The organism is Streptomyces sp. NPDC003393, from assembly GCF_053589015.1.
The window spans coordinates 1-113,486 of record NZ_JBSFRB010000020.1; the positions used below are offsets into that span (position 1 = coordinate 1).

The window sequence follows — 113,486 nt, forward strand, 5'->3', positions numbered from 1 at the left end:
ACCGCGGCCAACTCCCCACCCAGCACACCCCGTCAACGACACACCCGATCAAACGGACACGCCACCGGCGAGTGAACCTGACCAAGCCCTACTAGGAGGATGTCACCAGGATCGGTCGTTGCGGTCGCTGTACTTCCCCGCTGTAGCGCAACCAGCGGACCCATCACGTCAGTGACGACGCCACCCGCCTGGCTCCTGTCACGGAGGCGTGGGCATCTGCGTGAAGGTGCACGGTACCGTGAGCGGCTCTGTTGCGGTGCAAACACCCTGGTACACCGCACCGGTCGCGGTCAGTACGCTGACGTAGACCTCGTTGTCGCGCGTCGCCAGTGTGGCGTCGACGACGTTGGTCGGCGCCGGTGTCGAGGGCGTGCCTGTCACGAGTTGCCAGTCGCCCACAGGCGTAGGGGCCGAGGGCGGCGCCTCTCGGACCGTCAGGACGTACACACGTCCGTCACACACCACCCCGAGGTACTTGTCCGGGTCTTGCACTGCCGAGTCGATGTCGAAGCATCCACGCGGCACGGGCGGGGGCTTCGGGCAGTTCTGGTCGTGGCCGTGGTCGCACCCGCCATTGGATGCGATGCCTGCGCGGGCGGTCATGCCGTTCGGTGTCTCGGGCTGCTGCGCAGCTTTTGCTGTTCCGGCTCCGACGAACGTCATGGCGACTGCGGCTGCCAGCGAGGCAGCAACCCTGCGCTTCTGTTTCACTCCATGCGCTCCTTTTCTGGTGACAGCGGGCATAAGTCTGTTTTCTCGAGAAAACGTGACACATGTATGCCCGCGTGATGTGTTCCACTGCAGGGCGCGCACAGTTTTCGCTCAGATGCGCGACGTGGGAATGAAGGGGCGGCCACTGTCGGTCGGGCCTTCGGCTCCGCGCCTGGCCGTCGGCCGCAACGGCGAATTCGGACGGACATTCCGTGTCCCCGCCCGGTGGTCCCCCGAGGTCATCGGTGATACGAGCATTGCCGACGTGGACTTCGCCGAGTTCGCCTGCGCGGTCGGCGGTTTCAGGGACGTTCCGCGGTTGCGGCGACGACTGAACCAGCCGTCCCCTTGCGGCGCACGGTACCGAGCAGTCGCAGAGCAGACATGGGCCGGTTGCCGGACCGGGAAAGCCGTGAAGTCCCTCTGCTTTGCGCTGCTGATTCCCGAAGGGCTCCTCACGGCCGGTGGCCCATGAGGCGGGCTGCCGAGGTGAGGGTGGCTCGGGCCTCGTGTTCGGGGAGGCCGGTGTGGAGGGCGGCGGCGAGCAGGGGGGCGGCGAGGTCGGGGCCGATGCCGTGTTCGTAGGCGCGGCAGGCCGCCCAGAACAGGCGGGTGTTGCGCTGGCCCTCGTGGGCGCCCAGGACGAACTGCACCAGGCCCTGGCCGTGCCCGCCCGTCGACGCAGGGGCGGGATGGCGGGGCGCGCGGGGCGGTGGCAGGAGGAGCCTGAGCAGGGCGCGTGGGCAGGGGGCGGGTGCGAGGTGGGCGGTGCCGGGGGCGACGGCGTACGCGCCGTGTGCGGTGCGGGAGCCGGGGCCGACGAGGTAGCCGCCGGCGCCGCGGATGTCGATGCCGGGCGCCAGTCGGCCGGCCGAGTTCGGGACGACGACGTCCGGTGGCCCGGTGAGCCACAGGTGGCGGCCGCCGCTCGGAGTCATGACCACCACCGTGGGCGGGATGGTGAACAGGTGGCGCAGGGCGATCTCGCGCAGGGCCGCCGGGGCGTCCGTGCCGGCCTTGGTGTCGAGGTCGACGCCGATCAGGTGGTGCGGGGGCAGGCCGCAGGCGATGCCGTAGCCGGTGGCCCAGGGAGCGGCGGCGAACAACTCGCGGATGCGGGCCGGGTCGGTGGAGGCGTCGTACACGCCGTGACCGAAGCGGCCGCACTCGCCGTGGCAGCGCGGCCGGGACGGGTCGGGCGCGTCGGCGCGGTGCGGTGAGCGCAGGGCCGGGAGTTTCGTCCGGGACAGGGGGATGACGGCCAGGCCGCGTTCGGCGGCTGACAGTGCGTGTGCGAGGGCCAGCGTCGTGGCCTGCCGGTCGATGGTGGCCATGCCTCCAGTTTCGTATGTATGTTCGAAGAACGGAAGGGGTCAGGTGTGGCGGATCGCGCCGTGCGCGGGGAATTGTCGACTTCGGGTCGATTCGCGGCGGGGTTTGGCGGAACGCTTCACCCCTTGCGGCGGTTGGGGATCGCTCGGGCGGTCGGCGCCCGGTTCGGTGCGGTGTGGGGGGTGTGGGACAAGAAAGGTGGCGAAGGGGGTTTATCGACTTGTCCTCACGCTTGCGTGCGAATCACGGCTTCCGGGGTGGTTCGGAGGGGACTCATGGGCGACTCTGATCTTGCGACGTCGTGAGAAACCGCCGGGGTGGTCGGCCAACTTCCCTGGTGAAAGCCGTAGTTCAGAGTTCAGATCGCTTCACGCAGCTTCACGCAGTGTCACGTACTCCGGCAGGCAGCCGGTGCGTACCTCGTACTGGAGGAGCAATATGGCAAGCATCCGTACCGTCCGCGTTCTCGCCGCCGTCGCGGCCGTCCCTCTCGCGGCGGCCCTCTTCGCCGGCGTCGCGGCCGCGGACAACGGCGCCTTCGCGGACAACGGATCGAACGCGGGCATCGCCGGGGTCGTCGGCAGCGGGGTCGGCCACGACAACAGCGGCAACTCGTCCACCACGCAGCAGCAGGCGGTCGGCAACGGCGCCTCGAACCAGAGCAACACCGCCCAGGTCGACGGCTCCGCGTTCACCGCCGTCCAGCAGGGCAACAGGAACGTCGCCATCGGCTTCACCCCGCTGTGGTGAGCCGGGGTGGGCCGGCGCGCACACTGGGGATCCGCCGGCCCTGAACACACGTGGGTCTGCTCGTGGGGACGCAACACACGTCGGCGCGGCGGTGCTTCGGTACCGCCGCGCAGGCGTCTTCCGTGTCTTCGGCGGTCGGCGTACGGTGCCACCCGGACCGTCACCCAGGGGTGAACCCGCAGTACGGCCCGGTTCCTCGTCCACCCTCAGGAGGTGCGGACAACCCCACCCCTACAACCTGAGGGGGACTCGGCTTCAGGACCTGCGGGCGATACGCCGCGGGCGTCGGCGCTCCTAGCGTGGAGGCATGACCACACCCGTCTGCACCAGCGCGTCGACCGCGGCCGTACCGGCGGCGACGCAGAGCCTGGCGTATCCGTCGTTCGCGTCGTACGTGCGGGCCCGCCAGTCGGTGCTGCTGCGCACCGCCCGGTCGCTGACCGCGAACCCGAGCGACGCGGAAGACCTGTTGCAGACCGCGCTCACCAAGACGTATCTCGCGTGGGAGCGGATCGAGGACCACCGGGCGCTGGACGGCTACGTCCGCCGCGCGTTGCTGAACACCCGTACGTCGCAGTGGCGCAAGCGCAAGGTCGACGAGTTCAGCTGTGACGAGCTGCCCGAGCCGGAGCCCGTACCGGGCGCGGCCGATCCCGCGGAGCAGCAGGCGCTGCGCGACGCCATGTGGCGGGCGATCCTGAAGCTGCCCGCGCGGCAGCGGGCGATGGTCGTCCTCAGGTACTACGAGGACCTCTCGGAGGTGCAGACGGCCGAGGTGCTCGGCGTCTCCGTCGGCACGGTGAAGTCGGCGGTCTCCCGGGCGCTCGGCAAGCTGCGCGAGGATCCGGAGCTGGGGCTGGTGCGCTGAGGCGGGGCGGCCGGAACCTGCCGGCACGGCGCCGCAACCGTTTGCGCGGGCCCCTGAGCCGGCTCGGGACGGGCCCCGTGCCGACGCCCGGCGCGGAGGGGCTCGTGCAGAAGGTCACGTGATCGATCGTCCGCCCCTAGTGACATACCGAATGGTATGTGCGCAGAATCAGCGCGAACCCTACTACCGCGTAGGCGATCCCCTACCACCGCGTAGGCCATGCCGTTCCGGGAGGACGCCGTGCTGAGCACCATGCAGGACGTACCGCTGACCGTCACCCGCATCCTCGTCCACGGGGCGCTGGTGCACGGACGGTCCCAGATCACCACCTGGACCGGGGAGGGCGAGCCGCAGCGACGCAGCTTCGCCGAGGCGGGCCTGCGCGCGACACAACTGGCGAACGCCCTGCGGGACGACCTCGGCGTCCGCGGCGACGACCGGGTCGCGACCCTGATGTGGAACAACGCCGAGCACGTCGAGACGTACTTCGCGGTGCCCTCCATGGGCGCCGTGCTGCACACCCTCAACCTGCGCCTGCCCGCCGAGCAGCTCGCCTGGATCGTCAACCACGCCGCCGACCGTGTGATCATCGTCAACGGCTCCCTGATCCCGCTGCTCGCCCCGCTGCTGCCGCGGCTGAAGACGGTCGAGCACGTCGTCGTCTCCGGCCCCGGCGACCGCTCCCCGCTCGACGGATCCGCCGCGCAGGTGCACGAGTACGAGGACCTGATCGCCGGCAAGCCGACCACGTACGACTGGCCGGAGCTCGACGAACGCCAGGCCGCCGCCATGTGCTACACCTCCGGCACCACCGGCGACCCCAAGGGCGTGGTCTACAGCCACCGTTCGATCTACCTGCACTCGATGCAGCTCAACATGACCCAGTCGATGGGGCTGACCGACCAGGACACCTCGCTGGTCGTCGTCCCCCAGTTCCACGTCAACGCCTGGGGCCTGCCGCACGCCGCCTTCGTGACCGGCATCAACATGCTGATGCCGGACCGGTTCCTGCAGCCCGCCCCGATCGCGGAGATGATCGAGCGCGAGAAGCCGACCCACGCAGCCGCCGTCCCCACCATCTGGCAGGGCCTGCTCGCCGAGCTGACCGCCCACCCCCGTGACGTCTCCTCCCTGGTCCAGGTCACCATCGGCGGCGCGGCCTGCCCGCCCTCCCTGATGGAGGCCTTCGACAAGCTCGGCATGCGGGTCTGCCACGCCTGGGGCATGACGGAGACCTCCCCGCTCGGCACGGTGGCCCGTCCACCGGCGTACGCGGTCGGCACCGACGAGGAGTTGGGCTACCGCCTCACCCAGGGCCGCTTCCCGGCCGGTGTGGAGGCCCGGCTGACCGGCCCCGGTGGCGAGCGCCTCCCCTGGGACGGCCAGTCGGCGGGCGAGCTGGAGGTCCGGGGCCCGTGGATCGCCGGCGCCTACTACAACGGGCCCGACGCGGAACCGCTGCGCCCCGCCGACAAGTTCAGCGAGGACGGCTGGCTGAAGACCGGCGACGTGGGCACGATCAGCCCGGACGGCTACCTCACCCTCACCGACCGCGCCAAGGACGTCATCAAGTCCGGCGGCGAATGGATCTCCTCGGTGGACCTGGAGAACGCCCTGATGTCCCACCCGGACGTCGCCGAGGCCGCCGTCGTCGCCGTCCCCGACGACAAGTGGGGCGAACGCCCGCTGGCCACGGTCGTCCTCAAGCCGGGCGCCACCGCAGACTTCGAGACCCTGCGCGCCTTCCTCGCCGAGGAAGGGAGGATCGCCAGGTGGCAGCTCCCCGAGCGCTGGACGATCGTCGAGGCGGTCCCGAAGACCAGCGTCGGCAAGTTCGACAAGAAGGTGCTGCGCAGGCGGTACGCCGACGGGGAACTGGACGTCACCCAGCTGTGAGCGCCGGGCCCGCCGTCTCGGGAAACCGATGAGGGCGGGCCCTTCTCATGGGTGCCGAAGCCCAAGGGCTGTCCAGCGATCCCCGGCGGGCGCGCGACGCCGCCCTCGGCACCTCGCCGCGTTGTCGGAACATCCGCACACGCCCGGTAGGCGGACGTCCCTCCGCCGTGCGATGCTCCGCCACTGCATGAACGGCGTGGGAGGTGCCCCCGGCATCCGACGCCGCGCGCTGATCCACCGCGTATCACGGGACAGCCCTCAGTTGGTGCCGATACGGGCCAGCAGGTCGACGATCCGGGTCTGGACCTCGTCGCTCGTCGACCGCTCGGCGAGGAACAGCACCGTCTCGCCGGAGGCCAGCCGCGGTAGGTCCGCCTGGTCGACGGCGGCCGTGTAGACGACGAGCGGCGTGCGGTTGAGCTGCCCGTTCGCGCGCAGCCAGTCCAGGATCCCGGCCCGGCCGCGGTGCACCTGCATCAGGTCCATCACCACCAGATTGGGCCGGAACTGTCCCGCCAGCGTCACCGCGTCGCCGTCGCTCGCGGCCCGCGCAACCTGCATGCCACGCCGTTCCAGCGTCGCGGTCAGGGCCAGCGCGATCTCCGCGTGCTCCTCGACCAGCAGCACCCGCGGCGGGTGCTGCTCGCTGTCGCGCGGCGCCAGCGCCTTCAGCAGCACGGCGGGGTCGGCGCCGTAGGCCGCCTCACGGGTGGCCTGCCCGAGCCCGGCCGTGACCAGCACGGGCACCTCCGCGGCGACGGCCGCCTGCCGCAGCGACTGGAGCGCGGTGCGCGTGATCGGTCCGGTCAGCGGGTCCACGAAGAGCGCGGCGGGGAAGGCCGCGATCTGCGCGTCGACCTCCTCGCGCGAGTGCACGATCACCGGCCGGTAGCCGCGGTCGCTCAGCGCCTGCTGCGTGGCGGCGTCCGGGGCCGGCCAGACCAGCAGCCGACGCGGGTTGTCGAGCGGCTCCGGCGGCAGTTCGTCGTCCAGCGGCTGCGGACGCGGCATGTCCGCGACCTCGACGGCACCACCGGGGCCGTCCAGCGGTTCGGGTCCCTCGGCGGCGTTCTCGTCCGGGGCTCCTATGGCGTACGACCGCCCGGCGCCCTCGGTGGTCTGCGCGAGCCGGGGCTGCCCGGGGGCCGGCGAGGGCTGCGCCGGGGTTCCGGGGGCGGCAGGGGTGGCGGCCGGTCCCAGGGCAGAACCGCCCAGGGACGGCTGTCCGGAGGCCTGTTCGGCCGACGGGCGAGGGCGCGCCGTCTGCTCGGGCCGCTGCTGCTCGGGACGTGCGGCGGCCGGGTCCGGGGGCGTGCCCAGTTTCCGGCGGCGGCCGGAACCGCCCGCCGTGTGCGGGGGCGGGGTGGCCGACGGCTGCTGCACCTGGGCGGCCTGGCGGCTGAAGGGCACGCCCTGCCCCAGCGTCCGCACGCTGATCGCCCGGCCCTGGGTGGAGTTCGGGTCGACGGGCGCGGCGGCCTCGGTAGGCAGCGGCTGAGCCGCCCGCGGAGCACCGCCACCGGGGGCGGGCGAAGCGGCGGGCTGCCCGGCGGCCTGTGCGGCCTGCGGGGGCCGAGCGGCCTGGGCGACGGGCTGTCCGGCGGTCTGCTCGGGCGGCAGCGGGGTGCCGGGAATTGTGCCGTGGGCCGGGGTGCCGTGAGGCGGCGTGCCGGATGCGTTCGGGGGCAGGAGGGCGCCCGCCCCGTTCGGGCCGGCCGGAGCGGCCGGGGCGCCTTGCGGCGGTACGACGGCCGCGGTGCCGTTCGGCGGCACGGGCCCGGCCGAACCGTTCGGTGGCACGGGGACGCCGGGGCCCAGCGCCTCACCGGTAGCGGGCCACGGCTGCGGAGCCGGCGTACCGGCGGCCGGTGTCTGCTGCACGGAGGCGGTCTGCTGTGCGGAGGGGGTGGCCTCGGCGGGGAGGCCGTGGGCCGGGGTGGCGTGCACGGGCGCCGCCCCGCCCGGGAGCGGCCGGCCGGTGGCGGCCTGTTCCGGGGCCAGCGGGCCCCGGCCGGACGCCTGCGCCGGAGGCAGCTGTGCGCCGGCCGGCTGTCCGGGAAGACCCTGCGGCATCGGACCACCCTGAGCGGGCACGCCCTGTCCGATCGTCCCCTGCGCTGCCTGCGCGGTCACGCCCTGCGCCGGTGGCTGGGCCACCGCCCGTCGCCGTCGTCCGGTCGGCGCGGTCGCGGGGTGCGGCTGCGGGGGCGTGTGGGTGTCGGACTGCCCGGCGGACACGGCATCGTGCTGCCCCGCTTCGGCGTCCGAACCGGCACCGGCCCCCGATCCAGGACCGCCGGCCTGCCCCGGAATCTGCACCTGCTGCGGCACTCCCGTCCCCTGCGCCGCGGGCGCGGGCATGGGCTCGGCCTGGGGCGCAGGCCGGTCGACGTCGGCGGGCGGAAGAGCGAAGACCGTACGAGGAGCCGCCTCCTGCGCGGCCGCGCGCTCGGTGGCCGCCGCGAGGGCACGCCGACGCCGCCCGGTCGGCTGCTGGGCGGGCGCGGTGGCGGAACCGTCAGCTGAGTCAGCGGCGGCGGCCGTGGCATCCGGCGCCACGGGCAGCGCGGGCGGGAGAGCCTGGGGTTCACCGGACTCGCGCCGGGCGCGCCGTCCGGTGGGCGAGGGCACGCCCTGCGGCGGCACCGTGCCGCCCAGGCCGGAACCGGAGGCCGCCGCTCCCGCCGCGTGCTCGGCCGCCGTGACCACGGCGCCCTCGGCCACGGCCGGGTCCTCGGCGGGCCGGCCGCGCCGCCGGCCCGTACCGCCGGAGCCCTCGGCTCCCTGGGCCGAGTCCTGCGTCCGGCCCTGGGCAGGGACCGGCGCGGGCTCCTCGGCCGGGCGCCTCCTGCGCCGCCCGGTCGGAGTGGCCTGGCCACCGGAAGCGGGGGCGTCACCCTCGCTGCCGCTTCCCAGGAACGCGTCCGTGGACGCCCGCCGGGCCCGGCGCCGTCCGCCCGAGGCCTGCGCGGGCACGGTGGGCGCCCCGGCCACGGCGATCTCCGTCGAAACGGCCCCTCCACCGGACGCGGCGGATCCCGCCTCCGTACCCGAACTCGCCGCCGGCTCCACCTCTGCCGCGGATCCCGCCGTCCCCGCCTGGCCCTGCTGGTCGTGGACCACGGCCCCGGCGCCGCCCCCGATGGGCACCTCGAGCACGTAGGCGCTGCCGCTCATGCCGGGCACTTCATGGGTCTGCAGCACACCGCCGTGCGCCCGGACGATGCCGCGCACGATCGGCTGGTGCACCGGGTCTCCCCCGGCGTACGGCCCGCGCACCTCGATCCGTACGACCTCGCCGCGCTGGGCGGCCGCCACCACCACGGTGTTGTCCATGTAACCGCCTGCCGACACCGGTGCGTTGCCGGTCGCGTCGACGCCGGCGACGTCCGCGACGAGATGCGCGAGCGCGGTGGCGAGCCGATGCGGGTCGACCTCGGCCTCGATGGGCGGCGCGTGCACGGCGAACTGCACCCGGCCGGGCCCGACGAGCTCGACGGCCCCGTCGACACCGGCGGCCACCACGGCGTCGAGCATGGCCTTGGTCCGGGTGATGTCCTCGCTGCCGACGTCGAGGCGCTGGTAGGAGAGGACGTTGTCGATGAGGGTGGTGATGCGCGAGTAGCCGGCCGAGAGATGGTGCAGCACCTGGTTGGCCTCGGGCCACAGCTGGCCCGCGTCGTCGGCGGCGAGTGCCGCCAGCTCGCGGCGCAGCTCGTCCAGGGGGCCGCGCAGGGAGCCGCCCAGGAGCGTCAGCAGCTGCTCGTGGCGGCCCGCGAGCGCCTCGTAGCGGTCCTTCTCCCGCTCACCGAGCGCGGCGTACCGCTCCTCACCGGCCGCGAGTTCCTCCGCGTGCCGCTCGGTGAGCTCCTCGATCTCGGTGACGTGCTGCTGGCGCAGGGCGGTGAGCTCGGAGGCGTGCTCCTCGGCGAGCCGTTCGAGCTCCTCGGCGTGCCGCTGCTCCGCGGCGGCCTTCTCCTCGGCGAGGGCGTCGTAGGGGCGCCGGTCGGTGAACGTCATCACGGCGCCGACGAGCTGGTCGCCGTCGCGCACGGGCGCGGTGGTCAGATCGACGGGGACCTTGTCCCCGGCCTTGGACCACAGCACCTGCCCGCGCACCCGGTGCTTGCGGCCCGAGCGCAGGGTGTCGGAGAGCGGCGACTCCTCGTACGGGAAGGGCGAGCCGTCGGCGCGCGAGTGGAGCACGAGGGTGTGCAGCTCGCGGCCGCCGAGCTCACCGGCGCGGTAGCCCAGGATCTGCGCGGCGGCGGGGTTGACGAGCACGATCCGGCCGTCGGTGTCGGTGCCCACGACGCCCTCGGCGGCCGCCCGCAGGATCATCTCGGTCTGCCGCTGCGAACGGGCCAGCTCCGCCTCGGTGTCGACGGTGCCGGACAGGTCGCGCACGACCAGCATCAGCAACTCGTCGCCTTTGTAGCCGGAGCCGTCGTACGCCTGCTGGCCGTTCTCCAGATTCGCGCTCGTGACCTCGACCGGGAACTCGCTGCCGTCGGTGCGGCGCGCCGTCATCCGGGTCGGCTTGGTCCGCCCGCGCGGGTCGATGTGGTCGGGGCGCCGCATGGAGCCGGGGATCAGCTTGGAGTCGAACTGCGGCAGCAGATCGAGCAGCCCGCGACCCACCAGGGCCGTGCCCGGGGTCTCGAAGGCCTCCAGGGCGATGGTGTTGGCGTTGACGACGGTGCCGTTGGCGTTGACCAGCACCAGGGCGTCGGGCAGGGCGTCGAGTATGGCAGCGAGGCGAGCAGCGCCTCGGGATGGCCTGCTGCTCACGAGACGCTTCCTCCCTGTTACCGCACCTTGCCGACCGCGGGGGTCATCTTGCCAACCGGCCCGCAGCGTGTCACGCGAGCGAGTCTATGCGCTGAGGTTGCGCCCGCGACGCCGGATGAGAGGGAGGTCGCACGAGGAAGTGACGTCGAACCCGTGACCGTACGATTCCGCTTCGCACGACCTCCGCACGACCTTCACCGACTCCGGGATCGCGGCCTTCGCCGACACCTGAACCGCGACCTCGGCCGCCTCAGGAATCGCGGCCTCCACGCTCTTCGGGACCGGGACGGCGGGACCTCGGGAACCGAGGTCGGGCAGGAGCGGCACGAGCCGGTCCCAGCGGCCGATCGCGCAGCCGTCGCCGCGGTCGTACGCCGCGTCGACGGGCCGGCCGGCCCAGGTCCCGGTGACGCGGGCGGTGGCCGGCCCGCCGTACTGCATGGTGCAGAGGCCGTCCGGCGGCGCGGGGGCGAAGGCGTCACGGCCCCAGCGCGTGCTCCGGTCGAGCACCGCGCACGCGCCCCGCGCGTCGGGATGGCTCCCGCCGCCGGGATGGCAGTACAGCTCGAACGTCCCGTCCCTCCCGTCACCGGCGTGCCGCACGGTGACGGTGAGGTGATCCCCGGCCCGGTCCTCGTCCCGGACCGGGGGCGGCGCGCCGGCGGAGGCGGCGGCGGGCAGGGCGGAGAGCGCGGTGACGGTGAGCGCGACGACGGACGCCGAGGCCCCGAGCAGGAGCCGCCGCGGCCGGCGGCGCTGGAGGCGTGAGCTGAACTGCATCATGCCCGGACCAACGCGTCGGCCCGCGAGGCGTTGCGCCGGTCGACGCGACCGGACGACGCCCCGGCAAGGACTTTGCCCTGGGCCCCGTCTGCCTAGTACCGTGGGGAGCGATTGGTGACACCCCGCTCGTGTGTGTCATCATCTGCACGCACCGATCGCGCGCTCGCGTGAGCGGTTGTGCTGGAGGCGTCGCCTAGTCCGGTCTATGGCGCCGCACTGCTAATGCGGTTTGGGCCTTAAAGCCCATCGAGGGTTCAAATCCCTCCGCCTCCGCGCAAGATCACCGAAGCCCCGGTCCACTGGACCGGGGCTTCGTCGTACCGGTCGTAGGGGCCGTGCACCCCGGACCGCGTGGCCCGACGCCCCACCGTCCCAGGCCCTCTGCGTCTCCCGCCGCGAACCGCGTTTCCGCAGCTCACAAGGGGTGCGGGGAATGGATTTCACATGACGGCGGCAGTCATGTAATGTTCTTCCTGTCGCCGCGAGCGGGCCGGAAGGACCGAAAGCGAAGACGAAAAACAGAACAAGCACTCGTAGCTTAACGGATAGAGCATCTGACTACGGATCAGAAGGTTGCAGGTTCGAATCCTGCCGAGTGCGCACAGACCAGAGGCCCCGGAGAGATCCGGGGCCTCTGGCGTCGGTGACGGCGCTTCGGGGGATTGACCAGGGAAATCGCGTACTCGCCGATCTCCTCATCGGCCACGGCATGCGCCCGAGCCGTGGCCTTGATCGCGGCATCCTGGAGGGCGACCGGCGTCTGGCCGGGGTCCCTGCGCCGGCCGACGAGTCAGGCCTTGCGTACGACGGGGGGTTGCCAGCGGCCGTCGAGGACTTCCGGACGGGGGGCGTACAGACGCATGGTGACGCCGAGCGGGCCGGTGGGGGCGGGTAGCCAGTTCGGTTCGCGATCGGCGCCGGGATTGACATGGCTGATGAAGATGTCGAGGGAGCCGTCGGCGTTGTAGTTCAGCCGATCGCGGTCGCCGAGGGCGAAGCGGTTCAACTCGTTCGGCGCCTGGAAGCCGACGTGGTCGTACATGGTGACCGACCAGAACGCGCAGACCGGTGGCAGCGCCCCGGCGTCGAAGTGCATCACGTAGTCACGCTCGCCCACCAGCGGCTCTCCGTCCGCGTCGACCGCGAGCACCGGATAGACGGCGTCTTCGGGTGGGTTGGCGCCCAGCCCGACCATGGCGACGAGGGCCCGCCGGAAGTAGTCGTTGCCGTAGACGCCGATGTTCTCGGCGGGAACGGACCAGCCGTTGACCCGTCGGCCCAGGGCGGAGGCACGGGCTGCCGTCAGCATCTGCTCCAGGGCCTCGCTCGCGCCCGTCTGAATTGCCGCCAGTTGCTCCTCGCTGAAGCTGCTGTCCGGGAAGTGGCGGCCGGGGACGACACCGAGATCCGCGATGCGGGACAGGATCGAGAAATCCGTGGGATGCGGCGGATGAACGGCCATCAGTTCGGTGCCACGGCGGAAGAAGTCGACGGCGCCGAGTCGGTTGACGTGGCCGAGTGGCTCGTCGATCTGCGTCACGCCTTCGCGTCCGGTCTCGGGGGCCGTCGGCGTGCGGGGAGTGATCCTGTAGCCGTCCTGAAGGGCGTTGACGAACTCGTAGTCGTCCGGACCGTTGGTCTGCGTCCGGCCGATGATCCACACATACGGCGTCGGTGCCTGGATGACCGTGGTGTCCCCGGGGTCGTCGACCTGGTCGCCGTTCGCGACGAGAGTGTAGCTCTGGGTGCCGGTACCCGTGGTGCGCTTGCCCGGCACGGCGAACACATCGGTCCACATGTCGAGCATCGGCATCAGGAAGTACCTGTCCTCCGTGTCGCCGATGGACACGTCCACCGGTCCGCCGGTCAGGTCCAGCCAGGCCGCCGAATACAGCGTGTCGAAGTTCGGGCGCACCACGATGCGGAAGTCCGCCGACGGGAACTGGCGGAGGTGGTGGAACTGGTTCGGCGGTCCGGAGGCGGGTTTGACGCCCTCCGGGACGCTCACGGTCTGTTCACGCGTGACGTCCATCAGCACCAGCGGATACAGATAGACATAGGCCTCGCGGCTCAGCGTCCGCAGATCATCGGCCAGCTTCGACATGCCGCCACTCCTCTCCCCGACGAGCGTGAGAACGAGGTGCCTCCCCTTGTCAGGCTGTCACTGCGCACGCACATCAGCGACGTGAGACGCCGGCGCGTACCCGTGCTGATCGCCTCCCGGGTCGGCGGGCGTCGTGCGGTGACCGGGGAGCCGTCAGGCGGGACGCGGGGGCGTTGTCAGTGGGGGGTCGTAGCCTCGTCAGGGATGGGCCAGGTGTGGAAGTGCTCGGGGTTGCGGTGGTCGGTCGGTGGGCCCGTGCTGGTGTGGCAGGGCGGGCGGTCCAGCGCGCTGACGTGGGGGAAGCGGGTCGCCTTCGAGGTCGCGGAAGGGGGAGTGCGCACGTGCGTGGGGGCGCGGGGGCATGCGTGCCCGGTGCGGGCGGTCGTGTCGGGGCGGAGTACGGGGGCGCGGTGCGAGGAGTGCGCGCGGCTGGAGCGGGCGCACTCGGTGGCCGCGGACACCATCGCGGACGACCGGCGGCCGTATCACGTGTATCTGGCCTGGTTCGGGACCGGGATGGCGAAGGTCGGGATCACGGCGGTGGAGCGGGGGCCGGCACGGCTGCTGGAGCAGGGCGCCGTCTGCTTCAGCTGGCTCGGTGCCGGTCCGCTGATGGCCGCGCGCCGCACGGAGGAGTTGCTGCGCGCCGCGCTCAAGGTGCCCGACCGGATTCCGTACGCCGAGAAGCGGGCCGTACGGTCGCGGCTGCCGGCCGGGTCCGCCGATCGGGCCGCCGAGATCGCGGAGCTGCACCGCAGGGCCCTCGCACTCGGCGGCTGGCCGGAGTCGCTGGAGCGGGCGCCGTTCCGGCCCGTCGATCATGTGACCGTGTTCGGTCTGGACGGGGTGCCCGCCGCCGTCGGTGAGGTGAGTGAGCTGGTCGCGGGCGGGACCGTGAGCGGTGAGCTGGTCGCGGCAGCGGGGCCGGACCTGCATCTGGCCACCGGGAGAGGGGTCGTGGTGCTCGATACGCGACTGATGGGCGGGTGGGAGCTCGGGCCGGCCGGGCCGGATGCCTCGAGCGTGCCGGTGCGGCCCTTGAAGGAGGGGAGGGAGGCCGGTGGTGTGCAGGACGGGTTGTTCTGAGGGCGGGGTGGACGCGATGCGGGAGCCGGGGTGATCGTGGGCCGTATGAATGATCACGTGCGGGATACGGGTCCCGCGGCTCCCGGTTCGTCCCGGGGCGCGGCGGTTGCCGCGGAGAGCGCGGAAGTGCGGCGGTTCCGCGAGCGCATCGGGGTGCGGGCGCTCGTCGACGTGCACACCCACTTCATGCCCGAGCGGGTGCTGCGCAAGGTCTGGGCGTACTTCGACGGGCTGGGCCCGCTCACCGGAGGCATCGAGTGGCCGATCACCTACCGGGAGGAGGAGCGGCACCGGGTCGCCAGGCTGCGCGAGTTCGGGGTGCGGGCCTTCACCGCCATGCTCTACCCGCACAAGCCCGGTATGGCCCGGTGGCTGAACGGCTGGGCGGCCGACTTCGCCCGCCGCACCCCCGACTGCCTGCACACCTCGACCCTCTTCCCCGAGGACGGCGTGCACGCCTACGTCCAGGAGGCCGTCGAGGCGGGCGCGCGCGTCTTCAAGGCGCACGTCCAGGTCGGCGCGTACGATCCCGCCGACGAACTCCTCGACCAAGTCTGGGGGTTGCTCGCCGACGCGGGTGTCCCCGTGGTGATCCACTGCGGGTCCGGTCCCGCGCCGGGCAAGCACACCGGGCCGGAGCCGATCGCCCGCGTACTCGCCCGCCACCCCCGGCTGCGGCTGGTCGTCGCTCACCTGGGCATGCCCGAGTACGAGGACTTCCTCGATCTCGCCGAGCGGTACGAGCAGGTGCGGCTGGACACCACCATGGCGTTCACCGACTTCAGCGAACGGTTCGCCCCGTTCCCGCGCCGCGCCCTGCCGCGGCTGGTCGCTCTCGGCGACCGCGTCCTGCTCGGCTCGGACTTCCCCAACCTCCCCTACCCCTACGTCCACCAACTGCACGCCCTGGAACGGCTGGAGCTCGGCGACGACTGGCTGCGCGCGGTCTGCCACGACAACGGGGCGCGGCTGTTCGGCCTGGACCAGAACCCTTCCCGAGACGCCCACCGGGCCGCCCCCCAAGACGCCTGAGCGTTTCTCAGGGAAATCACAGACTTGCGCAAGCCGGCTCTCACAGGCGGCCGACAGGGTTGCCACCATGACCACGATCTCGCCCCAGGGGCGCACCGAACTGCTCAGGCCGGACGGGAGCCCCGTCCGGGTGCTTGTGGTGGACGACGAGCAGTCGATCAGCGAACTGCTCTCCATGGCCCTGCGCTACGAGGGCTGGCAGATCCGCAGCGCCGGGGACGGGCAGGCGGCCGTCCGGGCCGCACGCGAGTTCCGGCCCGACGCCGTCGTCCTCGACATGATGCTGCCCGACATGGACGGACTGTCCGTCCTGCGGCGGCTGCGCCACGAGCTGCCGGACGTGCCCGTTCTCTTCCTCACCGCCAAGGACGCCGTCGAGGACCGTATCGCCGGGCTGACGGCGGGCGGCGACGACTACGTCACCAAGCCGTTCAGCCTGGAGGAGGTCGTGGCGCGGCTGCGCGGGCTGATACGCCGCTCCGGCGCCGCCGACCGGCGCTCCGACTCGGTACTGGTGGTCGGCGATCTGGTGCTCGACGAGGACAGCCACGAGGTCTCCCGGGGCGGGCAGGACATCCACCTCACGGCCACCGAGTTCGAACTGCTGCGCTTCCTCATGCGCAACCCGCGGCGCGTGCTCAGCAAGGCGCAGATCCTGGACCGTGTGTGGTCCTACGACTTCGGCGGGCAGGCCAACGTGGTCGAGCTCTACATCTCCTACCTGCGCCGCAAGATCGACGCCGGCCGTGAGCCGATGATCCACACCCGGCGCGGCGCCGGTTACCTGCTCAAGCCCGCCGCGTCCTGAACGTGCGGCGACGGCCGCGTACGCAGCAGCAGCGACGAGCCCGGCAGCCGCGCACATCCGGCGGGCCGCACGCGCCGCTTCCTCCCCCGGGCGCCCCGCTCGCTGCGCACGCGGCTCGTCGTCGCGTCCGTGCTGCTGATCGCCGTGGTCTGCGCGGTGATCGGCACGACGACCACACCGGCACTGCGCTCGCACCTGTACGAACAGCTGGACGGACAGCTCGAGGAGGTCGCCGCGCGGGCGTCCGGCGCCATGCCGTCCGACGCCCGCCGGAACGGCGGCCACGGCCCCGTGCCGCCGCCGAGCAAGAAGATCAGGCTCACCGATTTCGTCACCAGGGGCCCGCAGCCGCAGGGCACGACCGTGGCGTCGGTGAGCGACGGCTCGGTCACCGCCGCCACGGTGGGCGAGACCGGCCGGTCGGCGCGGCGGCCGTGCCGGTCGGCGGACCGCTCGCGATGGCGCTGCCGCACGGGTCGGAGCGGGCAAGGGAGAGCGCGGGGGAACACGGACGCGGAGATGGAGGTCGTCCGGCAGCGCGTGCGGATGGCGCCTCAGCGGCCGCTTAGCATGACGGCATCGGACCGATGGGAAGGTGCGCCATGGTGAGGGCAGCCGGCGCCGAGGAGGCGGCGCGGACCAGTGTCTGGCTGGAGGGCAGGGCGCGCCGGGGCGGACGCGGCGGCGGACAGCCGTCGGGACTCGACCGGCAGAGGATCACCGACGCCACGGTGCGGCTGCTGGACGCGGAGGGGCTGGCCAAGTTCTCCATGCGCCGGCTCGCGGCCGAGCTGAACGTGACGGCCATGTCCGTGTACTGGTACGTCGACACCAAGGACGACCTGCTCGAACTCGCCCTGGACGCCGCCTTCGGGGAGGTACGCCTGCCCGACCCGGAGGCCGACGAGGACTGGCGCGACCAGCTGCGCGCTCTCACCGCCGAGTACCGCGCGCAGCTGGTACGCCACCCCTGGCTGTCGCCGCTGGCGGGCCGCTATCTCAACATCGGCCCGAACCATCTGGAGTTCTCGCGGACGGTGCAGCGGGTCATCCGCCGTGCCGGGCTGCCCGCGCACCGTGTGACGAGCGCGATCTCGGCCGTCTTCCAGTTCGTCTACGGCTACGGCACGATCGAGGCCCAGTTCCGGTCCCGGATCGCGGACAGCGGCATGACGCCGGACGCCTACTACGAACAGGCGATGAGCGCGGTGTTGCAGCATCCGCCGGTCGCGGACTACATCGAGCAGTCCAAGGAGATCATGGACGCCCGCGGCGGGGACACGGTCGCGGAGATGCTGGACCGCGACTTCACCTACGCCCTGGACCTGCTGATCGCGGGCATCGAGGCGATGGTCGCCCGGGGCTGATCACCCCTCACCGGCGAGCCGTGCCGGGAAGCCGCCCGTGGCCACCGGACCCCATCGCTCCGGCGTGATCCGGATGAGCGACTTGCCCTGCTTGACCATGGCCTGGCGGTACTCGTCCCAGTCGGGGTGCTCGCCCGCGATGTTGCGGTAGTACTCCACCAGTGGTTCCACGGAGTCCGGCGTGTCGATGACCTCGGCCGTGCCGTCGATCTGCACCCACGGCCCGTTCCACTCGTCGCTCAGCACGACGAGGCTCACGCGCACGTCCCGCTTGGCGTTGCGGGTCTTGGCCCGCTCCGGGTAGGTGGAGACCACGATCCGTCCGGAGTCGTCGACCCCGCAGGTCAGCGGGGAGGCCTGCGGGTCGCCGTCGGCGCGGCGGGTGATCAGCAGGGCCCGGTGGCGGGGCCGTACGAAGTCCAGCAGTTCGTCCCGCGAGACGCGGGTGTTGGTCGCGATGTTCGGTGCCATGGGGCCAGCCTAAGCGCCGAGAGAGCCCCGGTGGCTGACCCTGCCGTGCCTACGCCTGGGGCAGCGAGTCGCCCTGCACCGCCTGGATGTCCAGCTCCACCTTCAGGGTGGTGCCGACGGCGGCGATGCCCGCCTGGACGACCTGGTTGTAGTTCATGGCGAAGTCCTCGCGGCGCAGTTCCGTGGTCGCGCGGAACGCGGCCCTGGTGCCGCCCCAGGGGTCGGCGCCGGTGCCCAGATAGGCGAGGTCCAGGTCGACCGGGCGGACCACGCCGCGCATGGTCAGCTCGCCGTGGACGGTCCAGCGGTCCGAGCCGGCGGCGGTCAGCCCGGTGGAACGGTAGGTGATCTCCGGGAACCGCTCGGCGTCCAGGAAGTCAGGGGACTTCAGATGGCCGTCGCGCATGCCGTTGCCCGTGTCGATGGAGGCGGCGCGGATGACGGCCTCCACACGGGACTTGGCGACTTCGTCCGGGGCGATCTCGATGGTTCCCGAGAAGTCCGTGAACCGGCCGTGCACGCTGGAGATGCCCAGGTGCTGGGCGACCGCGGCGACCGAGGAGTGCACCGGGTCGATGGTCCACGGCCCCGGCGGCGGCAGTTCGGTGCCGCCCTGGCGGGCCAGGGTCACCGTGCCGACCTCGGCCCGGCCACTGGCGGTGACGATGGCGCTGGAGGCGGCGGGCGCGTAGCCGACCGCGGTGACGATGACCGTGTAGGCGCCCGGTGCCAGTTCGGTGATGTCCCGTACGGCGCCCTCGGGGTCGGCCTCGGCGCGCAGCACCTGTGTGCCCCTCATGTCGGTCACGGTGACGACCGCGTGCGACACGGCCCATCCGTCCCGGGTGCGGATCCTCGCGGTCAGTCCCATCCCGTTTTCTGCCTTTCGATTGCTCGTTCGCCTGCGGGGCGGCCCCAGCCGGTGCCGGTGTAGCCCCTCCGGCTCACTCGCGTGCAAAGCCGTTCAAATTGGTCATATGACACCGACCCGCGGTGGGGCGCACCTCCGCTCGGAGCACGCCCCGCCACGGGCCGGGTCCGGACTACTCGCCGGGGTGGGCGAGTTCGATGTCGTGGTCGTCGACACCGCGGCCGGTGACGGTCAGGGCCGTCGCCACCGGCGGGTAGCCCGTCGCGATGACGGTGTACTCACCGCTGTCGAGGTCGGTGAAGGCGTACGCCCCGTCCGTGCCGGTGGTGGCCGTGCCGACCACGTTGCCCGCCGCGTCCACCAGGGTCACGCGGGCGTCCGCGAGGGGACCGTGCGGGGCCCGGACGACGCCCTGGAGCTGCGCGCCGGAGTCGAGGTCGATCTCGACCCGGGTGACCCCGGTGCCGCCCACCTCGACCGGCAGCGCCCGCGGGCGGTACCCGGCGGCGTTCACCGCGACGGTCACCGCACCCGGCACCAGCTCGGCGAAGGAGAACTCGCCCTGCCCACCGGTGGTACCCGTGGCCAGCAGGTCGCCGCGCACATCGGTGACGATCACCATGGCGTCCTTGACCGGCAGCCCGTTCTCCACGGCCCGCACCACACCGGTCAGCCCGCTGGTGCCGCTGAGCAGGATGTCGTACGCCAGCGGCTCGCCGTTCACGACGATCGTGGACGCCTGCGGCTGGAAGCCGTCGGCGGAGGCGATCAGGACGTAGGAGCCCGCGCCCGGCGCGTCCAGCGCGTAGGCGCCGTCGGCCTGCGCGACCGACCGGCCCAGCTGGCGGCCGGCCAGCGAGATCAGCGTGACCGCGGCCTGCGGCACCGGCGCGCTCTCGGCGCCCCGGACGAAGCCGCGCACCGGGATGCCGCCGCCGGAGCCGGCGGCCGGCTCACCGGGCGCCACCGTGGCGACCGCGGCCGGCCGCTGGGTGCCGAGCGGGTCCCGCGTGCTCTCCGGGCCCGCCTCCGCGCCGGCGGTGGCGGATGCCCAGCTGGGCACCGGCTCCTCGGCCGGGGTGGACGCCGCGGCGGCCTCGGCGGCGGTGGTCTCGGCTTCGGCGACGACGGGGGTCGCGGCCGGGTCCACCGGGGCGCTCTCGTCGTCGGCGGCCTGCGCCAGCGCGCCCTTGGTGCGCAGCGGAACCTCCTTGATGAACAGTGTGATCAGGAAGGCGACGGCGGCCAGCGCGCCGGCGATCAGGAAGATGTCGGCGATGCCGTGCCCGTAGGCGCTCTCCACGACCGTGCGCAGCGGCTTCGGCAGCGCGTTCATGTCCGGGATGGTGTCGGTTCCGGTGCCGGAGCCGCCCGCGAGCTTGGCGTACTTCGGGCCGAGGTCGGTCAGGCCGTCCTTGACGTAGTGGGTGATCCGGTCGGCCATCACCGCGCCGAGCGCGGAGACGCCGATCGCACCGCCCAGGGAACGGAAGAAGGTGACCGTGGAGCTGGCGGAACCCAGGTCGCTCGGGGCCACCTGGTTCTGCGTGCACAGCACCAGGTTCTGCATCATCATGCCGATGCCGAGACCCAGCAGCGCCATGAAGACGGCCATCTTCCAGTAGGCGGTGTCGTACCGGATGGTGCCCAGCAGACCCAGACCGGCCGTCACCAGCACGCCACCGCTGACCAGCCACCCCTTCCAGCGGCCGGTACGGGTGATGAACTGGCCGGAGACGGTGGAGGAGACGAACAGGCCGCCGATCATCGGGATCGTCAGGATGCCGGACATCGTCGGGGACTTGTCCCGGGCCAGCTGGAAGTACTGGCTGAAGAAGACGGTGCCGGTGAACATCGCGATGCCGACGAAGAGCGAGGCGAGCGACGAGAGCGTGATGGTGCGGTTGCGGAACAGCCGCAGCGGGATGATCGGCTCGCTGGCCTTGGCCTCGACGAGCACGAACAGCAGGCCGAGCACGATCGCACCGCCGACCATCGCGGCCGTCTGCCATGACATCCACTCGTACTTGTCGCCGGCGAAGGTGACCCAGACCAGCAGCAGCGAGACGGCGGCGGAGATCAGGAACGCGCCGCCCCAGTCGACCTTCACCTGACGCTTCACGACGGGCAGGTGCAGGGTCTTCTGCAGCACGATCAGCGCGAGCACCGCGAACGGCACGCCGACGTAGAAGCACCAGCGCCAGCCCAGCCAGGAGGTGTCGGTGATGACACCGCCGAGCAGCGGGCCGCCGACGGTGGCGACGGCGAACGTGGCACCCAGGTAACCGGAGTAACGGCCCCGCTCGCGCGGGGAGATCATCGCGGCCATGACGATCTGCGCCAGGGCGGACAGACCGCCGACGCCGATGCCCTGCACCACACGGCAGACGATCAGCATGCCGGGGTTCTGCGAGAGACCGGCCGCCATCGACGCGACGACGTAGATGATGAGCGCTATCTGGACGAGCGCCTTCTTGCTGTACAGGTCGGCGAGCTTGCCCCACAGGGGAGTGGCCGCGGTCATCGACAGCAGGGCGGCCGTGACCACCCAGGTGTAGGCGGACTGGCCGCCGCCGAGGTCACCGATGATCTTCGGCAGTGCGTTGGAGACGATCGTGGACGACAGGATCGCCACGAACATGCCGAGCAGCAGCCCGGAGAGCGCCTCCATGATCTGCCGGTGGGACATCGGAGCGCTCCCCGGGGAGCCTCCCCCATGCTTGGCGTGAGCCCGCACACCGGCTGGTGTGGTCGTTGCCATGGGCTTCCTTTGCTTACGTGCTTGCGGGTGTACGGGTGGTCTCTTCGACTACGGGCGCGGGAATCCGGGCCGGCGTGGACCGGCAGTCGCCGAAGCTTTCGCGCAGCCGGGTCATCCACCGGATCAGCTGACCGACCTCGTCGTCGGTCCAGTCGCTCAGCCGATCGGCGAAAAGGTGCGTGGTCCGCCGGTACATGTCGTCCAGCCGCTCCAGGCCGGCGGGCGTCAGGCGGAGGATGCGCGAGCGCTTGTCGGCAGGGTCCGGCAGCCGGTCGATCCAGCCGCGCGCGGCGACGTGGGCCACGTGCCGGCTGGTGACCGACATGTCGACGGCGAGCAGCTCCGCGAGCTTGCTGATGCGCATGTCGCCGTGGTGGCCCAGCAGCGTCAGTACCGCGGCCGAGCCCGCCGGACAGTCGGACGGCAGGATCCGTCCCATGTCCCGCTTCACGGCTCCGATGGCGCTGAGCTGACGCGCCAGCTCTTCGTACTGCGCGTGCTCGGCCATCACACCTCCCGTAATCGTTGCTTGGGGCAACCATACGAGCGGTTGGTTGCTGCAGGCAAACAAATACGGGCCTGACGGCGCAAAAACTTGGCAAAGGCAAGTATTGCAAACGTAAACTCGCAGGTGGCGAGCGGGCCGAGCTGGTGGAGCCGCTTTTTCGGCCCACGTCGGCACAAAGCAGCCCGCCCGGTGCTCGAGGACGTCGCCGTTCGGAGCGGAGCGGGGGTCCCTGGGCGGTGGCACCCGGGGACGGCCGCGCGGCTCGGCTGCCTCTCGGGCGGCAACGGAAAGGGCCCCGCGCTTGGGCCGTCACCGCGTTTTCGCTAGGGTCTCGGGCCATGGCTAACACCCAGGGCCCCCAGGGCAATTACGACCCCGCCGGCAGCACCCAGATGTTCCGCGCGTTCGTCGACGAGGCTCCCCCGGCCGCGCGGCAGCAGGAGACCTCCTCCGGGTCGCGCGTCGGCCTGATCCTCGGTGTCGTCGCCGTGGTGATCGTCGCGGCCGTCGCCTGGCTGGCGTTCAAGTAGACCTGGCGTTCGACGTCCGGGCGGGGCTCGCGGACGGGCCGGCGGCCACCCGGGCCACCGCCCGGACGGACGACGGCCGCCGGGGCGCCCGCAGCGGCGCCTCGACGGCCGTGAGTCGATGTCGTCGTACGCGACGCCCTGTTCGGCGGCGTCAGTCCGAGATGAGTCCTTCCCGCAGCTGGGCGAGGGTCCGGGTGAGCAGCCGGGAGACGTGCATCTGCGAGATGCCGACCTCCTCGCCGATCTGCGACTGGGTCATGTTGGCGAAGAACCGCAGCATGATGATCCGCCGTTCCCGGGGCGGCAGCTTGGCGAGCAGCGGCTTGAGCGACTCGCGGTACTCCACCCCCTCCAGCGCCGTGTCCTCGTAGCCGAGGCGGTCCGCCAGGGAACCCTCGCCTCCGTCGTCCTCGGGAGCCGGGGAGTCGAGGGAGGAGGCGGTGTAGGCATTGCCGACCGCGAGGCCGTCGACGACGTCCTCTTCCGAGACGCCCAGGACCGCGGCGAGTTCGCCGACGGTCGGCGACCGGTCCAGCTTCTGCGACAGTTCGTCGCTGGCCTTGGTCAGGGCGAGCCGCAGCTCCTGAAGGCGCCTGGGCACCCGCACCGACCAGGACGTGTCCCGGAAGAAGCGCTTGATCTCCCCGACCACGGTCGGCATCGCGAACGTCGGGAACTCCACGCCGCGTTCGCAGTCGAAGCGGTCGATCGCCTTGATCAGGCCGATGGTGCCGACCTGGACGATGTCCTCCATCGGCTCGTTGCGCGAGCGGAAGCGGGCGGCGGCGTAGCGGACCAGCGGGAGGTTGAGCTCGATCAGGGTGTCCCGGACGTAGGCGCGCTCGGGACTGTCCTCGTCGAGCGCGGCGAGCCGCAGGAACAGGGAGCGGGACAGGGTGCGGGTGTCGATGATCTCCGAGGGCGGCAGTGCCGGGGTGGGAGTGGCCGGCAGGGCCGGGGCCGGGACGGCCGCGAGGGCCGTCACGTCGTCGAGGGCGTCGATCGGCTCGAGCGCCGGGGACGGCGCCTCGCTCTTCAAGAGCGTCAGCACCTTGGAGCTGCCCTGGTCTGCGGACATGCCACCCCCTCTGGGTCGCGGGACGGTCGCGGCCGGGCTCTCTGACGAGGAGAACTCAGCCTTCACCTGAATACCGGAGCCGAAGCCGCGGCAAACGCGCTTCCCGCAGAATGTCACATGTCGGCAACGCGCTGTAGTGACATGTCGACATCCGATCCGCGAATCGGCCCTGGCAGACGGCGTTCTGACGGGGTATCGGATCGTCCTTGTCGGAATCTTCCCAGCTGGGCGATTCGCTCGTGACGGTTACGCCTCGATCCTGTTTGCGGATCTCAACCGCTGGAAGCTGCGCGCGAGCAGCCGGGACACGTGCATCTGGGAGACGCCGAGTTCGGCACTGATCTGCGACTGGGTGAGATTGCTGTAGTAGCGCAGCAGCAGGATGCGCTGTTCCCGTTCGGGGAGTTGGACGAGGAGGTGGCGGACCAGGTCGCGGTGCTCGACGCCGTCCAGGGCCGGGTCCTCGTAGCCGAGCCGGTCCAGCAGCCCGGGCAGCCCGTCGCCCTCCTGGGCCGCCTCCAGCGAGGTCGCGTGGTACGACCTCCCGGCCTCGATGCAGGAGAGCACCTCCTCCTCGGTGATGCGCAGCCGCTCGGCGATCTCCGCGGTCGTGGGGGAGCGGCCGAAGCTGGTCGTCAGGTCCTCGGTCGCGCTGTTGACCTGCACCCACAGCTCGTGCAGCCGGCGGGGGACGTGGACGGTGCGGACGTTGTCGCGGAAGTACCGCTTGATCTCGCCGACCACCGTGGGCATGGCGAAGGTGGGGAACTGGACGCCCCGATCGGGGTCGAAGCGGTCGATGGCGTTGATCAGCCCGATGGTGCCGACCTGGACGACGTCCTCCATCGGCTCGTTGCGGGAGCGGAAGCGGGCGGCCGCGTAGCGCACGAGCGGTAGGTTGGCCTCGATGAGCGCCCCGCGCACGCGGGAGTGTTCGGCGGTGCCGGGTTCGAGCTCCTTCAGCTGGGTGAAGAGCAGCTGGGTGAGGGCGCGGGTGTCGGCGCCGCGCCGTTTCTCGGGGGCCGGTGCGGTGGTCGGCTTCGGGTTCGGGGTCGGCCCGGGGGGCGCGGCCTGAGTGGATTCCTCCTGGGGCGGCGCAGTACTGGCCGACACGGTCAACGCCACCTCTTCATCGTCAACTCATCCGTCAAAAGCGGTCATAGCATCACAAGACAGGTGCATCGGGTTCAAGCACCGCATAAGCACGTGTTGAGGTATGAATTAGGGCATAAGACGCGAAAAATCCCCGCACCGTTCCGGTGCGGGGCCGAGCGTGCAGCCGTACGGCTCAGAACTCGTAGTCGGCGATCACCCACGTGGCGAACTCGCGCCACAGGGCGACGCCCGCCTGGTGCGCCGGGTGCTCCAGGTACCGCTTCAGGGCGTCGGCGTCCTCGACCGCGGAGTTGATCGCGAAGTCGTGGGCCACGGGCCGGTCGCTGATGTTCCAGCCGCACTCCCAGAAGCGCAGCTCGTCGATCTGGCCGCCGAGGGCGCGGAAGGCCTCGGCTCCCGCGACGACCCGCGGGTCGTCGCGCTCGACACCCTCGTTGAGCTTGAAGAGGACCAGGTGGCGGATCATGAGTTTCCTCCGTGGGCGACCCATGTCATGAAGTCGCCGATGGCCTTGGCGGCGTCCGATATGCCCTCGAACCCTATCTGCACGTAATCGGCGGCCTTGGCCGGATCCGTGATGATCACGTACAGCGCGAAGACCACGAGCACATAGACGACGATCTTCTTGGCGTTCACCGCCATCGCGGCCTCCCCTGTCGCTTGTCGCTCCCCGGCGTCGGCTGCACGATGATCGCACGAAGGGCCCCGTCCGGTGGACGGGGCCCTTCTACAGCGGTAGCGGAGGGATTTGAACCCTCGGTGACTTGCGCCACACTCGCTTTCGAGGCGAGCTCCTTCGGCCGCTCGGACACGCTACCGAGGGAGACCTTACAGCACCGCGGGCCCTGGGCCGAAATCCGTTTCCCGGACACCCGCGGTCACGGAGCGCCCGCAGCTCAGCGGGTGCGGAAGAACTCGGTGAGCAGGCCGGCACAGTCGTCGGCGAGCACACCCTCGATCACCTCGGGCCGGTGGTTGAGCCGCCGGTCCCGCACGACGTCCCAGAGCGAGCCGACGGCGCCCGCCTTCTCGTCGCGGGCGCCGTAGACCACCCGGTCCACGCGGGAGAGCACCACGGCCCCCGCGCACATCGTGCACGGCTCCAGCGTGACCACCAGCGTGCAGCCGGACAGCCGCCACTGTCCTGTCCGCGCGGCGGCCCGCCGGATGGCGAGGACCTCCGCGTGGGCGGTCGGGTCGCCGGTGGCCTCCCGTTCGTTGTGTCCTGCTCCGAGCACGGTCGTGCCGTCACCGGACAGCACCACGGCACCGACCGGGACGTCCCCGCGTGCCACGGCCGCCTCGGCCTCGCGCAGGGCGAGGCGCATCGCGTCCCGCCAGGGATCGCGGACGGGGTCGGGCACGCGGGGCGCGCCGGGCGCACGAGGTGTGCCGGGAGCGCCGGGCGGCACCGGGACCTCACCGCCGGTGGCGGCCGGCCCGGGTGGTGTTCCGGTCGTGTCCCGTGTTCGGCTCGTGTCCGGCGTTCCGGTCGTGTCCGGTGTCTCCTGCGGGGTCAGCGGACGGTCTCCAGCACCTCCGAGGCACCCAGGGCCTCGGCGATCGCGCTCAGCGCGTCCTCCGCGACCAGGGTGCGCAACTCCTTCTCGCTGACGCCCAGGTCGTCGAGGATCTCGCCGTCGCCCAGCGGGCTGTGTGTGATGGCTTCGAGGGAAACGGCCTCCTCTTCGTCGTCCTCGGAGGACGCCGGTTCGCCGTCCTCCGTGCCGTCGAGGTCGAGGGCGTCCAGGTCGGGGACGTCGTCACCGGGCTCCCGGCCGAGCAGTTCGTCGGTGAGCAGGATCTCGCCGTACGAACTGCGGGCAGCGGCGGCGGCGTCCGAGACGTAGATACGAGGGTCGTCCTCGCCGTCCACGCGGACGACGCCGAACCATGCGTCCTCCTGCTCGATGAGGACGAGCACCGTGTCGTCCTCGGCCGAGGCTTCCCGGGCCAGGTCGGCCAGGTCGGACAGCGTCTCCACATCGTCGAGCTCTGTGTCGCTCGCTTCCCACCCGTCTTCGGTGCGCGCGAGCAGTGCGGCGAAGTACACCGTGACTCTCCCACTGGTCATAGGCGTGCCGGTTGGGGGTCCCCCCGGCGGAGGTTCTGGGCGGAGAGAGCTGGGCTCCGAGCCCCACCCACTCGGAATCGTGGCAGAAACAAGGCGTTCAGGGGATGTCTTCGACTCCCTGTGTCCGGCTGTTTTGTCGTCGGTCGGTAAAGCACTCACCAGCACACTCGTTGCCACCACCTGCGGATCGTACGCGGCTTTGCCCGGCGGGCACGCACGGTCGCCCCGGAGCGTCGGCGCCGGTGTCGGCCGTCTTCCGCGCGGTGTCGGCTGTTCTTCCTTCTGTGTGCTGCCCCAGTTCTCTTCCCCGTGTCACGCGTGTTCTCCCGGGTTCCCCGCAGTGGCCTACGACGGAACCGGGCGGAACAGTGGTCCACGAGTGCGACGCGCGGCGTCGAAGGTGCTCGTCGTCCACGGTGTTCGGCGCCGGATGACCGCGGAAGCGCCGGCCGGGGCACGGGCTCACCGTCCCCGGTTCGGTCCCCTCCCACTTTCCCTCGGACGGCGGGTCCGCCGCCACAACAGCGGGCGACAAGCGGGAGACGGTGCCGCGGAGGGCGGGAGCGGGCGGAGGGTGCCGTGGCCGGCGGGAGCGGGCGGCGGAGGGGCCGTAGACGGGCCGCGGACGGTGGCGGGCGACCCGGTTCGGCGCCCGGCTACTGTTGCCTCATGCGTCTCCACGTCGTCGACCACCCCCTGGTCGCCCACAAGCTCACCACGCTGCGCGACCGCCGCACCGACTCCGCGACCTTCCGTCGGCTCGCCGACGAGCTGGTCACCCTGCTCGCCTACGAGGCGACCCGGGACGTGCGCACCGAACAGGTCGACATCAGCACGCCGGTCGCCGAGACCACCGGCGTCAAGCTCTCCCACCCGCGTCCGCTGGTGGTGCCGATCCTGCGGGCCGGGCTCGGCATGCTGGACGGCATGGTGCGGCTGCTGCCGACCGCCGAGGTGGGCTTCCTGGGCATGATCCGCAACGAGGAGACGCTGCAGGCCTCCACGTACGCCACGCGCATGCCGGAGGACCTCTCCGGCCGTCAGGTGTACGTCCTCGACCCGATGCTCGCCACCGGCGGCACGCTGGTCGCGGCGATCCAGGAGCTGATCAGGCGCGGCGCCGACGACGTGACCGCGGTGGTGCTGCTGGCCGCTCCCGAGGGCGTCGAGGTGATGGAACGCGACCTGGCGGGCACCCCGGTGAGGGTCGTGACGGCGTCGGTCGACGAACGCCTCAACGAGCACGGCTACATCGTGCCCGGCCTCGGCGACGCGGGCGACCGCATGTACGGGGCGGCCGAGTAACCGAGGCGCGGCCGGACCGCGGGACCGGCCGTCGTACGCATCGGCGGCCGGCGCTCGCTCAGCAGCCCTTCTTCGCGGTCGGCGCGGGCTGCGGCGCGTTCAGCGCGGCCAGGGCCTTGTCGGCGGCCGGCTTCTGGGCCAGCCGCTGGAAACCGTCGCCGATGATCAGGTCGACGTCGGTGCCCTTGCGGGTGTCGGTGCGGCGTTCGGCGCCCGGGAGCTGGGTGGCGAGCACCGGCAGCGAGGTGTTGAGGGACGACGCCGGACCGAGGAGTACCCCGGCGCCCTTGATCTTCTTGTCGAACTCCTTGGTGGCGTTGCCCACCTGGCCGACGCGGAAGCCGCGCTTCTTCAGCTCGTCGGCGGTCTGCTTGGCGAGTCCGCTGCGGGGTGTGGCGTTCAGGACGTTGACGGTGATCTGTCCCGGCTTGGGCAGCGCCCGGGCGGTGCCCGCCGGCGAGGGCCCGCTCTTGGCCGCCGCGTCGGTCGCGCAGTGCGTCCCACCGCCGGCCGCCGAGGCGTTCTCGCCGCCGGTGAAGACGTCGATGAGCTGAAGGGTGCCCCACCCGATCACGCCGAGCGCGGCGGCGGAGGCGACGACCAGGAGCACCAGCCTGCCGCGCCGCCGGGGCCTGCGCATTCGGGGGTACTTGTTCCCCGTGATCCGGTACTGCCCGCCCATGCCGGGGGGCGTCAGCATGCTCATGGCCGCAGCGTAGTGCGCGGGAGCGGCGATTCCTACTAGATGATCATTGGATACCGCTCAGCAGAACCCGAAAGGTCCAAGCCGTCACCGAATGGCCGGTGTCCGCGGGCGACGCGGTCCGCGGTCTCGGTCGGGTCGGAGGCGGCGCGGGGGAAGCCGGTCCCCTCGGAGTCGGTCCGGCCGGAGTCAGTCCAGTTCGAGCACGCGTGCGTGCAGCACCTGGCGCTGTTGCAGGGCCGCCCGGACCGCTCGGTGCAGGCCGTCCTCCAGATACAGGTCGCCCTGCCACTTCACGACATGCGCGAAGAGGTCGCCGTAGAAGGTCGAGTCCTCCGCCAGCAGGGTCTCCAGGTCGAGTTGCTGCTTGGTGGTCACGAGCTGATCGAGGCGGACCGGGCGCGGCGCCACGTCCGCCCACTGCCGGGTGCTTTCCCGGCCGTGGTCGGGGTACGGCCGGCCGTTTCCGATGCGCTTGAAGATCACACGGAAAGCCTACCGGTCAAGACCTTCCGGGCGCAGCCTCGCCGCCGCAGTGCGGCGCTGGAAATGCCGCGGCAAACCCGGGCGAACCGGGACCATGGTCGCGCTGAGCCGGGGCCCGGTGAGCCGGGTGCCGGGACCGTCCGCCGTCCCGGCACCCGTTCGGCCGTTCGGCGGTCAGCCGCGTTCGGGACCGGAAACGGCGGGCGGCCGGGGTTCGCCCGGCTCGGGCCGATCGGCTTCCTGCCGACAGAGCTGCTGTGGGCGCGTGTTCACGACAGGCGGGAGCGGCGACTCGGGCGCGCTGCGGGCGGCCTCCGCGCGCACGAGTGCGCGCAGGGCCGCGTACGGATCGACGGGCATGGCTGTACTTCGCTTCCTGGACGTGCCGGGCCGGGCGTGCCGGGCCCGGCCGAGCTGCTGGTGAACCGACGGGGGCGGGTGTGCCGGCCGGCTCAGCAGCGCAGGACCACGCAGCGCAGCGCGTGCAGGCGGTACGGAGGGTGCGAGGGCACGCGCGCACGGGCGGGGCGGTCCGCCGTACGGACGGGTACCGGTGCGCACGGGGGCGCGGGCCGCGGGGGCGGTCCGCCGCCGCGCGCCGAGGTGCGAAGTGCGGAGCCCGGGATGTCGTGTTCGGCGACGGCGCAGGCCGGCCCGCTCGCTCCGGACGGTGCGTCGGTGCCGCCGGCCGCCGCCGCGAGGGCCACCGCGTACGTCCCGTACGAGCCGTACGCGCCGTACGTCGCGGCGGATCCGCCGGGCAGCAGGAGGGCGAGCAGCAGCACGAGCACCCGCGGGCCGGCGACGCGGCTCCGCGCGGGGCGCACCGGGCGACGGCCCGTGCGGCCCCCGTGGTCGGTCCGGCCGGTGGGGCCCCTGCCGCCCACGCTGCCGACGCGGCCGGCCGTGTGGGGGGTGCGTGGCGCGGCGTGCGCTGTGCTCACGTCGGTCATGTCCCCGGCGTCCGTACGCCGTTCACCGCGCCGACCGGCCGCACCGCCCGCACGGCGTGTCCCGCGGGCGGCGGTCGACGGCGTTCACAGCTGATGCGGGACGTGCTCGGCGTGGCGGCGGACACGGAAGGCGGTGACGATCTCCATGATGCCGACCACCACCAGCCACCAGCCGCCGACCAGCGTGAGCACGGCGACCGACTCCACGGGCGAGTCGATCAGTACGATCCCGGCGACGAAGGTCACGATGCCCAGGAAGATCTGCCAGCCGCGCGCGGGTGCCGTGCGGTCGTGGATGGCGGCGATGGTCTGGGTGATCCCGCGGATCAGCCAGCCGATGCCGATCCACAGGGCGAGCAGCAGGATCGACTGCATGGCGCCGCGGAAGCAGAACAGGCCCAGCAGGATCGACAGGGTGCCGCTGGCGAAGGCCAGTACGCGCAGCGAGGTCCTCCGGTGCGTGCCGAAGGCCGAGACCAACTGGAGCACTCCGCTGACCACGAGATAGACGCCGAACAGGACTCCGGCGGCCACCAGTGAGGCACCGGGCCACAGCAGCACGAGGATGCCCAGGATCAGGGCGGCGACGCCGGTGACGAGGACGGCCTGCCAGGCGGTGCGGGAGAGGAAGTGCAGCGGGCCTTCCAGCGGCGGTTCGTGGGCCGTCCCGTGAGGCGGTGCCGAGTACGGCGTGGACGCCTGCGCCGGGCCGGACCTGGCGTCGCGTGCCTCACGTGCCGCGTGGACGTGGCGGTCGTCGTATCCCGGCCCTTCCGGGCCGCCGCTCGGTGGTTCGCTCATGCTTCATCGTGGGAACCCGCCCGGCCGGGCCGCCACCGCTGACGGTCCGTTCGGCTGACTCCGGCCGTCGGCTCCGGCCGTCGGCTCCTGCCGTCGACGGCCGTCGACTTCGGCAGCCGGCCCTGGTCGCCGGCCTGGTCGCCGACGTCGGCCGGCACCGGCCGGGAGGCTACGGTGTCCTGGGCGGCGTCTTGGCCTTGCCGGCCGCCTTGGCGGCGGACTTCAGCTCCTGCTTGTAGGCCCGCACCCTGGCCAGCGATTCGGGCCCGGTGATGTCCGCGACGGACCGGTAGGACTCCGGCTCGCCGTACGGCCCCGCCGCCTCCCGCCAGCCCTCCGGGCGCACACCGAGCTGCTTGCCGAGCAGCGCGAGGAAGATCTGCGCCTTCTGTTTGCCGAACCCGGGCAGTTCCTCGAGCCGGCGCAGCAGTTCGGGCCCGCTGTCCACGTCCCGCCAGATGGCCTCGGGATCACCGTCGTAGTGCTCGACCAGGTAGTGGCAGAGTGCCTGGATCCGTTTGGCCATCGACCCCGGATAGCGGTGCACCGCCGGTTTGTCCGACAGGAGCGTGGCGAAGGTCTCCGGATCGAACGCCACGATCTCTTGTGCGTCCAGGTCCTCGGTGCCCATGCGCCGGACGATCGTGGCCGGACCCTTGAACGCCCACTCCATCGGGATCTGCTGATCCAGCAGCATCCCGATCAGCGCGGCGAGCGGACTGCGGCTGAGGAGCTCGTCGGCCTCGGGGTCCTGGGCGAGGTGCAGGGTGACATCCATGCCTCGATGATCGCTTGTCAGGCGCCGGGCCGCAGCCGGGCGGTAGCCGGGCCGCTCTGGTGCTGGGCCTCCGTCACGGCCGCCCGCGAGGTCAAGTTAGGTTAGGCTCACCTAATTAGATTGGGGTGGGTGGGATGCACACCAGGAGCGCCGAGGTCCACCGCGACGCCTGGGGCGTTCCGCACCTGCGCGCCGACGGCCCTCGCGCCCTCGCCCGGGCCCAGGGCCGCGTCACCGCCCTGGACCGCGCCTGGCAGTTGGAGGTCGAGCGGCACCGGGCGCAGGGCGGACCGAGGGGCTTCGACGGCCCGGCAGGCCCGGCCCGACCGAACCACCCGGATCACCGGGATCACGCGGACCACATGGACCGGCTGGACCCATACGGACCGGATGGACCACCGGGACCGGATGGACCACCCGCACTACCGGGAAGGCGCCCCGGACCCGGACGACCGCCCCCGCCCGGGCGATCCCCTCGCGCACCCCGTCGCGCACAGCCTCCGCCACCCGCCCCGCGTGACCGGCGACCTCGGCTTCGGCGCGCTGCTGGGGCTCCTGCGCGCCCGCCGGGTCGGGGACGTCGACCGGGCCTTCGACGCCTGGGCCGAGCCGGTCGACGTCGTTCTGGCGGCCGACCCCGAGGGAGGCGTACTGCACCGGGTCGCGGGCCGGGTGCCGCTGCGCGCCCCGGACAACCGTCTGCGCCCGGTCCCGGCCTGGGAACCCGGCCACGACTAACAGGGCTGGCACGAGCCGCCCCGCGCCGGACTGGCCGACGGCGTCGCCGTGATGGCCAACCAGCGCGGCCTCGCCGCCCCGCTCGGCGTCGAGTTCGCCCCGCCGCACCGCGCCGACCGTATCCGCGCCCTGCTCGCCGGGTGCGCCGTATGGTCCGCCGACCGACATGCCGGCGATCCACACCGACACCCACCTGGCCTCTGTCGCGCCGCTGCTCGACCACCTGGCGGCCCTGGACGGCCTGTCCCCGGCGGCGGGCCGGTTGCGCGACCGCCTCCTTCGCTGGGACCGGCACATGGACGCCGACAGCGAGGAAGCGGGGGCGTACGCGGCGGTGCGTACGGCCGTCGTACGTGGGCTCGCCGCCCACCCCGTCTTCGCCGCGGTCGCCGAACCGCCCGCCTACCCGGAGGTGTTCCTCCCCTGGCTAACCCTGGTCCCGCGCATCGGACACGCCCTGGAGAACCTCCTCGGGGCGAAGGACCTGTACGGCATCGACCGTCCGGCGATCGTCCGCGCGGCCGTGGAGGAGGTGGCGGCCCTGCCCGTCACGACGTGGGGGGAGCGGCACCGCCTCGCCGCCTGGCGGGCGCTGACGGACGTGGGCTCGCCGTACGACGAACCCGGCCCGGCCGGCGACCACGACTGCCTGCTGTGCACCTCCGCCGTGCCGGGGGTGACCGATCTCGCCACGCGCGGTCCGGTGGCCCGTTACGTCTGGGACCTCGCCGACCGCGAGAACAGCCGCTGGGTGGTGCCGCTCGGTGCCGACGGCGTGCCCGGTGCGCCCCACCACCACGACCAGCTCCCCCTGTGGACCGCCGGAGACCTCGCCCCGGTCGTCACCGACTGGGCCCGCCTGACGAAGGAGAGCAACCTGTGACGACGCCCGAGCCGTACGCCTTCGAGCGCGCAGCCGTCCACGAGCAGGTCGTCGACGGCTTCGGCACCGTCCGCGTCCTTCCGCTGGACCCGTGCGCCGACGCCGGCATCGTCCACCGCTGGGTGAGCGAGGAACGCGCCGCCTTCTGGGGCATGACCGGCCTGACGCGCAGCCAGGTGGCGGGCACATACGCCCACATGGGAACTCTGGACAGCCACCACGCCTTCCTGGTGGTCAAGGACGGCACCCCGGCCGCGCTGCTCCAGACGTACGAGCCGGAGGCCGGCCGCGTGAGCGAGTGCTATCCGGTGCGCCCCGGCGACATCGGCGTCCACCTGCTGCTCGCCCCGGCCGGCGCGGACGGCCGGCATCCCGGCTGGACGGCGGCGCTGCTGGACGCCATCCTGGCCCACGTCCTGCTGGGCCTGGACCGCGGGCGGGTCGTGGTGGACCCGGACGTGCGCAACGACAAGGCCGTCGCCCGCTTCCTGCGGCAGGGCTTCGAACGGGGACCGGTCGTCGTCCTGCCGGAGATCGACCTGCCCGACGTGTACCTGCCGGAGAAGCACGCCCAACTCGCCTTCCTCTCACGGGAGACGGCCTTCCCCGACGCGTGACGGGGTCCGCCGCCGAGCGGTGAGCGATGCGCCGTCCGCGCCCGTACGTATCGGAAGGCCGGAAAGTCCCACAACGGAGAAGTGACGTGACCCGAGGCTCGATGCGACGGTTGGTGCGGCTGATGGTGCGACGGCCGGTGGTGCTCGGCGCCGTGCTGCTCCTGCTCCTCCTCGGCGGCGCGGGCCCCGCGTCGGCCCACGCGGTCCTGCGCTCCGCCGATCCCTCCGACGGAACCGTCCTCAAGACCGCCCCGGCCTCCGTCACCTTGACCTTCTCCGAGTCCGTCGGCCTGCTCGACGACTCCTTCCGCCTGTTCGACCCGGACGGCCGGCGGGTGCACACGGGTGAGGCCCGCCGCGCGTCGGGCCACGCGGACACGGCCGAGATCGCGTTTCCGGCCGAGCTGGGCCAGGGCACGTTCACCGTGGCGTGGCGGGTGGTGTCGGCGGACAGCCACCCGGTCTCGGGCGCCTTCACCTTCTCCGTGGGCAAGCCGTCCCCGACCTCCGCCGCCGTCGGCACGGGCCCGGACGAGGACCCGGCGACCGGCGCCCTGTGGAACCTCGCCCGCTACACCGCCTACGGCGCCGCCGCCCTGCTCATCGGCACCGCGGCCTTCGTGCTCCTGTGCCGCCCGCCGGACGCGGGCCCACTGCGCCGACCGCTGGTCGCGGGCTGGTGGACGCTGCTGGTGTCCACCGTCGTCCTGCTGGCGCTGCGGGCACCGTACGAGACCGGCGCCGGCCCGGCCTCGGCGCTCGACCCCGCGGCCCTGGCCCGCACCCTGACCGGCCGCCCGGGCCTGATGCTGCTGGCCCGCCTGGCCCTGCTCGCTCCGGTGGCCGTGTTCGTCGTACGGTTGTCCCGGCGCGGCCCGTCCCGCGCGACGCCGGCGACGGGCGCCGCCCTGGCGCTCGCCCTGGCCCTGACCTGGGCCGCGTCCGAACACGCCTCGGCCGGCATCCAGGTCCCGGCCGCGATGGCCTCCTCGGTGCTGCACCTGCTGGCCATGGCCGTGTGGCTGGGCGGCCTGGCGGCGCTGCTGACGACCCTTCAGCGCGCGACAGCGGAGCCGGACTCCCGGAGCGGCGCCGGCGACGACCTCCGGCTGACCGCGACGGTGGCGCGTTTCTCCCGTACCGCTTTCCTCGCCGTCACCGTCCTGGTGGTCACCGGCGTCTACCAGTCCTGGCGCGGCCTGGGCTCCTGGACCGCGCTCACCGACACCACGTACGGACGGCTGCTGCTGGCCAAACTCGCCGCCGTGGTGCTGCTGCTGGCCGCCGCGGGCGGCTCGCGCCGCTGGACCGCGCGGCTGATGACGGCACAGAGGACGGCGAGCCCAGAGAGCGCGGCGACGGCCGAGGCGGGGAGCGGGGCGGCGCGGGAACGTGACCCGGAGCCGGTCGGTGGCCCGTCACACCCCACGACCCGAGAGAGGACCTCACGGACAGTCCCGCTCTCAGCCCAGCACTCGGTCCCGGTCTCGGTCCCGCGGCCGGTCCCGGTCTCGGTCCCACCCTCCGACGAACCCATCGAGGATCCGATCGACGTATCGATCGGCGGATCGATCGACGCGCCATCTCCCCGCCCGTCCTCGGCGCCGGGAGGCTGCCTGCGCGCGCTGCGGCGCTCGGTCCTCGCCGAGGTCGCCGTGGCCGTCGCGGTACTGGTGATCAGTACGGTGCTGAGCGGCACGCTGCCGGGCCGGGCCGCCGCCGAGGCGGCCGGCACCGCACCCGCCGCAGGGGTCCCGGGAGCCTCCGTCACGATGATCCCGTTCGACACCGGCACGCCCGGCGGGCGCGGCACCGTGCAGATCACCCTGGAACCGGGCCGCGTCGGCCAGAACGCGGTGCAGGCCGTGGTGTTCGGCCCTGACGGCGGCCTGTCCACCGTCCCGGAACTCCGTCTCTCACTGTCCCTGCCGGCCCAGAAGATCGGCCCGATCGACGCCCGGCTCACCGACAAGGGGGGCTATTGGGGCACCGACTCCCTCAACCTCCCGATCCCCGGCACCTGGACCGCGAAGGCGACGGTGCGGGTGTCGGAGCTGGACCAGGCGAGCGCGTCGCGGACGGTGCGGATCCAGCGGTAGGGCGTGTTCACCGGCAGAGGGTCTCGCCCGGTCGGTTGGGCCGACCGGGCGCTCCCCTCTTCTCCCCCCGTAACTTTGAATATTCCAATGCGTTGGGGTCGATATCGCGAAATCGCGTCGCCCTGCTGCGGGTGGGCACCTCTCCGGCCGGCGGATGGATGAACCATTCGATCGCACATATGGGTCTGGTCGGGTAATTCCTTCACCCGTTTGCCGCGCATCCGGGGAAGTCGGGTGGCGTTAGTTGGGATATGACTAAGGCAACCAGGGAAGGGCACTTCTGTCTGTTCGCGGGCCGGGAGCGACAGAACGCGAGTGCCGGATGCGCGGTCGCGCTGGGGCCCTACACCTACCTGCCCGCTCCGGTGCATGCGCCGGGCAGCGCCAATGGCACCCTGACCAGGGGGGATCTCCCGGTCGCGCTCGAGGTGACCGAACCGCTGCTGCGGGATTTCCTGGACGCGATCAGCGCGCTGCAAGCCGATCTTGCCCGTCGTTGGGTGGGTCCGGAAGGCCGGTCCGCCGTCCCGCGACCGGAATGACCGGGTCGTTTCATGTATGACGAACGTATCGACCGACGTCCGGGATATTCCACCGACTACCCGTATGCAGAAGACCCGCAGGCCGGCCACGCGCAGAATGATTACCCGTATACCGGTGGATGGGACGGAGGCGAAACAGGACGCGGCACCGGGCGGCACCGGGCGCCGACGCAGTTCTTCGCCGGGCCGCTGGTGCCGCCGGACTCGGCCTGGGACCCCGCCGAGGAACTGGCCTTCATGCTCCAGGACGCGATGGAGCAGGAGCAGCGGCCGACGATCCCCGCGCCCCTGGACGAGCCCGGCACGCCCGCCGCGAAAGCCGGGAACACTCCCCTGCAGAACCTGCAGGAGATCACGGCGGAGCTGCCTCCGCTGAGGGAGGCCTCCCGCGGCCACCGAAAGGTCCGTGAACGCAGGCGCCCGAACATGCTGCGCACCGCCAGCCATCTGATCGCCGCCCTCACCGCGGTGATCGCCTCCACGGTGAGCTTCTTCGGCGGCATGGTCGCCTACGATCCGCTGCACATCGTCGCGGTGCCCCGTATGCAGGACGGCATCGCGTCCTGGTGGCCCCTGCTGGTGTACGGGCCCTGGGTGGTGGCGTCGCTGTCGGTCCTGCGCGCCGCACTGCACCGGCGCCGCGCAGGCCACTCCTGGTGCGTGGTGCTGCTCTTCTCGTCCATCGCGATGCTGCTGTGCGTGGTCCAGGCGCCCAGGACGCTCGTCGACATGTCGGCGGCCGCCCTTCCGGGTCTGGCGTCCCTGGCCTGCTTCCAGCAACTGGTCCGCCAGGTCACCCTGACCCGCCCGCCCCGCCGCGCGATCCCCCGCCACCGTCTGAGCCGGCCCACGCAGCCCGACACCTCCCCCACGCCACCCGGCGCGACTGCCGCGACGCCCCCCACAGCGGGCAAGCCGAAGCCGAAGTCCGCTGCCACGCCCACCCGGGCGAGCTGAGAAGCCGGAGACGGACCCGCACACGACGTGGGCCGCGACCGGGATCCCGACCGGATCCCGGTCGGGGCCCACGTCCGCCCTGCCGGGCGAAGGCGGAGGACGCGGGACTCGAACTCGTGCGGGGCTGTCCCGACGCCACCCGCGTGATCAGGACCTGACCCCGTCGGCCGGACGCTGCGGGCACCGCTGAAGGCGCTCGCAGGCCGTTCGTCAGGGCGTCCTCGGGGCCGGGTCGTCCGCCGGCCTGCCGTGTGCGGTGCCGGCGGACCCGGTGTCCGAGAGTGCGGCGAGGAGCCGCAGCTTCTCGTCGCTGTCGCTGTCCTTGTCCGGGTAGTAGACGACGAGGATGACGTCGTCGATGGGGAGTTTGTCGCGGTGGAGGCGAAGTTCACCGACGACGGGGTGGTGGACCGTGACGGTGCCTCCCTCGAGACGGCGGACGTCGTGGCGGGCCCACAGGGTACGGAACCGCTGACTGGACAGTGCGAGTTCTCCGACGAGCTCGACGAACCGGGGGTTGTCGGTGTCGTCGCCGATGGTGGTGCGCAGAGCGGCGACGAAGTCGGCGGTGGCTTTCGCCCAGTCCTGGTGGAAGGCCTGTTCCTCCGGATCGAGCAAAAGAGAACGAAGCCGGTTCTGGCCGGGCCGCAGGCGGGGCGAGAGCGCGACGGCCATGGGGTTGGAGGCCAGGACATCGAACGCGCGCCCTTCGACGAACGCGGGGATCTGCAGGTGGGCGAGGAGCTCGCGCACCCGTGCCGGTACGGGCTCGGGCCGCTTGCGGCGCGGCGCCCTGGGGCGTGCCGCCGCGAGGCCGAGCAGATACGTCCGTTCCACGTCGTCGAGTTGCAGGACGCGCGCGAGTGATTCGAGGACCTGCGGTGACGGGTTCTTGTCACGGCCCCGTTCCAGGCGCAGGTAGTAGTCGGGACTGATCCCGGCGAGCAGGGCGACCTCCTCACGGCGCAGGCCCGGCACGCGGCGGTTGCCGCCGGGCGGGAGTCCTGCCTGCGCCGGGGAGACCAGCTCACGCCGCGCCCGTAGGTAGGTGCCGAGCCGGTTGCCGGATTCCTCATCCTTCATGCCGACACCGTAATGCGGTGCGTGTGCGGCAGCGGGGGCCCTGGCAGGACCAGGGAAGACAAGGGCTCTGCCACAGCCGGCGGACGCCGCCGAGACTGCGACAGCACTGTCTCGCCAGAGACAGAGAGCATCACTGTCCGCGCCGCGGGCCTGAACGCCGGCGGCGCCCTGCACTGAGGAAAGAGCTCATGGATCTCTCCAACCGCACCGTTCTCGTTGTCGGCGGAACCTCGGGCATCGGGCGGGAACTGGCCAGACGGTTCGCTGCGGCGGGCAGCACCGTGGTCGTCGGCGGCCGCAACCCGGAGGCACTCTCGGAACTCGCCGGAGAAGGCTTCGGCACGGTCGGCGTCGACGTCACCGACAGCGCATCCGTCGCGTCCCTCCGGGACCGGGTGCTCGCCCGCCACCCCGAGCTGGACACCGTGGTGACCATGTCGGGCGTCATGCTCCTGGAGGACCTGCGCGACCCGGCGCACTACGAGGCGGCGGCGACGACGATCGACACCAACCTGCTCGGCACCGTCCGGGTCATCGACGCCTTCACTCCGCACCTGGTCCGGCGGGGTGCCGGCACCTTCGTCACCGTCACCTCCGGCATCGCCTTCCTGCCCTTCCCGCCCATGCCCAGCTACGCCGCCTCGAAGGCCGCGGTGCACGCCTACTCCGAGGCTTTGCGGGCGCAGCTGGACGGCACCGGTGTCGACGTCGTCGAGCTCGTCCCCCCGGCCGTCGCCACGGCAGGACAGGAGAAGGTGAACCCGCACGCACTGCCGCTGGACGACTTCGCCACCGAGGTGATGGACCTGCTGGGGACCGAGCCCACTCCGCGCGAGATCCTCGTCGACCGGGTCCTGGTCCACCGGTGGGCCGAGCGCGACGGCACCTACGACGACCTGGTGGCTCAGCGCTCGCAGGCCCTGGCGATGCTTCCGGGCCGGCAGGAGCGGCGATGAACAGCACGAACGGCTCCGGTCCCGAGCCGGCGGCGAGGGCGGTCGGCCGACGACGCTGAGGAAGACCTGGTTCGCTCACCGGGGGCGACTTCATGGAACGGACGCGAGCCCCCGACTCCTCGAGCGCTTCGTGGCCGCCCTCGAACGGGTGTGGGCCCACGTGGACCGGCGAGGCGCCGGATCCCGGGCAACCGAATCCGCCGAAACCGTGGTCTGGAGGGCAAGGGAGGGTGCTTGATGCTGGCCAGACAAGAGGCCGAGTTCCAGGAATTCGTCAGAGCGCGGTGGTCCCATCTCGTACGGACCGCGTATCTGCTCACGGGCGACGTGCACCACGCCGAAGACCTGACGCAGACGGCGCTGGCCAAGGCGTACCGCTCATGGCGGCGCGTCTCGCGCAGCGACCGGCCGGAGGCGTACGTCCGGCGGATTCTGGTCAGTTGCAACAGCGACCGATTCCGCAAGCGACGGGTCACGGAGGCTCTGACCCCGTCGCTGCCGGAGGTGGCCGGGCACGACGAGGCCGTCTCGCGGGCCGCGGAGCGGGTTCCCCTGCTCACGGCGCTGGCCGGACTGCCGCCGAAGCAGCGGGCGGTGGTCGTCATGCGCTACTGGGAGGACCTGTCCGAGGCCGAGGTCGCCGAGGTGCTCGGCTGCTCCCCGGGAACGGTCAAGAGCCAGGCGTCCAAGGCGCTGGCGAAGTTGCGTACGCATCCGGCCCTTACGCAGCTCGTGGAGTCCAGGCAGGGAGGCAGCAGGTGAACGAGGAGCCGGAGCCGCAAGGTGGGGAAGGCGGCGAGGACTTCGAGCAGCAGTTGCGTGAGCTGCTCGCCGAGGGTGCGAACACCATCCGGCCCGCGCCGGTGCCGTATCCGACGATCCGCCGCCGGGGCGCGGGCGAGCAGCGGCGCCGGGTGGCGGCGGCCGGGGCGGCTCTGGTGACGCTGGCGGCAGTGCCCGTAGGGGCGTACGCACTGGCCGGCGGGGGTGTGGGCAGGGACGCGGTGGCGTCGAGGCCATCGGTCGACGCCACGCCGCGGGCATCGGCGCCGACACCGACACCGACGCCGTCGCCCGCGGGGCCTGCGCGGCCGGCCACGGAGGGCCAGCTCCTCGACGGGATCACCTTCGGGCAGGCCGCCGACGGGCTGCGGAAGTGCCTCGCATACGCCCAGTCGCCCACAGGCGGCCCGCCCGACGGATTCCGCACGGACCTGGGCGCGGCACAGGGCTACCGGATCATCCTGGCGATGAACAGCACCGGCGACTCCAACGCGCCCGGCGATGGCATGTACGTCGTCGCGGTGAAGGAGCAGCCGAAACAGACCCGGTTGATCTGCAACATCAAGGACGGCGAGGCCAAGGGCCTCAACACCAGCGTGGGCTCCGACGATCCACCAGGCGCCGGCCCCGTCATGGCCGACATCAACGGCGGCAAGCTCTACCAGCAGTCGGTCCTCGACCGCGGCAACTGGAAGCTGCCGTTCCGATGGGGTGTCATCGGCACCGTCAAGCCGTCGGTGGCGAGGGTGACCGTCTCCTACGGCGGCGCCACCAGCCGGGCCGCCCTGGACCACGGCTGGTTCGTGGCCTCCGGCGTCCTGAACCAGCAGGTCACCGTGGCCCCGCGCATCAAGGGTTATGGCGCCGACGGCGGGCTGGTCTACGACTCCGACAAGGACAAGAACTACGCGAAGCGGTTGCCGTAGTGCCACCCGGCCGGGGTGCCGCACAGGGGGCGGCACCCCGGGATCCCGGTCCGAGGTGCGGCACGAAGTAGGTCTACTGGTCGCCTGACCTCGGGCTGGTATGTCTCTCACCTGCTGCGACGGTCCGCAGATGTCTGCGGTTGTTCGCTGCTGTGGGTCGGCGTTGTCACGCAGTCAGACACGCACCCAGGCTGCCTACGCTTATGCCACGTCGCTGAGGTGAGAAGCTGTGTGAGGCACCTTGACCGACTGGGAAAATAGCTTCGTCGTGAACGCCTGGTCTGGGCATGATTACCACCGTGCGTGAGGACTGGGACCATCGCGGGCGCAGGCGGTACAGGCTGACGGAGACGGAGCGCGGCGATGTCTGGGGCGTGTGCGCCGCAGTAGACGGACTCTTTGGGGAGCCCCGGCGCGGGACGTATGAACTGTTCGACTGGGTGCAGGAAGGTGCCCAGGTCCGGGGCTGGGTCGGCAGCCGGGTGTGGCTGGTGCCGGACGACGATGCACTTGAGCCCTGGCTGCTGGAGGACACCGAGACCCCGGACGGCTCTTGGGGACCGGCAGTCTCGTGCTCACTGGCCTGGACGACTGCGAAGGTCCGCCTGAGGGACACATGGGTCGTGTCCGAGTGCACGACGGGCATCGGTGGCTGGGCTCCTGTCGGGAATTCACCCGCGTCCTGCCAGCCGAGCAAGCGGCGCCCCTGCTCGTCCTGCGAGGGCTTGCCCAGGGTGATCGGCTGCGAGCCGCATTGATGAAGGGCACCCGGCGGGCGCTGGACCTGGAGGAGGCCGCCCTGGAGATACAGGACGCCCAGGGCGTGCCGCTCACCGATCGGCTGCTGTGGACCAAAGTCCGCTCCTGGTGCCCATCCTCCTACGGGGCAGATCTGATCGACCTGGAGCTCGACGGACAGCTCTTCACCCCCGTTCCCGAATTCGCCCGGCCCATCTGGGAACGGTGGCTCGCCGGGCCGCCGGACACCCTGGGTGCCTGGGCGGGCCTCGACACCCGGCGCCGCGGGGCCTGGCTCGATCTCGTCCGCGAGCGGGCCTGTGGGCGCTCTCACCGCGACCGGTCGGCTGGTCATGCCTACGAACTCGACGGCCGGCACATCACCGACGAACCGGGCCTCTATCTGGCGCTTGGGGAGGCGGTGAACGGGCCGGGTGGCTACTTCGGCGGCTGTCTGGCCGCCCTCGACGACTGCCTGCGCGGCACCTTCGGTTACACCGCCCCCGCAACCCTGCTCTGGCGGAACGCCGTGACCGCACGCGAGCACCTGTCCCGGACCCTGACCCCAGACGGCCAGCCCTACGACCTATTCGCCGAGGTCCTCGATGCCCTGGCCGAGGGCGGCATACACGTCACCCTGGCGTGATCCGCCGTCCGAACATCTACCCAGTCCTGATGGCGTCCCCGGCAGGATTCGAACTGCGCCCCCCGCTGTAGGAGCGAGGTTGGGCCGTCACTGGTGCGACCAGCGTCGGCATACCTTGCATCGAGTCGGGCAGCATGCACCCCTGCCTGCCATGATTCCCCGTGCGTCCCCGCCCGATCTGGGACGGATGTGGCACCGGCCGGCCAACAGCGGCCGTCAGCGGTTGCGTCCGGAGAAGTGGTGTACGGGTTCGAGGTACGCCTTGGCGCGCAAGGGGTGAAGCTCCGGGCGGTCACCCGCAGGTGCGTAACGTACTGCGGTCTCGATGCTGGGAAGCAGCTTGGCTGGGTGATCGCTGAGTGCCACGTAGCTCGATGCGTGCACGAGTGTCCACGCTTCATCCACCTGCTGCCGGAAGTCGGCAACCGATGGGGTCGGCTCGGCCGGCGGCTGCTGGAAAAGGCTGCCCAGTGCCGGGTGACCGGTGAAAGCCACCCGTAGGCCGTCGAGGTCGTTCCACCAAGTCGCGTGCCGGGCGGCGCACAGTCCGTCTGCCCGATCCGCTGATCAAGATGTTGCGCCAGCATCAGGAGGAGCAGGAGAAGGAGCGGGCGGAGGCCGGCACCGATTGGGAGGGCACGGGGTACGTCTTCGCCTCACCGACCGGCGGGCCGCTGAGCCCCAACACCGACTATCACGTCTGGAAGCGGCTCCTGCGGAACGCGGGTCTACGGGATGGGCGTCTCCACGACGCTCGGCACACCGCCGCGACCGTCCTCCTGATCCTTGGCGTCCCGGACGTCGTGATCGATGCGATCACGGGTTGGGAGCCTGCGATCACGAGTTGGGAGCCTGGGGGAGCGGCACGGATGCGCGCCCGGTACATGCATGTGACGGGGACCATGCTCGGCAAGGTCGCTCAGCAAGTCGGGGAGGCCCTCTGGGAGCCTCCCACCATGGGCCGAGAACCCAACTGAGACGGAAACTGAGACGGACGAACGTCAGAGGGCCGGGTCACTTTCGTGATCCGGCCCTCTGAGCTGGCGGAGGATACGAGATTCGAACTCGTGAGTGGTTGCCCCCAACACGCTTTCCAAATGTTCGTCCGGGGGTTCTGGGGTGTACGGGAACGTCCTGACCTGCGGTGCAGCTGGTCCGGTCGGGGGTTCTGAACGGTGCTGTACGCCGGTGAATGCAACCAGAACTGCAACCACGGAAGTGGGAGCAGCGTGAGTGTGTCCAGCTTCTGCTCGTGGTTCCTGGTCAGCGGGGAATCGCCTCCTTACTCCCCGTTCTGCGACCAGGCCGCGGTGAGCGCGGTGACCGGGTCGCAGTCGGCTGGTGCCGCGGGCCACCATTCGCCGTCTTCGTCCCGGAGGTAGGCGTACCAGCGGGCGTCGGGGCCCAGACGCAGCTGGATGCCGTGGTGGGTGAGGGTGAGGCGGTTGCGCCAGGTTCTGAGGGGTGTGGGGGAGTCGGTCATCTCGGCGAGGGCCGCGTCCAGGGCGGTGCGGGCGGCCTTCATCACCGTCGGGTCGGGGGCGTAGGGATGTTCGGCGACGGTGATGCCCGTAGGGCCGCCGTGGCGCCAGGCGCGGGTGAGGCGTGCGAAGGCAGTGGGTTTGGCGCCGGTGTTCTGGATCAGGTGGTGGAACCACTCGGGTCCGGGGTTGCTTGCGGCGATGCGGACGGCGTCCTTGTGCTGGGTCAGGTGCAGGTCGGCGGTGTCGCCCGCGAGGAGCCGGGCGGCGCGCGCGGTGGCGTCGGCCATGAGGCGTTCCAGGTCCGCGGCGGCCAGACCGGTGCCGGATGGCGGGGCGACGGGCAGTGCTGTGGTGTGGGCGGCGGGTTCCGGGAGTTCGGGCAGTTCGGGGGGCTCTTCGACCCAGCGGGCGTACGCGGCGGCGGCCGGGATGCCGGCCGGTGCCGGTGGGGCGGCGGTCTCCTGTGCTGCCGTACGGAGTGCGCGCAGCTGGCCGAAGACCTCCTCGCGACCGCGGCCGCGCAGCGCGAAGAGCACGAATGGGTCGGCGTCGATGGTGGCGGCGATGGCGTAGCAGAGCGCGGCGGCGTGTTTGCAGGGGTAGCCCCAGTCGGGGCAGGAGCATTCGGGATCGAGTTCGGTGGGCTGCGGGAGCAGGGGGACGCCTGCTTGGTGGGCGTCGTCGACGAGTTCGGCGGGCATCTCGCCGTCGAGGAGGGCGGCGAGATGCCCGGCTCGGGCGGCGATGGTGTCGAGGAGAGTGCCCCATTGGGCGTCGGTGAGGACGGGCAGGTGGACGGCGGAGCGGTAGGGGCGGGGCCTGCTGCCCTGAACGGCGGCTTTGACCTGGCCGGGGGCGATGGTGACGGCGCTGACCATGCCCTGGCGGGCGTAGGTGCGTCCGCGGGACAGGCGCCCCGAGTCCAGGGTGGAGTCCTCCAGGGCCGTCACCCATGCCTGGCCCCACCAGGTAGCGGCGAATGCACGCCTGCCGCGGGCGGGCGCACGGCGCTGGCCGGGAAACGAAGGGCTCATGTCTGCCTCCCCAGGGCGACGAGTTCGGCGAGGTCGGCATCGGACAGCTCGGTCAGGGCGGCCTCACCGGAGCCGACGACGGCGTCGGCGAGCGCGCGCTTGGACTCGAGAAGCTTCGCCACCTTGTCCTCCACGGTGCCCTCCGCGAGGAGTTTGTGGACCTGTACGGGCTTGTCCTGGCCGATGCGGTAGGCACGGTCGGTGGCCTGGTCCTCGACGGCCGGGTTCCACCAGCGGTCGTAGTGCACGACGTGGGTGGCGCGGGTGAGGTTGAGGCCGGTGCCCGCGGCCTTGAGGGAGAGCAGGAACACCGGCACCTCACCTCGCTGGAAGCGGTCCACCATCTCCTCGCGCGCGGTGACGGGGGTACCGCCGTGCAGGAAGAGGGTGGGGACTCCTCGCTCTGCGAGATGCTTCTCCAGCAGGGTCGCCATCTGCTTGTACTGAGTGAAGACCAGCACCGACTCGCCCTCGGCGGTGATGGTGTCGATCAGTTCGTCGAGCAGGTCGAGCTTGCCGGACCGGCCGCGCAGCGGTGTCGACTGGCGCAGGTACTGGGCGGGGTGGTTGCAGATCTGCTTCAGCGCGGTGAGGAGCTTCAGAACCAGACCGCGGCGGGCGGTGCCCTCGGCTTCGGCGATCTTCGTCATGGTTTCGCGGACCACTGCCTCGTACAGGCTCGTCTGCTCGGCGGTCAGAGGCACGACGCGGTCGGTTTCGGTCTTGGCGGGCAGTTCGGGTGCGATGCCCGGGTCGGACTTCCTGCGGCGCAGCAGGAACGGACGGACAAGACGGGACAGCCGGTCGGCAGCCTGTGGGTCCTCGCCCGACTCGATCGCTCGGGCGTGCCGGTCGCGGAAGGCCGTGAACGGGCCGAGGAGTCCGGGTGTGGTCCAGTCGAGGAGCGCCCACAGTTCGGAGAGGTTGTTCTCCACGGGGGTGCCGGTGAGGGCGACGCGGGCGCGGGCGGGCAGGGCGCGCAGCTCACGGGCGGTGACGGCGTAGGGGTTCTTGACGTGCTGTGCCTCGTCGGCGGCGATCAGCGACCATGCGTGCTCGGTGAGGGGCTCCCGGTCGCGGCGCAGGACGCCGTAGGTGACCAGGACGATCTCGTCATCGGCGAGGTCCTTCAGGTGGCGGTCGCCGCCGTGGTAGCGGCGCACGGGGATGGAAGGCGCGAACCTGGCGGCCTCGCGCTGCCAGTTGCCGAGCAGAGAGGTGGGGCAGACGACGAGCGTGGGGCCGGCGGTGGCGGGGTCGCTCTGGCGGTGCAGGTGCAGAGCGAGCAGGGTGATGGTCTTGCCCAGGCCCATGTCGTCGGCGAGGCAGCCGCCGAGGCCGAGTGCGCACATCTCGGCCAGCCAGGCCAGGCCCCGCTTCTGGTATTCGCGCAACGTGGCCTTGAGGGCGGCGGGCTGGGGCACGGGGGTGCGGGACTCGGGATCGCGGATACGAGCGACCAAGTTGCCGAGCGCACCGACCGCCGCACAGGGGACCCGGTCACCGTCCCGCTCGGCCTCGCCGGTCAGCGCGGCGCTCAACGCCTCCATGGGGGTGAGCGGTTCCATCCGGCGGCGCCTGGCGCGTGCCACCAGCTTCTGGTCGGCGACCACCCACTGGTCGCGAAGCCGGACGAGGGGACGGCGTGACTCTGCGAGAGCGTCCATCTCGGCCTCGGTGAGCGGCTCGCCACCGAGGGAGACCTGCCAGCGGAAGTCGAGGAGGGCCTCGGTGTCCAGCAGGCCGCCCGCGGTGGAACCGGGGGCGGTGCGCTGCCCGATCTCCGCGGTCGAGGTGAGCGCCTTGACCAGGTCGCGCGGCCAGTGCACGGCGACACCGGCCGCGCGCAGCGCGTCCGTGGCGTCTCCAAGGAGATCGAAGGCTTCGTCGTCGGTCAACCGGAGCTGATCAGGAGCGGCATCGTTGAGCAGCCTCTGCAGCGGGGGCCAGGCGCGGGCGCCGCGGCGCAGGGCGAGAAGGGTCTCGGTCTCGGCGCGTGGGCCGAGCAGCCGCTCCACTTCGGCCGGCTCGCTCCAGAGTCGTGCGGCCTCGATGACGAGCGCAGGGTCCGCCGCGGTGTGCAGTTGCAGGACGGCACGGAACTGCCGTCGGCGTCCTTCGGGTACGTCGACGCGCAGGGAGACACTGACCTCGGCGGTGAGCGCCGCCTGGGTCTCCTCGGCCCATTCACGCAAGGCGGGCACGGCGCGGGCCTCGCGCCAGGCGTACGGCAGCGCTCCCATGGCGAGCGGCGTGGCCGGCGTGCGGACCAGATCATCGGCGACCGCGTCGCAGAACTGGCGTACCAGCGCAGCCGGTTCGGCGATCCGAACCGGAGGAGGGCCAGGCTCGCGCAGGCAGTGGGCGTGTGGCGGGAAGGCGGCGGCCAGGGCGTCCAGCGTCTGGCGCTGGGTGGCGGTGTACGGACCCACCTGCCAGCTGTCGTAACCGGCGGGGGTGAGGGCCGGGTGGAGGCGGCCGTCGGCGAGCAGCCGCAGCGCGAAGCGAGTGGCGGCCTGCCAGGCGGCGCCGGCGGGATGCGTCGGCTCCGCAGTAGCCAAGGCGGCGACAGCGACGGCGACAGGCAGCGCGTAGCCCTCAACTCTGCGCCGCCTGACCGAGCTGCCGTGCGGCAGGACCAGCTCCACGACCGCAGTCTCCAGGCCGGTGGGCGCCACAGTGTCTCCGGCCGCCGCCCCGGTCGGCTTCCACAGCAGCAGCCGCCCAAGGCGAGCGGGCTCACCGGGCAGGAACACCGCCGCCCAACCGACGCCGAGCAACTCCCTCACGAAGGCGGACGTTTCCTGCCGGGCCAGCGGCGGTGCGCTCCTCGCGCCCGTGCTCGGCTCTCGTACGACGACTCGTGCCACTCTCTTCCGCCCTGTCGCTTGCCGGGCCCTCCCCTGGGCCGCTCACTGTCGAACCTCACCAGGCAATGTCACACGCTGGCAACCACGGGCCTTGGCTTGACTGCTGGCGACGGCGCCACGACGGATATGCCGCTGCTGAACACACTGGTCCTCAACCGTACGGTTCGGCGCTGAGGCCATGAGCACCTGGGACCCAGCCGCGCTGAGAGGCGTTGATCGAAGAGGCCACGGTCGACGCCTACGGCGAAGATGAGCCCAGCTCACCGGCTTCTGGACCTGCCGCTGCCGGAACCCGCCCCCGAGGGCGGGAACAGGCAGCACGTAGCACGCATACCGCAGTATGCTTGCGGCTATGGCAGACACCACACGCATCACGGTGACGCTCCCCACCGAGCAGGTGGCGGAGCTGAAGAAGATCACGGACAACATCTCCGGCTACGTGGCCGAAGCGGTCGCCAGGCAGATCCGGCACCAGCTCCTTGGGGCCGACCTGCGCAGCCACACAGACGAGCACGGGGCCTTCAGTGAGGAAGAGCTGGCCGAGGCGCGGGCGCGGATCTTCGGTACGACGTCGGCCGCCGGCGGTGCGAGCGCCGCGTGAGCGGGCACATCGAGACCGTCGTCCTGGACAGCGAGGGACTGTCAGCCTGGGTGGCGCAGGACCGGAAGGTTCTGGCGATGTTCCAGGTGTTCCACGACATGGGAGCGGACCTTGTCGTCAGCGCCAACACCATCGTGGAGGTGAGCCACGCAAGGGTGAACCTGCCCCGACTGCAATGGGCGCTCTCCCGGGTCAAGGTGGAGCCGATCACGGAGGCAGCGGCCAAGGCGGCGGCCCAACTGCTCAAGGGCGCCGGTCTGCACGGACACAAGTACGCGATCGACGCCACCGTCGCGGAAGCGGCCTTGCGTCAGCCTGGTCCGGTCGCCATCCTCACGTCGGATGTCGATGACATGACCCGGCTGTGCGGCGGCGAGATCCGGATGATCGGGCTATGACCGCGACATCGTCCCGGGACCATGGACAGATCCGCGTGGATCCCCCGAGACCAGAGTCGCCGCAGGCCAGCCCGTGACGGGCGAATAAGGCATCGACGGATGCGGGGGCATGGCTGCGTTCGGTGTCAAAGCTCCTCAGGGCGCAACGCCAGCTGGCGGCCGGTAGCCATCGTGACGTATCCCGTCGGATGGTGTGGCTTCCCACAGTCTGCGCCGGTCGCCCCATAGGACGTGAGCGTGCGCCTCTCCCGCTTGAGGAAATGATCCAAATGTCGCCTATAAATGCAACCGAAACTGCAACCAAGACATGCCAACGAGCCGGACCGCATTGAGCGGTCCGGCTCGTCGTTTCGCCTGTTCAGGCGGCTGCGGAGGATACGAGATTCGAACTCGTGAGGGGTTGCCCCCAACACGCTTTCCAACTGTCCGCGCGGTCGTCCGGGGGCGTTCGTCCGAGTTCGCGGGCCAGGTCAGAGGGGGTGCGCGCACGCCGGTGAACATTGGCGGCTGTCGGTGCACTGGACAAAGACCAGGACAAGGAGCGGCTCAGAACGCACGCGGTTCATGGTCAGCCCCGCTGTGATGGCGCACGCCAGGTCCGTGCGGTACCACGAACTTCGGCGGCGAGAGTGACGTCGTCTGGCACTTGCCTCTCTTGGGATGCCCCGGCCAGATCGATGTACATGAGCGCGGCGGCCGAGCTGCCGAGCTGAGTTCCGTGACCTTCGACTCCCCAGCGGGCGAGGTGACGTGCCCCCTCGTCCAGGCCGTCCTCGGGAGCGGTGGGAAAGATTTCGCGCAGGGCGGCGCGAGCGATCTCCACGGCGCTTCGTGTCTGCATCGTAAGGGTCCTTCCTGAGGGTCACGGGTGGCTGGCGCGCGCGGTGCACACGAGGCACTTGTCCTGGTAGCCGGTCATCCACATCACCGCGCGGGCGAAGCTCTCTGCGGATTCGAGTGCCTCCGTGCGGTCCAGTTGAGCGAGTTCGACCGTGCAGAGCACGTCCCGGACCAGGACCTCCCAGTGGTCCTGGGCCTTCTTCCAGTCTCCCCGGTGGGCCCGCCTCACATAGCGGTCTAGGAACTCTTGGTCCACCGCGCTCTTCAGGTGTAGCGACTCAAGAAAGGTGATCCTTCCCGGCAACTTGAGCCGGCGGCCGAGGCCCCTTTGCTGAAAGAGGTGATTGGTGGCGATCTCCTTGACCCGCTGCATCCGGGCAGCAATCACATGACCGGCCACTCCACCGATGAGGGCGGGCACCAGCAGCCAGCCGAGTACCGACGCACCCCACGACGATTCGTGCACGGGCGGGTCTATGAGCGTGAACGCCCTGTAAATGCCGCTCCAACCCTTCTCGGATCGGCTGGCACCGAACACCCAGACAAATCCGATGACCAGGGCGATCGGTATGCCCCAGTCGATGAACCACTGTGTGACGCCCGACAAGGCCTTGCGTGAGCGGAACGTACGCCGTATCCACACCCACACTGACTGCCCACGCAGCGGTGGCAAAGATGGCGGCAGAGGTGGCTGAGGTGGTGGTGGCAACGGAGGCCCTCCAAGGAGGCGACAGGGCTCGATCACCGCAAGTGACGCTGCCATGCGGTCCGTGGTTGCAGCCTCCAGTGGGGACTTGAAGAACCCAGTCGGACCCACTGAGCGCCCGCCCGATGCGCGCGGTCGCCAGCCCAATCGAGCAGTCGGCCGCCAAGGTTCTGCTCGGCGTACTCACGCGCCATGCGTCAAGCCTGGGCAGACGTGCCGCCACTGTCAGTGCCATCCGAGAGACTGACATCAGGGACAGACGGGACACCAAGTGGACTAGTTGGCTCCACGATCGCTGATTTTTAGGCCACCAAGCTATAGGCTGTTCCGCATGGTAGAGAGGACAGTAGTGAACCCTGTGGGCGAACTTGAGACATATGAACGAGATCTAGTCCACCTAGCAAGAGTTGCGATGGCAGGGAGGGCACAGGACGTGCAGACCCTGGTCCAGCGCATGGCCCGCCGTTACCAACGATCGAACGAATCGCTCGCTGGCTCGCTTCGAGAACTGCTGCGTTCCGCTCCAACAGCACAGACGCCCTTGCGTGGACTCGGCAACGCCACCGCCCTCCCTCTCGACAGCGACAGTCGCCTGCCACTAATCCGAGCGGAGCAACTCGGGCCGGCCGTTCGTCCAGTCCTGACTCCGCCAGTGAGAGCTGCAGTGGAGCAACTCCGTGACGAGCACCGGAGCGCCGACCGGCTCGCACGACAGGGCCTGACACCGAGTCGCACCGGTCTATTCACTGGCCCTCCTGGTGTCGGCAAGACGCTCGCCGCCCGCTGGCTAGCGGACGAACTGAAGCTCCCGCTGCTCGTACTGGACCTCTCCTCCGTAATGAGCAGCTACCTCGGGCGAACTGGAGGAAACATTCGCAAGGTGCTCGATTATGCGAAATCAAGCCCTTCAGTCCTGCTCCTAGACGAACTCGACACAGTGGCCAAGCGGCGCGACGACATGGCCGAAGTTGGAGAGCTCAAGAGGCTTGTTACGGTCCTTCTCCAGGAAATTGATGACTGGCCCACTGGTTCACTCTTGCTGGCTGCCACAAATCATGCGGACCTCCTGGACCCGGCGGTATGGCGGCGATTCGACCTCGTGGTCAAATTCCCCTTGCCTGGTCCGGTCGAACTAGAGGAAGCACTTCTCCACTACTGCGGAAATGAGACACCAAAGAACATTGCTTTTCTCGTGAGAATCCTACAGGGTTCCTCCTTTGCCGATGCGGAACGTTTCGTTATGACGGCACGCAGGAAGGCAGCCTTGAGTGGCGAACGTACGTTCGATGTCCTGTTGAGTCTGGGACAGGAACGCCTGGCTCAAATGAACCATGCCGAGCGTCTTCAGGTGGCACTCGACCTAGTGCAAGATGGGAGCCTCTCGCAGAGGGGAGCTAGCGAGTTGACGGGGGTCAGCCGCGACACGATTCGACGCAAGCAGCGTGCGGGCCAAGAGCAGTAGAGCCAGAGGGGGGCAACATGGCTGGAGAGCGCAACTTCCTACTCGGACACGGCGAGCGTCTCGTCGAGAGGGTGGCAACGCCTCCGGGCGGAGCATCGCCCGAACTTCCATACACCGCGGAGGAGGCTCGACAGCGACTCCTCCCTCAAGTCCAGAGGGCAGTAACGACCTTCGATTCCTTGCCAGACGAAGCCTGCCCGTCAGGGAAGACGGTAGGCCTCGTCACTCTGCACCCCCAATTCATCGCTAAGTCCTACCATCCCGGTGACTTCCTTCGGGATAACGGGCTTGCGTACATTGGATCCCGGGGCGCCAAGATCACCCCGGAAAAGTGGACACGGCAGGGCGAACCCGTCGAGTTGGACACAACGGAGCTATTCGTATCCGGGCAGCGTGAGTCGTTTTCGCTTCTGGCTCAGCGGCTGGAGTCACCTGGCGCATTCCCAGACGGATCTCCCTTGCAGAAAGTCGAAGCATTTCGCGCTCCGGACGCTTCGGATAAGAAACGTGGGGAAATGCCGCTTCCTCACATTTCATCGCTCTTCGAGGTAGGACTACACATTCCGAGCGTGGACCGCGACGCCATTGTTCGGTCATTTCAGCGCTGGGCTCGCGCGTGCGGCGTGTCAGCCGACCTCGACAGGAGCATCCCGGTCTCTGGGCTGATTTTTATGCCCGTTGCCGCTCACGCGGAAGAACTGGATGAGCTGAGCAGGTTCTCCTTCCTCCGGATCGTTCGACCGATGCCGAGGCTCCGTACGCTGCATCCCATCGAGAGGAGCCTCCCGGCGGCCGCACTGCCTCCGATCGAGGTGCCAGATGAGCCCGTAGTCGACAGTTCCATCCGTATGGCCATCTTCGATGGCGGTCTCCCCTCAAGCGGGCCTATGAGCCGATGGGCCCAGTCTCTCGATGTGCCTGGGGTCGGCGCAGCCGTGGAAGAGTGTGTGGATCACGGTCACAAGGTGACGTCAGCCGCTCTCTTCGGCTGTCTGAAGCCCGGAGAGGCCGCTCCGCGGCCCTTTAACAGCGTGGACCACTATCGGATCCTCGACGACGTAGAGGACGACCCCTATGCCCTCTACACGGCACTGAATCGCATCCGCGATGTGCTGGAAGAGAAGAACTACGACTTCGTGAACCTCAGCCTGGGCCCGGAGCTCCCTATTGAGGATGATGAAGTACACCCGTGGACAGCGGTACTGGACGAGTACCTCTCCCATGGGCAGACTTTCATGACCGTAGCAGCCGGAAACAACGGAAACCACGATTGGGCCTCGGGCAACGCCCGCATCCAGGTGCCATCCGATTGTGTGAATGCCCTCGCTGTCGGATCGGCTAATAGCAAGCTAAAGAACTGGGATCGAGCCGAATACAGCGCAATTGGCCCTGGCCGCTCGCCAGGATTGGTGAAACCCGACGTTCTAAGTTTCGGAGGCACCCCGTACGAGCCCTTCATTTTCTTGCCGCGCAATGGGACGGATGCCCCGTCGTCGGCGATTGGTACGAGCTTCGCGGCGCCAGCCGCACTCAGGATGGCCGCAGGAATCCGAGCACACTTCGGCGGACATATTAAGCCTCTTGGGCTTCGGGCTTTGCTCGTACACTGTGCCGAACGTGGAATTATGCCTGTCGAAGAGGCTGGCTGGGGAAGAATCCCTGACCAAATCGACGCCTTCGTAATCTGTCCTGCAAACTCCGTTCGCGTGTTGTATCAGGGGGCGATCGAGCCGGGGCAGACGATGCGAATGCCCATTCCCCTGCCCGAGGATGTAAGGACGGGCAACGTCGAAATCAGTGCCACGTATTGCATCAACTCCCCAACCGACTCGCGCAGCCCGAGTACGTACACGGCCAGTGCCATCGAGCCCGTATTTCGTCCACATGCGGAAAAGTTCAGCAAAGAAGACAGCATGCACCCGAAGACGGATCCATTTTTCAGGTCGAGCGACTTCTTGCCCGAGAACGATTTGAGGAAGGGGGCGCACAAGTGGGAGACCATTAAACACAGGACTCTCACCAAGAGAGCTTCGTCGTTGCTCCGACCAGTGTTTGACGTGAAGTATCATTCGAGGATTGAGCAACTCGTCGGCGTCCCCACCGAGAAGGTGGAGTACGCGCTTGTGATCACTCTCACCTCATCCCGAGATGCGGACATCTACAACAAGGTCGTCCGGGCCTATAGCGGCCGATTGGAAATCTTGCAGCCGCAGGTAGAAATTCCTATCACCGTGCAGCCGTAGCATGCCCCTTGAATGCAATCCCACAACAGCGGGAGCCGCTCACCCCGAGTGGCTCCCGCTGTTGTCCTCCATGCAGATCGAGGCAGGAAGACAGGCCCATCGGTCGGTTGGGTGAGACGTGGGAAGCTGGAGACGGTGAAGCGCGATCGGGAGCTCGGCGAGGTTGAGGAAGGGGAGGCCACGTGCCGCAGGGCAGTCCGCGAGGTACGTACCTGGAGGTCTCGGAATCTCTCCGCGAGAAGATCAGGAAGGGCGAGATCACAGAAGCGCTGCCGTCTCAGGCGGCACTCGTGAGCGAGTACGGCGTGAGCCGCAGCACCATCGAACGGGCGCTTGCGGCGCTCAAGGGCGACGGTGTTATCGAGTCGGTTCAGGGTGCCGGGTGGTTCGTGGCGGGGACCGGTGACCGCCGGCCGTTGGTCGAGAAGGTGACCGACCTGTTGCGGGCCGACGGGGTCAGTGTCGGCGACCGCTTCCCCACCGAGAAGGAGCTGTGCGAGCGGTTCGGAGCGTCGCGGACGGCCGTCCGTTCCGCCATCGCGCAGATGGAGGGGCAAGGGCTCATCGGCAAGGGTGCCGCGAGAGGGCGGGAAGTACGTGCGTTGCCGGCCGGGAGGGGGACTCAGACCGTATGACGACGACCGAGCGAACTGAGTTCGACGCTGACGCGGCGGGCGCCATCCTCCGCAAGGCGTGCGAGGTCGCGGACGTGGCCCCGGACGGAATCGAGATGCTGCGGTTCGGGGACCACGCGGTGTTCCGTGTGGACGGCGGACGTATCGTTTCCCGGGTCGGTAGGAGTCCCGATCGGCTCGCCTCCGTGCGGAGAGAGGTGGCCGTAGCGGAATGGCTCGCGACCGAGGGATATCCGGCGGCACGACTTGTAACGGCGGCCGAACAGCCGGTTGTCGTTCAGGGCCACCCAGTGACGTTCTGGGAAGGTCTCTCCGACGGAGACACGTACGCGAGTACAGGGGAAATGGGCGCACTGCTGCGGCGGCTTCACGAATTGGAGTCGCCGCACTTCTCGCTCCCGCCCCTTCAACCTTTTGACAAGGTTGCGCAGCGCTTGAAGCGTGCCGCCATCCCGGACACCACCCGCGCGTTTCTTCGGTCCATGGCCGACGATTTGGCGGCTGAGTACGGCCGTCTCCAGTTCGCGCTTCCGGCGGGTCATCTGCACGGTGACTTCAACGTCGGAAACGTCCTGCGCGACGCGGCAGGCCGTCCGAAGGTCATCGACTTGGACGGGTTCGTCACGGGCCCCCGAGAGTGGGACCTCATGCAAACCGCCATGTACTACGACAGCTTTGGTTGGCACACAGAGGCCGAGTACTCCGATTTCGTCGCCGGGTACGGGTTCGACGTGCGGGAATGGTCCGGATACACCGTTCTCCGGAGCATCCGCGAACTGCTCATGGTTACGTGGCTCTCGCAGAACGCCGGTACCAATCCGCGTGCGGCCGAGGAAGTTGAGAAGCGTGTGGAAAGCCTACGCTCGGGTGGCTCTCGCCGAGACTGGGCGCCGTTCTAGAAGCGTCACACCTGTTGCCAGAGGCGGAAGCCACGGGCTTGTTCCTCGAATCCCCGGAACTCCGTGGCCCGTCTCATCCCGTCCGTGACGCGCCCCTGGAATTCCCGCACGTATTGAACGCAGCGCGCAGACTTCAACCCCTCGCCGAGTTGCAGCGCGCTCAGCGCGATATCGAACCCACGGCCGATCTCCCCTTGGTTGATGTATGCCTCAGCCTGAACCATCGTCGCAAAGAAGTCGCTCCGGTTGTTCAGGCCGTCGCCGAAGACGGAACCCGCGCCCCGCTCCGTGGCTTCGACGGAGCGGCCCAGGTCGCGGAAGCAGTGGCCTATCTCGGCTGCAAGTTCCACTTCGTCGAAGTACGCGATGTACGGGGGGTCGCTGTCGGCCGTTCGCTGGCTGAGCTTTCGTTCCGCCTCCACAAGGGCGAGGTCACAGCCCCGCTCATCCCCGAGTCGGGCCAGTGCCCGGGCTTCCATCGCGCGGAACTGTGCGGCCATGGTCGGCCCCAGGGCAGGACCCGGACCGGTGTACGCGGCACGAGCGAGTGTCGCAGCGTCCTGATACCGCCCCAGGAACGTGGCCTGGTGGCTCATGGCCGACAGGATGCTTCCGCCTAGAAGCCTGTCACCGGCTGCTTGCGTCATGCGTAGTGCCTGGATGAGGTACCGCTGAGCGATGCCGTGAAGGCCGCTGTCGTACGACATCCATCCGGCGAGTAGGAGCGCTTCCGCCACGGCGGAGTGCAGTTGCCTGCCCACGTCGTCGGAGTACTTCCCGTCGAGCATCGGCCGGACATCCGTATGCAGGTACTGAATCAGTGCTCGCCGGGCGTGCCCGCCGCCGAACTTGCCGTCGAGCATGCTGAACGCGTCGGCTGTCGAGCGCACCATGTCCACGTCTACGGCGCCGACCGCCCGGTTGCCCGTCCGCGTCAGCTCTCCGTCCGGAGGGGCCACGATCCAGCGTAAGGACGCGGTGTTCCAAGCCGCGGAATCGGGCAGCGCTCGAACCAGCGTCTCAGCGTCGGCTAGGTCGGCACGCCAAAGGTCGGCCACGGTCTTGGCCGTGCTCTCCGGTTTGTCCGCGAAGTCAAGCCCCAACTCCGGCTGTACAGCGGACACTGCCGCGTCGCCCATCCCGATGTCATCAATCGTGAGCTGCCGCCCCAGCTTGCGCCCGATCGCGTCGGCGATGAACTGCGGCATATTGCCGCGTGGGATGGAGCCCTTGAGCCACCTGGTCACGTAGGTGTGGTCACAGGTGACGTTCTCACCTGACCGAGCGGCAGTGGCGACCACCGCGCGAGCAAGCGACTTGTGTGAGAAGTCAGCTTCCTGCATGAGCGCGGCCAGCCTGGCGTTCCGGTCTGCCATCGAACCCCCAGAGAGCGGCCGTAGTACCAGCTTGACTCACCGTCACTCTACGCAGGTCAGGGGCAAGGTGCAGAGGCTTTGCACGTACGAGTGCACGAGTGCACCCCCAAGTACACGCTCCCGAAGTCCTCGCCGTCTGGCGACAGTTGAACCACCACCGCACGGGGCAGGTCGGCGATCCCGAGTCGAAAGCCACGGGTTGACGGCACGGAATCCATCTGCCAACGTGAGTGGTAGGTAATACACACCACGCATGATGGGTGTGCGCTGGAGGAGCGCCCGGAGGAAAGCCCGCAGGGGTGAGTACGAAGGAAGCGTCTGTTGGTTGAGAACTGAACAGTGATCGTGCGGGGCTGACGCGAGTCGGCGGTCGCGGTAGGTGTCTAGGGCGAGGGTCCGGGGGCAAACCGCCGTGATGAACGTCGTCTCTCCCCTACGCGCTTGGCAGGCGCCACCTGGGGTTTCTGGGTGTGGGGAAGTACAGCGGGGCCCCAACGCATGTGGCGGCAAGAGTGAGACCGCCCCCGCGGCGACCGGGTGATGTCGTCGGCGGAACGCCAACCTGCACCGATTCGTGCAGCCGCCCTGCTGGCGTCAGAGCAGTGACGATGACGCGCCCGACTTTCCGGCTCGGGACCGGTGCTCCGTGGCAACGGCGCACCGGTGAAGCCCGGTCTTGCCTCATCTGGCTTTGCAGCGTCGATTGCTGCGGCCGGCTGCCTCTCCCGCCCGTCCGTTCCGCGCACTGCGTGGGGGCGTACGGGCGGGGGTGCGGGGAGCCGGAAGGGTTCCACACGAAGGCGGTCCCCGGGTGGCACCCCAGGGACCGCGTACAGGCACCTGTGGTGGAGGCACCTGTGGTCACGAGTCTGACAGACGAAGAGCGCGACGACCTGTCGCGGAAGAACGCCGAGACGAACAAGCGCAGCGAGGACAACGCCCGTGCACGGGGTGGCCGGTGATGGCCGATACCGAGCACGAGAGGACCAAACCGCCGCTTCCTGTCCGTCCCCCGCGTCCGCATCCGCACGCGGTGTGAGCGGACGCTGATCGAAAGCCCCGATGGTCGTAGGCCGGGTTCGACTCCCGACCGGGGCACCGGCCGCCACCATCGCGGCCCGCCGCACCACTCGCGTGCGGCCCCCACCCTCAACGGCGCGCACCCCCGGAGCGGCTACTCCGGGGGTGCTGTTCGGGCCGCTCACTTTGGAGAGGACACACGACCCATGAGCAACATCGTTGCTGTTCAGGCGGTTGTTACCGCCGACGAGTACGACCGCGAGCCGACAGCCGCGGAGCTGGACGCCATCGCGGTGGAGACGCCGCTGATTGTGGCGGAGGTCGAGCTGCTGGATGTGCGGATCGCGTTGATGGACCGCACGCCGAGCGAGCTGGACCAGCGGCTGCTGCGTAAGGCGCTGCACCGGGTGCTGTCCGAGCGGGCGGCCCTGGCCAACCGCACGAGCGCGGGGCAGGCGGCGTGATGGCGGGCGAGTTCACGGCGCAGCTGGCCGCACGCAAGGGCCGCTGGCGCCTGTACGTGGTGCTGCTGAACACGACCGAGCGGTGGCCCGAGTACGACTTCGGCCGTACCGCACCGGTCCCGACGCCCGCGGAGCGCGCGGAAGCGCTCAGCGCGCTCGGTTTCGAGCAGGTGCCGGACACGGAGTGGCAGTGGGTCGAGGACAGCGAAACCCCCGGCGATGCCACCTCGCCGGTGCTGCTGATCGCTGCCACGCGGGTCCGGCTGCATGAGGGGGACGTATGAACACTGTCCCGAACCTGCACGGTGGTCCGTGGTCGTGGCTGCTGCCTCTGGTCGGCGCCGTCGCCGCTCTGACCGTGGTGGTGTGGGCAGTGGGGCGGCTGCGTAGGTCGTCGTGGCTGTCCGGGATCGGCCCGCAAGCCGTGGTCGCCCTGGGTGGCGTGGCGGTCAGTGTGCATGGCCTGTGGGGCTTTGCCACGCAGACCAGCGCGTTGCCGACGGAGCTGGCGGTGGCGTTCATCGCGGTGTTCGATGCGGCCGAGATGACGCTGCTGGTCATGATGTACCGCGCGGCCGACCCGGAGGCGGGCTGGACGCGTGAGCTGCGGCTGATGCACCGCACGGCGTGGATGCTCGTTGGGTTCTCCGCGGCGATGAACGCCGTGCACGCACCCAACTGGTGGGCCCGCCCGGTGCTGGCGGCCGTGCCGGCACTTGCTGCGTGGCTGATCGAGCTTCAGCTGCGCAGCAAGCTGCACCACGTCAAGCCGGGCCAGGACGACGACGCGCGGCCGGGCCCGGCCCGGCTGGTGGCACTGCTGTGGCAGCACGCTTGGGCGGAGCTGTTCGCCCTGCTCGGGCTGGACGCGCGCACGTCGTCGTCGGCGATCGCCCGTGCTGCGCTGGTGCAGCGGGCCGCGCTGCGCGTCTACCGGCTGCGTCTGGCCCTGGAGGCAGGCAAGGCCCGCCGGGTGCGGCGCTGGCGCCGCAAGGCGCAGAAGGCTCTGGACCGCGCGGACGTGGCTACCGACCGGGCTCAAGCGCTCGCGCTGGTGCGGCGGCTGGCCGCGCTGACCCGCGCGGAGGAGGTTGCCACCCTCGACTACCGCACACCTGCCACCGTCCTGGCCCTGATCGAAGACCTCGCCGTCACACCGGCCGTGGAGCGCCAGGAGGCATCCAGCCTTGCCGAGCAGGCCGAAGCCGCGCGGCAGCGCGCGGAAGCCGCGCGACAGGAAGCAGAGGACGCGCGGCAGCGCGCGGCAGAGGAACTGGCCACCGCGCAGGAGGCTCTGGAACAGCTCCGGCAGGAGCAAGCCGCCCTGCTGGAACAGGGTGAGGACGCGACCGGCCGCGCGGCTACGGCGCGGCAGCACGAGGAGACTGCGCGGCAGCGCGCGGAGGCTGCGCGGCAGGACGAGCAGGCCGCGCGGCAGCGCGCGGAGCACCTGATCGAGCAGGCGCAGCAGCAGGTGGACGCCAAGCGCCAGCAGCTTGAAGCGCTCACCGTCCAGGCGGGGCAGGCGCAGGCCGCCTACGAGTCCCGCACGCAAGCCTTGCAGCAGCTCAACGGCCAGATCGCCGAGGCCCGAACCCTGTATGAGCGGCTGCGCGGCGACCTCGCCAGCCTCCGCCCCCAGGCCCCCGAAGGAGCCGCAGAGGGCGGGGAAACGGTGTGGAAGTCGCCCGCAAAGCAGGAGGGCTGGACCTACTACCTGCACACCCTCGCCTCCACCAACGGGGCAGAGCCGACCGCCCCGGAACTGGCTGAGCGGTTCGGCGTGGACCCCGGAAACGCGCGGAACTGGCTGCGGGACTTCCGTGCCGCGCGCGCCGCGCAGCTTGCCGCGCAGCCGCGCAGCCTGACCACCGCCTGACGCCATGGGCAGCATCCCTGTCTACCCATGGCGCCTGGCACCGGACGGCTTAGCCACGCGCCGTCAGCTCCGCGCCCGCGGACTGCGGCCCGGCGGGCAGGACGTGGCCGCGCAGGTCGAGCGTCCGCGGCGGCGCCGCGGCCCGCTGGTCGCCTACCTCTACGAGATCGAGCAGGCAAAGCCCGTCCGCCCGATGACGCCCGCCAAACGGGCCGCCCTGGCCAAGGCAAACGCCGCCCGGCGCACCTGTCCGGAGTGCGGTCTGGATGCCGGATACGTCATCCCAGCCTCGCTCGGCACGTGCGTGAGCTGCGCCTATCCCGAGGAACAGCGCGCCGCCTGAACACCACCGGTTGGAAGGGAAGTTCCGCGTGAAGACCACACGTCACCGCGCTCTCGTGGTCGGCGCCGTCGTCGTCAGTGCCGCGCTGGCCGTATCGATCGGTGTGCGGCTGTCCGGCTACGGCGTGCCGCTCACCCTGTTGATCGCCTGCTGCGCAGCGTGCCTGGCCACGTTCTCCAGCCTGCTCTTCCGTCTGATCGACGCAGCGGGTACGACCATCCACCGCTGCAAGCGGCCCGGCTGCGACTTCCAGGTGCGCCTGACCCACACGGACGCTGCGGAGAACCGGCGTTGGCAGGAGATCGCAGCCCACCACCCGCACCGCGGCTGAGCTGCGGCCCTCAACCCTCATTCGACAGGCCCGGCCAACCGCCTCCTACAGCCTCGGCCGGGCCCTACTCCCCAAGAGGAGTGCTCACAGCATGACGGAACTCAGCACTGAGCCGGTAGCCGTCGAGGCTGCCCCCACCCCTTCGGCCCCGCCGCCCGACCCCACGCCCGCCGCGGCCAAGGACGCGAAGGAGGTGGAGCACACGCCCGGCGGCTGGCCGGTGGTCCCGCTCGCTCTGACCGGGGCGAACAGCACCGTGGGCACAGTCGCCGCCGCCTCCCTGGCTGGCGGGCCGATCGCCGCCCTGCTTGCCGTAACCGGCGCCGTAGTCCTGGGCACGGTCGCCACCGTCCGCTCCCGCCAGCCGAACCCGCGCCGCGAGGCACGACGGGCCGCCGCGCGCGCCGCCGGCCGCAGCGCCGCCCGGAGCGCGGGCTTGCGCCAGAGTCGGACGGGAGCGGGTGGAGCGCGAAGCAGCGGCAGCCGTAGCGGCGGTGGCCGTTCGGGCAGCTCCCGTGCTGGTCGTGGCGTTGGGGGCCGGTCGGGCGGTGTGCCGGGCCAGCACCGCCGCGGCAGCACTGCGGCCGGTACGAAGAGCGGCGGCAAGGCTGGCCACGGCCTGACGAAGCGCGCCGCCAACGGTGCGGGGAAGTCCGCTGGTCGGCTGGGGCAGGTCAAGGCCCTGCGAGCCGCGCAGAAGAGTGGTGCCGGGTCCCGCGCGGACAAGCGGGCGCAGACTACGGCTGCCCGCCGCGCGGTGGCCGACGCCCGCAGGAACGCCAAGGCCGCAGCTGGCAGCCGCCGACTGGGCAAGGGAGGCACCGGTGTGGGCCGCCTCTTCGGCGGTGCCGTCCGTAAGGCCCGTGCCGCGCGGGATGCCGCGGTGACCAAGAACCGGGCCAGGCGGGATGCCAAGACCGGCAACACCATCGCCGCGCAGCGTGCCCAGGTGCGTAAGGCCCCGGCCCGCAAGGCCGCCCGGCAGGCTCTGCGCCGGTCCGCGGCCCGCTTCCACGGCCGCCGCCTGCTCGCCGCCCTGCTCGCCCTGCCTGTGGGCCTGCTCGGCCTCATCACCACCCCGCTCGGACGCAAGTTCGGCATTCCGTGGCTGATGAACCCCGGCCGCCGCCTGTACCGGCGCCTGGTCGGCGTGGCTGCCGACCAGCGCGCAGCACGCGACGAGACCACCCGCAAGAACCTGCGCGAGCAGGAAGCCGCCGCCGATGCGGAGGCCGCGAAGGACGGCACGGACGGCATCGCGGACGGCGTTCAGCGACCCGCGACCACGGTCCCCACCAGCACCACACCCGAGGTGAGCGAAGGAGAACACGTGTCCGGATTCCGGTTCGAAGAAGTCGCGGCCGAGATGGAGCAGGCCGCCACCCAGTACGACCCCGAGAACGCCATGGAGATCCTCGCCATGGTCGAGGGCCTCCCGGCCGCACTGACCAGCGTGGCCAACGTGATGAAGATCCTCGCCGAGCGCTCCGACTCGGAGTTCCCGCTGGAGAAGGAAGTCGCGGACGGCTTCAACGACATCTTCGGTGCCCTGATGAGCGCCGTCGCCGTCGCCGAGGACATGGGGCCGCTGTTCCGTCAGGCCCACGAGCAGGACATCGCCCGCCACGAGGACCCCCGCAACGGCCACGAGGCCGAGAAGGGCTGGAACGTCTGACATGAGCAGCGCCGCCACGAAGCAGCAGCCCAGTGGCCCGGTGCTGGACTGGAGCGCCGGTCACGGACCCGTGACCGGCGCCCTGTCCGCCACCACCGGAGCCTTCGCCGTCGCCACCACCGGCGCCGCCACCGCCATGCCCCCCGGATGGGCCCTCGCCGTCGGCGCGGCCGGCGCCCTCGGACACACCGTCGTCGGACTGCGCGTACGCAACGCCGGCCGCACCCTCGCCACCCGCGCCGCCTCCTGGCTCATCGGCGCAGGCTGGACCACATGGGCCATCACCCACGGCCCCCTGACCTGGGCCGCCCTCGGATCGCTGGCCACCATCGGCGTCGGTATCGGCGCCGCCGCCCGCTCTTCGGCGCTCTATGAGGAAGCGCGGGAAGAGGAGGCCATCGCCGCGGAGCAGCGGGCCATCGCGCGGGAGCTGTCCGCGGAGCGCCGAGCGATCGCCGCGGAATGGATCGACCGCATCCAGCGGGTCTGCAGCGTCACCATCCGCGTCGTGGGCGTCGAGATGTGGCAGACCGGCGCCGGATACTCCCTGGACGCCGAACTCCCGCCCGGCGGCGCCACCTGGAACAAAATCGCCGCCGAGTCGGCGCGGCTGTCCGCGGATGCGCGTCTGCCGCACGGCTGCACCGCCACCGCCTCCCCCGGCATCCACCAGGGCCGCGTCATCATCGACGTGACCACGGTCAACGTGCTGGAACAGGAGCGCACCTACCCGACCGACTACGGGCCGCTGTCCCTGCACACCGGCATCCCCTGGGGATACCGCACCAACGCCGAACAGATCCTCGCCTACCTGCGCGAGCAGTGCGCGCTGATCGTCGGCCCCACCGGTTCGGGCAAGACGAACATGGTCCACTCGATCCTGGCCGGGTTCGCCCGCGCCGAGGACATCCTGACCTGGGTGATCGACCTCAACGCCGGCAGCGCCGGGTTGCCCTGGGTCCTGCCCGCACTCAACGGGGAGATCACAGCCGAGGACGGCAAGCCCGTGCAGCCCGGCATCGACTGGCTGGCCGGCACGTTCGACGAAGCCATGACCATGCTGGACACCGCCGTACGCGTGGCCAAGCAGCGCAAGATGGGCTATCAGGACCTGCTCGCCCGCCACAACACCGACCTATTGCCCATCAGCGCCAAGATTCCGCAGATCATGCTGGTCATCGATGAGGGCGCGGAGATCCTGGCCAGCCCCGACCGGCAGATCCGCAAGCTCGGGGAGAAGATCCTGGAAGTGATCCGGATCGCCCGCGCCATGGGCATCCGCACCGTCCTCACCGCGCTCGGGGCCACCGGGAGCGTGCTGAGCAACCTGATGATCCGCCGGGAAGCCAAGGTCCGCGTCGCCCTGACCGGCGGTGAGACCGAGGGCATGGACCTGTCGAAGATGTTCCCCGGCAGCCGCGGACTGCGCGTCGACCAGGCCCCCCACAAGGGAGCCGGGTTTATGGGCACCCCCGAGTCCCCGGCCGCGCTGTTCAAGGCCTGGCGGATCCTCCCGAACCAGATCCGCGAGATCATCGCCGCCACCTCCGACCGGCACCCCACCCTGGACGACATCTCCGCCAAGGCCGCTGGGCCTGCCTACGCGGGCCGCTGGGATGCCGACCGCACCGCATGGATGCGCGACCAGGTCGCCTTCGACGACAGCACCGACGCCGAGCCGTACGGGCCGGCGTCGGCGCTGCGCCTGTCGGCGCTGCGCCAGGAGCAGCCCGCCGAGCAGGTCTCGCCGGAAGACGAGATGCTGCGCCGCTTCCGCGCGGAGATCGACGCACAGTTCGCCACCGCCCCGGACCCGCAGACGACCGAGGCCGAGACTCCGCCCGCTGCGCAGGGGCTGAACCTGTCGGCGCTGCGGGACGAGCGCGAGCAGGGCCCGGCCTGGCTGCCCGCCGCTCTGGACGCGATCAAGGCCACCGGGGCGGAGGGCATGAAGCCGTCCGCGGTCGCGGAACTGGTCGGCAAGGACCGCAAGACCGTCCGCGCCGCCCTCCAAGCCGCTGTCGAGCGAGGCCAGTTGGTCTACCGGGACAACGGCCCGCACTCGGTCTACGTCCACCCCGACCACGCCTGAAAGCCCTCACGCAGCGCTACTGAGTAGTGGGTAGTGGGGAACCGCCCCACTACCCAGTGAGGCCACTACTGGGGCGCGTAGCGCGTCTGAACAGGCATCCCCCACTGGGGACCCCACTACCCACTACCCACTACACCCCACTAGATCTGTAACCCAACGTGAACAAGCCGCGGGCGGCGTCCGGAGCGATGCTGCCCGCTCTGCGTTTGCCGGGAGGCCACCCGTGATCGTGACCCTCTCCGCCGTCGCACTCCTCGGGGTGCTGACCCTTGTCCTTCTGCGCGGCCGGTACGTCGGCCCGCTCAGCGCTCTCGTGCTGTTCCTGTTCGGCTTCTTCACCGCCGGCACCGGCGCCGCCGACGCCATCCGCGCCATATGCCTGGCGTTCGCCGCCGCCGCCCGCCACATCACCTGACCCCGGCAGGAGACCGCCATGCCCGACCACAATCAGCACGCAGCCTGGCAGCCGCGCATGACCGACACGGAAGCCACCGAAGAGGCCCGCCGGATCATCGCCGACGCCTACCGGCCCGTGCCGCAGATGCCCACCGCCTACCGCGACCCCACCCCGCTGCCCGCCTACGGCGCCACCCCGCCCGTCCCGCAGCCGGACAACCGCATCGTTCCGGCGTGGGCCGCCGGGACCGCGGTCGTCGGCATCGGGGTCGGCGCCGGATGCGTCGGGCTCGGGTGCGGGATCTGGCTCGCCTGCCAAGGATTCGCCGCCGTGACCCTGACCAGCGTCCTGTTCGTCACCCTCCCGATCGCGGCGGTGGCCGCGGTCGCCGCCGCCATCGGCTCCGCCGTCCGGTCCATCAAGGCCACGCACACCGAAACCCACCACCACTACGCGGGCCCGGTCCGGCAGGAGAACAACACGATCAGCGCGCCCGCCTACGGGCTGATCGCCCGCAACCGCAACGAACTCAACCGCTGACCCCGGAAGGAAACCGCATGTCGTTCGGAGAGACCCCCATCACCCTCGTCGGCAACCTGACCGATGACCCGGAGCTGAAGTTCACCGACTCCGGCGCCGCGCTGGCGAAGTTCACCATCGCCGTCACCCCGCGCACCTTCGACCGCACCGCCAACCAGTGGAAGGACGGCACCACCGCCTTCTACCGCTGCGCCGCCTGGCGCACCCTGGCCGAGCACATCGCCGACAGCCTGAAGAAGGGCTCTCGCGTGGTGGCCAGCGGGCGGATGCGGCAGCACGACTGGACCACCGAGCAGGGCGAGAAGCGCTCCATGCTCGCCGTCGAGATCGACGACATTGGCGCTTCCATCCGGTTCACCACGGTGACCATCAACGCCAAGCGCGCCACGTCGAGCGGCCCGGTCGGCGACGACCCGTGGGCCGCGGCCAACAGCGCCGCCGCGGCGGGATCGGACGCCGAACCCCCGTTCTAGCTACGCCAAGGGCGGCCCCAACCTCTCGCCAAAGATTCCGGGGCCGCCCTTGCCAGCCAGCACCCATCAAGGAACTGGAGACATCCAGCATGACCCAACCCGCACGCATCCGGCGACTGTCGGCCGTGCCGCAGCCCTTAGACGTAAACGAGCCCCCGACCGTCGCCCTGGAGAACCTGCACCTGCTCGCCGCCGCCCTGCTCTCCGCGGAGCGCGGCTGGCCCGTCATCCCCCTGCATCCCGGCACTAAACGGCCCGCCGGGCACCCCGAACGGGCCTGCCCTGGTACCGGGCGCTGCGCTGGCGGGCACCGCACCCCGGAGCAGCGGGCCACCACCGACCCGGAACTGATCCAGGCGGCGTGGGCGAACCGGCCCTACAACGTCGGTATCGCCACCGGCCCGGCCGGACTGCTCGTCGTCGATCTGGACGTGCCCAAGCCGGAAGAGCAAGAAGGAGCGCCTGACGGCGCCACTTCTTTCAAGGCGCTCTGCGAGCGCGCCGGACAGCCCTACCCGCTCACCTACCAGGTGCGGACCCCCAGCGGGGGACGGCACCTGTACTTCACCGCCCCGCCTGGAGCGCGGCTGAAGTGCAGCGTGAAGCGGCTGGCTCCGCATATCGACACCCGGGCGTGGGGCGGGTACGTCGTCGCCCCCGGCAGCACCACCGAAGAGGGTGCCTATGAGGTAGCCGAGGTGGCCACCGTCGCCGCGCTGCCCGACTGGCTCGCCGCCCTGCTCACCGAGCCGACCAAACCGGAGGCCGCGCCTGCACCCACACGGGTGTGGGACGGCACCAAAGCCGCGCGGACTGCGCTGGAGCGGGAGTGCGCCGTCATCCGCGCCGCCTCCGAGGGTGGGCGCAACACCACGCTCTATCGGAGCACGTGCAAGGTGGCCCGGTTCGTCGCCTGGGGTCACATCGCCCGCACCACGGTGGAAGAGGCAATCCAGGCGGCGGGGGAGTCGGTCGGACTGCCGGCGGCCGAGTGCCGCGCGACGATCCGCAGCGCCATGGAATGGCTGATCGCCAACGCCACACCGCGGGAGGCCGTATGACCGGCCCCCGATCCCCCCACCTGGATTGCCCTGCCCTCGCCGTCGACGGGCCGCATCACGCCTCGCTTGCTCGCGATGCGTGGTGCGGAGGCGGCCGAAAGAAGGTCGCCCGAAGGGCGTCCTTTCAGCTCTTCCCCACGATTCACCACACCTCGTGCCCGTCCCGAAACCTGGAAGGGAGGAACGCCGCATGACCGACACCACTGCACCTGCCCCGTCCATCGACGGCGCTGGCCTGCTCGATGAGGTGGAAGCGTTCCACCGCCGCTTCAACGTCTTCCCCACCGAGGCCGCCTACGTCGCCGTCACCCTGTGGGACGCGCACGCGCACCTGATCGATGCATTCGACGGCACCGCCCGCCTCGCCTTCCTCTCCCCGGAACCGGGCTCGGGCAAGTCCCGGGCCTTGGAGATCGTGGAGACCCTCACCCCGCGAGCGGCCACCACCGTCAACGCCTCCGCCAACGCGCTCTTCCGGCTCGTGGAAGCCGAAGAAGGCAAGCCGACACTCCTCTTCGACGAGATCGACACCGTGTTCGGCCCCAAGGCTGGCGGCAACGAAGAGGTCCGCGGGTTCCTGAACTCCGGCTACCGGCGCGGCGCCAAGTCCCTGCGCTGCGTCGGGGACGGCTCGAACCAGACGTCCGCGTGGTTCGCCTCGTTCTGCGCCGTCGCCATGGCCGGGCTCGGTTCCCTGCCGGACACGATCCTGACCCGCTCCGTCATCATCCGCATGCGCAAGCGCGCCCCCAACGAGAAGGTCGAACCCTACCGGCGGCGCGTCCACGAAAAGCAAGGCAACGCCCTGCGTGACCGGCTCGCCGAGTGGGCCGCCACCGTGCACGACCAGGTCGCCGAAGCGTGGCCCGAGATGCCCGAGGGAGTCTCCGACCGGCCCGCCGACGTATGGGAACCACTCCTCGCGGTCGCCGACGCGGCCGGCGGCCACTGGCCCGAGCGCGCCCGCGCCGCCTGCGTGGAACTCATCAAGGCAGCCGGAGAGGAAAGCAACGAAGCCTCCCTCGGCGTTCGCCTGCTGACTGACCTGCGCGACAAGGTGTTCTGCGGCGCTGACCGCATGCCCACCGCCGCCATCCTGAAAGCCCTCCACGAACTCGATGACGCCCCCTGGGCCGACATGAACGACGACGGCAAACCGCTCACCGCCCGCGGCCTGTCCAAGCTGCTGAGCCAGTACGTCCGCCCCGACAACGCCCCCATCAAGCCCCGCAGCGTCCGAGTCGGCAGCGGCACCCCGAAGGGCTACTACGCGGAGGACCTGGAGGACGCCTGGGCCCGCTACTGCCCCCCGCCCCTCGAAAAGTCCGCAACATCCGCAACATCCGCAACATCGCAGGTCAACGAGGGTGAATCCGTGGCGGAACCCCCCGACGGAAGCCGCAACACGTCCGCGGAAGCCGACACACGCCCGCTGCGCATCGTCGGCTGACGACCCACCGCCCCACGGTGCCGCCGCGCCACTGCGCGGCGGCACCTATCCGCAACACAACCGGCATCCGCAACAAATCCAAGCCGCTGACCTGCAATGTTGCGGCGTGGCGGATGTTGCGGATTTTCCAGAAGGGCCCGCCGCCCTCACCGTCGCGAGAAGAAGGAGATCCGCCGCATGGACACGGCCCAACTCGCCGACTCCATCGACCACACCCTTGTCCTCCTGACCGTCGAAGAGGCCGCCCGCCGACTCCGTATCGGCCGGACCACGTGCTACGCGCTCATCCGCTCCGGAGAGCTGGAGTCCATCGACATCGGCCGTCTTCGCCGCGTCCCCGCCGACGCGCCAGCCGCGTACCTCGCCAGCCGACGCGCGGCCCGGCGAGCCGCTTGAAGACGCCCGAGGCGGCGGGCAGTCCTCCAGGACTGCCCGCCGCCTCGGTTTCCGCCCCGACAGGGAGAAAGCAGGAGCCTGCCTGTGGCAGAAGAGAACAAGCGCACCCGCCGCGCCAACGGCGAATCCGCCATCTACTTCGGAAAGGACGGCCGTTGGCACGCCCGAGTGCCGATGGGCTACAAGGACGACGGCACGCCGTACCGCCGCCACCTGACGCGCCCGACCCGCAAAGAGCTGGTTGACGAGGTTCGGAAGCTGGAGAAGCAGCGCGACGAGGGTTCGGCGCGGCAGCCCGGCAAGCCGTGGACCGTCGCAAAGTGGCTTGAGCACTGGGTGGAGAACATCGCTCGGCCTGTCATCAGCGAGAACACGTACGCCGGCTATGAGGTGGCCGTACGGGTGCACCTGGTTCCCGGCATTGGCAAGCACCGGCTTGACCGCCTGGAGCCGGAGCATCTGGAGAGCCTGTACCGCCGGATGCAGAACTCCGGCAGCAAGCCGGGCACGGCGCACCAGGCCCACCGGACGGCTCGCACCGCCCTGGGCGAGGCGGTGCGGCGCGGCTACGTAGCCAAGAACGCTGCCGCGCTGGCGAAGCCGCCGCGCATGGAGGAGGAAGAAACCGAGGTTGAGCCCTACTCGGTGGACGAGGTGCAAAGCCTGCTGCTCGAAGTCAACAAGCGAAGGAACAGCGCCCGCTGGATGCTCGCCTTGGCGCTCGGACTGCGGCAGGGCGAGACGCTCGGGCTGCGATGGTCTGACGTCGACCTGGACAACGAGTACCTGAAGCTTCGCCGGAACCGGCTGCGGCCGAAGTACGAGCATGGCTGCGACGAGGCGGCCCCCTGCGGCCGGAAGGCCGGGTATTGCCCGGACCGGGTGCAGGTACGGCGCGAGACCAAGAACACCAAGTCCCGCGCCGGGCGCCGCGCGGTGCCCCTCCCTGGTCCCCTGGTCGTGATGCTCCGCGCTCACGAGGAAGCGCAGGAGCGAGAGCGCGAGACTGCCGGGAACCTGTGGGTGGAGTCGGAGTACGTGTTCACCAAGCGGCTGGGGGGTCCGCTCAGCCCGAACACGGACTATCACGACTGGAAGAAACTGCTGGAGGACGCCGGGGTCCGTGACGGTCGACTGCACGACGCCCGCCACACGGCCGGCACGGTCCTGATGCTGCTCGGGGTCCCGGACCGGGTCATCGACCAGATCATGGGATGGGAGCCGGGAGGCGCTGCCAGGATGCGGGCGCGGTACCTGCATGTGACCGACCCCATGCTGAAGGAGGCGGCCCGGAAGATCGAGCGAGCCATCTGGGGAGCGCCGGAAACACCGCCTGTGGACAAAAACCGGGACAACGGCGGCTGAGTGGACAACGAAGCGGCCCCGCTGTGATCAGCGGGGCCGCTTCGTTTCGCCTGTTCAGGCGGCTGCGGAGGATACGAGATTCGAACTCGTGAGGGGTTGCCCCCAACACGCTTTCCAAGCGTGCGCCCTAGGCCTCTAGGCGAATCCTCCGCCGGAAACATTACATGACCGAGAGGAGTGCTCGCGAACTCGTTCCTCGCCCCGGGGATCGGGTACTCTTTCCGGAGCCCCTCACGCGGCGCTATCTGACTGAACTCCCCCAGGGCCGGAAGGCAGCAAGGGTAGGTCGGCTCTGGCGGGTGCGTGGGGGGCGCTTGCGTTCCCGGTGGGGGGCGTCCCGGGCGGGTGGGGCCGAGCCGTCAGAGGGCGACGCTTGTCCACGGCCGGTTGTCAGTGGGCGCCTATAACCTCGTATGCGTGTCGTCTCTCGCGCTGTACCGCCGCTACCGCCCGGAGTCCTTCGCCGAGGTCATCGGGCAGGAGCATGTCACCGACCCGCTGCAGCAGGCGCTGCGGAACAACCGGGTCAATCACGCGTACCTGTTCAGCGGTCCGCGCGGATGCGGCAAGACGACCAGCGCGCGCATCCTCGCCCGCTGTCTGAACTGCGAGAAGGGGCCGACGCCCACGCCCTGCGGCGAGTGCGAGTCCTGCCGCGACCTGGCCAGGAACGGACCCGGGTCCATCGACGTCATCGAGATCGACGCCGCGTCGCACGGCGGTGTGGACGACGCCCGTGACCTGCGGGAGAAGGCCTTCTTCGGGCCCGCGCGCAGCCGCTACAAGATCTACATCATCGACGAGGCCCACATGGTCACGTCGGCCGGGTTCAACGCGCTGCTGAAGGTGGTCGAGGAGCCGCCGGAGCACCTGAAGTTCATCTTCGCCACCACCGAACCCGAGAAGGTCATCGGGACCATCCGCTCCCGGACCCACCACTACCCCTTCCGGCTGGTCCCGCCGGGGACCCTGCGGGAGTACCTCGGTGAGGTGTGCCACAAGGAGAACATTCCCGTCGAGGACGGAGTGCTTCCCCTGGTCGTGCGGGCCGGCGCCGGCTCCGTGCGTGACTCCATGTCCGTCATGGACCAGCTGCTCGCCGGTGCGGGGGAAGAAGGTGTGACCTATGCCATGGCCACCTCGCTCCTCGGGTACACCGACGGCTCGCTGCTCGACTCCGTCGTCGAGTCCTTCGCCTCCGGGGACGGCTCCGCCGCCTTCGAGGTCGTCGACCGTGTGATCGAGGGTGGCAACGACCCCCGTCGGTTCGTCGCCGACCTGCTGGAGCGGCTGCGGGACCTGGTGATCCTGGCCGCCGTGCCCGATGCCGCCGAGAAGGGGCTCATCGACGCCCCGGTCGACGTCGTCGAGCGGATGCAGGCCCAGGCCCGCTCCTTCGGCGCCGCCGAACTGAGCCGCGCCGCCGACCTCGTCAACGAGGGTCTGACCGAGATGCGAGGCGCCACCTCGCCCCGCCTCCAGCTCGAGCTGATCTGCGCCCGCGTGCTGCTGCCCGCCGCCTACGGTGACGAGCGGTCCGTGATGGCCCGTCTCGACCGGCTCGAGCGGGGTGTGAGCCTCTCCACGGGTGCGGGGGCGCCCGCCATGGGGTACGTGCCCGGTCCCGATACCCACGCCGGCGCCGGCGGGGCCGACGCGCCGGTGCCGCCCGGTGGTGGCGCGGCGGCGGCTCGGGCCGCGGTGCGGGCTTCCGGGGCCGGGGCGGGTGGTCCCGGGGCCGGCGGTGCCGCGGACGGCGGTGTCAGTGGTGCCGGTGCGTCGCCGGCCGGTGCGCCCGCCACGGGTGCGTCGTCCGAGGGTGCGGGATCCGGTCGTGGGTTCGGGCACGCGGGCGCCGAAGGGCCCTCCGCGCCTGCGCCGGCACCTGTCTCCCGGCCCGCCTCCGATCCCGCTCCCACCGCCGCTGCCGCTCCCGCGTCCGCTGCCGCTCCCGCCTCCGGTGACCGCCCTCAGGGGTCGCCCCCGCCGGCTGCCCCGTCCGCCTCCGCGCCCGGCGCCTGGCCCACGGCCGCACCCGCGGGCGGTGCGCGGCGTCCCGGGGGCTGGCCGACGGCTGCCGCGCCCGGCGCGGGACGGTCGGCGAGCGGTCCGCCTGCCCCCGCTCCCGCCGCGCCCGCGCCCTTCGCCCGGGGCCCTCAGGCCCCCGGCCCCGGTCCCCAGGCGTCCGGTCCGGTCCCCGGCGGGCTCGACCCGCGGCAGCTGTGGCCGAACATCCTGGAAGCGGTCAAGAACCGCCGCAAGGTCACCTGGATCATGCTGGACCAGTACGCCCACGTCGCAGGCTTCGACGGGACGACCCTGCAACTCGGCTTCGCCGGCGCCGGGCCACGCGACAGCTTCGTCAGCAACGGCAGCGAGGACGTGCTGCGGCAGGCGCTGGCCGAGCAGTTCCACGTGCAGTGGAACATCGAGGCGATCGTCGACCCGACGGGTGGCGGGGGCTCCGCCCCGTCGGCCGCCGGCGGGTACGGCGGAGGCGGCGGACACACCGCCGGCGGCTACGGAGGCAGTGCCCCGGCCGCGGCCCGGCCCGCGACGGCCCCCCGGTCCGCCGCTCCGGGCGGCACCGGTTCCTCCGCACCGGGCGCGCGCCCGGCCCAGCCGTCGGCGGGCGCGGCGGCGGGTCCGGCCGCGGGCCCACCCGCCGCGGCTCCCTCCTCGCGGCCCAGCGCCCCCGAGCCGCCCCCCGTCGCTCCCGAGGACGACATCCCCGAGGACGACGACCCCGACCTCGACGAGTCCGCCCTGTCCGGTCACGAGCTGATCGTGCGGGAGCTGGGCGCCACGGTGGTCGAGGAGTACACGACCGAGTAGCGGGCCGGGCATCGGGCCGCCCGGGATGCCCGGGGTGCCCCGCAGGGGACGTCGCCCGCCGGAAGGCGCCGCCCGCCCGTCGGAGGAACGTACGAACGCCCCTGCGTCCCGCCCTCGGCAACCCGCACAAACCGCGCCCGCCTCCTGCCGTTAGGCTGACCCCGTGAAGGTCCTCGTCATCGGTAGCGGCGCCCGCGAGCACGCCCTGTGCCGTTCCCTGTCCCTCGACCCCGACGTCACCGCGCTGCACTGCGCGCCCGGCAACGCCGGCATCGCCGAGGTCGCCGAGCTGCACCCGGTCGACGCCCTCGACGGCGCGGCCGTCTCCGCGCTGGCCACGGAGCTCGGTGCCGACCTCGTGGTCGTCGGCCCGGAGGCGCCGCTGGTCGCCGGGGTCGCCGACACCGTGCGCGAGGCGGGCATCCCGGTCTTCGGCCCCTCCCGGGCGGCCGCGCAGCTCGAGGGCTCCAAGGCCTTCGCCAAGGACGTGATGGCCGCGGCCGGCGTACCCACGGCACGCTCCTACGTCTGCACGACGCCGGTGGAGGTCGCCGAAGCCCTCGACGCCTTCGGCGCGCCGTACGTCGTCAAGGACGACGGTCTCGCCGCCGGCAAGGGTGTCGTCGTCACCGGCGACGTCGAGGTGGCCCGGTCGCACGCCGCGGCCTGCGACCGTGTGGTGATCGAGGAGTACCTCGACGGTCCTGAGGTCTCCCTCTTCGCCGTCACCGACGGCGAGACGGTGGTCCCGCTCCAGCCCGCCCAGGACTTCAAGCGCGCCCTGGACGGTGACCAGGGCCCGAACACCGGCGGCATGGGCGCGTACTCCCCGCTGCCCTGGGCCGATCCCGGGCTCGTGGACGACGTGCTGCGGACGGTGCTGCAGCCCACCGTCGACGAGATGCGCCGCCGGGGCACCCCGTTCTCCGGTCTCCTCTACGCCGGCCTGGCGATCACCAGTCGCGGTGTCCGGGTGATCGAGTTCAACGCCCGTTTCGGCGACCCGGAGACCCAGGTGGTCCTGGCCCGCCTCCAGACCCCGCTCGGCGGCGTGCTGATGGCCGCGGCCACCGGCGACCTCGCCCATCTGGAGCCCCTGCGCTGGAGCGACGACGCGGCCGTCACCGTGGTCGTCGCCTCGCACAACTACCCCGGCACCCCGCGCACCGGCGACCCGATCACCGGCCTCGACGAGGTCGCGGCCCAGGACGCCCCGCACGCGTACGTGCTGCACGCCGGCACCAAGCGGGACGGCGACACCGTGGTGAGCGCGGGCGGCCGTGTGCTGTCCGTGACGGCGAGCGGCAAGGACCTGACCGAGGCCCGCGAGCGGGCGTACACGGCCGTGGGCCGGATCCGCCTCGACGGCTCCCAGCACCGTACGGACATCGCGGCGAAGGCGGCGGCCGGCGCATAGCCCACCGCCACCCACCACGGCATCACCAGGCGCTCGCCGACCCGCAGCATCAGGCGCCTCTCGACACTCGGCCCCGGACGCGATCCGGGGCCCGAGTGTCGCTGTCTGTCGTCCACCTCTGACCAAAGCCATTCCATCGAGTGAGCGATGGCCCATACGGCTGACGCAGGCCGGGGCCCCAACTAGGGTGCGGCGCAAGCGTTCCGGCACTTGGCCCACCGGCATTGCGATGTCAGTGGCGGGTGCCACAGTGGGGGAGTGAGCAACACAGGGCAGTCAGGACAGTCGTGAGGGGGTGAGGTCCGGTCGTGACCGGTATGGGTGTGGAGGTCGGTGTGCAGTCCGCGCGCTCCCGGGCCCTCGCCGTGCTGCATGTACGCAGCCGGGCGCTGGCCGTCGCCCTGCTGCCCGCCGCCCTGGCCGTGATCCTGCTCGCCGGAGGCGCCACCGGTCATCTCGTCGGCCATGGCTGGGACCTCGCGCGCTGGGTGGTGGGTGCCCTCGCGGTGGTCGTCGTGCTCGCCGCCACCGGCATCGGCCTCGTCGTCGCCCGTGCCCGCCCCGCGATGAGCCCGACGGTCCCGATCCCCGAGGAGTCCGCCCCGGACCTGTACCGCCTGGTGCGCGACCTCGCCGACCGCCTCGACGTGCCCGCTCCGTCCGCCATAGCGGTCACCCCGGACTGCGACAGCTGGCTGGAGGACCGCACCCATCCGGCCCACGGTCCTCCCCCCACGGCCCACGGCCACCACGCCGACGCCGGCCGTGGCCACGACACCCGTGACGAGCCGTACGGACTGCGCGGCCTGGCCGCGGCCCGCCCCCGCCGTACGGCGGCGGCCCCCGTGCTCGTCATAGGCTCGCCGTTCCTGTGGTGGATGCGGGTCGGGGAGCTGCGGGCCGTCCTCGCCCCCGTGGTCGCCGGTACGGGACCTTCGGCGCACCCGGACATAGCCGCGGCCCGCCGTTTCGTGCGGGGGCTGGACGCGGCGGTGGCCGTCACCTCGGCGCCCGGACGCCGTTTCCCGGCCGGCGCGGTGTGTGCGGGCGTCGGCTGGGTGGCCCGGCTGCTGTTGCGCGGCTGCCGGGAGTACGCGGCCGAGATGGAGCGCGGAGTGGCGGCCGCGGCCGCCGAGCGTGCACAGGCTGTGGACTACGGCCTGAGAATCGTCGCCCAGGAACAGGTGGGCCTGGCGTACGCCGGCTGGGACCGGCTGCTCACCCGGGTCGCGCTCCCCGCCTGGCGCATGGGCCGCTGGCCCTCCCGGCTGGACGCGGGCGTCGTGGCCGCCCTCACCGAGCTGTCCCGCCGTGACCGCCTGGCCGAGGGCTTCGCCTCCCGGCTCGGCGAGCGCCCGGCCTGCGATCTCCTCGAGGAGCCCGGCGTGGTCGACGAGGCCACCTCACTGCTGGCGGCGCGGCTGTTCCACGGCGGCCCCGCGGAGCACGGCCCGGACTGGTCCCCGGTGGACTGGCACGAGTACCCGGAAGAGGTCGTCGACCGCAAGTGGCGCACCGACGCGGCCCGCCTCCACCGGGTCCTGGACACGCTCGGCGTTCGCCGCTCCCCGAACCGCCCGGCGTCCGATCCCCACGGCCCGACCCTGGCCCGCGTGCTGGACCACCTGTCCGCGCGACCGCACACCCCCACCACCGCCGCCTCTCATGCCACGACCTCGCCCGCTCCGCCGGCACCCCCGGCCCGGGACCAAGCCGCTCCCACGGCCGACGACGCCGCGACCACGCCACCGGACACCGTGCGCACGCCACCGGACACCGAGCGCACCGCGAACACCGACGGCACGAGGGACACCCGGCCCACCGAAGACGCCGAGCACGCGCCCGACACCAGCCCCGCCATCCCCGACATCGGCCCCACCCCCGACATCGGCCCAGCCGAGGACGGTGATGTGGGGAACGAGCGGAGTGCGGCGCTCGCGGCCGGGCTGAGCGCCGAGCTGGCCCGCGAGGAGGCCACTGCGCCCGCGTCAGCCGGGACGGCGCCGCCGGGAGCCGGATCCGGTGCCGTCGGCCATGTCCCCGGAGCGCTCCCCCTCTGGGACGAGGGCTCGCTCCCGCTGTTCCCCCTGCAGCCGCCGCGCACCGGCCGGGATCTCCTCGCCGACCACGTCACCGCGATGGTCTGCTGCGCGGCGATGGACACCGCCGGCGCGACCCCGGGCCTCGACTGGCTCGACGGTCCCTCCCTCCTCATCAACGGGGAGAGAGCCGTCGACCTCGGCACCAAGGTCCGCGCGCTGGTCGAAGAGGGCGATCCGGTCCCGTTGCGCGCCTGGCTGGTCGATTCGGGCATACGTCCGGAAAAGCCCGTACGACTCGTCTGACCTGCGCCGATGCCCGGTCCTCGAGCGCGCTAACGGACCCCCGCCTTCCACTTTCGGTCAATTCGCAACGAGTAGTGACAGCATGCGTGCGTAATGTGATGTGCTGGGATCGTTCACGCACCTGGCAAACGCACACGACATACGACAGACCCGCACTGCCGCACCACATGTCACGGGGGCACGAGGGAGGGGACGGCCATGGGATCGGAGCGGATCCGACGCTGGGAGTCGGGAGCACTCGCACACGCCGTGACGGACCCCTTCGGCCAGGGTCCCGTCCCCTGGCTGCGCGGCAGCGAGACGTACTTCGACGACACGGGCCAGGTCGTCCCGTGGTACGTCGACCCGCAGTCGGGAACCGGCGCGGCACCCGGCACCACCGGCGTGCCGGGAGCGGCCGCCGGGGGCACGACCGCCACCGCCCCCCGGGTGCCCGCCCCCCGCTCCTCCGCCGGCGGCCCCCGCTCCGCCGACGACGTGCGCCGGCAGATCAAAGGTTTCGTCTCCAACGGCCCGGTCACGCCCGGCGAGGCCATCGACTTCCACATCACCGTCGATCCGCCGCAGCAGTTCAGCGTCGACATCTACCGCATCGGCCACTACAACGGCGACGGCGCCGCGAAGATCACCACGAGCCCGCGTCTGTCCGGCATCGTCCAGCCCCCACCGCTCACCGCGGACCGCACGGTCTCCTGCCACCACTGGTGGCTGTCCTGGCGGTTGCAGGTCCCGTCGTACTGGAGCATCGGTGCCTACGTCGCCGTGCTGACCACCGCCGACGGCTACCGCTCCCACGTCCCCTTCACGGTGCGCGACAACCACCCGGCGGACCTGCTCCTTCTCCTGCCCGACGTCACCTGGCAGGCCTACAACCTCTACCCGGAGGACGGGCGCACCGGCGCCAGCCTCTACCACGCCTGGGACGAGGAGGGCCGTCTGCTCGGCGAGGCGGACGCGGCGACCACGGTCTCCTTCGACCGGCCGTACGCGGGCGCGGGCCTGCCGCTGCACGTCGGCCATGCCTACGACTTCATCCGCTGGGCCGAGCGCTACGGCTACGACGTCGCCTACGCCGACGCCCGTGACCTGCACGCCGGCCGCATCGACCCCACCCGCTACCGCGGCCTGGTCTTCCCCGGCCACGACGAGTACTGGTCGATCCCGATGCGCCGCACCGTGGAACTCGCCCGCGAGCACGGCACGTCCCTGGTCTTCCTCTCCGCCAACAGCATGTACTGGCAGGTGGAGCTGGGCCCTTCCCCCTCCGGTGTCGCCGACCGCCTGCTGACCTGCCGCAAACGCAGGGGTCCGGGCCGGCCGGTGCTGTGGCGGGAGATCGACCGCCCGGAGCAGCAACTGGTCGGCATCCAGTACGCCGGGCGCGTCCCCGAGCCCCATCCGCTGATCGTCCGCAACGCCGGCCACTGGTTGTGGGATGCCACCGGCGCGAAGGAGGGCGACGAGATCGAGGGTCTGGTCGCGGGCGAGGCCGACCGCTACTTCCCGCGTACCCCGCTCCCCGACCACGAGGACCGCATCCTGCTGGCGCACTCCCCGTACACCGACACCGAGGGCGTCCTGCGTCACCAGGAGACGTCCCTGTACCGGGCCCCGTCCGGCGCCCTGGTCTTCGCCTCCGGGACGTTCGCGTGGTCCCCGGCGCTGGACCGCCCCGGTCATGTCGACGCCCGCATCCAGCGGGCCACGGCCAACCTTCTCGACCGCATCTGCAAACGGGACTGACCCTCCGGCGGGCCCTCGCGCCACCCGCTGTCCGAGGACCGTGTCCGATACGGGAGAATCGGACCATTGGACAGAACCACGGGGAGGAACCGTGTCCGGATTCGTAGAAAAGCCCGAGCCGATCCAGGTTCCGGGCCTGGTGCACCTGCACACCGGAAAGGTGCGCGAGCTGTACCAGAACGAGGCGGGCGACCTCGTGATGGTCGCCAGCGACCGCATGTCCGCCTACGACTGGGTGCTGCCCACCGAGATCCCCGACAAGGGCCGCATCCTCACACAGCTGTCCCTGTGGTGGTTCGACCGCCTCGCCGATCTGGTTCCCCACCACGTCATCAGCACCGACGTTCCCGTAGGTGCGCCCGCCGACTGGGCCGGTCGCACCCTGGTGTGCAAGTCGCTGAGGATGGTCCCGGTGGAGTGCGTGGCCCGCGGCTACCTCACCGGGTCCGGCCTGGCGGAGTACAACGACTCCCGCACGGTGTGCGGCCTCGCCCTGCCCGAGGGTCTCGTCGACGGCTCCGAACTGCCCGCCCCGATCTTCACCCCGGCCACCAAGGCCGAGGTCGGCGAGCACGACGAGAACGTCTCCTACGAGGAGGTGGCGCGCCAGGTCGGTGCGGAGACCGCCGCGCAACTGCGCCAGGCGACCCTCGCCGTCTACGGCCGGGCCCGCGACATCGCCCGCGAGCGCGGGATCATCCTGGCCGACACCAAGTTCGAGTTCGGCTTCGACGGGGACACCCTGGTCATCGCCGACGAGGTGCTCACCCCGGACTCCTCCCGCTTCTGGCCGGCCGACCAGTGGCAGCCGGGCCGCGCGCAGCCGTCGTACGACAAGCAGTTCGTGCGGGACTGGCTGACGTCCGCCGAGTCCGGCTGGGACCGCGGGAGCGAGCAGCCCCCGCCGCCGCTGCCCGAGCGGGTGGTGGAGGCGACGCGGGCGAAGTACGTGGAGGCGTACGAGCGCCTGACGGGCACCACCTGGTCCTGAAGGGCCGCAGCACGCGAGAGGGCCCCCGGCGGAACCGGGGGCCCTTCACTGGAGCGGACGACGAGGCTCGAACTCGCGACCTCAACCTTGGCAAGGTTGCGCTCTACCAACTGAGCTACGTCCGCACTGCGCCGTGGCGCGACGCCAACTATACCCAACCTCGCTCGCGTGCGAGACGTACTGCCGCGTGCCGGTTCTCCGCGCCGATTTTCGAGACGGCCGACGACAGGTAGTTGCGCACGGTGCCCTGCGACAGCGCGGCCCGCTCGGCGATGTCCGCGACGGGCGCCCCGTCGGCGGCCAGTTCCAGCACCTCGGCCTCCCGCGCGGTCAGCGGGGAGTCTCCCGAGGCGATGGCGTCGGCGGCCAACTCGGGGTCGACGTAACGGTTCCCGGCGTGCACCGTGCGGATGATCTCCGCGAGCCGCTGGGCGCTGACGGTCTTCGGGACGAAGCCGCGCACCCCCGCCGCAAGGGCCCGCTTCAGGTGTCCCGGCCGCCCGTGGCTGGTGACGATCAGCACCTGGCAGCCCGGCAGTTCGGTCCGCAGGAATGTGGCGACCTTCACACCGTCGGCGCCCGGCATCTGCAGGTCGAGCACGGCCACGTCCGGCTCGTGCGCCCGTGCCATCGCCAGCGCCTCCGGTCCGCTGGCGGCCTCGGCGACGATCACCAGGTCGTCCTCCAGGGCGAGCAGCGCGGCGAGCGCGCCACGGATGAGGTGTTCGTCGTCGGCGAGCAGCAGCCGTACCGGATCGGTCATGCCGTGACCTCTCTCACGCTCAGGGGCACTTCGACGGTCACCCGGAACGTGTCCTCGCCGTCATGGCCCGCCTCCAGGGTTCCGCCCACCGCCGACAGCCGCTCCCGCAGTCCGGCCAGCCCGGATCCGCCACCGGCCGCGGCTGCGGCGGCGCCGTCGTTCCGCACGGTCAGCACGACGCGCCGGTCGTCGGCGTCCAGCGCGATGTCGCATCGGGCGGCGTCCCCGTGCCGCAGCACGTTCGTCGTCGCCTCCCGTACGACCCATCCCAGCGCCGACTGCACCTCGCCGTCCAGCCCGCCGGCCTGCCCGCGCACCTCGCAGTGAATCCCGGCCGCGCTCAACACACCCTGAGCTCCGGTGAGTTCGGCTGTCAGGTCGGCTTCCCGGTAGCCCCGTACGACGGCGCGGACCTCCCGCTGCGACTCCTGCGCGATCCGCTGCACCTCGATCATCTGCTCCACCGCCTCGGGCCGTCCGCGCCGCGCCAGCTGCACGGCGAGTTCGCTCTTGAGCGCGATGACGGCCAGGTTCCGCCCCATCACGTCGTGCAGGTCCCGGCCGAACCGCAGCCGTTCCTCGGCGACGGCGAGTCGCGCCTCGGTCTCCCGGGCCCGCTCCGCCTCCCACAGCACGGACAGCGTCCACGCGCCGCAGCGGCAGGCGAGCAGCGAGAAGAGCGCGCCGAAGGCGGTCAGGACACCGATCACGGCGATCGGGCCCGGCGCGGGCTCGATGCAGCCGAACGCGGCCATGAGCACCAGGGCGAGCAGCGCGGACCGGCGCAGGAACACCCGGGTGGGCAGGACGAGGCCGTACAGCACGCCGGGCGGCAGCAGCACGGCGCCGATGGCGAGCCGTACGGCCACGGGGTCGGCGCCGTCGATCGCCGCGAGCACCAGGGTCAGCGCCAGCGCGCCGGCGAGCAGCACGGCGGCGGGCCGCAGGGCCGTGGGCGGCAGCTCGGCGCGGCCCAGGTAGTGGTCGAGCACGGGCCGGGTGCGCCGGTTGGCCTCCACGCACTGCAGGCAGGCGACGACCAGGAGCAGGCAGCCGACGGCCAGCGGCGCCGGCCGCCGCTCGAGCCCGCCCACCATCGGCAGCGCCAGCCAGCACAGGGAGAAGAACCAGGTCGTCAGGTACCAGGTCACCACGGTCTGGAACTCGACCCGCTCGGCCTTGCTGCGCTCGCCCCAGTGGCGCCGCTGCCATCCCCGAATCCGCTCCAACACCACGCTCTCCCCACCCGCCGGCCGTCCGCCGGTCCGTCTCTCAGCGCCGGGGTTCCCAGCGGAACCACCGCCGTACAGCAAACACCGCCGACACGGTCCAGGCCACCGCCGTCGCCACGGCGCCCAGCGCCTCGTACGCGCTCAGCTGTCCGGTCCAGCCGCCTTGGACCAGCCTGATCGCGGGGGAGAGCGGCAGGAGCTCGCAGACGGACGCCAGCCGGTCGGGCAGGATCTCCGTCGGGACCGCCATGCCCGAGCCCAGCATCGACACGAACACCAGCGGGAGCGCGGTGACCTGGGCGCTCTCCACGGTCCTGGTGAACGCGGCGGTGAGCGCGGCCAGCGCGGCGGACAGCACCAGGCCCGCCAGCACACCCAGGACCGTCAGATACGGCGCCTCGGGCGCCCCCGCCTCGAGCAGCACCACGCAGCCGACGGAGACCACCACGCACTGGGCGAGGCCGACGCAGACGGCGGGCAGCGCGGTGCCGGCGAGGATCTCGGCGTCGCCGAGTTCGCCTGTGCGCAGCCGCTTGAGGACGAGCTCCTCGCGGCGGGCCACGTAGGCGCTCACCAGCGAGGTGTACACGGCGAAGAGGAAGGCGAACCCGATCGCGGCCGTCACCATGACGGTGCCGATGTTCAGGCCCTGCGCCTTCAGGTCCATCCGGTCGACCGCCGGCCGCACGCTGAACGGCAGCACGAGCGGCACCAGCAGGGCCGTGACCAGTGCGCCCCGGTTGCGCCCGAGCAGGGTGAGCTCCGCCCGGGCCAGCGCCCGCAGCCGCCTGCCCGCGGGAGCGAGGACGGAGGTGGTCATGCGGCCACCTCCTGGTTCCGCGCGATCCCCAGGAACGCCTCCTCCAGGGAGGCCGAGCGCACATCGAGCCCGCCCAGTTCGACCCGCGCCCGCTCGGCCCACACCAGCAGCCCGGTGGCCGCCCGCTGCAACTCCCGCGTCCGCAGCCGTACGAGGTCGCCGTCCACCTCGTGCCCGCACACGCCCAGCTCACCGAGCGGCGGCAGGTCCCCGAGGAAGTAACCGTCGGGCAGCCGGAAGGAGATCCGCGAGGGCCGGGCGGCGGTCACCTCCTCAGGGGTGCCGGTGGCCGCGATGCGCCCCTCGTGCAGGATCGCCAGCCGGTCGGCGAGGCCCTCGGCCTCCTCCAGGTAGTGCGTGGTCAGCAGCACCGTCGTGCCCCCGTCGCGCAGGGTGCGGACCAACTCCCAGGTGCCGCGGCGTCCTTCGGCGTCCAGGCCGGTCGTGGGCTCGTCCAGGAACAGCACCTCGGGCCTGCCGAGCAGCGCGAGCGCCAGGTCCAGGCGCCGCCGCTCGCCCCCGGACAGCTGCTTGACCCGTACGCCGGTCCGCCCGGCCAGCCCGACCATCGCCAGCGCCTCCTCCTGCGGCCGCGCTCCGCTCACGCATCGCGCCCACAACCGCGCGGTCTCCGCGACGGTCAGCTCCGAGGGGAAGCCGCCCTCCTGGAGCATGACGCCGGTCCTCGGCCGTACGGACGTCCGCTCCCGGTACGGATCGTGCCCGAGGACCCGCACCCGTCCCCCGGCCGGCGGGGCGAGCCCCTCCAGCAGTTCGACCGTGGACGTCTTGCCCGCACCGTTCGTGCCCAGCAGCGCGAAGATCTCGCCGCGGCCCACGGAAAAGGTGATGCCGCGCACGGCCTCGAACCCGCCCCCGTACACGCGCCGCAGGTCGGTGACCTCTATCACGTGTTCGTGTTCGTTCCTGTCCATGACATCAGCGTCCCGGCGAACCGGGTCCGCCGGCAGTGCGCGGTGTCATCGCCCGGCATGACAAATGTCAGAAACGGTCCACGGGCGATCCGGTCGCGATGCGCATGCGATCCGCGGGCGATGCCTGAACGAAAAAGACCCCGGTCCCTGAGGACCGGGGTCTTACTCCCGAGCGGACGACGAGGCTCGAACTCGCGACCTCAACCTTGGCAAGGTTGCGCTCTACCAACTGAGCTACGTCCGCATTGCTTCCGACCGGCTCCCACCGATCGGTGCGAGCACCAGCCTACCTGATCCACAAGAGTGGTCGGGACCGGCGGTGCGGAGCGGGTGACAGGAATCGCACACTGCGCCTTCCCCCTGGAAGGGGGATGTTCTACTACTGAACTACACCCGCATGCACTCCGTGGGTCTCGGCCTTTCGGCCTCGCCCCTCGGCGCGCTCCAGACATTAGCTGATCAACAGGGGGGGTGCGCAAGTCGGCTGCGCCCAGGGCCCGCTGACGGGCCCTGGGATCCTCCTCGGAGCCGGCTCCACCCGTCGCCCCGCCGGCCCCGGGCCGGCCCTCGTCACTGGGCCGCGCTGAACGCCTCGTAGACCTTCTTGGGAATCCGGCCGCGCGCCGGCACGTCCATCTTGTTGGCCTGGGCCCAGGCCCGGACGGCCGCGGGGTCGGGGGCGACCTCCGTCTGCCGGTACGCCTTGCCCGACCGCGACCGCTTGCGGCCCGCCTCCACGTACGGCGCGAGCGCCTTACGCAGTTTCTTCGCATTGGCTTGGTTCAGGTCGATCTCGTAGAACTTGCCGTCGAGTCCGAAGGCGATCGTTTCCGCCGCTTCCGAGCCGTCGATGTCGTCAAAGAGAGTGACCACGACACGCTGCGCCACGAATACCGGTCCCTTCGTCCGACACCTCTGCGCCCACCTGCTCCGTCATGACCTTCGGGGCATGCGGGGATGTTCGGAGATGTCGGCTGTCCGCCTGTTATCGGAAAAGTATCGGCTGTTGCCAATTCATTTGTACAGTGCCGGGCATTGCGAAGTGAAGCCCCGACTAAATTTCTGCGCGTGTCCCGGTTCAATACCGCTGTCCAGTGCGGAACGCCGGACTTTCCGAGAACTTTTCACAACACTCGCGCCCACTGGCCTGCCGTGACGGCCGTCACGTGTGTTCCTCCAGGTCTACTCGCGTAGAAATTTTGTGCGGGTAGTCTGAAGGGACCTGCTCAGCACCACACACCGGGAGTGCCAGTGGCACGCGTCGTAGTCGACGTCATGCTCAAGCCGGAGATCCTCGACCCCCAGGGCCAGGCGGTGCAGCGCGCACTGCCGCGCCTGGGTTTCGAAGGCATCTCCGACGTACGTCAGGGAAAGCGATTCGAACTGGAAGTGGACGGGCCCGTCGACGAGGCCGCGCTCGCCCGCATTCACGATCTTGCCGAATCCTTCCTCGCCAACACCGTGATCGAGGACTTCACCGTCAAGGTCGAGTCCGATGACGTAGTCGCGGGGGCCGCGAAGTGACCGCTCGTATTGGCGTCGTCACTTTCCCGGGCAGTCTCGACGACCGGGACACCCAGCGCGCGATCCGCCTCGCGGGCGCCGAACCGGTCGCCCTGTGGCACAAGGACAAGGACCTCAAGCAGGTCGACGCCGTGGTGCTGCCCGGCGGTTTCTCCTACGGCGACTATCTGCGGGCCGGCGCCATCTCCCGCTTCTCGCCGGTGATGCGGACCGTCATCGAGCAGGCGAAGGCCGGGCTGCCGGTCCTCGGCATCTGCAACGGCTTCCAGGTCCTCACCGAGGCCCACCTCCTCCCGGGCGCCATGCTCGGCAACGACCACCTGCACTTCATCTGCCGCGACCAGAAGCTGCGGGTGGAGAACGCGTCCACCGCCTGGACCAGCGACTACACCGAGGGCCAGGAGATCTTCATCCCCCTGAAGAACATGGACGGCCGGTACGTCGCCGACGAGTACACCCTCGACAAGCTCGAGGCGGAGGGCCGCGTCGCCTTCCGTTACCTGGACGTCAATCCCAACGGCTCGCTCCGCGACATCGCCGGCATCACCAACGAGGCCGGCAACGTCGTAGGGCTCATGCCGCACCCCGAGCACGCCACCGAGCCGCTGATCGGCACCGGCCGCACCGACGGCCTGCCGTTCTTCAGCTCGATCCTCAAGAAGCTGGTCACCGCATGAGCAGGACGCCTCTGGACACGGTCGAGCACGCGGCCGCGACCCCCGACGTCGAGCTGCCCTGGGCCGAACTCGGCCTGAAGAAGGACGAGTACGAGCGGATCGTCGAGATCCTGGGCCGCCGCCCGACCGGCGCCGAACTCGCCATGTACTCCGTGATGTGGTCCGAGCACTGCTCGTACAAGTCCTCCAAGGTCCACCTCCGCCAGTTCGGCGAGAAGGCCCCCGAGAACGACGCGCTGCTCGTCGGCATCGGTGAGAACGCCGGTGTCGTCGACGTCGGCCAGGGCTACGCCGTCACCTTCAAGGTGGAGTCGCACAACCACCCGTCGTACGTGGAGCCCTACCAGGGCGCCGCGACCGGCGTCGGCGGCATCGTGCGCGACATCATCGCGATGGGCGCGCGTCCGGTGGCGGTGGTCGACCCCCTGCGCTTCGGCGCGGCGGACCACCCCGACACCAAGCGGGTGCTGCCCGGAGTGGTCGCGGGCATCGGCGGATACGGCAACTGCCTGGGCCTGCCCAACATCGGCGGCGAGGTCGTCTTCGACGCCTGCTACCAGGGCAACCCGCTGGTCAACGCCGGCTGTGTCGGCGTGATGCGGCACGAGGACATCCACCTCGCCAAGGCCTCCGGCGCGGGCAACAAGGTCATCCTGTACGGGGCGCGGACCGGCGGCGACGGCATCGGCGGCGCCTCGATCCTGGCCTCCGAGACCTTCGACGACGCCAAGCCGTCCAAGCGCCCCGCCGTCCAGGTCGGCGACCCCTTCCAGGAGAAGCTCCTCATCGAGTGCACCCTGGAGGCGTTCGCCGAGAAGCTGGTCGTCGGCATCCAGGACCTGGGCGCGGCCGGCCTGTCGTGCGCCACCTCCGAGCTGGCCTCCAACGGCTCCGGCGGCATGCGCGTCACCCTGGACGACGTCCCCCTGCGCGACTCCACGCTCTCGCCCGAGGAGATCCTCATGAGCGAGTCGCAGGAGCGCATGTGCGCGGTCGTCGAGCCGGAGAAGGTCGACCGGTTCCTGGAGATCTGCGCGAAGTGGGACGTCATCGCCACCGTCATCGGCGAGGTGACCGACGGCGACCGGCTGGAGATCTTCTGGCACGGCGGCAAGATCGTCGACGTCGACCCGCGCACGGTCGCCCACGAGGGCCCGGTCTACGAGCGCCCGTACGCCCGTCCGGAGTGGCAGGACGCCCTCCAGGCCGACGACGCGAACAAGCTGCCGCGGCCGGAGACCGCCGAGGAGCTGAAGGCGCAGATCCTGAAGCTGGTGGCGTCGCCGAACCAGGCGTCCAAGAAGTGGATCACCCAGCAGTACGACCACTTCGTGCAGGGCAACACCGTCCTGGCCATGCCCGAGGACTCCGGCATGATCCGGATCGACGAGGAGAGCGGCCTCGGTGTCGCCCTCGCCACCGACGGCAACGGCCGCTACGCCAAGCTCGACCCGTACACGGGCGCACAGCTGGCGCTCGCCGAGGCGTACCGCAACGTCGCCACGACCGGTGCGAAGCCGCTGGCCGTCTCCGACTGCCTGAACTTCGGTTCGCCCGAGGACCCGGCGGTGATGTGGCAGTTCGCCGAGGCCGTGCGCGGTCTGGCGGACGGCTGCCGCCAGCTGGGCACCCCGGTGACGGGCGGCAACGTCTCGCTGTACAACCAGACCGGTGAGGCCGCCATCCACCCGACCCCGGTGGTCGCCGTCCTCGGCGTGATCGACGACGTGGCCCGGCGCACCCCGGTCGCCTTCCAGGAGGAGGGCCAGCTCCTCTACCTCCTCGGCGACACGCGTGAGGAGTTCGGTGGCTCGGCCTGGTCCCAGGTGGTCCACGACCACCTGGGCGGTCTGCCCCCGAAGGTGGACCTGGAGCGGGAGCGGCTGCTGGCCGAGATCCTGATCTCCGCCTCCCGCGACGGCATGATCGACTCCGCGCACGACCTGTCCGACGGCGGTCTGATCCAGGCGGTCGTGGAGTCCGCCCTGCTGGGCGGCAAGGGCGCGCGACTGGTCGTCCCCGACGGCCTGGACGCGTTCACCTTCCTGCTCTCGGAGTCGGCCGGCCGCGCGATCGTCGCCGTGCCGCGCTCGGAGGAGGTCCGGTTCAACGACATGTGCGGCGCCCGCGGCCTGCCCGCCACCCGCGTCGGTGTCGTCGACGGGGACACGGTCGAGGTCCAGGGCGCGTTCGAGCTGACCCTGGCCGAGCTGCGCGAGGCCCACGAGGCCACGATCCCCGCGCTGCTCGCCTGAGCGACGCAACCAGCGGCCGTACGACGCCGAAGGCCCCTCGTCGATGACGGGGGGCTTTCCGTTCCGGCCGGAAGCCCCGGCGGTGACGTCGCGGCCGGAAGGGGGCCGGTGGATAAGACCGAAGTCTCGAAGCTCGCGACGGCCGCGGCCGCCGGCTCAGCGCCGCCGCGACGCCCTCACCGAGGAGGACCGCCGCCTCGGCGCCCACTGCCCGCCCACGCGGTCGCCGTCGGCGTCGCGGAACGTGCCCAGCAGGACCTTCGCCCCGGACGAAAAGACCTGAGGAACTGCGCCATGAGGGCATAGGCTCGCCGCCATGCCCCCGGCCAAGAAGCGCACCCGGACGTACGACCCCGCCCGGACCCGCGCGGCGGTCCTCGCCCAGCTCGACAACGTACGGCAGGCCGTGCGCACCCTGACGCCCGAGCAGCTCGCCCTTCCCACGCGGCTGCCGGGCTGGACGGTGCGGGAGCTGGTCGCACACATCGGCATGGCCGTCACGGCCGTGGGCCGGTCCCTGGACCTGCCCGAGCCGGCGCGGCCCGACGCCACGCTTCTGGACTGGCCGTTCGCGACCTCCGCCATCTCCTCGGCCATCGACGACTTCACGCGACGGCTCGCCCGGGACCACCCCGACCTCGGCACCTACCTCGCGGATGTGGAGCGGAGCCTGACCGGGCAGCTCGACGCGCACCCCGGCACCCGGCTGCTGGCCACCAACGCGGGCGCCCTGCCGCTCGCCGACTACCTCGTCACCCGCACCGTGGAACTCGTCGTCCACACCGACGACCTCAATGCCGCCGTGCCCGGCCTGGACGTCCCGTACGACCGTCAGGCCCTGGCCGCCGCCACGCGGCTGCTGGCCGACGCGCTCGCGGTCAAGGCGCCAGGCGGGTCGACCGAGGTGCGCGTCCCGCCGTTCGCCGTCGTGCAGTGCGTCGAGGGCCCCCGCCACACCCGCGGCACCCCGCCCAACGTCGTCGAGACCGACCCGCTGACGTGGATCCGCCTGGCCACCGGACGCACGGCATGGCACGAGGCCCTCCACGACGCCAGGCTCAGCGCCGGCGGCGACCGGGCCGACCTCTCGGGGCTGCTGCCGCTCATGGCCTGAGCCGGTGCCGGGGTGGTCCGGGTCCGGTCCCGGGGGGCGCCTGTGCCGTCCGAATGGTGTGCGACACCTCACTCATGTCCACCGCGGCAGGGTCCTCCCGGGCGCGACGGCACCACGGACGCTTGCCGTCACGTACCCGCGGCACGCCGGTGACCTGCGCAAACGCGGAGAGTGAGCCGGCCGGCGAGCGCGGGTGATCCACTTCCGCCGCGCATCCCGAATTCGGACCAGTGGTCGACCTCGCCTACACTCGGTGGCGTGCCACGTGGTGACGGTCGACTCAATCACGATCTGCTCCCCGGTGAGAAAGGCCCCCAGGACGCGTGTGGCGTCTTCGGTGTCTGGGCTCCGGGCGAAGAGGTCGCAAAGCTCACGTACTTCGGGCTCTACGCCCTCCAGCATCGGGGTCAGGAATCCGCGGGAATCGCGGTCAGCAACGGCTCCCAGATTCTCGTCTTCAAGGACATGGGCCTGGTCTCCCAGGTCTTCGACGAGACCTCGCTCGGTTCGCTCCAGGGTCACATCGCGGTCGGACACGCCCGCTACTCGACCACCGGCGCCTCCGTGTGGGAGAACGCCCAGCCGACGTTCCGCGCCACCGCGCACGGTTCCATCGCGCTCGGCCACAACGGCAACCTGGTCAACACGGCGCAGCTCGCCGCGATGGTCGCCGAACTGCCCAAGGACACCAACGGCCGCTCCACCCGTGTCGCGGCCACCAACGACACCGACCTGCTGACGGCCCTGCTGGCGGCCCAGGTCGACGAGGACGGCAAGCCGCTGACCATCGAGCAGGCGGCCCACGCCGTGCTGCCCAAGGTCAAAGGCGCCTTCAGCCTCGTCTTCATGGACGAGCACACGCTGTACGCGGCCCGCGACCCGCAGGGCATCCGGCCGCTGGTCCTCGGCCGGCTGGAGCGCGGCTGGGTCGTGGCCTCCGAGACCGCCGCCCTCGACATCGTGGGCGCCAGCTTCGTCCGCGAGATCGAGCCGGGCGAGTTCGTCGCGGTCGACGAGAACGGCCTGCGCACCTCCCGATTCGCGGAAGCGAAGCCCAAGGGCTGTGTCTTCGAGTACGTCTACCTGGCCCGGCCCGACACCGACATCGCCGGCCGGAACGTCTATCTCTCCCGCGTGGAGATGGGCCGCCGCCTCGCCAAGGAGGCCCCGGTCGAGGCCGACCTGGTGATAGCCACCCCGGAGTCCGGCACCCCCGCCGCCATCGGCTACGCGGAGGCGTCCGGCATCCCCTTCGGCGCCGGCCTGGTGAAGAACGCCTACGTCGGCCGGACCTTCATCCAGCCCTCGCAGACCATCCGCCAGCTCGGGATCCGGCTGAAGCTGAACCCGCTGAAGGAAGTCATCAAGGGCAAGCGCCTGGTCGTCGTCGACGACTCGATCGTCCGCGGCAACACCCAGCGGGCCCTGGTGCGGATGCTGCGCGAGGCCGGGGCCGCCGAGGTCCACATCCGGATCTCCTCGCCGCCCGTGAAGTGGCCGTGCTTCTTCGGCATCGACTTCGCCACCCGCGCCGAGCTCATCGCCAACGGCATGACCATCGACGAGATCGGCACCTCGCTCGGCGCCGACTCGCTGGCGTACATCTCTCTGGACGGCATGATCGAGGCGACCACCATCGCCAAGCCGAACCTGTGCCGCGCCTGCTTCGACGGCGAGTACCCGATGGAGCTGCCCGACCCGGAGCTGCTCGGCAAGCAGCTGCTGGAGACGGAGCTGGCGGCCGGTCCCGCCGCCACGGCCGCCACCGACGCCATCCGTCGCCCGTAAGCCTCGTAGAAACCAACCCGAAAGATCCCAGGCAATGTCTGAGAGCCGTTCCGCCGGTGCTTCCTACGCGGCTGCCGGAGTCGACATCGAGGCGGGCGACCGCGCGGTCGAGCTGATGAAGGAGTGGGTGAAGAAGACGCGACGCCCGGAGGTCCTCGGCGGCCTCGGCGGCTTCGCCGGCCTCTTCGACGCCTCCGCCCTCAAGCGCTACGAACGCCCCCTGCTCGCGTCCGCCACGGACGGTGTCGGCACCAAGGTCGACATCGCCCGGCAGCTGGGCGTCTACGACACCATCGGCCACGACCTGGTCGCCATGGTGATGGACGACATCGTGGTGTGCGGTGCCGAGCCGCTGTTCATGACCGACTACATCTGCGTCGGCAAGGTCCACCCCGAGCGGGTCGCCGCCATCGTCAAGGGCATCGCGGAGGGCTGTGTGCTCGCCGGCTGCGCCCTGGTGGGCGGCGAGACGGCCGAGCACCCGGGGCTGCTGGGCGAGGACGACTTCGACGTCGCCGGCGCCGGTACGGGCGTCGTGGAGGCCGACCGGCTGCTCGGCGCCGACCGCATCCGTACGGGTGACGCGGTGATCGCCATGGCGTCCTCCGGCCTTCACTCCAACGGGTACTCACTGGTCCGGCACGTGCTGCTGAACGAGGCCGGACTGTCCCTGGACGCGCAGGTCGAGGACTTCGGCCGCACCCTGGGCGAGGAGCTGCTGGAGCCGACCAAGATCTACTCCCTGGACTGCCTGGCGCTGATGCGCACCACCGAGGTGCACGCCTTCAGCCACGTCACCGGCGGCGGGCTCGCCGCCAACCTGGCCCGTGTGATCCCGGACACACTGCATGCCGTGGTCGACCGCGCCACCTGGACCCCGGGCCCGGTCTTCGAGCTCGTCGGCCGGACCGGCCGGGTCGAGCGGCTGGAGCTGGAGAAGACCCTCAACATGGGCGTGGGCATGATCGCGATCGTGCCGCGGGAATCGGTCGACGCGGCCCTCGCCACCCTGGCCGACCGTGGGGTCGACGCCTGGGTGGCCGGCGAGATCACCGACCGTGGCGAGCACACCAGCGGAGCCGCCCTGGTGGGCGACTACGCCTGATCCGCGGGATCACCCGACGACCACCGAGGACCGTCGGGTGCTCACCCGCCGACGGCAGCACGAAACCCGGTCCGGCGCTGAAAGCACCGGACCGGGCGAGGTGCGGAACCTACGACACGCGGTGGTACGGCAGAGCTGCGGGCGTCAGGCGCCGCGACGGTGCCGCGAGGAGTCGTCCTGCTCGTCCTCGTCGTCGTCCTCGTACAGGTCCGCGTACCGTGCGTACAGGTCGTCGTCGTGCTCATCGTCCTCGAAGCGGTCACCGTTCGGTGACTGGTTCGACGTCGATGCGCCCAGCTCCTCGGCCAGGCGTGAGAGGTCCGTCCCACCGCTGTTGTACTTCAGCTGGCGGGCGACCTTCGTCTGCTTGGCCTTGGCCCGGCCGCGCCCCATGGCTCGACCCCCTCAACGACGGGGCTCAACGGCCCCAGAGTCTGACACGCGTTCATGATCCGGAACGGGCTCTCCACAGAGAGACCGGTCCGTAGGGCTTCCACGGTACCTGAGCCCGCGCCCATACGGTACGTCGCCCGCAGGACGCGCGTGTGCGCAGAACCTTCGAGGCGCCCTGTCCTCGCTGGTCAGTGGCGATTTTAACCAGTTCCTGCCGGGCGACCCGCCGGTGGAAGTGAGAGTTCTCTCCAACTGCCCACCGGCAGGTACCGTCGCCGCCGGGGCATGCCCCGCGTCACCGCGCGTGCGCGCTCCGTGTCAACGGGTCCACGCGGCGCGCGCCTCCGACATCCGCTGCTCGGCGATCCGGTCGGCCGCGGCGGCCGGCGGAATCCCGTCCGCCTTCGCACGTGCGAATATGGCCAGCGTGGTGTCGAAGATCTTCGTGGCCTTCGCTTTGCACCGGTCGAAGTCGAACCCGTGCAGCTCGTCGGCGACCTGGATGACACCGCCGGCGTTGACCACGTAGTCCGGCGCGTAGAGGATCCCGCGGTCGGCGAGGTCCTTCTCCACACCCGGATGGGCGAGCTGGTTGTTGGCGGCGCCGCACACCACCTTGGCGGTCAGCACCGGCACGGAGCGGTCGTTCAGGGCGCCGCCGAGCGCGCAGGGGGCGTAGATGTCCAGCCCCTCGGTGCGGATCAGCGCGTCCGTGTCGGCGACGGCCGTGACACCGGTCGGGTACTGCTCGAGGATCGCGCGTACGGATTCCTCGCGCACGTCCGTGATCACGACCTCGGCGCCGTCCTTGCGCAGGTGCTCCACCAGATGGCGGCCCACCTTGCCGACGCCGGCGATGCCGACCTTCCGGCCGCGGAGCGTGGGGTCGCCCCACAGGTGCTGGGCCGAGGCCCGCATGCCATGGAAGACACCGAAGGCGGTGAGCACGGAGGAGTCGCCCGCACCGCCGTTCTCCGGGGAGCGGCCGGTGGTCCAGCGGCATTCACGCGCCACGACGTCCATGTCGGCCACGTAGGTGCCGACGTCGCAGGCCGTGACGTAGCGCCCGCCGAGCGAGGCGACGAACCGGCCGTAGGCGAGCAGCAGCTCCTCGGACTTGATCTGCTCCGGGTCGCCGATGATCACGGCCTTGCCGCCGCCGTGGTCGAGACCCGCCATGGCGTTCTTGTACGACATGCCGCGGGCGAGGTTCAGCGCGTCGGCGACGGCCTCGGCCTCGCTGGCGTACGGGTAGAAGCGGGTACCGCCGAGCGCGGGGCCCAGGGCGGTGGAGTGGATGGCGATGACGGCCTTGAGGCCGCTGGCGCGGTCCTGACAGAGCACGACTTGTTCGTGTCCGCCCTGCTCCGACCGGAACAGGGTCTGCAGTACGTCGGACGCGCCGGTTACGTCGGTCACGGTGGTGACTCCCAGGTAAGTAGCGGCGAGTGGGGGCGGGCTCCCGTAAGGGTGGCGGGGGCCGTGGCGGAAGATTAGACCCTGATCACCTCCGGGGCGGGCCCAGTGGTCGGGATCACCCTCCACCGGAGTAGCGTGCCACCCGCGCGTGGGACGATTTGCAGTGGTTTTCCGTCCGTCCGGGCGCGGGCCGGGCGGGTTTCGCGTCCGGTCCGCTGGGGAGGGAGCAGGCGTGCCCAAGGTGTCCTCCGTGGTCGTTCCGTACGCGGCCTACTTGCGCGTCTACGAGCCGCTGGCCGCCTTCCCGGAGCCGGAGCGCAGCCACTGGGCGCGCTACGCCCGCCGTTCCGACCGCCCCTCCTACCAGGACGAACTGCGCCGCTCGCTGGCCGACCTGCTGCCCACCCCGCCGGTGGCCGTACCGGTGCACGAGAGCCGGGACGCCTTCGTCCTGGACGTCGACGGGGTGGTCTGCGTCTGCCCCTGGCGCACCCGGCTGCGCGGCTGGCAGGCCCTGGGGGATCTCGCCGAGGAGCTGCCCGCGGTGGTCCTGGACGCGGTGCTGCCCCCGGTGGTGCGGCGCCAGGCCAGCCAGGACTACGAGCGCTGGCTGGCGGACAACCCGGACGCCCGGCCCTGGATCCGCACGGCGACCTGGCAGGTGCCGCTCAACTGGTTCGTGCTGGTCTCCGACGAGGAGCGGGAGTTCGTCAAGGGCGCGGGCGGGCCGGAGGGCCTCGGGGAGTGTCCGGGCGACGCGCCGCTGCTGCGCTACCGGACGCCGATGGTGCAGGCCCGGCGGCGGGTGGCGCGGGGGCTGCGGGCGCTGCGGGACGCCGTCGACGAGAGCCCGCTGATCGACGGGCTGGTGGACGTGGGCCGCTGGCTGGAGGAGTTCCATCCGCGATCGCTGGTGGAGCTGGACTACGGCGGCCTGGTCCATGTGCTGCCCGCCGGTGAGCTGGAGGGCGATCACTCGGCGGCCGACGTGGCCGAGGGGATCGAGGCGCTGCGCCTGGGCGACGGGGCGGCCGCGGGCGAGGCGTACGCGCGGCTCGTGCAGCGCTGGCGGGCGGTGCGGGACCTGCGGTCGGCGAACTGACCTGGCTCGCACCCGACCGGAGTGACCTGGATCACGGCTCGAACACCGTCGAACAGCGTACGGTCAGGGGCATTTGCGGGACCTGACGGGACGTAGGCCCCGATCCGGGCGTTTGTCCCAAGGGTGACGGACGGCACTTACGAGACCCTTGCTCTAGTTGCCCCTCCTCATGCCAAAATAGGACAAGGAGTTCGGGGAGTGCTCCATCCGCCCAACTATGCTCCGGCATGGGCGGGATCTCCGCATTGCATGCTTTGGGGGGTCTGGTGACTTCCTGATTGCCCTGTGACTGATCGTCACACCGGTGTGACTGTCCGCTATGGCACGGTCCATCGGCTTCCGTCGGTGATGAACACCTGGGAGGGCAATTCCATCGGTTTGGCCGACGCGGCTGGACAGATGGTGTAGTTGTAGTGCCGAGGACAAGCCGTTCGTCCTATAACCGACTCGACTCGCGTCCGCCATTTCGGGCAACGCGGGTCAAGGTGCAGAATTTAGAGGAAAGAACCGAGAAGGTTCGGTTCTCCCGAGGAGGCCGCTCATGACCGCTCGCACCCCTGATGCCGAGCCGCTGCTGACCCCGGCTGAGGTCGCCACGATGTTCCGCGTCGACCCGAAGACGGTCACGCGGTGGGCGAAGGCAGGGAAGCTCACGTCGATCCGCACGCTCGGCGGGCATCGCCGCTACCGCGAGGCCGAGGTCCGCGCTCTGCTCGCGGGCATCCCGCAGCAGCGCAGCGAGGCCTGAACAACTCCATAACCGGGCAAACCGGCTGGTCCCCCAACTGGCTGTCGTGTCCGGACCCATAGCTCCAAGCGACGCGGGCCCTGCCCCAACAGGTCCCACGCCCAAGCCGCCAGAGCTCCTCAGGCAGTACCACGGGTGCGTCGTCGATCGCGCTGGACTCCGCCGGGTCCAGCGCGATCTTTTTTGTGCGCTCGACGGGGGTCTGGCACCGCGTGTACGGGCGGCCTTGCCGGAGGTCGCGGAGGGGTGCCGGATCTCTGGCGGAGTCCCCCGCGCCCTCCGCGTCGGCCCTTCGTGGTCGCCTCGGAGGGCGGTGCAATTGCACATATTAAATCGACCCGTTGTAGGAGAGGTGTAAGTACCGCACTGTCCAAAACTCATGCGGTGACACCCGTCACATGGCGGGACGCTTGTTGCGCGGCGCCTCTGTGCGCTAGAGGAGGTTCCGCTTCCACCTGCCCACGCAGGCACGGGAGTTCGGGCCGCAGCCGTCGCTCGCGCACCGGATCACCGGTGTGGCCCGGCGAGCCCTCACGTGGTCGAGGGCTGCTCGTCCTCCCACGCCGCCTCCAGGACCTCCAGCGCCTCCTCCGGGGCGCCTTGGGCCGTGTCGGGGGCGTCCGCGGCGGCCCCGGGGGAGCCCGGCCGGGGGGAGCTGTCCATCGCCAGCCGCAGGAGGTGGTGACAGATGGGGCAGTGGCGGGTGAGGTGGCGGTACGACGAGGCGGCCGCGAGGTGCGCACGGAGCAGCGCCCGTGTCTCGTGCCTGGCCGATGCCGCCATACGCCACCTCCAGCGGACCGCACGGCAACGGCGGCCCTGCTTTCTGGGGTACCGAGCGAATGTGACGCCGTCAAGACCGCACAACGCGCGGGGGCTCGGGCCGGCCGGCCGGGGCGTGCCCTCTCGAGGCGGACGGGGCGTGCGGGTGTCCGCCCGCCCGGTCGGGCCGAGGGTGCGGGTTCCGTCCGCCGCGGCGGGTGGGGCGCACCAGGGCGCCCTCGAGGCGAGGGCGGACCTACGAGCGCTCTTCGATCCGAGAGGCCGGCGCACGGAGAAGGCCCGCGTCCGTGCGGGATGCGAGCCCTGACGCCGTTCTGACGGGGTGTGGGGTCAGCGGTGTCCGGTGGCGGCTTCACCGCGGGCGCGGCCTCCGCTTCGAGAGAGCGGGTGAGCATGAAGAAGGCCCGCATCCATGAGGGATACGGGCCTCGCTGCGGTCCTGACGGGATTTGAACCCGCGGCCTCCACCTTGACAGGGTGGCGAGCACTCCAAACTGCTCCACAGGACCTGGGGCCCCGCCCAGGCCGTTAAGGCACTGGGGGAGTTTCGCGGCGCCATTCGTGCGTTGCGCTGCGAGAAGAGACTGTACAGGAGGTGGGGCGCCTGGTCGAACTCACGCAGCGTGCAGGCGCCGTCACCTCACGACCGGGACGGGACCGCCGCGTCGATCGCCTTCACGATCCGCTTGTCCGAGACCGGGTACGCCGTGCCCAGCGCATGGGCGAAGTAGCTGACCCGCAGCTCCTCGATCATCCAGCGGATCTCCCGCACCTGCTGCGGCACCGGGCGCCCCTGCGGCATCTGCTCCAGCAGCCACGCGTACTCGTCGCGCATCTCCCGGACCTTCTCCATCCGCGTGGTGTCCCGCTGGACGGTCGTCGGCATCTGCTGCAGCCGCCGGTCCGCGGCCACCAGGTAGCGCATCAGGTCGGGCAGCCGCCGTATCCCCGCCTCCGTGACGAAGCCGGGCTTCACCAGGTCGTCCAGCTGCCGGCGTACGTCCGCCAGGTTCGGCAGCAGCGCGGGACTGTGCACGGCCTTCAGCCGGCGTTCGCAGGCCTGCCAGGCGGCCAGCACCTGCTGCACCTGGCCGACGGTCCGCACGGTCAGGTCCACGATCTCGGCCCGCACCCTGTCGTAGAGCTTCCGATAGGACTCCTCGTCCCAGGCCGGCCCCCCGAACTCCGCGATCAGCCGGTCCGCCGCCGCCATGGCGCAGTCGTCGAACAGGGCCTGGATCGAACCGTGCGGGTTCGCCGACAGGCCCAGCTTCTGCTGGTTGGTCAGCTTCTCGGAGGCGAACTTCGCGGGGTTGACCGGAATGTTGCGCAGGATCAGCCGCCGCGTGCCCTTCCACATCGCCTCGGCCTGCTCCGCCTCGGTGTCGAAGAGCCGTACCGAGACCGTGTCCGCCTCCGGGCCGTCGTCGACGAGCGCCGGGTAGGCCTTCACCGGCTGGCCGGCCCGGCGGGTCTCGAAGACCCGGGTGAGCGAGCCGATCGTCCAGTCCGTCAGCCCCGTGCGCTCCAGCGACTCGCCGCCGGTGCGCTCCGCGGTCGCCGCCGCGGCCTGGGAGAGGGCCTTGCGCGCCCTCGGCCTCAGCCTGAGTTTCAGGGCCTCGAGGTTCTTGTCCTCGGCCAGCTTGCGCCGCCGCTCGTCGACGACCCGGAAGGTGATCTTCAGGTGGTCGGGGACCTTGGACCAGTCGAAGTCCTCGGCCTCGAACGGCACGCCGACCATGCGCTTCAGCTCGCGCGCCATGGTGGTGGTGAGGGGCTCCTGGAGGGGGACGGCGGTGTCCAGGAACCGCTTGGCGTAGTTCGGCGCCGGCACGTAGTTGCGGCGGATCGGCTTGGGCAGCGAGCGGATCAGCTCGGTGACGACCTCCTCGCGCAGGCCCGGGATCTGCCAGTCGAAGCCCTCGTCGGTGACCTGGTTCAGCACCTGGAGCGGGATGTGGACGGTCACACCGTCGGCGTCCGCACCCGGCTCGAACTGGTACGTCACCCGGAATTTCAGGTTCCGCTGTCGCCAGGAGTCCGGATAGTCGGCCTTGGTGACCGCTTCCGCCGACTCCCGGATGAGCATCTCCCGCTCGAAGTCCAGGAAGTCGGGCTGCTCGTGCCGCTTGTGCTTCCACCAGGAGTCGAAGTGCGCACCGGAGACCACGTGTTCGGGCACCCGCTGGTCGTAGAAGTCGAACAGCGTCTCGTCGTCGACGACGATGTCCCGGCGCCGGGCCCGGTGCTCCAGTTCCTCGACCTCGCTCAGCAGTCGGCGGTTGTCGGCGAAGAACTTGTGGTGCGTGCGCCAGTCGCCCTCGACCAGCGCGTTGCGGATGAAAAGCTCCCGGCTGACCTCGGGATCGACCCGGCCGTAGTTCACCTTGCGCTGCGCGACGATCGGCACGCCGTACAGCGTGACCTTCTCGTACGCCATCACCGCCGCCTGGTCCTTCTCCCAGTGCGGTTCGCTGTACGTCCGCTTCAGCAGATGGCCGGCCAGCGGCTCGACCCACTCGGGTTCGATCTTCGCGTTCACCCGCGCCCACAGCCGCGACGTCTCCACCAGCTCCGCGGACATCACGAACCGCGGCGGTTTCTTGAACAGCGCGGAGCCGGGGAAGATCGCGAACTTGGCGTTGCGGGCGCCCAGGTACTCGCCGCGGCCGCCGTCCCGGCGCCCGCCCGGACCCGAGTCCTTGAACTCCTTCACGTCCTTCATGCCGATGTGCGACAGCAGGCCGGCGAGCAGCGAGACGTGGACGCGGTCGCTCGGGGCGTCCTGGTCGTTGAGATGGATGCCCATCTGCTTGGCGACCGTGCGCAGCTGGGTGTAGATGTCCTGCCACTCGCGGATGCGCAGGAAGTTGAGGAACTCCTGCTTGCACATGCGCCGGAAGGAACTGGACCCCCGCTCCTTCTGCTGCTCCCGGATGTAGCGCCACAGGTTGAGGAAGGCGAGGAAGTCGCTGGTCTCGTCGCGGAACCGGGCGTGCTGCTGGTCGGCCTGGGTCTGCTTGTCGGCGGGGCGCTCGCGCGGGTCCTGGATGGACAGCGCGGCGGCGATCACCATGACCTCGCGCACGCAGCCGTTCTTGTCGGCCTCCAGCACCATCCGGGCCAGCCGCGGGTCGACGGGCAGCTGGGCGAGCTTGCGGCCGGTCTCGGTGAGCCGCTTGCGCGGGTCCTTCTGCGCCGGGTCGAGCGCGCCCAGCTCCTGGAGCAGTTGCACGCCGTCGCGGATGTTGCGGTGGTCCGGCGGGTCGATGAACGGGAACTTCTCGATGTCCCCGAGGCCGGCCGCGGTCATCTGCAGGATGACGGATGCCAGGTTGGTGCGCAGGATCTCGGCGTCGGTGAACTCCGGCCGGGCGAGGAAGTCGTCCTCGCTGTAGAGCCGGACGCAGATGCCGTCGGAGGTACGGCCGCAGCGTCCCTTGCGCTGGTTGGCGCTGGCCTGCGAGATCGCCTCGATGGGCAGTCGCTGCACCTTCGTGCGGTGGCTGTAACGGGAGATCCGGGCGAAGCCCGGGTCGATGACGTACTTGATGCCCGGCACGGTCAGGGACGTCTCGGCGACGTTCGTCGCCAGCACGATCCTCCGGCCGGAGTGCGGCTGGAAGACCCGGTGCTGTTCGGCGTGGGAGAGCCGGGCGTACAGCGGCAGCACCTCGGTGAACCGGTACTGCTTCTTGGTGAGCGCGTCGGCGGTGTCGCGGATCTCGCGCTCGCCGGAGAGGAAGACGAGGATGTCGCCCTGACCCTCGGCCATGAGCTCCTCGACGGCGTCCGTGATCGCCGTGATCTGATCCCGGTCGGCGTTGTCGGAGTCCTCTTCCAGCAGCGGCCGGTAGCGCACCTCCACCGGGTAGGTCCGACCGCTCACCTCGATGATCGGCGCGTCGCCGAAGTGGCGGGAGAAGCGCTCGGGGTCGATGGTGGCCGAGGTGATGACGACCTTGAGGTCGGGCCGCCTGGGCAGCAGCTGGGCCAGGTAGCCGAGCAGGAAGTCGATGTTGAGCGACCGCTCGTGCGCCTCGTCGATGATGATGGTGTCGTAGGCGCGCAGCTCGCGGTCGGTCTGGATCTCGGCGAGCAGGATTCCGTCCGTCATCAGCTTGATGAAGGTGGCGTCCGGATCGACCTGGTCGGTGAAGCGCACCTTCCAGCCGACGGCCTCGCCCAGCGGCGTGTCCAGCTCCTCGGCCACGCGCTCGGCGACGGTCCGGGCCGCGATCCGGCGGGGCTGGGTGTGCCCGATCATGCCCCGCACGCCCCGGCCCAGCTCCAGGCAGATCTTCGGGATCTGCGTGGTCTTCCCGGAACCGGTCTCACCGGCGACGATGACGACCTGGTGATCGCGGATGGCGTCGGCGATCGTGTCCTTCTTCTGGCTGACCGGCAGTTGCTCGGGGTAGCTGACGGCGGGCACGCGGGAGCGCCGGGCGGCCATGCGCGCCTCGGTCTTCTCGATCTCCGCCTCGATCTCGGTGAGAACGGCGGCACGGGCCTCCGGCTTGCGGATCTTGCGCGCGCCCTCGAGCCTGCGCCCGAGCCGGTGCGCGTCGCGCAGCGACAGCTCGGTCAGGCGGGAGGCGAGGGCGCCCAGGGCGGGGGCGGGATGCGTAGACATACGCGGTCCAGGATCTCACCCCGGGGAAATCGCGCGCGAATGATTTGACCGCGGCGTCCGATGGGCCGTACACGGACCGTGCCGGACGGCTCCGTCCGTCCGGGCGGCGCCCCTCACAGGCCGTGTCGCACAGGCCGTGCGGTGGAGGCCGTGCGGTGGAGGTCGTGCTTCGGAGGTCGTGCTTCAGGGACGGCGCTTCAAAGAGCGTGCGGATCCATACGCAGCAGGGACATGACGGCCTCCTCGGACCAGTGGCCCAGGGCGCCGGGGCAGGCGGCGACATAGGAGGCGATCGCCTCCACCTCCCAGGCGCCCGCCGCCAGCAGGCCCCGGGTCAGGAAACGGACGTAGGCGGCCGACGGGGGGTTCGAGCGCACGTCGTTCACGCCCCAGGGCGCGGTGAAGGTGAGGACGGGCAGGCCGTCCGTCTGGCCGGCGCAGACCAGGGTCTCGTAGCGGCCCGGGCCCAGCACGGCCCGGCCGTGGGCGAGCACCTCGCCCAGGTCGAGACTCGCCCCGGGCTCGCGGTACATCTCCTGAGCCGCGATGTCGCAGAACTGCTCGGTCGACAGCAGGTGGGCCCGCGCCATGACCCGACCGTCGGCCCGCGGGTCGTAGAAGGCCCTGCCGCCTCCCCACACCTGTGACTCGGTGGCGAAGTACAGGGCGCCGGTCAGTTCCACGGGGATCGACCGGGAGGGCATGCGGGGGTCGCGGCATCCCGGATACGTCCGTGCACCTCCAGGCGGTCTGCCGCCCCGAATGTAGAAGGCGAGCCGGTCCAGGTGCATGTTCGAGCCGTAGGACGTGTACCAGACCAGCTCCGGACGGGGGTCGGTCGGCAACGTCCGATCGATGCTGCTCAGGGCCTTCACACCTGCTGGCTCCTCGATCCGGCGGCGAGGTCGCGACAACCGCTCGGGCGACACGAACAAGCTCTCTCCGTCACTGCCGGAGAGGGGCTTATGCCCTGGTCAGGGCGGTTGTGGCTGGGGCCGGGTCGAACCGGCGACCTTCCGCGATTCAGGCCGTGCCCGGGCAATGCTGCGCCTGATCATAGGGTCTGTGCCGCCCCACCGAGGGATGTCGCTGGGTGTCGCTGTCGGCGTACGGGTTGTCCTACGACTGCCTCAGTCGGTCGGCCCGTTGGGCCAGGGAATGACGCGTAGCGCGATCTTCCGGCTGCACGGGCTGAGCGGTGGCTACAACCGGAGTGCCCCCTTCTCGCGGGCCGAGACAGGGGGCGTTCGTATGCCCGTCCCAGGAACGGGGATCGCGAGGTGGCCACGCGCGCCACCGCCCACTGGGGCCTGTCTGACGGGTCGCGTCACCGACCTCGCGCCCGACAGCTATGTCACCCGAACGGCCCAAGGTGACGTGCCACCCACATGGATGAACATCAAGCTGATGAGTGCCCCAATCAAGGCAACCCGTGAAAGGGGAACCGAATGCGCATTCGACGCATCCTTGCCGCCGGCGTCGCCACGGCAGCCCTCGCCGGGCTCGGCCTCACAGGCGCCGCCACCGCCACCGCCGCCAGCCTCACCCCGAGTCAGGGTGGCGGCGCCGCCCTCACCCCGGGTGAGTGCGAGACGGGCGGCGGAACGGTCGATTGGTCGAAGCCGACACCGGGCGCTCCCGGGACCTGCAGGGGCGGCACGGGCGACGGGCAGCCGGTCGACTAAACCCCACTATGCGCCCCGCAGCCACGCGCTGCGGGGCGCTCCCGCGTGAGCGTAGCCGGGAGAGTCGCGGGGACCGTGTCATCTGTGATCGTCTCAAGCCGGCTCCGACTCGTCCGGCAGCGGAAGGCGCTCCGGAAGCTGGGTGACACCCTCTCCTGCGAGCCGTTGGCGTACCGGTTGGCGTGGGTGACACGAAAAAGCCCCTCTCCGATGGTGACGGAGAGGGGCTCATGCCCTGGTCAGGGCGGTTGTGGCTGGGGCCGGGGTCGAACCGGCGACCTTCCGCTTTTCAGGCGGACGCTCGTACCAACTGAGCTACCCAGCCACGAGGTTTCACGTGAAACCTCAGCGGTCCTGACGGGATTTGAACCCGCGGCCTCCACCTTGACAGGGTGGCGAGCACTCCAAACTGCTCCACAGGACCATGTGGTTGTGTGCGAACCATCGAACGTAAGTGTCGCACACGGTACTGCGTGCCCCCAACGGGATTCGAACCCGTGCTACCGCCTTGAAAGGGCGGCGTCCTAGGCCGCTAGACGATGAGGGCTATCGGCCCGCCTGGGCGCTTCGCAGCGCGTCGGGGACGTGAGAAGCATATGGGATGGCGAGGGGTATCGCCAAAACTGTTTACGGCCCGGCGGGCAAGGGCGTGGTGGACGGCGGGCTCGGGGTCGGAGTGGCGCCGGGACGGTTCTCCTCGGGCAGATGGCGGCTCACCTCGGCTGTCGTCTGTCCCAGGCCGCCCAGCTTGATCGCGTCCCAGGCCTGGAGACGGCGGCTGTCGCTGTCGAAGTAGAGGATCGACGCCTCGATCGGGGCCGGATATTCGTGCTCCACCGCCCGCAGGCCGCTGCCGCCCGTCGAACCCTCCATGCGCAGCCGGGTGCCGTACTTCATGACCTCCGTGTCCTCGTGGTGCAGATGGCCGCACAGGACCAGCGGCACCGTGCCGTCCGTCTCGCGGGCCGCTGACGGCTCATGGGCGACGGCGATGTCGACCGGAGTGCCCCTGGCCTGCTGCTCGCGCAGGGCCGACGCCAGCCGGACGCCCGCCATCTGCTCCGCTGCGTCGCCGCCCGGCGCGGTGGTGCGGTCGGGGGTGAACTGGGGGTCGCCGGTACCGGCGAAGCGCAGGCCCGCGACCGTCTCGGCGCGGCCTTCGTCCAGGACGTGCACGTTCTTCATGCGCTCCAGGTAGCGCTGGGTGGTCGTCGAGTCGTGGTTGCCGCGCACCCAGACGTACGGCACGCCCAGGTTCTTCACCGGGTCGAGGAAGCCGTTCTCCGCGGCCGTGCCGTGGTCCATCGTGTCACCGGAGTCGACGATCACGTCCACCTTGTACTGCTCCACCAGCGAGGCGATGATCTTCCAGCTCGCCGGGTTGAGGTGGATGTCGGACACGTGCAGGACGCGGATCGTCGTCGGGTCCGGCTGGTAGGCGGGGAGCGTGGAGGTGACGTCGTAGAGCTTGGTCACGTTCGTCACCAGGCGCGCCAGTTCCTTCTGGTAGACGTCGAACTCCGTGACGATGCTGCGTGCGTTGCCGACGAGGGAGGGTGCGGAGGACAGCAGCCCCGAGAACTTGGGCTCCAGCACGGACTTGGGGTTCCAGGTGGCGTACGCCGTCGCCCCGGACGCCGCGAGGAGGGCCAGCGCCAGGCCGCCGGCCGCCAGGGCGCGGCGCGGGCGGCGGTAGACCGCGAGGCCGAGGGCGGTCGCGCCGGAGACCACGGCCACGCAGGACCGCACGGCCAGGTCGAGGGTGCCGTGCTCGACGTCGTGCACGACCTCGTCCTGGAGGCCGGAGATCCGCTCGGGATGGTCGACCAGTGCCTGGGAGCGTTCCGGGTCGAGCTGGTCGACGTCGACGTCCAGGCGCATCGGGGCCACATGGCTGTCCAGTTCCAGGGCGCCGAGCGGGGAGACGTTGATCTTGGTGCCGCCGCTCAGCGAGGGGCGCAGGGCCATCGTCGTGTCCATGGGACCGACCGGCGCCCGTACGTTGCCGACGACCAGCAGCCCGAGCCAGGCCCCGGCGAGCACCACGGTGACCAGACCCAGGGCGCGGAGCCAGGGGTGCGGCTCGGGGGTCAGGGTCGCGGGGGCACGGGCCTTGGGGGCCAGAACCTTCGAGACCAGGGCCTTGGGGGTCAGGGCGAGGGCACGCGCCGCCCTCCGTGGGCCGTGCGTGCGGTGCAGCCGCTTCAGGGCTGCGACGGAGACGCGGGCCATTGGTCGCGTATGCCCATGGGCGGCGCCGGATATGCGCGGTGCGCGGGGATGAGGTACGTGGGGCATGTGCCGGATTGCGGGGACGGGACGCGTGGGACATGGGTCGGTGTGCGGGGACGGGACGCGTGGGGCCTGTGTCGGTGCGCGGGTGGGGCCGGGTCCGGTCGCGTGCCGGACAATGGGCCTGTGCTGGAGATGACGCGCGAGGAGTTCGAGGAACTGGTCGCCGAGGCCCTCGACCGGATCCCGCCGGAACTGACACGGCTGATGGACAACGTCGCGGTGTTCGTCGAGGACGAACCGCCCGCCGACGACCCCCAGTTGCTCGGGCTGTACGAGGGCACGCCGCTGACCGAGCGTGGTGAGTGGTACGCGGGCGTACTGCCCGATCGCATCACGATCTTCCGGGGACCGACACTGCGGATGTGCGAGTCCCGCGAGGACGTCGTCGAGGAGACCGAGGTGACCGTGGTGCACGAGATCGCCCATCACTTCGGCATCGACGACGCCCGGCTGCACGCCCTGGGGTACGGCTGAGGCACTGGCGCCGGCCGCGGCAAGATCCCGGGCGGCGGTGGGCTTCCCCGAGACCGGCCGCGCCGAGACACCGGGGGTGGGCGGCCCTGTCCCCCGGTCGGCAGCCGGGTCCGCGTGTCCTCTTGCGGGCCCCGGGAGTTGGGCACGGAGACTTCTTCCCTCCGGAGGTGGCTTCCCGTGCGCCCCTTGCCTGTTTCCGTCCGACTCGCCGCCGCGGCTCTCGCCGTCACCGCCGCCGCCGGCTGCGTGAGCGTCGGGGAGGAGTCCGGCGGCGGGGCCGGGCCGTCGCACTCAGCGGGCCGGCGTGGCGGTGCGGCACCGGCCGGGGAGAACGACGTGTCCGGCGGTGCGGCGGCCCGCGCCGACGGCGCGGGCGGCGCCGGGCACGGACACGGGGGGCGGGAGAAGGGGAAGAAGGACGGGTCGCCGTCCGCCTCGGCCTCGCCGTCTGCCACGGGCAGCGCGTCCGCGACACCTCCCGGCAAGCGCGCGGTGCCGCCGAAGCCGGGCGCCCCGACCCCGACCGAACCGGTGCCCGAGTTGCCGCAGACGTCCGCCACGCCGGAGCCGCCCCCGGCCTCCTCGCCGCCGCCGCCGGTTTCGCCGGAACCGACGGTGGCCGAGCCGTCGTCCTCGGCGCACGAGGGCACCGGAACCCAGCTGGAAGAGCGCGAGCCGGCGCCCCAGCCGGTCGGCGACTACGGCCGCCGACCAGGCCGACGGCGCCACTGACCTGCGAGGACGGCCCCCGGTTTGCCTTGGGGGGTGGTGGGTGCGTATGGTGGCAGATCGTTTGATCCCATTTGCCCGGCGCCCATGCAGAGCGCGCCGTGTGGCGCGTACTCTCCCTTGCCGTGGCGGACCGCATCGAGGCGGTCGTGATGCGAAACACGGAGTTGACGGGCGCGTGCCGACGAGACTCCGGAAGGTTTCGCATTCGCATGTCCATTGCCAGTACTGATCACGTCGTCGTGCCCGAGAGCACCGAGGACGCCCTCGAGAGCCAGGAGGCCACTCGCGAGGACCAGGCTCCCGAGGTCACCTTCGCGGACCTGGGCCTGCCCGAGGGCGTCGTCCGCAAGCTCGCACAGAACGGCGTGACCACCCCCTTCCCGATCCAGGCCGCGACCATCCCGGACGCCCTGGCCGGGAAGGACATCCTGGGCCGCGGTCGCACCGGCTCCGGCAAGACGCTCTCCTTCGGTCTGCCGACCCTGGCCACGCTGGCCGGCGGCCGCACCCAGAAGCACAAGCCGCGCGCCGTCATCCTCACCCCGACCCGTGAGCTGGCCATGCAGGTGGCGGACGCCCTCCAGCCCTACGGTGACGTGCTCGGCCTGAAGATGAAGGTCGTCTGCGGCGGCACCTCCATGGGCAACCAGATCTACGCCCTGGAGCGCGGCGTCGACATTCTCGTCGCCACCCCTGGCCGGCTGCGCGACATCATCAACCGCGGCGCCTGCTCGCTGGAGGACGTGCAGATCGCCGTCCTCGACGAGGCCGACCAGATGTCCGACCTGGGCTTCATGCCCGAGGTGACCGAGCTGCTCGACCAGGTCCCGGCGGGCGGTCAGCGGATGCTGTTCTCCGCGACCATGGAGAACGAGATCAAGACCCTTGTCGACCGCTACCTGACCGACCCGGTCAGCCACGAGGTCGACGCTGCCCAGGGTGCGGTGACGACCATGTCGCACCACATCCTGATCGTGAAGCCCAAGGACAAGGCGCCGGTCACCGCGGCCATCGCCTCCCGCAAGGGACGCACGATCATCTTCGTGCGCACCCAGCTCGGCGCCGACCGGGTGGCCGAGCAGCTGCGCGACGCCGGGGTGAAGGCCGACGCGCTGCACGGCGGCATGACCCAGGGCGCCCGCACCCGCACCCTGGCCGACTTCAAGGACGGCTACGTCAACGTCCTGGTCGCCACGGACGTCGCCGCGCGCGGCATCCACGTCGACGGGATCGACCTGGTGCTGAACGTCGACCCGGCGGGCGACCACAAGGACTACCTGCACCGCGCCGGCCGTACGGCCCGCGCGGGCCGTACCGGCACGGTCGTCTCCCTGTCTCTGCCGCACCAGCGGCGCCAGATCTTCCGTCTGATGGAGGACGCCGGCGTCGACGCCTCGCGCCACATCATCCAGGGCGGTGCGGCCTTCGACCCGGAGGTCGCCGAGATCACCGGCGCCCGGTCGATGACCGAGGTGCAGGCGGAGTCCGCGGGCAACGCGGCCCAGCAGGCCGAGCGGGAGGTGGCGCACCTCACCAAGCAGCTGGAGCGCGCGCAGCGGCGCGCGGCCGAGCTGCGCGGGGAGACCGACCGGCTGATGGCCCTGGTCGCCCGCGAGCGGGGCGAGGACCCCGCCGCCGTGGTGGCCGAGGCGCGGGAGGCGGCCGAGCGGGCCGCCGAGGTGTCGGTGCCCGAGCAGCCGGCGGCGCAGGACGTCGACCGCTCGGAGCGCACGTCGGCTTCGTCGTCGTACGAGCGTCGTGAGCGGCGGGACGAGCGCGGTGGGCGGTCGTTCGAGCGTGAGCGCTCCTTCGACCGTGACCGTGGTGGCCGTTCGTTCGAGCGCCGTGACGACCGGGGCGGTTTCAGCCGGGACCGTGACCGGGACCGCGACCGCGGTTTCGACCGCGGTGACCGTGGCTTCCGCCGTGACGACCGTGGAGACCGCGGTGACCGTGGCGGCCGTTCCTACGACCGCGACCGCGGTTTCCGCCGGGACGACCGGGACCGGGACCGTGACCGTGGTGGCCGTTCCTTCGAGCGCCGTGACGACCGGGGCGGTTTCAGCCGGGACCGTGACCGCGACCGCGACCGCGCCCCCCGTTCCTTCGACCGTCGGGACGAGCGCGGCGGTTTCCGCCGGGACGACCGTCCGGCCCGCCGTGACGAGCGTGGCGGTCACCGTGGCAGCGACCGCCCGTTCAACCGCGACCGCCAGGGCGACCGTCCCGGCTTCCGCTCGGGCGGCCACGAGCGTCCGTACGGCCGCCGTGACGACCACCGCGGCGGCGGTTCCTTCGGCCGCCGCGAGGACAAGCCGCGCTGGAAGCGCAACGGCTGAGAACGCGACGGCCGACAGCCCCGAGGGCTGACGCGCTGAACACGAGGGCCCGCACGACCGACGTCGGGCGGGCCCTTTTCGTCGCCCTTTCGTCGGCAGTGGCGCATGTCACACCTCTGGCACGGGAATTGCTGGGGGCATGACAGATGACACCGGTGCGGCGCACGGAGCGAGCGGGAAGGGCGGGCTGTCGGACGAGGAGCGGCTGGCCCAGCTCGGTTACACCCAGGTCCTGGCCCGCCGCATGTCGGCGTTCGCCAACTACGCGGTCTCGTTCACGATCATCTCGGTCCTGTCGGGCTGCCTGACCCTCTACCTCTTCGGCATGAACACCGGCGGCCCCGCCGTGATCACCTGGGGCTGGCTGGCGGTCGGTCTGATGACGCTGTTCGTCGGCCTGTCGATGGCCGAGATCTGTTCGGCGTACCCGACCTCCGCGGGTCTGTACTTCTGGGCCCACCGGCTGGCGCCACCGCGTTCGGCCGCCGCCTGGGCCTGGTTCACGGGCTGGTTCAACGTGCTCGGCCAGGTGGCGGTGACGGCGGGCATCGACTTCGGCGCCGCCTCCTTCCTCGGCGCCTATCTGAACCTCCAGTTCGGCTTCGAGGTGACCCCGGGCCGGACGATCCTGCTCTTCGCGGCGATCCTGGTGCTGCACGGCCTGCTGAACACCTTCGGCGTGCGCATCGTGGCCTTCCTCAACAGCGTCAGCGTGTGGTGGCACGTCCTGGGCGTGGCCGTGATCGTCGCCGCGCTGGCCTTCGTGCCGGACCACCACCAGCCGACGTCGTTCGTCTTCACCGAGTTCGTGAACAACACCGGCTGGGGCAGCGGGGCGTACGTCGTCCTGCTCGGCCTGCTCATGGCTCAGTACACCTTCACCGGCTACGACGCCTCCGCCCACATGACCGAGGAGACCCAGGACGCCTCCACGGCCGGCCCCAAGGGCATCGTCCGCTCCATCTGGACGTCGTGGATCGCCGGCTTCGTCCTCCTGCTCGGTTTCACCTACGCCATCCAGGACTACGGCCGTGAACTCGCCTCCCCGACCGGTGCCCCGCCCGCCCAGATCCTCCTGGACGCCCTCGGCGCGACGGCCGGCAAGCTGCTGCTCCTCGTGGTCGTGGGAGCGCAGTTGTTCTGCGGCATGGCCTCCGTGACCGCCAACAGCCGTATGATCTACGCCTTTTCCCGCGACGGCGCGCTGCCCTTCTCCCACGTGTGGCACACGGTGAGCCCGCGCACCCGCACGCCGGTGGCGGCGGTCTGGCTCGCCGCCCTGGGAGCGCTGGTCCTGGGCCTGCCCTACCTGATCAACGTGACCGCCTACGCCGCCGTGACCTCCATCGCCGTGATCGGCCTCTACATCGCCTATGTCATCCCGACCCTGCTGCGCGTGCGCAAGGGCGACGCCTTCGAGCGCGGGCCCTGGCACCTGGGCCGCTGGTCGCAGGCGATCGGGATCGTGTCGGTGACCTGGGTCGGCGCGATCACGCTGCTCTTCATGCTCCCCCAGGTCTCCCCGGTCACCTGGGAGACCTTCAACTACGCCCCGGTCGCCGTCCTGGTGGTCCTCGGCTTCGCCGCCACCTGGTGGCTCGCCTCGGCCCGCCACTGGTTCCTCGACCCGGAACACAGCCGAGCCCGCGCCCGGGCCCGAGAGACGGCCCACGCCGACACCCCGGAACCCGTCGACCCCTGACCCCCCGGCCCCGACCTCCGACCCCAACTCCCGGCCCCGGGCCTCGGGGCCCGGATCGCCGCCCCCCAGACCCCCGCACGCCCCCGCCCACCGCCCGAACGCCGCACTTACGGCCCGGCTCCCCCGGATACCCGATCGGAGACTCGGCGTCCTCGGGCTATGCTCGGGGAGGCAACATCGCCTGGGCCCTTAGCTCAATTGGCAGAGCAGTGGACTTTTAATCCATTGGTTGTGGGTTCGAGTCCCACAGGGCCTACGGATGGCGGGCGGGGGATACGCTCCTGACCTGCGGTGCAGCGCCCGAGCCGGCTCGACCGGCTCGGGCGCTGCCGCGTTGTCGGGTGCTCGCGCGAGCGATGCGCGCGCGGACGTGCCGCGTGGGCTCAGCTCTGGCAGCCGCAGCCCGACGCCTTCTTGGCGTCCCTGACGGTCAGGGTGGGGTCGGCCGAGGTCTCAGCCGGCGTGCAGCAGGCGCTGACGCCACAGCACGCGTCCTGCGAACTCCGGGCCCCGGTGGCCCGGTAGGAGGCCGCGGGCTTGGTGGCCCGGACGATCGCCGAGTGCATGCCGTCCGCCACGCCGTGCGTCGGGGTGATGTCGATGCCGGTGAAGCCGGCGGCTTCGAGGCCGGCGCGGTATTCGGCGAAGGACAGCGCGCCGGCGATGCAGCCGACGTAGTCACCGCGCTCCGCGCGCTGTTCGGGTGTGAGCGAGTCGTCGGCGACGACGTCCGAGACGCCGATGCGGCCTCCGGGCCTGAGGACGCGGAAGGTCTCGGCGAAGACGGCGGGCTTGTCGACGGACAGGTTGATCACGCAGTTGGAGATGACCACGTCGACGGTGTTCGCAGGCAGTGGGATGGCCTCGATCGTGCCCTTGAGGAACTCCACGTTGGCGGCGCCCGCCTTCTCGGCGTTCGCCAGGGCCAGGGCGAGCATCTCCTCGGTCATGTCCAGCCCGTACGCCTTGCCGGTCGGGCCGACGCGGCGGGCGGAGAGCAGGACGTCGATGCCGCCGCCGGAGCCGAGGTCCAGGACGCGTTCGCCCTCGCGGAGTTCCGCCACGGCGGTGGGGTTGCCGCAGCCGAGGGAGGCGGCGACCGCTTCGGCGGGGAGGGCGTCGCGTTCGCCGACGGCGTAGAGAGCGGAGCCGAAGTTCTCGTCGACCTCGACGGGCTCGGGGCCGCAGCAGGCGGCGCCGCCCTCGATGACCTGCACGGCTGCGGCGGCGTAGCGCCGACGGACGGTTTCGCGCAGATCGGTGGACTGCTCGCTCATCTCTTCACTCCTGGATGACGGGGCATGGCGGTGCCCGGGCGGCCTGTATTGAAGTTCGTTGATGCAACCTTGCGCCCTGGATCGAGAAACGTCAATATAGGGGCATGCCGAAACAAGAGCTCGAGGTGAACGGCCGGGGCGGCGCCGGTGCCGGCGCCTGCTGCCCGGGCCTGGCCGCCGCGCCACTGGACGACGAACGCGCCGCGGAGCTGGCCAAGGTCTTCAAGGCGCTGGGCGATCCGGTGCGGCTGCGCCTGCTGTCGATGATCGCCTCGCGGGAGGGCGGTGAGGTGTGCGTGTGCGAGATGACGCCGGCCTTCGACCTGTCCCAGCCGACGATCTCCCACCACCTCAAGCTTCTGCGCCAGGCCGGCCTGATCGACTGCGAGCGCCGTGGTACCTGGGTGTACTACTGGGCGCTGCCCGGGGCCCTGGACGAGCTCGCCGGGTTCCTGACGACGCCGAAAGCCGCCCGGACGACGGCGTGACCGCGTCCCTCGGCCGCCGTGTCGCGGCCGAGGGACGCGAAGACCGCCCGAGTCGGTCGTGTGAGACTGCCGGTCCCCCGAGAGAGAGTGCGCCGATGCCCCTTCCGTACGTGCTGTTGTCCGCCGCCGTCTCCCTGGACGGCTACCTGGACGACACCGGCCCCGATCGCCTTCTGCTGTCCAGCCCCGCCGACTTCGACCGGGTCGACGAGGTACGGGCGTCGGTCGACGCGATCCTGGTCGGAGCCGGCACTCTGCGGGCCGACAACCCGCGGCTGCTGGTCAACTCGCCCGAGCGGCGCGCCGCCCGAGTCGCCGCCGGGCGGCCGGAGTACCCGTTGAAGGTCACGGTCAGCGCCTCCGGAGAGCTGGACCCCGAGGCCCGCTTCTGGCACACGGGCGGGGAGAAGATCGTCTACACGACCGACAAGGGTGCCCAGCGGCTGCGTGAGGCCGGTGTCGGCGCCCGGGCCGGCCACGGCGTCGACATCGTGGCTCTGGGGGACGCGCTCGACTGGCGGCTGCTGCTGGAGCATCTGCACGACGTGCGCGGGGTGCGCCGACTGATGGTCGAGGGCGGCGGGACGGTGCACACCCAGCTGCTCCAGCGGCAGCTCGCCGACGAGGTGCAGCTCGTCCTGGCCCCGCTGTTCGTCGGCGACCCCCGGGCGCCCCGGTTGTTCGGTCCCGGCGCGTATCAGGGCGGGCGGCTGCGACGGGTGGAGACGCGGGCCATCGGCGACGTCGTCCTCGTGCGTTACGAGCCGACCGCGCCCGGCACCGGGGACGAGGCCGTCCCCGCGGACCGGCACTGGCTCAGGATCGCCTGCGAGCTGGCGGCCCAGTGCCCGCCCTCGCGGACCGCTTTCAGCGTGGGCGCGGTGGTGGTCGCCGCCGACGGCAC

General features: G+C 71.0%; 93 protein-coding genes, 12 tRNA genes, 1 other RNA gene and 6 pseudogenes (1 of these 112 running past the window's edge). 65 read left to right on the forward strand and 47 right to left on the reverse strand.

Going from position 1 to position 113,486, the window contains the following annotated elements:
* Positions 1–198: 198 nt before the first annotated feature.
* Together ACWDUZ_RS20265 and ACWDUZ_RS20270 are read right to left on the reverse strand one after the other, a co-directional pair.
* Positions 199–711: a hypothetical protein gene (locus ACWDUZ_RS20265; RefSeq protein ID WP_451633174.1), complete on the reverse strand. Its 513-nt coding sequence runs from the start codon at positions 709–711 to the stop codon at positions 199–201.
* Positions 712–1,166: 455 nt separating this feature from the next.
* Positions 1,167–2,045 carry a bifunctional DNA primase/polymerase gene (locus tag ACWDUZ_RS20270; protein ID WP_451633175.1) on the reverse strand — a complete coding sequence of 293 codons (879 nt, stop codon included), beginning with the start codon at positions 2,043–2,045 and terminating at the stop codon, positions 1,167–1,169.
* Between the two features lie 436 nt (positions 2,046–2,481).
* On the opposite strand from ACWDUZ_RS20270, the gene ACWDUZ_RS20275 reads away from it, so the two are divergent.
* The 3 genes from ACWDUZ_RS20275 (at position 2,482) to ACWDUZ_RS20285 (ending at position 5,557) form a co-directional block, all read left to right on the forward strand.
* The gene (locus tag ACWDUZ_RS20275) at positions 2,482–2,793 is read left to right on the forward strand and encodes a hypothetical protein (protein ID WP_451633176.1); all 312 of its coding nucleotides are present in this window, start codon (positions 2,482–2,484) and stop codon (positions 2,791–2,793) included.
* Between the two features lie 307 nt (positions 2,794–3,100).
* The gene (locus ACWDUZ_RS20280; RefSeq protein WP_451633177.1) at positions 3,101–3,661 is read left to right on the forward strand and encodes a SigE family RNA polymerase sigma factor; all 561 of its coding nucleotides are present in this window, start codon (positions 3,101–3,103) and stop codon (positions 3,659–3,661) included.
* A 240-nt stretch (positions 3,662–3,901) separates the two neighbouring features.
* Entirely contained in the window at positions 3,902–5,557 is a 1,656-nt protein-coding gene (locus tag ACWDUZ_RS20285) for a long-chain fatty acid--CoA ligase (RefSeq protein ID WP_451633264.1), read from the forward strand.
* Positions 5,558–5,815: 258 nt separating this feature from the next.
* Here the strand turns inward: ACWDUZ_RS20285 and ACWDUZ_RS20290 are convergent, their stop codons facing one another.
* Positions 5,816–10,348 (reverse strand): PAS domain-containing protein, encoded by a 4,533-nt coding sequence (locus ACWDUZ_RS20290; RefSeq protein ID WP_451633178.1) that lies wholly within the window; start codon positions 10,346–10,348, stop codon positions 5,816–5,818.
* 300 nt (positions 10,349–10,648) lie between these two features.
* A pseudogene (locus ACWDUZ_RS20295) lies at positions 10,649–11,128 on the reverse strand (SSI family serine proteinase inhibitor); the annotation flags it as partial.
* Positions 11,129–11,313: 185 nt separating this feature from the next.
* Between ACWDUZ_RS20295 and ACWDUZ_RS20300 the strand changes: the two are divergent.
* A tRNA-Ser gene (locus tag ACWDUZ_RS20300) sits at positions 11,314–11,404 on the forward strand.
* A gap of 254 nt (positions 11,405–11,658) precedes the next feature.
* Positions 11,659–11,731 (forward strand) — tRNA-Arg (locus ACWDUZ_RS20305).
* 190 nt (positions 11,732–11,921) lie between these two features.
* On the opposite strand, the gene ACWDUZ_RS20310 is transcribed toward ACWDUZ_RS20305, so the two are convergent.
* Positions 11,922–13,235 carry a DUF1254 domain-containing protein gene (locus ACWDUZ_RS20310; protein WP_451633179.1) on the reverse strand — a complete coding sequence of 438 codons (1,314 nt, stop codon included), beginning with the start codon at positions 13,233–13,235 and terminating at the stop codon, positions 11,922–11,924.
* Between the two features lie 204 nt (positions 13,236–13,439).
* Here ACWDUZ_RS20310 and ACWDUZ_RS20315 point away from each other — a divergent pair, with 204 nt between their 5' ends.
* The 5 genes and pseudogenes from ACWDUZ_RS20315 to ACWDUZ_RS20335 all read left to right on the forward strand — a co-directional run bounded on the left by ACWDUZ_RS20315 (position 13,440) and on the right by ACWDUZ_RS20335 (position 17,528).
* Positions 13,440–14,321, forward strand: a complete 882-nt coding sequence (locus tag ACWDUZ_RS20315) for a DUF2797 domain-containing protein (protein WP_451633180.1) — start codon at positions 13,440–13,442, stop codon at positions 14,319–14,321.
* 45 nt (positions 14,322–14,366) lie between these two features.
* Positions 14,367–15,353 (forward strand): amidohydrolase family protein, encoded by a 987-nt coding sequence (locus tag ACWDUZ_RS20320; RefSeq protein ID WP_451633181.1) that lies wholly within the window; start codon positions 14,367–14,369, stop codon positions 15,351–15,353.
* A 67-nt stretch (positions 15,354–15,420) separates the two neighbouring features.
* The gene (locus tag ACWDUZ_RS20325; protein ID WP_451633182.1) at positions 15,421–16,161 is read left to right on the forward strand and encodes a response regulator transcription factor; all 741 of its coding nucleotides are present in this window, start codon (positions 15,421–15,423) and stop codon (positions 16,159–16,161) included.
* A gap of 102 nt (positions 16,162–16,263) precedes the next feature.
* Positions 16,264–16,575 (forward strand): annotated as a pseudogene (locus tag ACWDUZ_RS20330) (two-component sensor histidine kinase); the annotation flags it as partial.
* Positions 16,576–16,763: 188 nt separating this feature from the next.
* Positions 16,764–17,528: a TetR/AcrR family transcriptional regulator gene (locus tag ACWDUZ_RS20335; RefSeq protein ID WP_451633183.1), complete on the forward strand. Its 765-nt coding sequence runs from the start codon at positions 16,764–16,766 to the stop codon at positions 17,526–17,528.
* Here ACWDUZ_RS20335 and ACWDUZ_RS20340 read toward each other — a convergent pair whose 3' ends face one another.
* The 4 genes from ACWDUZ_RS20340 to ACWDUZ_RS20355 all read right to left on the reverse strand — a co-directional run bounded on the left by ACWDUZ_RS20340 (position 17,529) and on the right by ACWDUZ_RS20355 (position 22,139).
* Entirely contained in the window at positions 17,529–17,999 is a 471-nt protein-coding gene (locus ACWDUZ_RS20340) for a PPOX class F420-dependent oxidoreductase (protein WP_451633184.1), read from the reverse strand.
* 49 nt (positions 18,000–18,048) lie between these two features.
* Positions 18,049–18,870 (reverse strand): YceI family protein, encoded by an 822-nt coding sequence (locus ACWDUZ_RS20345; RefSeq protein WP_451633185.1) that lies wholly within the window; start codon positions 18,868–18,870, stop codon positions 18,049–18,051.
* 172 nt (positions 18,871–19,042) lie between these two features.
* Positions 19,043–21,631, reverse strand: a complete 2,589-nt coding sequence (locus ACWDUZ_RS20350; protein ID WP_451633186.1) for an MFS transporter — start codon at positions 21,629–21,631, stop codon at positions 19,043–19,045.
* A 13-nt stretch (positions 21,632–21,644) separates the two neighbouring features.
* Complete coding sequence (locus ACWDUZ_RS20355; protein ID WP_451633187.1) at positions 21,645–22,139, reverse strand: MarR family winged helix-turn-helix transcriptional regulator; 495 nt, start codon at positions 22,137–22,139, stop codon at positions 21,645–21,647.
* Between the two features lie 338 nt (positions 22,140–22,477).
* On the opposite strand from ACWDUZ_RS20355, the gene ACWDUZ_RS20360 reads away from it, so the two are divergent.
* Positions 22,478–22,669 carry a hypothetical protein gene (locus tag ACWDUZ_RS20360; RefSeq protein ID WP_451633188.1) on the forward strand — a complete coding sequence of 64 codons (192 nt, stop codon included), beginning with the start codon at positions 22,478–22,480 and terminating at the stop codon, positions 22,667–22,669.
* Between the two features lie 151 nt (positions 22,670–22,820).
* Here ACWDUZ_RS20360 and ACWDUZ_RS20365 read toward each other — a convergent pair whose 3' ends face one another.
* The 7 genes from ACWDUZ_RS20365 to ACWDUZ_RS20395 all read right to left on the reverse strand — a co-directional run bounded on the left by ACWDUZ_RS20365 (position 22,821) and on the right by ACWDUZ_RS20395 (position 26,916).
* Complete coding sequence (locus ACWDUZ_RS20365; protein ID WP_451633189.1) at positions 22,821–23,747, reverse strand: RNA polymerase sigma factor SigF; 927 nt, start codon at positions 23,745–23,747, stop codon at positions 22,821–22,823.
* Between the two features lie 246 nt (positions 23,748–23,993).
* Complete coding sequence (locus tag ACWDUZ_RS20370) at positions 23,994–24,866, reverse strand: RNA polymerase sigma factor SigF (protein WP_451633265.1); 873 nt, start codon at positions 24,864–24,866, stop codon at positions 23,994–23,996.
* 169 nt (positions 24,867–25,035) lie between these two features.
* Positions 25,036–25,329: a Dabb family protein gene (locus tag ACWDUZ_RS20375; RefSeq protein ID WP_451633190.1), complete on the reverse strand. Its 294-nt coding sequence runs from the start codon at positions 25,327–25,329 to the stop codon at positions 25,036–25,038.
* Complete coding sequence (locus ACWDUZ_RS20380) at positions 25,326–25,505, reverse strand: hypothetical protein (protein ID WP_358870185.1); 180 nt, start codon at positions 25,503–25,505, stop codon at positions 25,326–25,328. The genes ACWDUZ_RS20375 and ACWDUZ_RS20380 overlap by 4 nt, the downstream gene beginning before the upstream one ends.
* Before the next feature lie 91 nt (positions 25,506–25,596).
* Positions 25,597–25,681, reverse strand: a tRNA-Ser gene (locus tag ACWDUZ_RS20385).
* 78 nt (positions 25,682–25,759) lie between these two features.
* Positions 25,760–26,191: a tRNA adenosine(34) deaminase TadA gene (gene tadA, locus ACWDUZ_RS20390; protein ID WP_451633266.1), complete on the reverse strand. Its 432-nt coding sequence runs from the start codon at positions 26,189–26,191 to the stop codon at positions 25,760–25,762.
* A gap of 188 nt (positions 26,192–26,379) precedes the next feature.
* A complete protein-coding gene (locus tag ACWDUZ_RS20395) occupies positions 26,380–26,916 on the reverse strand; it encodes a tRNA adenosine deaminase-associated protein (protein ID WP_451633267.1) in 537 nt (178 codons plus the stop codon).
* A gap of 690 nt (positions 26,917–27,606) precedes the next feature.
* Between ACWDUZ_RS20395 and upp the strand changes: the two genes are divergently transcribed.
* Positions 27,607–28,242 (forward strand): uracil phosphoribosyltransferase, encoded by a 636-nt coding sequence (gene upp / locus ACWDUZ_RS20400; protein WP_451633191.1) that lies wholly within the window; start codon positions 27,607–27,609, stop codon positions 28,240–28,242.
* A 58-nt stretch (positions 28,243–28,300) separates the two neighbouring features.
* Here the strand turns inward: upp and ACWDUZ_RS20405 are convergent, their stop codons facing one another.
* The 5 genes from ACWDUZ_RS20405 to ACWDUZ_RS20425 form a co-directional block, all read right to left on the reverse strand.
* Entirely contained in the window at positions 28,301–28,924 is a 624-nt protein-coding gene (locus ACWDUZ_RS20405; RefSeq protein WP_451633268.1) for a LytR C-terminal domain-containing protein, read from the reverse strand.
* A gap of 210 nt (positions 28,925–29,134) precedes the next feature.
* Positions 29,135–29,431: a type II toxin-antitoxin system VapB family antitoxin gene (locus tag ACWDUZ_RS20410; RefSeq protein ID WP_004943146.1), complete on the reverse strand. Its 297-nt coding sequence runs from the start codon at positions 29,429–29,431 to the stop codon at positions 29,135–29,137.
* Positions 29,432–29,883: 452 nt separating this feature from the next.
* Positions 29,884–30,384, reverse strand: coding sequence for a hypothetical protein (locus ACWDUZ_RS20415; protein ID WP_451633192.1), 501 nt, complete (start codon positions 30,382–30,384; stop codon positions 29,884–29,886).
* 84 nt (positions 30,385–30,468) lie between these two features.
* Positions 30,469–31,185, reverse strand: coding sequence for an HdeD family acid-resistance protein (locus tag ACWDUZ_RS20420; protein ID WP_451633193.1), 717 nt, complete (start codon positions 31,183–31,185; stop codon positions 30,469–30,471).
* 169 nt (positions 31,186–31,354) lie between these two features.
* A complete protein-coding gene (locus ACWDUZ_RS20425) occupies positions 31,355–31,963 on the reverse strand; it encodes an HhH-GPD-type base excision DNA repair protein (protein WP_451633194.1) in 609 nt (202 codons plus the stop codon).
* 134 nt (positions 31,964–32,097) lie between these two features.
* Here ACWDUZ_RS20425 and ACWDUZ_RS20430 point away from each other — a divergent pair.
* From ACWDUZ_RS20430 to ACWDUZ_RS20455, 6 genes and pseudogenes are all read left to right on the forward strand, one after another.
* Positions 32,098–32,190 (forward strand): annotated as a pseudogene (locus ACWDUZ_RS20430) (penicillin acylase family protein); the annotation flags it as partial.
* 256 nt (positions 32,191–32,446) lie between these two features.
* Positions 32,447–33,584: pseudogene (locus ACWDUZ_RS20435) on the forward strand (penicillin acylase family protein); the annotation flags it as partial.
* A complete protein-coding gene (locus ACWDUZ_RS20440) occupies positions 33,581–34,201 on the forward strand; it encodes a GNAT family N-acetyltransferase (protein WP_451633269.1) in 621 nt (206 codons plus the stop codon). The pseudogene ACWDUZ_RS20435 and the gene ACWDUZ_RS20440, both read left to right, overlap by 4 nt.
* 137 nt (positions 34,202–34,338) lie before the next feature.
* Positions 34,339–36,300 (forward strand): copper resistance CopC/CopD family protein, encoded by a 1,962-nt coding sequence (locus ACWDUZ_RS20445; protein WP_451633270.1) that lies wholly within the window; start codon positions 34,339–34,341, stop codon positions 36,298–36,300.
* A gap of 251 nt (positions 36,301–36,551) precedes the next feature.
* On the forward strand, positions 36,552–36,842 hold the full coding sequence (locus ACWDUZ_RS20450; RefSeq protein WP_451633195.1) for a hypothetical protein: 291 nt from the start codon (positions 36,552–36,554) through the stop codon (positions 36,840–36,842).
* Positions 36,843–36,854: 12 nt separating this feature from the next.
* Positions 36,855–37,799 (forward strand): DUF2637 domain-containing protein, encoded by a 945-nt coding sequence (locus ACWDUZ_RS20455; protein WP_451633196.1) that lies wholly within the window; start codon positions 36,855–36,857, stop codon positions 37,797–37,799.
* A 210-nt stretch (positions 37,800–38,009) separates the two neighbouring features.
* Here the strand turns inward: ACWDUZ_RS20455 and ACWDUZ_RS20460 are convergent, their stop codons facing one another.
* Positions 38,010–38,882: a helix-turn-helix transcriptional regulator gene (locus ACWDUZ_RS20460; RefSeq protein ID WP_451633197.1), complete on the reverse strand. Its 873-nt coding sequence runs from the start codon at positions 38,880–38,882 to the stop codon at positions 38,010–38,012.
* 188 nt (positions 38,883–39,070) lie between these two features.
* Between ACWDUZ_RS20460 and ACWDUZ_RS20465 the strand changes: the two genes are divergently transcribed.
* The 4 genes and pseudogenes from ACWDUZ_RS20465 to ACWDUZ_RS20480 all read left to right on the forward strand — a co-directional run bounded on the left by ACWDUZ_RS20465 (position 39,071) and on the right by ACWDUZ_RS20480 (position 42,931).
* Positions 39,071–39,838 (forward strand): SDR family oxidoreductase, encoded by a 768-nt coding sequence (locus tag ACWDUZ_RS20465; RefSeq protein ID WP_451633198.1) that lies wholly within the window; start codon positions 39,071–39,073, stop codon positions 39,836–39,838.
* A 237-nt stretch (positions 39,839–40,075) separates the two neighbouring features.
* On the forward strand, positions 40,076–40,600 hold the full coding sequence (locus ACWDUZ_RS20470) for a SigE family RNA polymerase sigma factor (RefSeq protein ID WP_451633199.1): 525 nt from the start codon (positions 40,076–40,078) through the stop codon (positions 40,598–40,600).
* Entirely contained in the window at positions 40,597–41,547 is a 951-nt protein-coding gene (locus tag ACWDUZ_RS20475) for a hypothetical protein (protein WP_451633200.1), read from the forward strand. The genes ACWDUZ_RS20470 and ACWDUZ_RS20475 overlap by 4 nt, the downstream gene beginning before the upstream one ends.
* Positions 41,548–41,834: 287 nt before the next feature.
* A pseudogene (locus tag ACWDUZ_RS20480) lies at positions 41,835–42,931 on the forward strand (barstar family protein).
* Between the two features lie 216 nt (positions 42,932–43,147).
* Here ACWDUZ_RS20480 and ACWDUZ_RS20485 read toward each other — a convergent pair.
* A complete protein-coding gene (locus tag ACWDUZ_RS20485) occupies positions 43,148–43,426 on the reverse strand; it encodes a hypothetical protein (RefSeq protein WP_451633201.1) in 279 nt (92 codons plus the stop codon).
* 8 nt (positions 43,427–43,434) lie between these two features.
* Between ACWDUZ_RS20485 and ACWDUZ_RS20490 the strand changes: the two are divergent.
* Positions 43,435–43,908, forward strand: a pseudogene (locus ACWDUZ_RS20490) (tyrosine-type recombinase/integrase); the annotation flags it as partial.
* Between the two features lie 305 nt (positions 43,909–44,213).
* On the opposite strand, the gene ACWDUZ_RS20495 reads toward ACWDUZ_RS20490, so the two are convergent.
* Both ACWDUZ_RS20495 and ACWDUZ_RS20500 read right to left on the reverse strand, forming a co-directional pair.
* Positions 44,214–45,449 (reverse strand): SWIM zinc finger family protein, encoded by a 1,236-nt coding sequence (locus ACWDUZ_RS20495; RefSeq protein WP_451633202.1) that lies wholly within the window; start codon positions 45,447–45,449, stop codon positions 44,214–44,216.
* Positions 45,446–48,238 (reverse strand): DEAD/DEAH box helicase, encoded by a 2,793-nt coding sequence (locus ACWDUZ_RS20500; RefSeq protein WP_451633203.1) that lies wholly within the window; start codon positions 48,236–48,238, stop codon positions 45,446–45,448. The genes ACWDUZ_RS20495 and ACWDUZ_RS20500 overlap by 4 nt, the downstream gene beginning before the upstream one ends.
* Before the next feature lie 433 nt (positions 48,239–48,671).
* Here ACWDUZ_RS20500 and ACWDUZ_RS20505 point away from each other — a divergent pair, with 433 nt between their 5' ends.
* A complete protein-coding gene (locus ACWDUZ_RS20505; protein WP_058850160.1) occupies positions 48,672–48,920 on the forward strand; it encodes a hypothetical protein in 249 nt (82 codons plus the stop codon).
* A complete protein-coding gene (locus tag ACWDUZ_RS20510; protein WP_451633204.1) occupies positions 48,917–49,318 on the forward strand; it encodes a DNA-binding protein in 402 nt (133 codons plus the stop codon). Before ACWDUZ_RS20505 ends, ACWDUZ_RS20510 begins: the two co-directional genes overlap by 4 nt.
* An 862-nt stretch (positions 49,319–50,180) precedes the next feature.
* Here ACWDUZ_RS20510 and ACWDUZ_RS20515 read toward each other — a convergent pair.
* Positions 50,181–50,765 (reverse strand): DUF6313 family protein, encoded by a 585-nt coding sequence (locus ACWDUZ_RS20515; protein ID WP_451633205.1) that lies wholly within the window; start codon positions 50,763–50,765, stop codon positions 50,181–50,183.
* 751 nt (positions 50,766–51,516) lie between these two features.
* Here ACWDUZ_RS20515 and ACWDUZ_RS20520 point away from each other — a divergent pair.
* From ACWDUZ_RS20520 to ACWDUZ_RS20535, 4 genes are all read left to right on the forward strand, one after another.
* The gene (locus ACWDUZ_RS20520) at positions 51,517–52,326 is read left to right on the forward strand and encodes an AAA family ATPase (RefSeq protein ID WP_451633206.1); all 810 of its coding nucleotides are present in this window, start codon (positions 51,517–51,519) and stop codon (positions 52,324–52,326) included.
* A 17-nt stretch (positions 52,327–52,343) separates the two neighbouring features.
* Positions 52,344–54,569: a S8 family peptidase gene (locus tag ACWDUZ_RS20525; RefSeq protein WP_451633207.1), complete on the forward strand. Its 2,226-nt coding sequence runs from the start codon at positions 52,344–52,346 to the stop codon at positions 54,567–54,569.
* 182 nt (positions 54,570–54,751) lie between these two features.
* On the forward strand, positions 54,752–55,204 hold the full coding sequence (locus ACWDUZ_RS20530; protein WP_451633208.1) for a GntR family transcriptional regulator: 453 nt from the start codon (positions 54,752–54,754) through the stop codon (positions 55,202–55,204).
* Complete coding sequence (locus ACWDUZ_RS20535) at positions 55,201–56,103, forward strand: phosphotransferase enzyme family protein (protein ID WP_451633209.1); 903 nt, start codon at positions 55,201–55,203, stop codon at positions 56,101–56,103. The genes ACWDUZ_RS20530 and ACWDUZ_RS20535 overlap by 4 nt, the downstream gene beginning before the upstream one ends.
* A 5-nt stretch (positions 56,104–56,108) precedes the next feature.
* Here the strand turns inward: ACWDUZ_RS20535 and ACWDUZ_RS20540 are convergent, their stop codons facing one another.
* A complete protein-coding gene (locus ACWDUZ_RS20540) occupies positions 56,109–57,479 on the reverse strand; it encodes a hypothetical protein (protein WP_451633210.1) in 1,371 nt (456 codons plus the stop codon).
* Between the two features lie 1,226 nt (positions 57,480–58,705).
* Between ACWDUZ_RS20540 and ACWDUZ_RS20545 the strand changes: the two genes are divergently transcribed.
* The 14 genes from ACWDUZ_RS20545 to ACWDUZ_RS20610 all read left to right on the forward strand — a co-directional run bounded on the left by ACWDUZ_RS20545 (position 58,706) and on the right by ACWDUZ_RS20610 (position 70,965).
* Positions 58,706–58,963, forward strand: coding sequence for a DUF6284 family protein (locus tag ACWDUZ_RS20545; protein WP_451633211.1), 258 nt, complete (start codon positions 58,706–58,708; stop codon positions 58,961–58,963).
* Entirely contained in the window at positions 58,963–59,247 is a 285-nt protein-coding gene (locus ACWDUZ_RS20550; protein ID WP_451633212.1) for a DUF6303 family protein, read from the forward strand. The genes ACWDUZ_RS20545 and ACWDUZ_RS20550 overlap by 1 nt, the downstream gene beginning before the upstream one ends.
* Complete coding sequence (locus tag ACWDUZ_RS20555) at positions 59,244–60,842, forward strand: DUF2637 domain-containing protein (RefSeq protein ID WP_451633213.1); 1,599 nt, start codon at positions 59,244–59,246, stop codon at positions 60,840–60,842. Before ACWDUZ_RS20550 ends, ACWDUZ_RS20555 begins: the two co-directional genes overlap by 4 nt.
* A gap of 4 nt (positions 60,843–60,846) precedes the next feature.
* Positions 60,847–61,185: an RRQRL motif-containing zinc-binding protein gene (locus ACWDUZ_RS20560; RefSeq protein ID WP_451633214.1), complete on the forward strand. Its 339-nt coding sequence runs from the start codon at positions 60,847–60,849 to the stop codon at positions 61,183–61,185.
* A 28-nt stretch (positions 61,186–61,213) separates the two neighbouring features.
* Positions 61,214–61,516, forward strand: coding sequence for a hypothetical protein (locus ACWDUZ_RS20565; protein WP_451633215.1), 303 nt, complete (start codon positions 61,214–61,216; stop codon positions 61,514–61,516).
* Between the two features lie 91 nt (positions 61,517–61,607).
* Positions 61,608–63,191 carry a hypothetical protein gene (locus ACWDUZ_RS20570; protein WP_451633216.1) on the forward strand — a complete coding sequence of 528 codons (1,584 nt, stop codon included), beginning with the start codon at positions 61,608–61,610 and terminating at the stop codon, positions 63,189–63,191.
* A 1-nt stretch (position 63,192) separates the two neighbouring features.
* Entirely contained in the window at positions 63,193–65,283 is a 2,091-nt protein-coding gene (locus ACWDUZ_RS20575) for a hypothetical protein (RefSeq protein ID WP_451633217.1), read from the forward strand.
* A gap of 223 nt (positions 65,284–65,506) precedes the next feature.
* A complete protein-coding gene (locus tag ACWDUZ_RS20580; protein ID WP_451633218.1) occupies positions 65,507–65,698 on the forward strand; it encodes a hypothetical protein in 192 nt (63 codons plus the stop codon).
* An 18-nt stretch (positions 65,699–65,716) separates the two neighbouring features.
* Positions 65,717–66,220 (forward strand): hypothetical protein, encoded by a 504-nt coding sequence (locus tag ACWDUZ_RS20585; RefSeq protein ID WP_451633219.1) that lies wholly within the window; start codon positions 65,717–65,719, stop codon positions 66,218–66,220.
* 17 nt (positions 66,221–66,237) lie between these two features.
* Positions 66,238–66,693 (forward strand): single-stranded DNA-binding protein, encoded by a 456-nt coding sequence (gene ssb, locus ACWDUZ_RS20590; protein ID WP_451633220.1) that lies wholly within the window; start codon positions 66,238–66,240, stop codon positions 66,691–66,693.
* Positions 66,694–66,782: 89 nt separating this feature from the next.
* Positions 66,783–67,754, forward strand: a complete 972-nt coding sequence (locus ACWDUZ_RS20595) for a bifunctional DNA primase/polymerase (RefSeq protein WP_451633221.1) — start codon at positions 66,783–66,785, stop codon at positions 67,752–67,754.
* 190 nt (positions 67,755–67,944) lie between these two features.
* Positions 67,945–69,204, forward strand: a complete 1,260-nt coding sequence (locus ACWDUZ_RS20600; protein WP_451633222.1) for a DUF3631 domain-containing protein — start codon at positions 67,945–67,947, stop codon at positions 69,202–69,204.
* Positions 69,205–69,381: 177 nt separating this feature from the next.
* Positions 69,382–69,600, forward strand: coding sequence for a helix-turn-helix domain-containing protein (locus ACWDUZ_RS20605; RefSeq protein WP_451633223.1), 219 nt, complete (start codon positions 69,382–69,384; stop codon positions 69,598–69,600).
* 84 nt (positions 69,601–69,684) lie between these two features.
* The gene (locus tag ACWDUZ_RS20610; protein WP_451633224.1) at positions 69,685–70,965 is read left to right on the forward strand and encodes a tyrosine-type recombinase/integrase; all 1,281 of its coding nucleotides are present in this window, start codon (positions 69,685–69,687) and stop codon (positions 70,963–70,965) included.
* Between the two features lie 65 nt (positions 70,966–71,030).
* On the opposite strand, the gene ACWDUZ_RS20615 is transcribed toward ACWDUZ_RS20610, so the two are convergent.
* Positions 71,031–71,115, reverse strand: a tRNA-Ser gene (locus ACWDUZ_RS20615).
* A 72-nt stretch (positions 71,116–71,187) separates the two neighbouring features.
* On the opposite strand from ACWDUZ_RS20615, the gene ffs reads away from it, so the two are divergent.
* From ffs to ACWDUZ_RS20645, 6 genes are all read left to right on the forward strand, one after another.
* Positions 71,188–71,286, forward strand: an RNA gene (gene ffs, locus ACWDUZ_RS20620) — signal recognition particle sRNA small type.
* Positions 71,287–71,382: 96 nt separating this feature from the next.
* Entirely contained in the window at positions 71,383–73,800 is a 2,418-nt protein-coding gene (locus tag ACWDUZ_RS20625) for a DNA polymerase III subunit gamma and tau (RefSeq protein ID WP_451633225.1), read from the forward strand.
* 163 nt (positions 73,801–73,963) lie between these two features.
* A complete protein-coding gene (gene purD / locus ACWDUZ_RS20630; RefSeq protein WP_451633226.1) occupies positions 73,964–75,217 on the forward strand; it encodes a phosphoribosylamine--glycine ligase in 1,254 nt (417 codons plus the stop codon).
* Positions 75,218–75,534: 317 nt separating this feature from the next.
* Positions 75,535–77,562, forward strand: a complete 2,028-nt coding sequence (locus ACWDUZ_RS20635) for a hypothetical protein (RefSeq protein ID WP_451633271.1) — start codon at positions 75,535–75,537, stop codon at positions 77,560–77,562.
* Between the two features lie 198 nt (positions 77,563–77,760).
* The gene (locus ACWDUZ_RS20640) at positions 77,761–79,305 is read left to right on the forward strand and encodes a N,N-dimethylformamidase beta subunit family domain-containing protein (RefSeq protein ID WP_451633227.1); all 1,545 of its coding nucleotides are present in this window, start codon (positions 77,761–77,763) and stop codon (positions 79,303–79,305) included.
* A 91-nt stretch (positions 79,306–79,396) separates the two neighbouring features.
* Positions 79,397–80,296 (forward strand): phosphoribosylaminoimidazolesuccinocarboxamide synthase, encoded by a 900-nt coding sequence (locus ACWDUZ_RS20645; RefSeq protein ID WP_451633228.1) that lies wholly within the window; start codon positions 79,397–79,399, stop codon positions 80,294–80,296.
* 49 nt (positions 80,297–80,345) lie between these two features.
* Here the strand turns inward: ACWDUZ_RS20645 and ACWDUZ_RS20650 are convergent.
* From ACWDUZ_RS20650 to ACWDUZ_RS20685, 8 genes are all read right to left on the reverse strand, one after another.
* Positions 80,346–80,421: transfer RNA gene (locus ACWDUZ_RS20650), tRNA-Gly, on the reverse strand.
* Between the two features lie 23 nt (positions 80,422–80,444).
* A complete protein-coding gene (locus tag ACWDUZ_RS20655) occupies positions 80,445–81,059 on the reverse strand; it encodes a response regulator (protein WP_451633229.1) in 615 nt (204 codons plus the stop codon).
* Positions 81,056–82,291: a sensor histidine kinase gene (locus ACWDUZ_RS20660; protein WP_451633230.1), complete on the reverse strand. Its 1,236-nt coding sequence runs from the start codon at positions 82,289–82,291 to the stop codon at positions 81,056–81,058. Before ACWDUZ_RS20660 ends, ACWDUZ_RS20655 begins: the two co-directional genes overlap by 4 nt.
* A 40-nt stretch (positions 82,292–82,331) precedes the next feature.
* Positions 82,332–83,111, reverse strand: coding sequence for an ABC transporter permease (locus ACWDUZ_RS20665; protein WP_451633231.1), 780 nt, complete (start codon positions 83,109–83,111; stop codon positions 82,332–82,334).
* The gene (locus tag ACWDUZ_RS20670) at positions 83,108–84,046 is read right to left on the reverse strand and encodes an ABC transporter ATP-binding protein (RefSeq protein ID WP_451633232.1); all 939 of its coding nucleotides are present in this window, start codon (positions 84,044–84,046) and stop codon (positions 83,108–83,110) included. The genes ACWDUZ_RS20665 and ACWDUZ_RS20670 overlap by 4 nt, the downstream gene beginning before the upstream one ends.
* Positions 84,047–84,217: 171 nt before the next feature.
* Positions 84,218–84,290, reverse strand: a tRNA-Gly gene (locus ACWDUZ_RS20675).
* A gap of 81 nt (positions 84,291–84,371) precedes the next feature.
* Positions 84,372–84,443 (reverse strand) — tRNA-Gly (locus ACWDUZ_RS20680).
* 173 nt (positions 84,444–84,616) lie between these two features.
* Positions 84,617–84,934 (reverse strand): histone-like nucleoid-structuring protein Lsr2, encoded by a 318-nt coding sequence (locus tag ACWDUZ_RS20685; RefSeq protein WP_028421372.1) that lies wholly within the window; start codon positions 84,932–84,934, stop codon positions 84,617–84,619.
* Between the two features lie 363 nt (positions 84,935–85,297).
* Here ACWDUZ_RS20685 and purS point away from each other — a divergent pair, with 363 nt between their 5' ends.
* The 6 genes from purS (at position 85,298) to purM (ending at position 92,509) form a co-directional block, all read left to right on the forward strand.
* On the forward strand, positions 85,298–85,570 hold the full coding sequence (gene purS / locus ACWDUZ_RS20690) for a phosphoribosylformylglycinamidine synthase subunit PurS (RefSeq protein WP_190176121.1): 273 nt from the start codon (positions 85,298–85,300) through the stop codon (positions 85,568–85,570).
* Positions 85,567–86,247: a phosphoribosylformylglycinamidine synthase subunit PurQ gene (gene purQ, locus ACWDUZ_RS20695; protein ID WP_451633233.1), complete on the forward strand. Its 681-nt coding sequence runs from the start codon at positions 85,567–85,569 to the stop codon at positions 86,245–86,247. Before purS ends, purQ begins: the two co-directional genes overlap by 4 nt.
* Entirely contained in the window at positions 86,244–88,502 is a 2,259-nt protein-coding gene (gene purL / locus ACWDUZ_RS20700; RefSeq protein ID WP_451633234.1) for a phosphoribosylformylglycinamidine synthase subunit PurL, read from the forward strand. Before purQ ends, purL begins: the two co-directional genes overlap by 4 nt.
* A 316-nt stretch (positions 88,503–88,818) precedes the next feature.
* Positions 88,819–89,616 (forward strand): sterol carrier family protein, encoded by a 798-nt coding sequence (locus tag ACWDUZ_RS20705; RefSeq protein WP_451633235.1) that lies wholly within the window; start codon positions 88,819–88,821, stop codon positions 89,614–89,616.
* Between the two features lie 258 nt (positions 89,617–89,874).
* Positions 89,875–91,404, forward strand: a complete 1,530-nt coding sequence (purF, locus tag ACWDUZ_RS20710) for an amidophosphoribosyltransferase (RefSeq protein ID WP_451633236.1) — start codon at positions 89,875–89,877, stop codon at positions 91,402–91,404.
* 34 nt (positions 91,405–91,438) lie between these two features.
* Positions 91,439–92,509, forward strand: coding sequence for a phosphoribosylformylglycinamidine cyclo-ligase (gene purM, locus ACWDUZ_RS20715; protein ID WP_451633237.1), 1,071 nt, complete (start codon positions 91,439–91,441; stop codon positions 92,507–92,509).
* Positions 92,510–92,653: 144 nt separating this feature from the next.
* On the opposite strand, the gene ACWDUZ_RS20720 is transcribed toward purM, so the two are convergent.
* Together ACWDUZ_RS20720 and ACWDUZ_RS20725 are read right to left on the reverse strand one after the other, a co-directional pair.
* Positions 92,654–92,902 carry a DUF3073 domain-containing protein gene (locus ACWDUZ_RS20720; RefSeq protein ID WP_451633238.1) on the reverse strand — a complete coding sequence of 83 codons (249 nt, stop codon included), beginning with the start codon at positions 92,900–92,902 and terminating at the stop codon, positions 92,654–92,656.
* Positions 92,903–93,220: 318 nt separating this feature from the next.
* A complete protein-coding gene (locus ACWDUZ_RS20725; protein ID WP_451633239.1) occupies positions 93,221–94,321 on the reverse strand; it encodes a Leu/Phe/Val dehydrogenase in 1,101 nt (366 codons plus the stop codon).
* 232 nt (positions 94,322–94,553) lie between these two features.
* Here ACWDUZ_RS20725 and ACWDUZ_RS20730 point away from each other — a divergent pair, with 232 nt between their 5' ends.
* Both ACWDUZ_RS20730 and bldC read left to right on the forward strand, forming a co-directional pair.
* On the forward strand, positions 94,554–95,423 hold the full coding sequence (locus ACWDUZ_RS20730) for a hypothetical protein (protein WP_451633240.1): 870 nt from the start codon (positions 94,554–94,556) through the stop codon (positions 95,421–95,423).
* Positions 95,424–95,964: 541 nt separating this feature from the next.
* Positions 95,965–96,171 (forward strand): developmental transcriptional regulator BldC, encoded by a 207-nt coding sequence (bldC, locus tag ACWDUZ_RS20735; RefSeq protein ID WP_003949541.1) that lies wholly within the window; start codon positions 95,965–95,967, stop codon positions 96,169–96,171.
* 531 nt (positions 96,172–96,702) lie between these two features.
* Here bldC and ACWDUZ_RS20740 read toward each other — a convergent pair.
* The 4 genes from ACWDUZ_RS20740 to ACWDUZ_RS20755 all read right to left on the reverse strand — a co-directional run bounded on the left by ACWDUZ_RS20740 (position 96,703) and on the right by ACWDUZ_RS20755 (position 102,465).
* Positions 96,703–96,954 carry a DUF6274 family protein gene (locus ACWDUZ_RS20740; protein ID WP_451633241.1) on the reverse strand — a complete coding sequence of 84 codons (252 nt, stop codon included), beginning with the start codon at positions 96,952–96,954 and terminating at the stop codon, positions 96,703–96,705.
* Between the two features lie 434 nt (positions 96,955–97,388).
* A tRNA-Asp gene (locus ACWDUZ_RS20745) sits at positions 97,389–97,463 on the reverse strand.
* A 131-nt stretch (positions 97,464–97,594) separates the two neighbouring features.
* Positions 97,595–101,590: an ATP-dependent RNA helicase HrpA gene (gene hrpA / locus ACWDUZ_RS20750; RefSeq protein WP_451633242.1), complete on the reverse strand. Its 3,996-nt coding sequence runs from the start codon at positions 101,588–101,590 to the stop codon at positions 97,595–97,597.
* A gap of 197 nt (positions 101,591–101,787) precedes the next feature.
* Positions 101,788–102,465 carry a histone deacetylase gene (locus ACWDUZ_RS20755; RefSeq protein WP_451633243.1) on the reverse strand — a complete coding sequence of 226 codons (678 nt, stop codon included), beginning with the start codon at positions 102,463–102,465 and terminating at the stop codon, positions 101,788–101,790.
* Between the two features lie 573 nt (positions 102,466–103,038).
* On the opposite strand from ACWDUZ_RS20755, the gene ACWDUZ_RS20760 reads away from it, so the two are divergent.
* Positions 103,039–103,275 carry a hypothetical protein gene (locus ACWDUZ_RS20760; protein WP_451633244.1) on the forward strand — a complete coding sequence of 79 codons (237 nt, stop codon included), beginning with the start codon at positions 103,039–103,041 and terminating at the stop codon, positions 103,273–103,275.
* A gap of 251 nt (positions 103,276–103,526) precedes the next feature.
* On the opposite strand, the gene ACWDUZ_RS20765 is transcribed toward ACWDUZ_RS20760, so the two are convergent.
* The 4 genes from ACWDUZ_RS20765 to ACWDUZ_RS20780 all read right to left on the reverse strand — a co-directional run bounded on the left by ACWDUZ_RS20765 (position 103,527) and on the right by ACWDUZ_RS20780 (position 105,507).
* Positions 103,527–103,600 (reverse strand) — tRNA-Phe (locus ACWDUZ_RS20765).
* A 24-nt stretch (positions 103,601–103,624) separates the two neighbouring features.
* Positions 103,625–103,699: transfer RNA gene (locus tag ACWDUZ_RS20770), tRNA-Asp, on the reverse strand.
* Positions 103,700–103,749: 50 nt separating this feature from the next.
* Positions 103,750–103,822 (reverse strand) — tRNA-Glu (locus ACWDUZ_RS20775).
* Positions 103,823–103,902: 80 nt separating this feature from the next.
* Positions 103,903–105,507 carry a metallophosphoesterase family protein gene (locus tag ACWDUZ_RS20780; RefSeq protein ID WP_451633245.1) on the reverse strand — a complete coding sequence of 535 codons (1,605 nt, stop codon included), beginning with the start codon at positions 105,505–105,507 and terminating at the stop codon, positions 103,903–103,905.
* Between the two features lie 186 nt (positions 105,508–105,693).
* On the opposite strand from ACWDUZ_RS20780, the gene ACWDUZ_RS20785 reads away from it, so the two are divergent.
* From ACWDUZ_RS20785 to ACWDUZ_RS20805, 5 genes are all read left to right on the forward strand, one after another.
* Positions 105,694–106,044, forward strand: coding sequence for a metallopeptidase family protein (locus tag ACWDUZ_RS20785; protein WP_358865945.1), 351 nt, complete (start codon positions 105,694–105,696; stop codon positions 106,042–106,044).
* 177 nt (positions 106,045–106,221) lie between these two features.
* Positions 106,222–106,776: a hypothetical protein gene (locus ACWDUZ_RS20790; protein WP_451633246.1), complete on the forward strand. Its 555-nt coding sequence runs from the start codon at positions 106,222–106,224 to the stop codon at positions 106,774–106,776.
* 209 nt (positions 106,777–106,985) lie between these two features.
* Complete coding sequence (locus ACWDUZ_RS20795) at positions 106,986–109,115, forward strand: DEAD/DEAH box helicase (RefSeq protein ID WP_451633247.1); 2,130 nt, start codon at positions 106,986–106,988, stop codon at positions 109,113–109,115.
* 139 nt (positions 109,116–109,254) lie between these two features.
* Entirely contained in the window at positions 109,255–110,817 is a 1,563-nt protein-coding gene (locus tag ACWDUZ_RS20800; RefSeq protein ID WP_451633248.1) for an amino acid permease, read from the forward strand.
* A gap of 183 nt (positions 110,818–111,000) precedes the next feature.
* Positions 111,001–111,073: transfer RNA gene (locus tag ACWDUZ_RS20805), tRNA-Lys, on the forward strand.
* 127 nt (positions 111,074–111,200) lie between these two features.
* On the opposite strand, the gene arsM is transcribed toward ACWDUZ_RS20805, so the two are convergent.
* Positions 111,201–112,094 carry an arsenite methyltransferase gene (gene arsM / locus ACWDUZ_RS20810; protein ID WP_451633249.1) on the reverse strand — a complete coding sequence of 298 codons (894 nt, stop codon included), beginning with the start codon at positions 112,092–112,094 and terminating at the stop codon, positions 111,201–111,203.
* A 104-nt stretch (positions 112,095–112,198) separates the two neighbouring features.
* Between arsM and ACWDUZ_RS20815 the strand changes: the two genes are divergently transcribed.
* Together ACWDUZ_RS20815 and ACWDUZ_RS20820 are read left to right on the forward strand one after the other, a co-directional pair.
* The gene (locus ACWDUZ_RS20815) at positions 112,199–112,582 is read left to right on the forward strand and encodes an ArsR/SmtB family transcription factor (RefSeq protein ID WP_451633250.1); all 384 of its coding nucleotides are present in this window, start codon (positions 112,199–112,201) and stop codon (positions 112,580–112,582) included.
* 95 nt (positions 112,583–112,677) lie between these two features.
* Positions 112,678–113,486: the 5' portion of a dihydrofolate reductase family protein gene (locus ACWDUZ_RS20820; RefSeq protein WP_451633251.1), read on the forward strand. 370 nt of this gene lie beyond the right edge of the window; the window shows 809 of its 1,179 coding nt (coding positions 1–809); its start codon is at positions 112,678–112,680; the stop codon falls past the right edge of the window.

Excerpts from the sequence above, each read along its gene's own strand:
- ACWDUZ_RS20350 (WP_451633186.1), bottom strand. The coding sequence starts at position 21,631 with ATGGCAACGACCACACCAGCCGGTGTGCGGGCTCACGCCAAGCATGGG.
- hrpA (WP_451633242.1), bottom strand. The coding sequence starts at position 101,590 with ATGTCTACGCATCCCGCCCCCGCCCTGGGCGCCCTCGCCTCCCGCCTG.
- ACWDUZ_RS20340 (WP_451633184.1), bottom strand. The coding sequence starts at position 17,999 with ATGGCACCGAACATCGCGACCAACACCCGCGTCTCGCGGGACGAACTG.
- ACWDUZ_RS20560 (WP_451633214.1), top strand. The coding sequence starts at position 60,847 with ATGGGCAGCATCCCTGTCTACCCATGGCGCCTGGCACCGGACGGCTTA.
- ssb (WP_451633220.1), top strand. The coding sequence starts at position 66,238 with ATGTCGTTCGGAGAGACCCCCATCACCCTCGTCGGCAACCTGACCGAT.
- ACWDUZ_RS20495 (WP_451633202.1), bottom strand. The coding sequence starts at position 45,449 with ATGAGCCCTTCGTTTCCCGGCCAGCGCCGTGCGCCCGCCCGCGGCAGG.
- ACWDUZ_RS20360 (WP_451633188.1), top strand. The coding sequence starts at position 22,478 with ATGGCTAACACCCAGGGCCCCCAGGGCAATTACGACCCCGCCGGCAGC.
- ACWDUZ_RS20605 (WP_451633223.1), top strand. The coding sequence starts at position 69,382 with ATGGACACGGCCCAACTCGCCGACTCCATCGACCACACCCTTGTCCTC.
- ACWDUZ_RS20280 (WP_451633177.1), top strand. The coding sequence starts at position 3,101 with ATGACCACACCCGTCTGCACCAGCGCGTCGACCGCGGCCGTACCGGCG.
- ACWDUZ_RS20570 (WP_451633216.1), top strand. The coding sequence starts at position 61,608 with ATGACGGAACTCAGCACTGAGCCGGTAGCCGTCGAGGCTGCCCCCACC.
- ACWDUZ_RS20705 (WP_451633235.1), top strand. The coding sequence starts at position 88,819 with ATGCCCCCGGCCAAGAAGCGCACCCGGACGTACGACCCCGCCCGGACC.
- ACWDUZ_RS20665 (WP_451633231.1), bottom strand. The coding sequence starts at position 83,111 with ATGACCACCTCCGTCCTCGCTCCCGCGGGCAGGCGGCTGCGGGCGCTG.
- ACWDUZ_RS20505 (WP_058850160.1), top strand. The coding sequence starts at position 48,672 with ATGGCAGACACCACACGCATCACGGTGACGCTCCCCACCGAGCAGGTG.
- ACWDUZ_RS20525 (WP_451633207.1), top strand. The coding sequence starts at position 52,344 with ATGGCTGGAGAGCGCAACTTCCTACTCGGACACGGCGAGCGTCTCGTC.
- ACWDUZ_RS20335 (WP_451633183.1), top strand. The coding sequence starts at position 16,764 with ATGGTGAGGGCAGCCGGCGCCGAGGAGGCGGCGCGGACCAGTGTCTGG.
- bldC (WP_003949541.1), top strand. The coding sequence starts at position 95,965 with ATGACCGCTCGCACCCCTGATGCCGAGCCGCTGCTGACCCCGGCTGAG.
- ACWDUZ_RS20460 (WP_451633197.1), bottom strand. The coding sequence starts at position 38,882 with ATGAAGGATGAGGAATCCGGCAACCGGCTCGGCACCTACCTACGGGCG.
- ACWDUZ_RS20640 (WP_451633227.1), top strand. The coding sequence starts at position 77,761 with ATGGGATCGGAGCGGATCCGACGCTGGGAGTCGGGAGCACTCGCACAC.
- ACWDUZ_RS20670 (WP_451633232.1), bottom strand. The coding sequence starts at position 84,046 with ATGGACAGGAACGAACACGAACACGTGATAGAGGTCACCGACCTGCGG.
- ACWDUZ_RS20540 (WP_451633210.1), bottom strand. The coding sequence starts at position 57,479 with ATGGCAGACCGGAACGCCAGGCTGGCCGCGCTCATGCAGGAAGCTGAC.
- ACWDUZ_RS20450 (WP_451633195.1), top strand. The coding sequence starts at position 36,552 with ATGACTAAGGCAACCAGGGAAGGGCACTTCTGTCTGTTCGCGGGCCGG.
- ACWDUZ_RS20345 (WP_451633185.1), bottom strand. The coding sequence starts at position 18,870 with ATGGGACTGACCGCGAGGATCCGCACCCGGGACGGATGGGCCGTGTCG.
- ACWDUZ_RS20380 (WP_358870185.1), bottom strand. The coding sequence starts at position 25,505 with ATGGCGGTGAACGCCAAGAAGATCGTCGTCTATGTGCTCGTGGTCTTC.
- ACWDUZ_RS20320 (WP_451633181.1), top strand. The coding sequence starts at position 14,367 with ATGAATGATCACGTGCGGGATACGGGTCCCGCGGCTCCCGGTTCGTCC.
- ACWDUZ_RS20270 (WP_451633175.1), bottom strand. The coding sequence starts at position 2,045 with ATGGCCACCATCGACCGGCAGGCCACGACGCTGGCCCTCGCACACGCA.
- ACWDUZ_RS20600 (WP_451633222.1), top strand. The coding sequence starts at position 67,945 with ATGACCGACACCACTGCACCTGCCCCGTCCATCGACGGCGCTGGCCTG.
- upp (WP_451633191.1), top strand. The coding sequence starts at position 27,607 with ATGCGTCTCCACGTCGTCGACCACCCCCTGGTCGCCCACAAGCTCACC.
- ACWDUZ_RS20420 (WP_451633193.1), bottom strand. The coding sequence starts at position 31,185 with ATGAGCGAACCACCGAGCGGCGGCCCGGAAGGGCCGGGATACGACGAC.
- ACWDUZ_RS20275 (WP_451633176.1), top strand. The coding sequence starts at position 2,482 with ATGGCAAGCATCCGTACCGTCCGCGTTCTCGCCGCCGTCGCGGCCGTC.
- ACWDUZ_RS20595 (WP_451633221.1), top strand. The coding sequence starts at position 66,783 with ATGACCCAACCCGCACGCATCCGGCGACTGTCGGCCGTGCCGCAGCCC.
- purM (WP_451633237.1), top strand. The coding sequence starts at position 91,439 with ATGTCTGAGAGCCGTTCCGCCGGTGCTTCCTACGCGGCTGCCGGAGTC.
- ACWDUZ_RS20405 (WP_451633268.1), bottom strand. The coding sequence starts at position 28,924 with ATGGGCGGGCAGTACCGGATCACGGGGAACAAGTACCCCCGAATGCGC.
- ACWDUZ_RS20545 (WP_451633211.1), top strand. The coding sequence starts at position 58,706 with ATGAGCAACATCGTTGCTGTTCAGGCGGTTGTTACCGCCGACGAGTAC.
- ACWDUZ_RS20325 (WP_451633182.1), top strand. The coding sequence starts at position 15,421 with ATGACCACGATCTCGCCCCAGGGGCGCACCGAACTGCTCAGGCCGGAC.
- ACWDUZ_RS20465 (WP_451633198.1), top strand. The coding sequence starts at position 39,071 with ATGGATCTCTCCAACCGCACCGTTCTCGTTGTCGGCGGAACCTCGGGC.
- ACWDUZ_RS20550 (WP_451633212.1), top strand. The coding sequence starts at position 58,963 with ATGGCGGGCGAGTTCACGGCGCAGCTGGCCGCACGCAAGGGCCGCTGG.
- ACWDUZ_RS20655 (WP_451633229.1), bottom strand. The coding sequence starts at position 81,059 with ATGACCGATCCGGTACGGCTGCTGCTCGCCGACGACGAACACCTCATC.
- ACWDUZ_RS20470 (WP_451633199.1), top strand. The coding sequence starts at position 40,076 with ATGCTGGCCAGACAAGAGGCCGAGTTCCAGGAATTCGTCAGAGCGCGG.
- ACWDUZ_RS20585 (WP_451633219.1), top strand. The coding sequence starts at position 65,717 with ATGCCCGACCACAATCAGCACGCAGCCTGGCAGCCGCGCATGACCGAC.
- ACWDUZ_RS20740 (WP_451633241.1), bottom strand. The coding sequence starts at position 96,954 with ATGGCGGCATCGGCCAGGCACGAGACACGGGCGCTGCTCCGTGCGCAC.
- ACWDUZ_RS20315 (WP_451633180.1), top strand. The coding sequence starts at position 13,440 with ATGGGCCAGGTGTGGAAGTGCTCGGGGTTGCGGTGGTCGGTCGGTGGG.
- ACWDUZ_RS20425 (WP_451633194.1), bottom strand. The coding sequence starts at position 31,963 with ATGGATGTCACCCTGCACCTCGCCCAGGACCCCGAGGCCGACGAGCTC.
- ACWDUZ_RS20780 (WP_451633245.1), bottom strand. The coding sequence starts at position 105,507 with ATGGCCCGCGTCTCCGTCGCAGCCCTGAAGCGGCTGCACCGCACGCAC.
- ACWDUZ_RS20635 (WP_451633271.1), top strand. The coding sequence starts at position 75,535 with ATGGGTGTGGAGGTCGGTGTGCAGTCCGCGCGCTCCCGGGCCCTCGCC.
- ACWDUZ_RS20365 (WP_451633189.1), bottom strand. The coding sequence starts at position 23,747 with ATGTCCGCAGACCAGGGCAGCTCCAAGGTGCTGACGCTCTTGAAGAGC.
- ACWDUZ_RS20355 (WP_451633187.1), bottom strand. The coding sequence starts at position 22,139 with ATGGCCGAGCACGCGCAGTACGAAGAGCTGGCGCGTCAGCTCAGCGCC.
- ACWDUZ_RS20535 (WP_451633209.1), top strand. The coding sequence starts at position 55,201 with ATGACGACGACCGAGCGAACTGAGTTCGACGCTGACGCGGCGGGCGCC.
- ACWDUZ_RS20415 (WP_451633192.1), bottom strand. The coding sequence starts at position 30,384 with ATGACCGACGTGAGCACAGCGCACGCCGCGCCACGCACCCCCCACACG.
- ACWDUZ_RS20795 (WP_451633247.1), top strand. The coding sequence starts at position 106,986 with ATGTCCATTGCCAGTACTGATCACGTCGTCGTGCCCGAGAGCACCGAG.
- tadA (WP_451633266.1), bottom strand. The coding sequence starts at position 26,191 with ATGCGCCTCGCCCTGCGCGAGGCCGAGGCGGCCGTGGCACGCGGGGAC.
- ACWDUZ_RS20815 (WP_451633250.1), top strand. The coding sequence starts at position 112,199 with ATGCCGAAACAAGAGCTCGAGGTGAACGGCCGGGGCGGCGCCGGTGCC.
- ACWDUZ_RS20555 (WP_451633213.1), top strand. The coding sequence starts at position 59,244 with ATGAACACTGTCCCGAACCTGCACGGTGGTCCGTGGTCGTGGCTGCTG.
- ACWDUZ_RS20375 (WP_451633190.1), bottom strand. The coding sequence starts at position 25,329 with ATGATCCGCCACCTGGTCCTCTTCAAGCTCAACGAGGGTGTCGAGCGC.
- arsM (WP_451633249.1), bottom strand. The coding sequence starts at position 112,094 with ATGAGCGAGCAGTCCACCGATCTGCGCGAAACCGTCCGTCGGCGCTAC.
- ACWDUZ_RS20760 (WP_451633244.1), top strand. The coding sequence starts at position 103,039 with ATGCGCATTCGACGCATCCTTGCCGCCGGCGTCGCCACGGCAGCCCTC.
- ACWDUZ_RS20310 (WP_451633179.1), bottom strand. The coding sequence starts at position 13,235 with ATGTCGAAGCTGGCCGATGATCTGCGGACGCTGAGCCGCGAGGCCTAT.
- ACWDUZ_RS20455 (WP_451633196.1), top strand. The coding sequence starts at position 36,855 with ATGTATGACGAACGTATCGACCGACGTCCGGGATATTCCACCGACTAC.
- ACWDUZ_RS20720 (WP_451633238.1), bottom strand. The coding sequence starts at position 92,902 with ATGGGGCGCGGCCGGGCCAAGGCCAAGCAGACGAAGGTCGCCCGCCAG.
- purL (WP_451633234.1), top strand. The coding sequence starts at position 86,244 with ATGAGCAGGACGCCTCTGGACACGGTCGAGCACGCGGCCGCGACCCCC.
- ACWDUZ_RS20575 (WP_451633217.1), top strand. The coding sequence starts at position 63,193 with ATGAGCAGCGCCGCCACGAAGCAGCAGCCCAGTGGCCCGGTGCTGGAC.
- ACWDUZ_RS20800 (WP_451633248.1), top strand. The coding sequence starts at position 109,255 with ATGACAGATGACACCGGTGCGGCGCACGGAGCGAGCGGGAAGGGCGGG.